Genomic DNA, 91,574 nt, shown 5'->3' with positions numbered 1-91,574 from the left:
TCGGCTACACTGCTAGTTTGCGCTGCCTTCCGACTTGACCCCTGCTCGGAAATGTCCGTTTACGGATAATTCTGGTGGGGTCATTGGAGTGCACGCGTACCAGCCGTTCTGCAGCACCGGTCCTCGGAAGGACGCATCTTGGCAGCTTCCCGCCCTGCGAAGACCAGTCGTACGTCGAGCGCATTCGCGCCCCGCCGAGTTTCTTTCGGTCGGATTACCGAACACCTCGAGGTCCCCAACCTCCTCGCCATCCAGAACGAGTCCTTCGACTGGCTCGTCGGCAACGAGGCTTGGCAGGGCCGGTCGGCGGACGACCCGCACGCACGCTCGGGTCTCGCGGAGATCCTCGACGAGATCAGTCCCATTGAGGACTTCTCCGGCACCATGTCGCTCTCCTTCTCGGCTCCGCGCTTCGACGAGGTCAAGGCCTCGATCGAGGAGTGCAAGGAGAAGGACCTGACCTACTGCGCCCCGCTGTTCGTGACCGCGGAGTTCACCAACAACACCACTGGCGAGATCAAGAGCCAGACGGTGTTCATGGGTGACTTCCCGATGATGACGCCGAAGGGCACCTTCATCATCAACGGCACCGAGCGCGTCGTGGTCAGCCAGCTCGTCCGCTCGCCGGGCGTCTACTTCGACAAGCAGCCGGACAAGACCTCCGACCGCGACCTCTCCAGCGTCAAGGTGATCCCGAGCCGGGGTGCCTGGCTGGAGTTCGACATCGACAAGCGCGACACGGTCGGCGTCCGCATCGACCGCAAGCGCCGGCAGGCCGTCACCGTCCTGCTCAAGGCCATCGGGTGGTCCGCGGAGCAGATCCGCGAGAAGTTCGGCTGGTCCGAGCTCATGATGACCACGCTCGAGAAGGACCACATCGCCGGGCAGGACGAGGCGCTGCTCGACATCTACCGGAAGCTCCGCCCTGGCGAGCCGCCGACCCGCGAGAACGCCCAGACCCTGCTCGACAACCTCTTCTTCAACCCGAAGCGGTACGACGTCGCCAAGGTCGGGCGTTACAAGTTCAACAAGAAGCTCGAGCTGGACGTGCCGATCACCACCGGCACGCTGACCGAGGACGACATCGTCGCCACCGTGGAGTACCTCTGCCGGCTGCACGCCGGTGAGGAGGGCTACGAGGCCGACGACATCGACCACTTCGGCAACCGGCGCCTGCGCACCGTGGGCGAGCTGATCCAGAACCAGGTCCGGGTCGGTCTCTCCCGGATGGAGCGGGTCGTCCGTGAGCGGATGACCACCCAGGACGTCGAGGCGATCACGCCGCAGACCCTGATCAACATCCGCCCGGTCGTGGCGGCGATCAAGGAGTTCTTCGGCACGTCGCAGCTGTCCCAGTTCATGGACCAGACCAACCCGCTGGCGGGCCTGACCCACCGGCGCCGGCTGAGCGCGCTCGGCCCGGGTGGTCTGTCCCGGGAGCGGGCCGGCTTCGAGGTCCGTGACGTGCACCCGTCCCACTACGGCCGGATGTGCCCGATCGAGACGCCGGAAGGCCCGAACATCGGCCTGATCGGCGCGCTCTCCACCTTCGCCCGGGTCAACCCGTTCGGCTTCATCGAGACGCCGTACCGGAAGGTCGTCGACGGTCGGGTCACCGACCAGATCGACTACCTGACCGCGGACGAGGAGGACCGGTTCGTCAAGGCGCAGGCCAACGCCCCGCTGAAGTCGGACGGGTCGTTCGCCGAGGACCGCGTCCTGGTCCGCCGTAAGGGCGGCGAGACCGAGGACGTGGCGCCGTCCGCCGTCGACTACATGGACGTGTCGCCGCGGCAGATGACCTCGGTCGCGACCGCGATGATCCCGTTCCTCGAGCACGACGACGCCAACCGCGCGCTCATGGGCGCGAACATGCAGCGTCAGGCGGTGCCGCTGGTCAAGGCCGAGGCGCCGCTGGTCGGCACGGGCATGGAGTACCGCGCGGCCGTGGACGCCGGTGACGTCGTCGTCGCCGAGGTCGGCGGTGTGGTCGAGGACCTCTGCGCGGACTACATCACGGTCCACCAGGACGACGGCCACCGCCGCACCTACCTGCTGCACAAGTTCCGCCGCTCCAACGCCGGCTCCTGCGTCAACCAGAAGCCGGTCGTCTTCGAGGGCGACCGCGTCGAGGCCGGCCAGGTCATCGCCGACGGTCCGTGCACCGACGAGGGCGAGATGGCGCTCGGGCGCAACCTGCTCGTGGCGTTCATGACCTGGGAGGGCCACAACTACGAGGACGCGATCATCCTGTCGCAGCGCCTCGTGCAGCAGGACGTGCTCACCTCGATCCACATCGAGGAGCACGAGGTCGACGCCCGGGACACCAAGCTCGGCCCGGAGGAGATCACCCGCGACATCCCGAACGTCAGCGAGGAGATGCTCGCCGACCTCGACGAGCGCGGCATCATCCGGATCGGCGCCGAGGTCGTCCCCGGCGACATCCTGGTCGGCAAGGTCACGCCGAAGGGCGAGACTGAGCTGACCCCCGAGGAGCGGCTGCTCCGCGCGATCTTCGGTGAGAAGGCGCGCGAGGTCCGGGACACCTCGCTGAAGGTGCCGCACGGCGAGACCGGCACGGTCATCGGTGTGCGTACCTTCTCCCGCGAGGACGGCGACGAGCTGCCCCCGGGCGTGAACGAGCTGGTCCGGGTCTACGTGGCCCAGAAGCGCAAGATCCAGGATGGTGACAAGCTCGCGGGCCGCCACGGCAACAAGGGCGTCATCTCCAAGATCCTGCCGATCGAGGACATGCCGTTCCTGGAGGACGGCACCCCGGTCGACATCGTGCTGAACCCGCTCGGTGTGCCGTCCCGGATGAACATCGGCCAGGTCCTGGAGACCCACCTCGGGTGGGTGGCCAAGACCGGCTGGAGCGTGGACGGCGACGACACCGAGTGGAAGCGCCAGCTCCGCTCGATCGAGGCGCACGAGTCCGAGCCGGACACCAACGTGGCCACTCCGGTCTTCGACGGTGCCCGCGAGGAGGAGATCTCCGGTCTGCTCGAGTCGACCCTGCCCAACCGGGACGGCAAGCAGCTGATCGGCCGCAGCGGCAAGGCGCAGCTGTTCGACGGTCGCTCCGGCGAGCCGCTGCCGGACCCGATCGCGGTCGGCTACGTCTACATCCTGAAGCTCAACCACCTGGTCGACGACAAGATCCACGCCCGGTCGACCGGCCCGTACTCGATGATCACGCAGCAGCCGCTGGGTGGTAAGGCGCAGTTCGGTGGCCAGCGCTTCGGTGAGATGGAGTGCTGGGCCATGCAGGCGTACGGCGCCGCCTACGCCCTCCAGGAGCTGCTGACCATCAAGTCCGACGACGTCCTCGGCCGGGTGAAGGTCTACGAGGCCATCGTCAAGGGCGAGAACATCCCCGAGCCGGGCATCCCGGAGTCGTTCAAGGTGCTGCTCAAGGAGCTGCAGTCGCTGTGCCTCAACGTCGAGGTGCTCTCCAGCGACGGTGTGGCCCTGGAGATGCGCGAGACCGACGACGAGGTGTTCCGGGCCGCGGAGGAGCTGGGCATCGACCTGTCCCGGCGCGAGCCGAGCTCGGTCGAAGAGGTCTGAGGCGAGCGGTCGGGAGCCGGTCCGCCGGCTCCCGACCCCGCCCGTTAGCTAAGCAGTACAGACGACGACATAGGGGACATAGTGCTCGACGTCAACTTCTTCGACGAGCTGCGCATCGGTCTCGCCACCGCCGACGACATCCGTCAGTGGTCCCACGGCGAGGTCAAGAAGCCCGAGACCATCAACTACCGCACCCTGAAGCCGGAAAAGGACGGGCTCTTCTGCGAGAAGATCTTCGGTCCGCAGCGGGACTGGGAGTGCTACTGCGGTAAGTACAAGCGGGTCCGCTTCAAGGGCATCATCTGCGAGCGCTGCGGCGTCGAGGTGACCCGCTCCAAGGTCCGCCGGGAGCGGATGGGTCACATCGAGCTGGCCGCTCCGGTGACCCACATCTGGTACTTCAAGGGCGTGCCGAGCCGGCTGGGCTACCTGCTGGACCTCGCCCCCAAGGACCTCGAAAAGATCATCTACTTCGCCTCGTACGTCGTGACGAGCGTGGACGCCGAAGCGCGTCACCGCGACCTCTCGACCATCGAGAACGAGATCCTGGCCGAGAAGCGGCAGGCCGAGAACAGCCGCGACTCGGAGATCGAGAAGCGGGCCGCCAAGCTCGAGGCCGACCTGGCCGAGCTGGAGGCCGAGGGCGCGAAGGCGGACGTCCGGCGCAAGGTCAAGGAGGGCGGAGAGCGCGAGATGCGCCAGATCCGCGACCGGGCCCAGCGCGAGATCGACCGCCTCGACGAGGTCCTCGACACCTTCCGCAAGCTCGAGCCGAAGCAGCTGGTCACCGACGAGCTGCTCTACCGCGAGCTGCGCGACCGCTTCGGTGAGTACTTCACCGGCAGCATGGGCGCCGAGGCCATCAAGGCGCTGGTCCAGAACATGGACCTGGAGGCCGAGGCCGAGAGCCTGCGCGAGACCATCCGGTCCGGCAAGGGCCAGCGGAAGATCCGGGCGCTCAAGCGGCTCAAGGTCGTGGCGGCGTTCCAGAACACCCGCAACTCGCCGCTCGGCATGGTGCTGGACTGCGTCCCGGTTATCCCGCCGGACCTGCGTCCGATGGTGCAGCTGGACGGTGGCCGCTTCGCGACCTCCGACCTGAACGACCTGTACCGCCGCGTGATCAACCGGAACAACCGCCTCAAGCGGCTGATCGACCTCGGCGCGCCCGAGATCATCGTCAACAACGAGAAGCGGATGCTCCAGGAGGCCGTCGACGCGCTGTTCGACAACGGCCGTCGCGGCCGGCCGGTCACCGGTCCGGGCAACCGCCCGCTGAAGTCGCTCTCCGACATGCTCAAGGGCAAGCAGGGCCGGTTCCGCCAGAACCTGCTCGGCAAGCGCGTCGACTACTCCGGCCGTTCGGTCATCGTGGTCGGCCCGAAGCTCAAGCTGCACCAGTGCGGCCTGCCCAAGCAGATGGCGCTGGAGCTGTTCAAGCCGTTCGTGATGAAGCGGCTGGTGGACCTCAACCACGCGCAGAACATCAAGTCCGCCAAGCGGATGGTCGAGCGGCAGCGGCCGGTCGTGTGGGACGTGCTGGAAGAGGTCATCGGCGAGCACCCGGTCCTGCTGAACCGGGCGCCGACCCTGCACCGGCTGGGCATCCAGGCCTTCGAGCCGCAGCTGGTCGAGGGCAAGGCCATCCAGATCCACCCGCTGGTCTGCACCGCGTTCAACGCCGACTTCGACGGTGACCAGATGGCGGTCCACGTGCCGCTGTCCGCCGAGGCCCAGGCCGAGGCGCGGATCCTGATGCTGTCGTCGAACAACATCCTCAAGCCGGCCGACGGCAAGCCGGTCACCATGCCCACCCAGGACATGGTCATCGGCCTCTACCACCTCACCCACCTCACCCCGGGTGGACAGGGCGAGGGCCGGGCGTTCAGCTCGGACGCCGAGGCGCGGATGGCGTTCGACAACCGAGAGCTGCACCTGCAGACCCCGGTCAAGATCCGCCTGCGCGGCATCGTCGGTGTCGACAACGGCGCCGGCGCCGAGCCGTGGGTCGCGCCCGAGGGCTGGGTCGAGGGCGAGCCGGTGACGGTGGAGACGACCCTGGGCCGGGTCCTGTTCAACGAGACGCTGCCGCAGGGCTACCGCTTCGTGAACTACGAGATCCGCAAGGGCCAGCTCTCCGCGATCGTCAACGACCTCGCCGAGCGCTTCCCGAAGGTGGCCCTGGCGGCCACCCTGGACGGGCTCAAGGAGGCCGGCTTCCACTGGGCCACCTGGTCCGGCGTCACCATCGGCATGGAGGACGTCATCGCTCCGCCGCGCAAGCGGGAGATCCTGGAGCGGTACGAGAAGGAAGCCGACCGGATCGACAAGCAGTACCAGCGTGGTCTGATGACCGCCGAGGAGCGTCGCGGCGAGCTCATCGAGATCTGGACCAAGGCGACCAACGAGGTCGCCAAGGAGATGGACACCGCGCTGCCGCAGGAGAACCCGCTGTGGAAGATGATCAACTCGGGTGCCCGCGGTAACCTGCTCCAGCTCCGGCAGATCGCGGCGATCCGTGGTCTGGTGGCCAACCCGAAGGGCGAGATCATCCCGCGGCCGATCAAGGCCTCGTACCGGGAGGGTCTGTCCGTGCTGGAGTACTTCATCTCCACGCACGGCGCCCGGAAGGGTCTCGCGGACACGGCCCTGCGTACCGCCGACTCGGGTTACCTGACCCGGCGTCTGGTGGACGTCTCGCAGGACGTCATCATCCGCGAGGAGGACTGCGGCACCGACCGCGCCATCCCGATGCAGATCGGCGAGCGGGTCGACGGCAAGCTCGTCGTGCACGAGCACGCCGAGACCAGCGTGCACGCCCGCACCCTGGCCGACGACATCAAGGGCCCGGACGGCACCGTCGTCGCCCACCGCGGCCAGGACATCAACTCCATCCTGGTCGACGCGATCGTCGCCGCCGGGACGGAGACGGTGCGGGTGCGCAGCGTGCTCACCTGCGAGTCGAAGCTGGGCGTCTGCGGTGCGTGCTACGGCCGCTCGCTGCCGACCGGCAAGACCGTGGACGTCGGCGAGGCGGTCGGCATCATCGCCGCCCAGTCGATCGGTGAGCCGGGCACGCAGCTGACGATGCGTACCTTCCACACCGGTGGTGTCGCGGGTGAGGACATCACCCAGGGTCTGCCCCGTGTCCAGGAGATCTTCGAGGCCCGGGTCCCGAAGGGTAAGGCGCCCATCGCCGACACCCCTGGTCGGATCCGGATCGAGGACGGCGAGCGGTCCCGCAAGATCATCGTCATCCCGGACGACGGCAGCGACGAGATCGTCTACGACAAGATCTCGAAGCGGGTCCGGCTCCGGGCGCACGACGGCGACCACGTCGAGGTCGGCGAGAAGCTCACCGAGGGCACCATCGACCCGCACGAGCTGCTGCGCATCCTCGGCCCGCGCGCGGTCCAGGTCCACCTGACGCAGGAGGTCCAGGAGGTCTACCGCTCGCAGGGTGTGCTCATCCACGACAAGCACATCGAGATCATCATCCGCCAGATGCTCAAGCGGGTGACGGTCATCGACTCCGGCTCGACCGAGTTCCTGCCGGGCGTGCTGGTCGACCGGGCGCTGTTCGAGTCGGAGAACCGCCGGCTCGTCGGCGAGGGTGGCGAGCCCGCCGCCGGTCGCCCCGTGCTGATGGGTATCACCAAGGCCTCGCTGGCCACGGACTCCTGGCTGTCGGCGGCCTCCTTCCAGGAGACCACCCGGGTGCTGACGGACGCGGCGATCCACGCCCGCAGCGACTCGCTGATCGGTCTCAAGGAGAACGTGATCATCGGTAAGCTCATCCCGGCCGGTACGGGCATCAGCAAGTACCGCAACGTCCGGGTCGAGCCGACCGAGGAGGCGAAGGCCAAGGTCTACTCGATGACCGGCTACCCGGAGACCGACTACGGCTTCGGGCCGGCCAGCGGCCAGGCGGTGCCGCTGGACGACTTCGACTTCGGGTCGTACCGCTAAGCAGTAGGAAACGACGAGGCCCCCGGCATCCGCCGGGGGCCTCGTCGCGTCCCGCCGCGGTGAACCCTTCGACCGGCGCGGCGGGGCATGATGGTGGGCATGACGACCGTGCCCGGGCAGGTGCCCGCCGCCCAGCAGGGGCACCGCCATCCGCTCGACCCCGAGCCGGTCCGCTCGACCAAGGCGCGCGCGGTCTTCGCTCTCGGGCTGATCGGGGCGCTCACCGGTTTCTTCGTGGGCGGGGTGGTGCCCGCGACCATCGCGCTCACCCTCGCCCGGCAGGCCCGCCGCGAGGCGTACGTCTCGGGCGGTTTCCTCACCGGCGCCGGCTGGCTGCGCCGGGGCGAACAGTTGGCCTGGACGGGCCTGCTGCTCGCGGCCGTGGCCGTGGTGGCGGCCGTGGTGATCGGTCTGGTCCGGCTGGCCGGGGCCCCGTCCGGGCACGACTTCCCCCCGAACATCGACTGACCCGCCGGGGGAGCGCCCCGCGCCCGGCCCCGCCGGCGAGACCCGCGACGGTAGCCTGGCCGGTGTCCGCCGCGCGGCGGGCGAGCCACGTCGACAGGAGGACCCCGTGACGGAACCGGCCTCGCCGCCGGGAGGCGACCCGACCCGCCCCGGCACCGGGCCGGACGCCGGCGGGCCGCCGCCGGCCAGCCCCTGGGCCGGACCGGACGCCGGGCCCGCCGCGGGCTCGGGCGCGTCACCGGAGACCACCCCCACGGGGTACGCGCCGGCGACCGTCCCGCCCGCGTCCGCGCCGCCGGGGTCCGCCTCGCCCGGGTCGACCTCGCCCCGGTCCGCGCCGCCCGGGTCCTGGCCGCCCGCCGGGCCGTACCCGCCGGCCCTGCCCGGCTCCCCGCCGCACCACGCCGGCTACGGCGTCCCCGGCGCGCCCGGACCGTCGACTCCACCCGTGGCGCCGCCGCACCAGGCCGGTTTCGGCGCGGGGCCCTCCGTCCCGCACGGCTCGCCGTCGCACCACGGCGGATACGGCGCCGGGCCGTCGGTTCCGCAGGGCTCGCCGTCGCACCACGGCGGCTACGGCGTCCCGCCCGTTCCCGGGCCGCCCTCCGGGCCGTCCGCTCCGGCCGGCTGGCCGGGGTCCGGGGCGTACCCGGGGAACCAGCCGGCACCCGGCGGTGGGTGGGCCGCGCCGGGGAGCGCGCCGGCCGGCGGAGGCTGGGGATCGGCGCCCCCGGCATCGCTGCCGCCGCCCCCGCGCGAGGCGCCGCGTCCGCCGAAGCGGGTCGACGCGGTCCCGGGCACCCCGTTCGGGGTGGTCCACCTGGACGTGCCGCCGGTGACCTCGGGGCTCGCCATCGGGTCGCTGGTCACCGGGATCGCTTCGATCCTGGTGTCGCTGCTGGTCAGCTGCTTCGGTGTGGCCGGGCCCAACTACGGCGGGGCCTGGGCCGCCGGGGCGTTCACCGTCCTCGGGGCGATCGCCGGCACGGCGGCCGTCGTGACGGGGCTGCTGGCCCGTCGGCAGATCCGGCGGCCGGCGCCGCCGCCGGCGGTCCGGTTCACGGGCCGCGGCCTGGCCGTGGCGGGGCTCAGCTGCGGGGGTGTGGGCCTGCTGGTCAGCCTGGGCGGGCTCGCGCTGGCCCTGGTGGTGCAGATCACGTGAGCCGGCCAACCGGCCGGGCGGCGCGCTGACCAGTTACGACCGGTATGCCCGGACCTTGGGGGTGCGGGCGGAACCGGGGCCGCCGGGCCGAGCGCCGGGGAAGCCGGTACACTTGTCACCGTAGGTGCCCATGACGGGCGTGCGGGGACGATGCGATCGGCCGGCGGACCGCGACGTGGTTCTGCAGGACCGCTCCGTTTTGACCGGCGCGCCTGTGGTAGGTACTCTTTCCCCTTGTGCCCGGGCCAGCCCGGGCAATGCGTGCGTGCGCTGGAACCGGTCAGCCGGTGATCGCGCGGCCGCACGACAGAGCCCCAAGACCTGGCGCCGGGAGTTTCCTGCGCCGGTGACAGAAACCCGGTAGGACGCGCGAGCGACCGCACCGGACCGTGACTCGGGCGACACGCCCGACCGCGGGTGCTGGGACCCCCGTCAGGTGGCCCTGGTTGGAATGTAGGAGAGCCGTCCATCAGGCCGGCTAGAGCAGACGGCGCGGTCGCCTCGCAGCGGCCGAAGGGAGCGGAGAAACCCGGTGCCCACCATTCAGCAGCTGGTCCGAAAGGGCCGCCAGGCCAAGACGACCAAGACCAAGACCCCGGCGCTCAAGGGGTCTCCCCAGCGGCGCGGCGTGTGCACCCGCGTGTACACCACCACCCCCAAGAAGCCGAACTCGGCGCTGCGCAAGGTCGCTCGTGTCAAGCTCAGCAGCCAGATCGAGGTGACCGCCTACATCCCGGGCGTCGGCCACAACCTGCAGGAGCACTCGATCGTGCTCGTCCGCGGCGGTCGTGTGAAGGACCTCCCCGGCGTGCGGTACAAGATCGTTCGCGGCTCGCTGGACACCCAGGGTGTCCGCAACCGCAAGCAGGCTCGCAGCCGTTACGGCGCGAAGAAGGAGAAGAGCTGACATGCCGCGTAAGGGACCCGCTCCGCGGAAGCCGCTGGTCGCTGACCCGGTGTACAACTCGCCGCTGGTCACCCAGCTGGTGAACAAGATCCTGATGCGCGGCAAGCGTCAGCTCGCCGAGCGCATCGTGTACGCCGCCCTGGAGGGTTGCCGCGAGAAGAGCGGCACCGACCCGGTCGTCACGCTCAAGCGCGCGATGGACAACGTCAAGCCCACCCTCGAGGTGCGCAGCCGCCGGGTCGGTGGCGCCACCTACCAGGTGCCGGTCGAGGTTCGTCCGGCCCGCGCGACCACCCTCGGCCTGCGCTGGCTGGTGACGTACTCCAAGGCCCGTCGCGAGAAGACCATGGTCGAGCGGCTGATGAACGAGCTGCTGGACGCGAGCAACGGCCTCGGTGCCGCCGTCAAGCGGCGCGAGGACACGCACAAGATGGCCGAGTCCAACAAGGCCTTCGCGCACTACCGCTGGTAACACCCAGGTTCCGGCGCCCACGAGGCGCCGGAACCGCCACCAGTTGTGTCTAGACGACGATAAGTAGGGATTGAAGTGGCCGCCGCAGACGCGCTCGCCAACGTACGCAACATCGGCATCATGGCGCACATCGATGCCGGTAAGACCACGACCACCGAGCGGATCCTGTTCTACACCGGTATCACGTACAAGATCGGTGAGGTCCACGAGGGCGCCGCCGTCATGGACTGGATGGAGCAGGAGCAGGAGCGTGGCATCACCATCACCTCCGCTGCTACCAAGTGTGAGTGGAAGGGCCACACGATCCAGATCATCGACACGCCCGGTCACGTCGACTTCACGGTCGAGGTCGAGCGGTCGCTGCGTGTGCTGGACGGTGCGGTCGCGGTCTACGACGGTGTCGCCGGCGTGGAGCCGCAGACGGAGAACGTCTGGCGGCAGGCGGACAAGTACCACGTCCCGCGGATGTGCTTCGTCAACAAGCTCGACCGGACCGGTGCCGATTTCTTCCGCTGTGTGCAGATGATGATCGACCGGCTCAACGCCACCCCGCTGGTGCTCCAGATCCCGATCGGGCTCGAGGGCGACCACATCGGTGTCGTTGACCTGATCAACATGCGGGCGCTCACCTGGCGCGGGGAGACCCAGAAGGGTGAGGACTACGCGATCGAGGAGATCCCGGCCGACCTGGCCGACTCCGCGGCCGAGTGGCGCGAGAAGCTCATGGAGACCCTGGCCGACGTCGACGACTCGGTGATGGAGAAGTACCTGGAGGGCGAGGAGATCTCCGTCGAGGAGATCAAGGCCGCCATCCGGCGCGCCACCATCGCCAGCAAGGCCAACCCGGTGCTGTGCGGCTCGGCGTTCAAGAACAAGGGCGTGCAGCCCATGCTCGACGCCGTGGTCGACTTCCTGCCGTCGCCGCTGGACGTCCCGGCCATCGAGGGCACCGCCACCGACGGCGAGACCCCGATGCAGCGGAAGCCGTCCACCTCGGAGCCGTTCTCGGGCCTGGCCTTCAAGATCCAGACCGACAAGCACCTCGGCAAGCTCACCTACGTCCGGGTCTACTCCGGCGTGGTCGAGACCGGCACCCAGGTGGTCAACTCCACCAAGGACCGCAAGGAGCGCATCGGCAAGATCTACCAGATGCACGCCAACAAGCGGGAGGAGCGCAGCTCCGCCAAGGCCGGCGACATCATCGCGGTGCAGGGTCTCAAGCAGACCACGACCGGTGACACCCTGTGCGACCCGGCCAACCCGGTCATCCTGGAGTCGATGACCTTCCCGGAGCCGGTCATCGAGGTCGCGATCGAGCCGAAGACCAAGGCCGACCAGGAGAAGCTCAGCACCGCCATCCAGCGGCTGGCCGAGGAGGACCCGACCTTCCGCGTCAAGCTGGACGAGGAGACCGGTCAGACGGTCATCTCCGGCATGGGCGAGCTGCACCTGGACATCCTGGTGGACCGGATGCGCCGCGAGTTCAACGTCGAGGCGAACATCGGTAAGCCGCAGGTGGCGTACCGCGAGACGATCCGCCGCAAGGTGGAGAAGATCGAGTACACCCACAAGAAGCAGACCGGTGGTTCCGGCCAGTACGCCCGCGTGATCGTGAGCATCGAGCCGCTGCCGCTGGACAACGACTCGCCGACCTACGAGTTCGCGAACGCCGTCACCGGTGGCCGCATCCCCCGGGAGTTCATCCCGTCGGTGGACGCGGGGGCCCAGGACGCCATGCAGTACGGCATTCTCGCCGGCTTCCCGCTGGTGGGTGTCAAGCTGACGCTGCTGGACGGCCAGTACCACGAGGTCGACTCGTCGGAAATGGCATTCAAGATCGCCGGCTCGATGGTGATGAAGGAGGCGGCTCGCAAGGCCGACCCCGCACTGCTCGAGCCGATGATGGCCGTTGAGGTCACCACCCCTGAGGAGAACATGGGTGACGTCATCGGCGACCTCAACTCCCGACGGGGCATCATCCAGGCGATGGAGGAGCGCAGCGGCGCCCGCATCGTCCGGGCCCTGGTGCCGTTGTCGGAGATGTTCGGCTACGTCGGCGACCTGCGGTCGAAGACCCAGGGCCGGGCTAGCTACAGCATGCAGTTCGACTCCTACGCCGAAGTTCCGCAGAGCGTGGCGAAGGAGATCATCGCCAAGGCGACGGGTGAGTGACACTCACCTGAGTTGATCCGGGGCCGGTCGCGGGAGGGTTCTCCCGCCCGCGGCCACCTCGGTCGGATCGTGTGAATCCGGGCCTGTAGGCTTCATCGCCGCAGAACCCACAAAGGCTCTCCGGCCGTCAGGCCGGAAAGGCTGTCGACAGAGTCCTAAGCGCCGACCGGCGCACCGGGGCGAACGAACCAAGAAAGTCCACAGGAGGACACCAGTGGCGAAGGCGAAGTTCGAGCGGACTAAGCCGCACGTCAACATCGGCACCATTGGTCACATCGACCACGGTAAGACGACGCTGACGGCGGCCATCACCAAGGTCCTGCACGACCAGTTCCCGGACCTCAACCCGTACACGCCGTTCGACGAGATCGACAAGGCGCCGGAGGAGAAGGCCCGCGGCATCACGATCTCCATCGCGCACGTCGAGTACCAGACCGAGGCGCGTCACTACGCGCACGTCGACTGCCCCGGTCACGCCGACTACATCAAGAACATGATCACCGGTGCCGCCCAGATGGACGGCGCGATCCTGGTGGTGGCGGCGACCGACGGCCCGATGCCGCAGACCCGCGAGCACGTGCTGCTGGCCCGTCAGGTCGGCGTGCCGTACATCGTCGTGGCGCTCAACAAGAGCGACATGGTCGACGACGAGGAGCTCCTGGAGCTCGTCGAGCTCGAGGTGCGCGAGCTGCTCTCGTCGCAGGAGTACCCGGGTGACGACCTGCCGGTCGTCCGGGTCTCGGCGCTGAAGGCCCTCGAGGGTGACCCCGAGTGGACCGGCAAGCTCATGGACCTCATGAACGCCGTCGACACCGCGATCCCGCAGCCGGAGCGCGAGACCGAGAAGCCGTTCCTCATGCCGATCGAGGACGTGTTCACGATCACCGGTCGTGGCACCGTCGTCACCGGTCGCGCCGAGCGTGGCATCCTCAAGCCGAACGAGGAGGTGGAGATCGTCGGCATCCGCGAGAAGTCGATGAAGACCACCTGCACCGGCATCGAGATGTTCCGCAAGCTGCTCGACGAGGCCCGGGCCGGCGAGAACGTCGGTCTGCTCCTCCGCGGCATCAAGCGCGAGGACGTCGAGCGCGGCATGGTCGTCATCAAGCCGGGCACCACGACCCCGCACACGGAGTTCGAGGCCACGGTCTACATCCTCTCCAAGGAGGAGGGCGGCCGGCACACCCCGTTCTTCCAGAACTACCGTCCGCAGTTCTACTTCCGGACCACGGACGTCACCGGCGTCGTCACGCTGCCCGAGGGCACCGAGATGGTCATGCCGGGCGACAACACCACGATGACCGTGAAGCTGATCCAGCCCATCGCGATGGAGGAAAACCTCAAGTTCGCGATCCGGGAGGGTGGCCGTACGGTCGGCGCTGGTCGCGTCACCAACATCATCAAGTGAGCTGGGTAACCCCGATTAGCGTCGCCGCCGGTCGTGCGGCATACTAGTCAGGTTGCGTAACGACGGTCGGTCGCCCGCGTCCGGTTAACGCTGGACCTCCGGGAGGCAGACAGTCTCGCGTAGGGTGGTTGATCGCCACTGGCGGTCAACCACCCTCGCGCGGCGTCCAGGTCGCGGTCACTGCGATCGGCGCCATGACCCACCGCGTGGTCGGAAATCGCTCCGGGGTCCCGGGGCGGAGCCTGACCCACGGGCGCGACACGCCCGACCGCGGGGGTCGGCGAAGTGGGCCTGTGCCAGCCGGTACAGGCGCCCGCAACACAGCGGCATCGAGAGAAGGAACAGAAGCCACCATGGCGGGACAGAAGATCCGCATCCGGCTCAAGGCCTATGACCACGAGGTCGTCGACTCCTCGGCTCGGAAGATCGTCGAGACGGTGACGCGTACCGGGGCGCAGGTCGCTGGCCCGGTGCCGCTGCCCACGGAGATCAACCGTTTCTGCGTCATCCGCTCGCCGCACAAGTACAAGGACTCGCGCGAGCACTTCGAGATGCGCACGCACAAGCGGCTGATCGACATCATCGACCCGACCCCGAAGACGGTCGACTCGCTCATGCGCCTCGACCTGCCGGCTGGCGTCGACATCGAGATCAAGCTGTAGGGACCGGACAAATGGACAGGCAAGTCAAGGGGATCCTGGGCGCAAAGCTCGGCATGACCCAGGTCTGGGACAACAACCGCGTTGTTCCCGTGACCGTGGTTCAGGCCGGCCCGTGCGTCGTGAGCCAGGTTCGTAGCGCCGACAAGGACGGTTACTCCGCGGTCCAGCTGGCGTACGGGGCCATCGACCCGCGCAAGGTCAAGAAGCCGATCGCCGGGCACTACGCCAAGGCGGACGTCGCGCCGCGCCGGCACATCGTCGAGCTGCGCACCTCCGACGCCGCGGACTACGCGCCGGGCCAGGAGGTCACGGTCGAGGAGTTCCCGGCCGGCGTGACCATCGACGTCACCGGCAAGACCAAGGGCAAGGGCTACGCCGGCCCGATGAAGCGGCACGGCTTCCACGGTCTGCGCGCCAGCCACGGTGTGGAGCGCAAGCACCGCTCGCCGGGCTCGATCGGCGCCTGCGCGACCCCGGGTCGCGTCTTCAAGGGCACCCGGATGGCGGGTCGGATGGGTGGCGTTCGCTACACCGTCCAGAACCTGACCGTCCAGGCGGTCGACACCGAGAACAACCTCCTGCTCGTCCGCGGCGCCATCCCCGGCCCCAAGGGCGCGCTGGTCCTGGTCCGTACCGCGGCCAAGAGCAAGGTGAAGAAGGGCGGTGCGGCCAAGTGACCACCGTTGACGTCCTCAACGTCGAAGGCGCCAAGAGCGGCTCCGTCGAGCTGCCGGCCGACATCTTCGACGTCCAGGCCAACATCCCGCTGATGCACCAGGTCGTGGTGGCTCAGCTGGCGGCGGCCCGGCAGGGCACGCACAAGGCCAAGACCCGCGGCGAGGTCTCCGGTGGAGGCAAGAAGCCGTACAAGCAGAAGGGCACCGGTCGTGCCCGCCAGGGCTCGATCCGCGCGCCGCAGTTCGCCGGCGGTGGCGTGGTCCACGGCCCGGTGCCGCGCGACTACAGCCAGCGCACCCCGAAGAAGATGAAGGCCGCCGCCCTGCGTGGCGCCCTCTCCGACCGGGCCCGCGCCGGCCAGGTGCACGTCGTCGAGGCGTTCGTCTCGGGCGAGAAGCCGTCGACCAAGGCCGCGCTGGCCACGCTGACGAAGGCGACCGAGGCCCGTCGGGTCCTGGTCGTGCTGAGCAGCACCGACGAGCTGAACTGGGTGTCGCTGCGCAACGAGCCGCGGGTGCACCTGATCGAGGCCGGCCAGCTCAACACGTACGACGTGCTGGTGGCCGACGACGTGGTCTTCACGAAGGAGGCCCTGGACGAGTTCCTGGGCGTTCCCGCCGAGACCACCGAGGAGGGTGGCAAGTGAGCACGATCGCCGATCCGCGCGACATCATCGTCGCCCCGGTCGTCTCGGAGAAGAGCTACAGCGAGCTGAACCGGAACTGGTACACCTTCCTGGTGCACCCGGACGCCAACAAGACCGAGATCAAGATCGCTATCCAGCAGATCTTCAACGTCCGCGTCCTGACGGTCAACACGCTCAACCGCGAGGGCAAGCGCAAGCGCACCAAGACCGGCTTCGGTCAGCGCAAGGCGACCAAGCGGGCGATCGTGAAGCTGGCTGACGGTGACCGTATCGAGGCCTTCGGCGGCCCGGTCAGCTGAGGGGTGTAGACAATGGCTATCCGTAAGTACAAGCCGACGACGCCGGGCCGGCGTGGCTCGAGCGTCGCCGACTTCGCCGAGATCACCCGGTCGACGCCGGAGAAGTCGCTGCTGGCTCCGCTGCCGAAGAAGGGCGGACGCAACGCCCACGGCCGGATCACCACCCGGCACCACGGTGGCGGCCACAAGCGGCAGTACCGCCTGATCGACTTCAAGCGGGTCGACAAGGACGGCGTGCCGGCGAAGGTCGCGCACATCGAGTACGACCCGAACCGCACCGCGCGCATCGCGCTGCTGCACTACGCCGACGGCGAGAAGCGCTACATCATCGCGCCGAAGGACCTGAAGCAGGGCGACCGGGTGGAGTCGGGGCCGAGCGCCGACATCAAGCCGGGCAACAACCTGCCGCTGCGCAACATCCCGGTCGGTACCACCATCCACAACGTGGAGCTGCGTCCGGGCGGCGGCGCCAAGCTGGCCCGTTCGGCCGGCGTCGGCATCCAGCTGCTCGGCCGTGAGGGCGCGTACGCGACCCTCCGCATGCCGTCCGGTGAGATCCGGCGCGTCGACGTGCGCTGCCGCGCCAGCGTCGGCGAGATCGGCAACGCCGACCAGTCGAACATCAACTGGGGTAAGGCCGGCCGGATGCGGTGGAAGGGCAAGCGCCCGACCGTCCGTGGTGTGGCCATGAACCCGGTCGACCACCCGCACGGTGGTGGTGAGGGTAAGACCTCCGGTGGTCGCCACCCGGTCAACCCGCAGGGTAAGCCCGAGGGCCGCACCCGTCGTAAGGGCCAGCCGAGCGACCGGCTGATCGTCCGCCGCCGCTACGCCACGCGTAAGCGCGGCTGAGGGAGATAAGACATGCCTCGCAGCCTGAAGAAGGGCCCGTTCGTCGACGACCACCTGCTCAAGAAGGTGGAGACGCAGAACGACAAGGGCTCGAAGAACGTCATCAAGACCTGGTCGCGCCGCTCGACGATCATCCCGGAGATGCTGGGTCACACGATCGCCGTGCACGACGGACGTAAGCACGTCCCGGTCTTCGTGACCGAGGCCATGGTCGGGCACAAGCTCGGCGAGTTCGCGCTGACCCGCACGTTCAAGGGTCACGAGAAGGACGACCGGAAGAGCCGCCGGCGCTGACGCCGCGGGCATACGGATAGAGGAACAAGGGGTTACAGCGATGCCAGGAAAGGGCGACGCTCCGGTGCTTCCGGGCGCGCGGGCGGTTGCGCGGCACGTGCGCATCTCGCCGATGAAGGCGCGCCGGGTGGTCAACCTCGTCCGCGGCCTGCCCGCGAAGGAGGCGCTCACGGTGCTGCAGTTCGCGCCGCAGGCTGCGAGCGAGCAGGTGTACAAGGTGCTCGCGAGCGCGATCGCCAACGCGGAGAACAACGAGCGGCTGGACCCCGATGCGCTGCTCGTCAGCGAGGCGTTCGTCGACGAGGGCCCGACCATGAAGCGGTTCCGGCCGCGGGCGCAGGGCCGGGCGTACCGGATCCGCAAGCGGACCTGCCACATCACCGTGGCGGTCGAGGCGGTCGCGCCGGCCGCGCCGAAGAAGTCGGCGAAGAAGGCCGCCCCGGCCAAGCAGGCCGAGGCCGCTGAGGGGCAGAGCACGACGGAAGGTGCCGAGTAATGGGTCAGAAGGTTCACCCCACTGGGTTCCGGCTCGGCATCTCGACCGACTGGAAGTCCCGCTGGTTCGCGGACAAGCTCTACAAGGACTACATCGGCGAGGATGTCAAGATCCGCCGGATGATGTCCAAGGGCCTCGAGCGCGCCGGGATCTCCAAGGTCGACATCGAGCGCACCCGGGACCGGGTCCGCGTCGACATCCACACCGCCCGGCCGGGCATCGTCATCGGCCGTAAGGGTGCGGAGGCCGACCGGATCCGCGGCGAGCTGGAGAAGCTCACCGGCAAGCAGGTCCAGCTGAACATCATCGAGGTGAAGAGCCCCGAGTCGGACGCGCAGCTGGTCGCCCAGGGCGTCGCCGAGCAGCTGTCCAGCCGGGTCAGCTTCCGTCGGGCGATGCGCAAGGCGATGCAGTCCGCGATGAAGAACCCGGTCTGCAAGGGCATCCGGGTGCAGGTCTCGGGCCGTCTCGGCGGCGCCGAGATGAGCCGGACCGAGTTCTACCGCGAGGGCCGGGTTCCGCTGCACACGCTGCGGGCCAACATCGAGTACGGCTTCTTCGAGGCCCGTACCACCTTCGGCCGGATCGGCGTGAAGGTCTGGATCTACAAGGGCGACGCCGTCCCGGGCCGCGAGGCCCCGGCCGAGGCCGCCCCCTCGCGCGGCCCGCGCCGCGACCGTGGCGACCGGCCGGAGCGGCCGCGCCGTGGCCGGTCGGGTTCGTCGGGTACGACCGCCGGTGGCACCGAGGCCGGCCGTGCTGCCGCGACCACCATCGCGCAGCAGGCGGAGACGCCGGCCGGTGAGCCGGTCGACGCCGGAGCCGTGGCCGCGGCCGCGACCCAGCCGGCAGAAACGCAGCAGGAGGGCTGACAGATGCTGATGCCGCGCAAGCCCCCGAAGGGCTTCCGCAAGCCGCACCACCCGGACCGCCACGGCGCGTCCAAGGGTGGTAACCGGGTGGTGTTCGGCGAGTTCGGGATCCAGGCTCTCGAGCCGGCGTACGTGACCAACCGCCAGATCGAGTCGGCGCGTATCGCGATGACCCGTCACATCAAGCGTGGCGGCAAGGTCTGGATCACGATCTTCCCGGACCAGGCCCTCACCAAGAAGCCGGCCGAGACCCGGATGGGTTCCGGTAAGGGTTCGCCCGAGTGGTGGGTCGCCAACGTCAAGCCGGGGCGGGTTCTCTTCGAGATGTCCTTCCCCAACGAGCAGATCGCGCGAGAGGCGATGCGTCGCGCGATCCACAAGCTCCCGATGAAGTGCCGCATTGTTACGCGCGAAGTGGGTGAATCCTGATGGCAGCTGGCGTCAAGCCTTCCGAGCTGCGTGAGCTCTCCGAGGAGGAGCTGGTCACGAAGCTGCGCGAGGCCAAGGCGGAGCTGTTCAACCTCCGCGTGCAGGCCGCAACCGGGCAGCTCGACAACAACCGGCGGCTGCAGGTCATCCGTCGGGAGATCGCCCGGATCTACACGATCATGCGTGAGCGTGAGCTGGGTCTCTCGGCCGCGCCGACTGAGGTGACTGCATCATGAGTGAGAACACCGCCGCCACCGCGCGGGCCAGCCGCAAGGTGCGTGAGGGCCTCGTGGTCAGCGACAAGATGGAAAAGACCGTCGTGGTCGAGGTCGAGGACCGGGTCAAGCACGCGCTGTACGGCAAGATCATGCGCCGGACCAGCAAGCTGAAGGTCCACGACGAGCAGAACTCGGCCGGCATCGGCGACCGGGTCCTGATCATGGAGACCCGGCCGCTGTCCGCCACCAAGCGGTGGCGGCTCGTGGAGATCCTCGAGAAGGCCAAGTAGCGAAGGCTCGAGCTCGGCCGGGTTCGGTCGGGCGCAGGTTCCGCCAGGCTCCGGCCGCCCCCGGGCGGCCGGAGAACCGGCAGACATAGGAGATAGACGTGATTCAGCAGGAGTCGCGACTGCGCGTCGCCGACAACACGGGTGCCCGGGAGATCCTGTGCATCCGGGTTCTCGGTGGCTCCGGTCGGCGCTACGCGAGCATCGGCGACGTCATCGTGGCCACGGTCAAGGACGCGATCCCCGGTGCCGGTGTGAAGAAGGGCGACGTCGTCAAGGCCGTCGTCGTTCGCACCGCCAAGGAGAAGCGGCGGCCGGACGGCTCGTACATCCGCTTCGACGAGAACGCCGCCGTCATCATCAAGGACGGTGGGGACCCGCGCGGTACCCGCATCTTCGGCCCGGTGGGCCGCGAGCTGCGGGACAAGCGGTTCATGAAGATCATCTCTCTCGCGCCGGAGGTGTTGTGACCGTGAAGGTCAAGAAGGGCGACACGGTCGTCGTCATCGCCGGCAAGGACAAGGGTGCCAAGGGTAAGGTCATCGCGGCCTACCCGCGGCAGGACAAGGTCCTGGTCGAGGGCGTGAACCGGGTCAAGAAGCACACTCGCATCAGCACCACCCAGCGTGGCGCCAAGACCGGTGGCATCGTCACCCAGGAGGCCCCGATCCACGTCTCGAACGTGCAGGTCCTGGACTCCGACGGCAAGCCGACCCGGGTCGGTTACCGGATCGACGACAACGGCCAGAAGGTCCGCATCGCGCGTAGCACCGGTAAGGACCTCTGATGACCACGGCTACCGAAATCAAGACCCTGCCGCGCCTCAAGGAGCGGTACCGCAACGAGGTCGTGGCGAAGCTGCAGGAGCAGTACAGCTACGGCAACCCCATGCAGGTGCCCGGGCTCGTCAAGATCGTCGTCAACATGGGTGTCGGCGAGGCTGCTCGCGACGCCAAGCTGATCGACGGCGCGGTCCGCGACCTGGCGACCATCACCGGCCAGAAGCCGCTGGTGCGTCGGGCGACCAAGTCCATCGCGCAGTTCAAGCTCCGCGAGGGCATGCCGATCGGCGCGAAGGTCACCCTGCGCGGCGACCGGATGTGGGAGTTCCTGGACCGGCTGCTCTCGATCGCGCTGCCGCGTATCCGTGACTTCCGCGGCCTGGACGGGCGCAAGCTCGACGGCCACGGCAACTACACGTTCGGTCTGACCGAGCAGTCGGTGTTCCACGAGATCGACCAGGACAAGATCGATCGCCAGCGGGGCATGGACATCACGGTGGTCACGACCGCCACGACCGACGACGAGGGCCGGGCGCTGCTCAAGCTCCTGGGCTTCCCGTTCAAGGAGAACTGAGATGGCCAAGAAGGCGCTGATCCTCAAGGCGGCCGCGAAGCCGAAGTTCTCGGTTCGCGCGTACACCCGCTGCCAGCGGTGCGGGCGTCCGAAGGCGGTCTACCGCAAGTTCGGTCTCTGCCGGGTGTGCATCCGGGAGATGGCCCACCGCGGTGAGCTGCCCGGCGTGTCCAAGGCTTCCTGGTAATAGCCCGGCGCGCTTCGCGCGTCAGCTGAACTGTCTCTTCGCCGTAGGCCCCGGGCCTGGCCCGGGGAACCCCGGCGAGAAAGGTTGACGAATTTCATGACGATGACCGACCCGATCGCAGACATGCTCACGCGTCTGCGTAACGCCAACCAGGCGTACCACGACCGGGTGACGATGCCCTACTCGAAGATCAAGGCGAACATCGCCGAGGTCCTCAAGGCCGAGGGTTATGTCGCCGCCTGGTCGGTCGAGGAGCCCGAGGAGGGCGCCGTCGGCAAGCGACTGGTCGTCGAGCTGAAGTACGGCCAGAACCGGGAGCGGAGCCTGGCCGGCATCAAGCGCGTGTCCAAGCCCGGTCTCCGGGTGTACGCCAAGTCGGACGGGCTCCCGCGGGTGCTCGGCGGGCTGGGCGTGGCGATCATTTCGACGTCCCAGGGGCTGCTCACCGACCGGCAGGCCCGCAAGCGGAGCGTTGGCGGGGAAGTCCTCGCCTTCGTCTGGTAACGGGAGACAGGTAGAAATGTCGCGTATTGGACGTAAGTCGATCCCGGTGCCAGCCGGCGTCGAGATCACCATCGACGGCCAGACCGTCAAGGTCAAGGGCCCCAAGGGCGAGCTGTCGCACACGCTCGCCGAGCCCATCACGGCGGAGCGCGCCGAGGACGGCCAGGTGCACGTCAACCGGCCCAACGACGAGCGCAAGGCCAAGGAGCTGCACGGCCTGAGCCGTACGCTGGTGGCCAACATGATCGTCGGCGTGACCGAGGGCTACCGCAAGAGCCTCGAGATCGCCGGTACCGGTTACCGCGTGACCGCCAAGGGCAAGGACCTCGAGTTCGCCCTCGGGTTCTCGCACCCGGTGCTGGTCCCGGCCCCGGAGGGCATCACCTTCACGGTGGAGCGGCCGACGCTGTTCCACGTGGCCGGCATCGACAAGCAGCAGGTCGGCGAGGTCGCCGCCAACATCCGGAAGATCCGCCCGCCGGAGCCCTACAAGGGCAAGGGCGTGAAGTACCAGGGCGAGGTCATCCGCCGCAAGGCTGGAAAGGCAGGTAAGAAGTGAGCGCCACGCTGCTCAAGCGCCGCCGCGGCGTCGCCGCCAAGCGTGCCGTCGGGCGTGCGCGCCGGCACTTCCGGGTCCGCAAGAACGTCAGCGGCACCACCGAGCGTCCCCGCCTGGTCGTCACCCGCTCCCTGCGGCACATGGTCGCCCAGATCGTGGACGACACCAAGGGTCACACCCTGGCGTCGGCCTCGACCATGGACGCCTCGCTGCGCGGCGTCGAGGGCGACAAGAGCGCCCTGGCCGGCAAGGTCGGCGCCCTGCTCGCCGAGCGGGCCAAGGCCGTCGGCGTCTCGAAGGTCGTCTTCGACCGCGGTGGCAACCGGTACGCGGGGCGGGTCGCCGCGCTTGCCGACGCCGCCCGCGAAGCCGGGCTCGAGTTCTAGAAACCCCGTCACGAGAGAGAAGGAAGGCTGCTGATGCCAGGTCAACAGCGCCGTGGCGGCGGGTCCGGTGGCAACGAGGGTGGTCGCCGCGACAACCGCCGTGAGGGCGGCCGCGGAAACGCGCCCGTCGAGAAGACCCCGCACCTCGAGCGGGTCGTCGCGATCAACCGCGTCGCCAAGGTCGTGAAGGGTGGTCGTCGCTTCAGCTTCACCGCCCTGGTGATCGTGGGCGACGGCGACGGCACCGTCGGTGTGGGCTACGGAAAGGCCAAGGAGGTGCCCGCGGCGATCGCCAAGGGTGTCGAGGAGGCCAAGAAGCACTTCTTCAAGGTGCCGCGGATCGGTCAGTCGATCCCGCACCCGGTGCAGGGCGAGGACGCGGCCGGTGTGGTGCTGCTCAAGCCGGCCTCGGCCGGTACGGGTGTCATCGCCGGCGGTCCGGTGCGTGCCGTGCTGGAGTGCGCGGGCATCCACGACGTGCTCTCCAAGAGCCTCGGCTCGTCGAACCCGATCAACATCGTGCACGCCACGGTGGCGGCCCTGAAGGCGCTCGAGTCGCCGGAGCAGGTCGCGGCCCGTCGTGGCCTGCCGGTCGAGGACGTCGCGCCGGCCGCCATGCTGGCGTCGCGGGCGGGGGTGGCGTCCTGATGGCACGCCTGAAGGTCACCCAGGTCCGGTCCGAGATCGGGACCAAGAAGAACCAGCGTGACTCGCTGCGTTCGCTCGGTCTCAAGCGGATCAACGACGTGGTGGTCAAGGAGGACCGGCCGGAGATCCGGGGCATGATCTTCACGGTCAACCACCTCGTGAAGGTCGAGGAGGTCGAGTAATGACGATCAAGGTGCACCACCTGCGCCCGGCGCCCGGAGCCAAGACCGACAAGACCCGCGTGGGTCGCGGTGAGGGCTCGAAGGGCAAGACCGCCGGTCGCGGTACCAAGGGTTCCAAGGCCCGGAAGAACATCTCGGCGGCGTTCGAGGGTGGGCAGATGCCCATCCACATGCGCCTGCCGAAGCTGAAGGGCTTCAAGAACAAGTTCAAGGTCGTCTTCCAGGTGGTCAACCTGGACCGGCTCGCCGAGCTCTTCCCGAACGGCGGCCAGGTCGGCCCGGCCGAGCTGGTCGAGGCCGGTGCGGTCCGCAAGGGCCAGCCGGTCAAGGTGCTCGGCACCGGCGACCTCGGCGGCGTGGCTCTCCAGGTGTCGGCGCACGCGTTCAGCGCGTCGGCCAAGGAGAAGATCACCGCGGCCGGCGGCTCGGTCACCGAGCTGTAGCAGGCCATTACCCGGGTGCCCGCCCAATCCCTGGATTGGGCGGGCACCCGCTTGTCGCTTGGCGACATCCTCTGACATAGGGCACTGCAAAGAAGGTGATGCCTCGCCGGCATCACCTTCTTTGTGCTCAGAGGACGGTGCTGCGGTTGCTAGCAGGAAACTCGAATGTGGTTGGACTCCTTGAACTTGAAGCCACCACCGATGGTGTCCCCGGAGTGGGTCGTGCGGTAGGTCTGGGTGCCGGTCCCAGAGCAGTTGTAGTAGATGTACTTGTCGAATCCGGAGCCGGTGAGGCTGACCGTCTTCAGAGTTGACCAGCAGCCGATGCACGTTTGCTTCTGGATCCGCAGGTAAGAGACACCCGAGCTGCCGCAATTTGCCTGGCTGCCATAACCGACAATCTGGCTGCCACTCTTATAGGTGGTGCCGATGTGCAGCTCGCAGCCAGCAGCAGAAGCGGGCGAAGCAGGCGTGAGTGCGAGTCCTCCAAGGATCAGCGTCCCAGCCATGAAAACCCTTTTGAAGGTGCGGCCGATAGTCATTGTGCATCCTCCCGTGATGTGAGCTTGCGGAGGAACTTACATTCCGGCCGCCGCTTAGGTCAACCACGATCAATGGATATGCCATTCGCCCGGGATGCGTTCTTTCGTCGAAAATGACGGGCGGGCCATCTCGTCTGGGCAAGTTGTGATAAAGAAATTTTGTCGACCTATTGCTGTAACACACTTCGCCCGCACTTCAGCGGTCCTTTCACCAAGCGGCACTTCCGGCCGGCGCAGTCATGGCTCTGCGCCAACCGGCTGGCTGGGCCCGCGCCTGGGTGCCGGCCGGCCAAGGGGCGCACTGCTGGTCGAGGACGGTGTCGAAGTGTCTGCGCAACCCCCTGTGGGCCGGCTCGAACCCTCTGCCGCTCTCATCGCCGCAGGTCTTGGCCGTCATGGCGAACTGGTGGACCAGCCTGTTAGGGTGTCTCGTCGGCGACGTGACTCCGTCGCCAGCCCGACCGTGCCCCCCGGCTTCTGATCCACGAGGTCGAAGGGCCTTCCGCGCAGGAGGATTCAGTTGCTGTCCGCCTTTCTCAGTGCGTTCCGTACGCCTGACCTGCGCAAGAAGCTGCTGTTCACAGTAGGCATCATCGCTGTCTACCGGCTGGGTGCCACGCTGCCCAGCCCGGGCGTCTCGTACGGCAACGTGCAGAAGTGTCTGGAGGCCACCCAGAACACGAGTGGTGTGCTCAGCCTGCTGGACCTCTTCTCCGGGGGGGCGCTGCTCCAGCTCTCGGTCTTCGCGCTGGGCATCATGCCCTACATCACCGCGTCGATCATCCTGCAGCTGCTGACCGTGGTCATCCCGCGTCTGGAGCAGCTCCGCAAGGAGGGTCAGGCCGGCCAGGCGAAGATCACCCAGTACACCCGCTACCTGACGCTGGGTCTGGGCATCCTCCAGTCCTCGGCGTTCGTGGCGCTGGCGCGCTCGGGCCAGCTCTTCAACAACCAGTGCGACCAGTTCCCGATCGTCCCGCGGGGCACCGGCATCCCGGACTGGCTGACGCTGACCATCCTGGTCATGACGATGACCGCCGGCACCGGCGTGGTGATGTGGCTCGGTGAGCTGATCACCGACCGGGGCGTCGGCAACGGCATGTCCGTGCTGATCTTCACCTCGATCGCGGCCCGGCTCCCCAGCGAGGGCTGGAAGATCAAGACCCAGAAGGGCTGGGGCTGGTTCGCCCTGGTAATCGTCCTGGTCCTGCTGGTCATCACCGCGGTCACCTTCATCGAGCAGGCCCAGCGCCGGATCCCGGTGCAGTACGCCAAGCGCATGATCGGGCGGCGGATGTACGGGGGCACGTCCACCTACATCCCGCTCAAGGTGAACCAGGCCGGCGTCATCCCGGTCATCTTCGCCTCGTCGCTGCTCTACCTGCCGCAGCTCGCCCTCCAGTTCTTCGACCAGAACAACCCGGGCAAGACCCAGGCCTGGATCCAGAACCACATCGTGAAGGCGAGCGCGCCGGAGCACATCGCGATCTACTTCCTGCTGATCATCTTCTTCACCTACTTCTACGTGTCGATCACGTTCAACCCGACCGAGGTCGCGGACAACATGAAGAAGTACGGCGGCTTCGTGCCGGGCATCCGCCCCGGCAAGCCGACCGCCGAGTACCTTGACTACATCCTCAGCCGGATCACCCTGCCGGGCGCGCTCTACCTGGGCATCGTCGCGGTCCTGCCGAACTTCTTCTTCATCTGGCTCGCGAACCAGCAGTTCCAGAACTTCCCGTTCGGCGGCACCGCTGTGCTCATCATGGTCGGCGTCGGTCTGGAGACCGTGAAGCAGATCGAGAGCCAACTCATGCAGCGGAACTACGAAGGGTTCCTGCGGTAGATGCGACTCGTTCTGGTTGGCCCGCCGGGCGCGGGCAAGGGCACGCAGGCGGAGTTCATCGCCGCTCACCTCTCGGTGCCGAAGATCTCGACCGGGGACATCTTCCGGGCGAACGTCTCCCAGGGCACGCCCCTGGGGGTCGAGGCCAAGCGGTACATGGACGCCGGCAAGCTGGTCCCGGACGAGGTCACCATCAACATGGTGCGGGACCGGCTCGCCGAGCCGGACGCCGCCGAGGGCTTTCTCCTCGACGGCTTCCCGCGTACGACGCCGCAGGCCGCCGCGCTGGACAAGCTCCTCGCCGACCTCGGCACGGCGCTGGACCTGGTGCTGGAGCTGGTCGTCGACGACGACGAGGTGATCCGGCGGCTGTCCGGCCGGCGCACCTGCCGCGGCTGCGGCAAGATCTGGCACGTCGAGTTCGACGCCACCACCCGTGAGGGCGTCTGCGACCGCTGCGGGGCCGAGCTGTTCCAGCGGGACGACGACAAGCCGGAGACCATCGCGGCCCGGCTGCGGGAGTACGCCGAGAAGACCGCGCCGCTGGTCGACTACTACGGCGCCCAGGGCAAGCTCGTCGGCATCGACGCGACCGGGCCGGTGGAGGACGTCACCGTCCGCGCCATCGACGCCCTCCGCTCGTACGGCGGCTGACGTCCCGCCGGATTCCGGCGGATAGAGTGCGAACAGCGGGGTACGTGCGACGTGCCCCGCTGTTCCGCGCAACGAAAGGTAAACGCCTCCATGCGTCGTCCCCAGCTGGACATCCAGCTGAAGACCCCCGAGCAGATCGAGCTGATGCGGGCCGCCGGTCTGGTGGTCGCCCGCGCGCTGCGCCGGATGCGGGAGGCGGTCGCCCCCGGCGTCACCACCGCCGACCTCGACGCGATCGCCGAGGCCACCATCCGCGAGGCCGGCGCCATCCCCTCGTTCAAGGGCTACCACGGCTTCCCGGCGTCGATCTGCTCCTCGGTCAACGAGCAGGTGGTGCACGCCATCCCGTCGTCGACCCAGGTGCTCCGCGACGGCGACCTGATCTCGATCGACTGCGGGGCGGTGCTCAACGGCTGGCACGGCGACGCGGCCATCACAGTCGGCGTCGGCGAGGTCGACCCGGCCCTGCTGAAGATGGCCGCGGTCGCCGAGGACGCCATGTGGGCCGGCATCGCGGCCGCGGCGCGGGGCGCGGCCAGCGGCAAGGGCCGGCTCACCGACATCTCCCACGCGGTGGAGACCGCGGTCCGCCAGGGCGGCCGGTACGGCATCGTCGACGGCTACGGCGGGCACGGCATCGGCACCGAGATGCACCAGGACCCGCACGTCCTCAACCACGGGCGCCCGGGCAAGGGCCCCCGGCTCGTGCCCGGCCTGGCGCTGGCCATCGAGCCGATGATCACCATGGGCAACCCGCGCACCGTGGAGCTGTCCGACGGCTGGACCGTGGTGACCCGCGACCGGTCGATGGCGGTGCACGTGGAGCACTCGATGGCGCTGCTGGACGACGGCGTCTGGGTGCTGACCGCCGAGGACGGCGGCCGCGCCCGGCTCGGCGAGCTGGTCACCGCCCGCCAGCCGGCGGACTCCCCGGCCGTCTGAGGGGGAGCCGCCCGCCCGCGACGTTCCTGCGCGCCCCGGAGGTTCCGGTCCGCTTGCGAGGTTCTGCCCCGGCAGTCCGGCTCGGGCGAGGCGGCGGACGTTGGCGGGGCGGTGGCATGCTTGCCCTCATGGACGGGCGGAGCGGGATGCGGGCGGCCGACGCCGACCGGGAGGCCACGGCGGAGCGGCTCCGGGTGGCTCTGGAGGAGGGCCGGCTCGACCTGCACGAGTACGACGAGCGGCTGGTCCGGGCGTACGGGGCGAAGACCTACGCCGACCTGGACGCGGTGGTGGCCGACCTGCCGGGGACGACACCCCCGCACCGTGCCGCGGTGGCCTCGGCGGCGCCGCCCGCGGCCACCGACGCCGGTGGGACGGTCGTGGCGAGCGGGCGCGGCGCCAGCGGGCTGCTCGCGATCTGGTCGCCGTGGCTGCGGGTCGCCGCGATCCTCACCGCGATCTGGTTGTTCGCCTCGCTCGGTTCGGGGCACCTCGGGCACTACTGGCCGGTCTGGGCCATCGGGCCGTGGGGCTTCTTCCTGCTGATGCGTACCCTTGGCGGCGGCGACCACGGGTGGCGCCCGGTCGAGCGGCGTGGCCGGGCCCGGCGGGACCGTCGCCGGCGCCGCTGAACCGGGGACCGGCTGTGGCCGGCGCCACAGCCGGCCGGCGGTGCCTGGCGAATGTCCTCCGTCGGGGCGACCGACCGGGTGGCCGGTTTGGCGACGGCGCGCAGGCGGGCGTACACTTTCAGATCGGCGCACAGCGTCCACTCCGGCATGCCCACCCTGCGCTTCGGTGGGAGTCGGAGCCGCGGCTGGCTCGGGCTCGGCGAATCTCGCCGGAGCCCGTGTAAGACGTTGTGGGCCGTCCGGAGCAACCGACGTCAGGACAGCGGAGGACATGCCGAAAAAAGACGGAGCCATCGAGATCGAGGGTCGGGTCATCGAGCCCCTGCCGAACGCCATGTTCCGGGTGGAGCTCGCGAACGGCCACAAGGTGCTGGCTCACATCAGCGGCAAGATGCGGCAGCACTACATCCGCATCCTGCCGGAGGACCGGGTCGTCGTCGAACTCTCGCCGTACGACCTGACCCGCGGGCGCATCGTCTACCGCTACAAGTAAGCCTGACGACGGCCGGGACGTCCCCGTGTCCGTCTTCGACGTCCGGGTCGCGCTCGTCGCGTCTCCGGGCCAGATGGGAAGTAAGGCAACCGTGAAGGTCAAGCCGAGCGTCAAGAGGATCTGCAACAAGTGCCGGGTGATCCGCCGGCACGGCCGGGTCATGATCATCTGTTCTGACCCGCGCCACAAGCAGCGCCAGGGCTGAACCGTTCCCGCCGACCGTGATGAGCGGCGGCGGAACCGGCCCGGGTCGCAGATCCCGACACACACATCACAGCTCGTCCCAGCCGCGAGCGGTACGCAGCGCGTACCCCCTCGTGGTTGACCCCCGGTCGGAGGCCGGGGCCCGCTCGGGCAGCGACCGATCCCGGTCGCCGGCGCTGATCGCGCCGGAAGGACAGGGACGGTCGGTAGCGGGGTGGGACGGGTCCACACCTCCGCCACAACATCACGAGGAGTACGCCCGCACATGGCACGTCTAGTCGGCGTTGACCTCCCCCGCGACAAGCGGATGGAGATCGCGCTCACCTACATCTTCGGGGTCGGTCGCACCCGCGCCCTGGAGACGCTGGCCGCCACCGGCATCTCGCCGGACAAGCGCGCTCGGGACCTCACGGACGAGGAGCTCGTGCAGCTCCGCGACCACATCGAGGGCAACTACCAGGTTGAAGGTGACCTTCGCCGCGAGGTCGCCGCTGACATCCGCCGCAAGGTCGAGATCGGCTGCTACGCGGGTATCCGGCACCGCCGGGGCCTGCCCGTTCGTGGCCAGCGGACCAAGACCAACGCGCGGACCCGCAAGGGCCCGAAGCGGACCGTCGCCGGCAAGAAGAAGCCCGGCAAGAAGTAACTAGGAGCGCACAGACTTATGCCACCGAAGGCTCGTGCCGGAGCCGCTGTCAAGAAGGTCCGGCGCAAGGAACGCAAGAACGTCGCCCACGGGCAGGCGCACATCAAGAGCACCTTCAACAACACCATCGTGTCCATCACGGACCCGACCGGTGCGGTCATCTCCTGGGCCTCCTCGGGCCAGGTGGGCTTCAAGGGCTCGCGCAAGTCGACCCCGTTCGCCGCGCAGCTGGCCGCCGAGGCCGCCGCGCGCCGGGCCATGGATCACGGCATGCGCAAGGTCGACGTGTTCGTCAAGGGCCCCGGCTCCGGCCGGGAGACCGCCATCCGTTCGCTGCAGGCCGCCGGGCTGGAGGTCGGGCAGATCTCCGACGTCACCCCGCAGCCGCACAACGGATGCCGTCCGCCGAAGCGTCGTCGGGTCTGAGAGGTAGAGAGAGATGGCTCGTTACACCGGTGCTGACTGCCGCCGTTGCCGGCGGGAGAAGATGAAGCTGTTCCTCAAGGGCAGCAAGTGCGATGGCCCGAAGTGCCCGTTCGAGTCCCGGCCGTTCCCGCCCGGGCAGCACGGCCGCGGCCGCACCAAGGAGACGGAGTACCTGCTCCAGCTCCGTGAGAAGCAGAAGGCCCGCCGCGTCTACGGCGTGCTGGAGAAGCAGTTCCGCGGCTACTACGAGGAGGCCGTGGGCAAGCAGGCCAAGACCGGTGAGGTCCTCCTGCAGATCCTCGAGTCGCGGCTGGACAACGTGGTCTACCGGGCTGGCTACGCCAAGTCCCGGGACATGGCCCGCCAGCTGGTCAAGCACGGTCACTTCACGGTGAACGGCAAGAAGGTCGACATCCCGTCGTACCGCGTCAAGGAGCACGACATCATCGAGGTCCGGGGCAAGAGCAAGGAGCTCACCCCGTTCATCGTCGCGCAGGCCGAGGCCGGCTCCAAGACCGTTCCGGCGTGGCTCGAGGCCATCCCCAGCCAGATGAAGATCCTCGTGCACTCGCTCCCGGCCCGCCAGGTGATCGACACCCAGGTCCAGGAGCAGCTGATCGTCGAGCTCTACTCCAAGTAAGGGCTCGTTGCGGTGGCCCGCCCTCCGGGGCGGGCCACCGGAACAGTTTGTGTCGTGGGCGTCATATAGCGGGCGCCCCGGAAGAGAAGAGAAAAGATGCTCATCAGCCAGCGACCGTCTCTCTCCGAAGAGTCGATCAACGAGACCCGGTCCCGGTTCACCATCGAGCCGCTGGAGCCGGGATTCGGCTACACCCTGGGCAACTCGCTGCGGCGCACGCTGCTGTCGTCCATCCCGGGTGCGGCGGTCACCTCGATCAAGATCGACGGTGTCCTGCACGAGTTCACCACGATTCCCGGTGTCAAGGAGGACGTGGTCGAGCTCGTCATGAACATCAAGGAGCTGTGCGTCAGCTCGGAGCACGACGAGCCGGTCAGCATGTACCTGCGCAAGCAGGGCCCGGGCGACGTGACCGCCGGTGACATCCAGCCCCCGGCCGGTGTCTCGGTGCACAACCCGGACCTGAAGCTCGCCACCCTGAACGGCAAGGGCCGGCTCGACATGGAGCTGACCGTCGAGCGTGGTCGTGGCTACGTCACGGCGGCGCAGAACAAGCAGGCGGGTGCGGAGATCGGCCGGATCCCGGTCGACTCGATCTACTCGCCGGTGCTCAAGGTGACCTACCGCGTCGAGGCGACCCGTGTCGAGCAGCGGACCGACTTCGACCGGCTGATCATCGACGTCGAGACCAAGCCGTCGATGGGCCCGCGTACCGCGCTGGCCTCGGCCGGCTCGACGCTGGTGGAGCTGTTCGGGCTGGCCCGGGAGCTGGACGAGACCGCCGAGGGCATCGACATCGGGCCGTCCCCGCAGGACGCCCAGCTGGCGGCCGACCTCGCTCTGCCGATCGAGGAGCTGGACCTCACCGTCCGCTCCTACAACTGCCTCAAGCGCGAGGGCATCAACTCCGTTGGTGAGCTCATCGGGCGTACCGAGGCCGACCTCCTCGACATCCGCAACTTCGGTCAGAAGTCGATCGACGAGGTCAAGATGAAGCTCGCCGGGATGGGCCTGGGGCTGAAGGACTCGGCTCCGAACTTCGACCCGGCGCACGTCGTGGACGCCTTCGGCGAGGCCGACTACGACACCGACGACTACCGCGAGACCGAGCAGCTCTAGTCCGCGCTGCCGCCACACCTGAGGAGCACCAAGCATGCCCACGCCCACCAAGGGCCCCCGCCTCGGCGGCAGCCCCGCGCACGAGCGGCTGATGCTGGCCAACCTGGCCACCGCGCTGTTCCAGCACGGCAAGATCCAGACCACCGAGACGAAGGCCCGGCGGCTGCGTCCGCTGGCCGAGCAGCTCATCACCAAGGCCAAGCGCGGCGACCTCGCCTCGCGGCGTCGGGTGCTGGGCGTCGTCAAGGACAAGGACGTGGTCTACGCCCTGTTCGACCAGATCGCGCCCCGGTACGCCAACCGCAACGGTGGCTACACCCGGATCGTGAAGACCGGCCCGCGCAAGGGTGACGCCGCTCCGATGGCGATCATCGAGCTGGTGGAGGAGCTTCAGGTCGCCGAGCCGAAGGCGAACAAGAAGACCGCCGCCCGCAAGGCCGCCCAGCAGGACAAGGTCGAGGCCCTGGCCCCGGCCGAGGAGACCCCGCGCTCCACCGAGGCCGCCGACCAGGACGCTGACGCTCCGGTCTCGGCCTCCGGTGACACCGCCGCCGCCCGCGAGGACAGCGACGAGGCCGCCGAGAACGACAAGGCCTGAGCACTGGCCGCATCGTCGGGCCCGGTACCCCCGCACGGGGTGCCGGGCCCGACGGCATGAGGAGGTACGAGGTGGACGAGCTAACCCGGCTGCGGCTGGACGTCTCGTACGACGGCACCGATTTCTCCGGCTGGGCCGCCCAGCCCACCCGGCGGACGGTCGCCGGGGTGCTCATGCAGACGCTGGACCTGGTCCTGGGCGCGGGCACCGCGACGGGGCTGACCGTGGCCGGTCGCACCGACGCCGGCGTGCACGCCACCGGGCAGGTCTGCCACCTCGACCTGCCGGTCGAGGTGTGGCGGCAGCACGACGGGAAGCTGCTGCGCCGGCTGGCCCGGCTGCTGCCGCCGGACGTGCGGGTCCGCGCGATGACCGAGGTGCCGGCCGACTTCGACGCCCGCTTCTCGGCCACCTTCCGCCGCTACGAGTACCGGGTGACCGACGCGCCGTGGGGCGCCGAGCCGCTGCGCCGCACCGACACCCTGGCCTGGCCGAAGCCGCTGGACCTGGCGGCGTTGAACGCCGCGGCGGCGGGGCTGGTGGGGGAGCACGACTTCGCCGCGTACTGCCGGCGGAAGGAGAACGCCACCACGCTGCGCGAGGTGACCCGGCTGGACTGGCGACGCGACCCGGACGGGATCCTGGTCGCCACCGTGCAGGCCGACGCGTTCTGCCAGAACATGGTGCGCAGCCTGGTCGGCGCCATGCTGGTCGCCGGGGACGGCCGCCGGCCGGTCGAGTGGCCGGCGAGCCTGCTGAGCCGCCGGGAACGCTCCAGCGAGGTGACCGTCGCGCCCGCGCACGGGCTGGCCCTCGTCGAGGTCGGCTACCCGGCCGACCCCGCCGAGTACGCCCGCCGCGCCGACCTCACCCGCCGCCTCCGGGTGCCCGTAGCCGAGGGCTGAGCACAGGGGAACGGCCCGCCGCCCCGGGAGGGGGACGACGGGCCGTGGTGGTGGGGCTCAGTTGCCGGCGCCGTCCTGGCCGGCCGTGCCGTCGGTCGGGGCGTCGGTGGGCTGGCTGGCCGACCCGCCGTTGGCCCGGCGCTCCAGCACGCTCCGGTTCAGGTAGACCTCGATCATGTCGTACAGGATGTCGCGGGCCCTGCTGTCGTCGGAGCTGATCCGTGCCCCGTCGGCCCGGGTGACCACGCAGTAGGCGAGGTAGTGGCCGCGGACCTGCCAGCCGACCCGGGCCGCGGCCGTGGCCACCGCCTCGGTGTCGTCGCTCGCCGCCATGCCGCGGAACCGGCCCTGCCGTTCGTCCAGCATCGGCCGGATCCGGTCACGCGCCCGCTGGGCGCTGGCCACGTCGGTGAGGTTGAACAGGCCGGCCGTGAGCAGGTGGCCGCCGTCGGGGGAGCGGAGGGTGGCCCGGACCACCTGGTTGCAGCCGAGGCGTACCAGCAGGTCGGCGATCTCGCCGGTGGCCGCCACGGCGCAGCTGCCGCTGGAGTGCGTCTTGAGCACCCGGTACGCCGGCTGCCCGTCGGTCACCACGAGCTGCTGGCCGGGGAAGACCTCCTTGGCGGTGAGCGCCGCCTGGTCGGTGTCCCGGGAGTTCAGGTCGCTTCCGTCGGCCGCGGCGGACTGGTCCACCACGGGAGAGCTGCTCTGGTGGCCGGCCTGCGGCGTGGCTGTCCGGTCGTCGAGCAGGGCGGCGACGGCGAGCCCCGTGAGGGCGAGCAGCATCAGCACGGCGGCGCCGCCGATCAGCACCTGCCAGGCCCGGCCGCCGCCGCGCCGGTGGTCGGCCGGGCGGGCCCGAGGCAGGTCCAGCGGCTCGGTGGTCCGGACGACGGGGTCGGGCGGGGCGGAGGCCGCCGGCCTGGGCGCGGCGGCCGGTGTCGGCTGCGGCACCGGTGGCGCGGGCTGCGGCGCCGCCGGTGTCGGCTGCGGCACGGGAGCGGGCTCCCGGGGCGGGGCGGGCCGGCTCGGGGCAGGCGTGGGAACCGGTGGGGCCGGCGCCCGCGCGGCCTCGACGGCCGGTCGGGTGGGCCGGACCGGCGGGGGCAGCGACGGGGTGGGGAAGCGGGACGGCGAGGGACCCGCCGGCGGAGCCGCCGCGGCGCCGGGCACGGACGGGTCCGACCCGGGCCTCGGGTACTCCAGGAAGGCGTCCTCATCGGACTCGTACCGATACACCATGTTGGCTACAGTAGGGGCCATTGTCCCTTTCGGGGGTAATATCGGGAAATTCTGGCGGAGTGGCGTCGCGTCCTGCCCCGGCCACCGTCGCCGGGGACGATCCGGGGCGGTGCGACAATTCCCGTCGTGACCGGCGACCACTACTTCACCGCGGAACCCACGACCGCCGCCCGGCCGCGCGAGGTCGAGTTCTCCGCCGGCGGGCGCGACTACACCCTCGCCTCCGCCAGCGGGGTCTTCTCCGCCAACCGGCTCGACCCCGGCACCGCGGTGCTGCTGCGCAAGGCCGACCTGCCGGCGCACGACACCACCGGCGCGCTGCTCGACATCGGCTGCGGCTTCGGGCCGATCACCTGCGTACTGGCCGCCAGCGCGCCGGCCGCCACGGTCTGGGCGGTCGACGTCAACGAGCGGGCCCGCGAACTCACCGCCGCCAACGCCGCCCGCGTCGGCGCCGCCGACCGGGTCCGGGTCGTCGCCCCGGACGACCTCCCGGCCGACGTCACCTTCGCCCAGATCTGGTCCAACCCCCCGATCCACATCGGCAAGGGAGAGCTGCACGACCTGCTGCGGCGCTGGCTGCCCCGGCTCACCCCGGACGGGGTGGCCTGGCTGGTCGTCGCGCGGCACCTCGGCGGCGACTCGCTGCACCGCTGGCTGGTCGAGCAGGGCTGGCAGGTCGAGCGGCACGCCAGCCAGAAGGGCTACCGGGTGCTCCGGGTCACCCGGTAATCCGGTGTCGCCCGCGCCCGCCCCTCGGGCAGGATGCCCGCGTGGGATACGTGGACGTGGCAGGGGTCGGGCGCATCCTCCCGGACGGCCGGGAACTCTTCGCCGAGGTGTCGTTCCGGGTCGGTGAGGGCGCCAAGGTGGCGCTCGTCGGCCCCAACGGCGCCGGCAAGACCACACTGCTGCGCATGGTGGCCGGCGACCTGCCCGTGAAGACCGGCGCCGTCGCCCGCTCCGGCGGCCTCGGCGTGATGCGCCAGTTCATCGGCATGATCGGCGACGAGTCGACCCTCGCCGACCTGGCGCTGTCGCTCGCCCCGCCGGCGCTGCGCGACGCCGGCCACCGCCTCGCCGAGACCGAGGCGGCCATGCGGGCGGCCGAGGTCCGCGGCAAGTACAGCAGCGCCGCCGGCAAGGCCCAGCTCGCGTACGCCGACGCGCTGGCCGCCTGGGGCGAGGCCGGCGGCTACGACGCCGAGGTGCTCTTCGACACCGTCGCCACCATCGTCCTCGACCTGCCCTGGGACGCCGCCCGGGAACGCCCCGTGCGGACCCTGTCCGGCGGCCAGCAGAAGCGGTTCGCGCTGGAACTGCTGCTCCGCGGCCCGGACGAGGTGCTCCTCCTCGACGAGCCGGACAACTTCCTCGACGTGCCCGGCAAGCGCTGGCTGGAGGCCCGGCTGCGCGAGTCCGGCAAGTCCGTGCTCTACGTCTCGCACGACCGGGAACTGCTGGCCCAGACCGCCGACCGGGTGGTCGCCGTCGAGGGCGGCAGCGCCTGGGTGCACCCCGGTGGCTTCGCGAGCTGGCACGAGGCCCGGGTGGCCCGGCACGCCCGCCTCGACGAGCTGCGCCGCCGCTGGGACGAGGAACACCAGAAGCTGCGCGAGCTGATGCTCATGTACAAGCAGAAGGCCGCGTACAACGACGGGATGGCCTCCCGCTACCAGGCCGCGCAGACCCGGTTGCGCAAGTTCGAGGAGGCCGGGCCGCCGCCCGTACCCCCGAAGGACCAGGACATCCGGATGCGCCTGACCGGCGGGCGGACCGGCAAGCGCGCGGTGATCGCCGAGCAGCTCGAACTGGACGGGCTGACCTACCCGTTCGACCTGGAACTCTGGTACGGCGACCGGGTGGCGGTGCTCGGCGCGAACGGCACGGGGAAGTCGCACTTCCTCCGCCTGCTCGCCCGCGGCGGCACCGACCCCGACCCGGCCAACACCCCCGTCGACGGCGCGGCGGCCCTCGCCCCCGTCGCGCACGACGGCCAGGTACGCCTCGGCGCCCGGGTCCGGCCCGGCCACTTCTCGCAGACCCACGACCGGCCGGAGCTGATGGCGAAGACCCTTGTCGAGATCCTGTGGCGGGGCGACGAGCACCGGGCCGGCATGGACCGGCACGCGGCCATGGCGGCGCTGTCCCGCTACGAGCTGGCCGGGCAGGGCGACCAGCGCTTCGGCACCCTCTCCGGCGGCCAGCAGGCGCGCTTCCTGGTGCTGCTGCTGGAGCTGTCCGGGGCCACCCTGCTGCTGCTGGACGAGCCGACCGACAACCTCGACCTGGCCTCCGCCGAGGCCCTCGAAGCGGGGCTGGCCGCGTTCGCGGGCACGGTCGTCGCCGTCACCCACGACCGGTGGTTCACCCGCTCCTTCGACCGGTTCGTGCTGTTCCGCGGCGACGGCGAGGTGGTGGAGACCCCGGAGCCGGTCTGGGACGTGCGGTGAGCGCCCGGCCGGCGGCATAGGGTGGATCTCGTGACTGAGATGACCTACCGCCGGCTGGGCGACTCCGGGCTCGTGGTGTCCGTCGTCGGCATCGGCTGCAACAACTTCGGCCGCAAGCTCGACCTCGACGGCACCCGCGCCGTGGTGGACGCCGCGCTCGACGCCGGGATCAACTTCTTCGACACCGCCGACATCTACGGCGAGCCGCAGGGCGGCTCCGAGGAACTGCTCGGGCAGGCGCTCAAGGGCCGCCGGGACGACGTGGTGGTCGCCACCAAGTTCGGCATGGACATGCACGGCCTCAACGGGCCGGACCACGGCGCCCGGGGCGCCCGCCGCTACATCGCCCGGGCCGTCGAGGCGTCGCTGCGCCGGCTCGACACCGACCACATCGACCTGTACCAGATGCACGAGCCCGACCCGGGCACCCCCATCGACGAGACCCTCGCCGCGCTCGACGACCTGGTGACCGCCGGCAAGGTGCGCTACCTCGGCAACTCGAACTTCGCCGGCTGGCAGATCGCCGACGCCGACTGGACCGCCTCCTCCCAGGGCCGCGCCCGCTTCATCTCCGCGCAGAACCACTACTCGCTGCTGGAGCGGTCCGTCGAGGCCGAGGTGATCCCGGCGTGCGAGCGGTTCGGCCTGGGCATGCTGCCGTTCTTCCCCCTCGCCAACGGGCTGCTCACCGGCAAGTACAAGCGCAACGAGGCCCCGCCCGCCGGCAGCCGGCTCTCCGGCGGCGGCCGGTACGCCGAGCGCCTCGCCGCCGCGGACTGGGACACCATCGAGGCGATCGAGGCGTACGCGGCCGAGCGCGGGGTCAGCATGCTCCACGTGGCCATCGGCGGGCTCGCCGCGCGGCCGGCGGTGACCTCGGTGATCGCCGGCGCCACCACGCCCGAGCAGGTACGCGCCAACGCCGAGGCGGGCACCTGGCAGCCCACCGACGAGGACCTCGACGCCCTCGACGCCCTCCTCTGAGACACTCTCCGCTGCCCCGGCGCCGCCCACCGGCACCGGGGCAGCATGCTGTCCACTCGCGCCCCGCCCCCTTTTCCGCGCCCTCGGGGGTGTTGCTGCCGGCCGAGGCAGCGCCGCCAAGGCGCGATCGGGGCGTGAGTGGAACGCTATGGAGGTCATCCGGCGGTTTTGACCTCCATGGCGTTCCACTGACGGGCGGCGGTCAGCGGGCGGTGCGTTCGCGGAGGGCTTGGCGGACGAGGGCGACGGTCGCGTGGGGGTGGCGGAGGACGTCGTCGGCGGTGAAGCGGAGAACCAGCCAGCCCACCGCGCGGAGGGCGTTCAGGCGGGCGACGTCCTGGCGGAAGTGGGCGCGCTCGCGGTGGTGGTCGCCGTCGTACTCGACGGCGACGCGGAGCGCAGGCCAGGCCAGGTCGACCCGGGCGATGAACCGACCCCGGGCGTCGTGCACGTCGTGCTGGGCGGTGAGCGGGCCCAGACCCGCGTCGAGGAGGAGCAGGCGGAGGCGGGTCTCCATCGGGGACTCGCTCAGCGGTTCGGCGAGCGTCAGCACCTCCCGCAGCAGCGCCGAGCCGGGCCAACCGGCATGTGCCGCCGAGTAGGCGCGCAGGGCGGGCAGCTTCACCACCCGGCGATGCAGCAACGCCTCGACGGCGACCAGCGCGTCGACGCGCGGGCCCTGCCGGCCGAGGTCGAAGGCGGCGCGCAGGGCCGTGGTGACCGGAAGGCCGGCGAAGCGGGTGCGGTCGGTGTCCGGCAGCACGGAACGGACCTGGTGCACGCGGGGATGCGGCCGGATCCGCACGGTCCGGGGCATCAACACGGTGACCGGCGCGTCCCTGGCCAGCAGGTCGGCGCCCCACAGATACGCCGCGCTGCGCCCCGCGATGGCCGCATCCGGCGGCAGCCGCAGCGCCACGGCCTCACACCACATGCGATGGTCGTCCGGGCGGTGGCCGTCGCGGTGCACGTACACGTCGGGCAGGAGGCGGCGCCAAGCAGGCCCCTTCAACATCGCCCAGGTCAGGAGCCCTTCGGCGACGGCGGCGCTGCCGCGGAACGGCAGGGAGGCCAGGCGGCGCGGGACGTGGGCGGACGAGGGCATCCGGACAGCATGGCGTGATGGGGAGATCACTTGCTGTCCCCATTCTCCATCCGGGAGGGTCGGTGGGGAATTCCCCGCCCACCCTTGGCGGATCCGCGCCCACGTCGTACGGTAGTCCGCAAGTGACCCACGGGAGCCCGGTGCCACCGGGCTGAGAGGGGGGCTGGAAGCCCCCGACCGTCGAACCTGATCCGGGTAATGCCGGCGCAGGGAGGAGAGTTGCCGTGCCGTCCCTGGGACGACTGCATCTGATCACCGACACCCGGCCGGGGCGGGACCCGCTGGCCGTGCTGCGCGCCGCCCTGCCGGTGGCCCGCGCCGAGCTGGTCGTCCAGGTCCGGGTGGAGGACGACGCCACCGATCGCGAGGCGTACGAGCTGGCGCAGCGGGTGGTCGGGTTGTGCCGGCCGTACGGGGCGACGTGCCTGGTCAACGACCGGCTGCACGTGGCGCTGGCCGTGGAGGCCGACGGCGGCCACGTCGGCGCGGAGGACCTGCCGGTGGCGGCGGCCCGCCGGGTGCTCGGCGGCGGCGCCGTGCTCGGGGCGACCGCGCGGGAGCCGGCCGGCGCCGCCGCGGCGGTCGCCGCCGGGGCCAGCTACCTGGGCGTGGGCCCCTGCCACGCCACCACGACGAAGGCCGGCCTGCCCGATCCGATCGGCCCCGAGGGGGTACGCGCGGTGGCCGGCGCGGTGGACGTGCCCGTGATCGCCATCGGCGGGGTGACCGCCGCGTCGGTGCCGGCGCTGCGGGCGGCCGGGGCGTACGGGGTGGCGGTGGTGGGGGCGCTCTCCGCGAGCCCCGATCCCGCCCGCACGACCGCCGAGCTGATCGAGGCGCTGACGTGCTGACCCGACCGGACGTCGCCATCGTGGGGGCGGGACCGGTCGGGCTGGCGATCGCGTGGCGGTGCGCGTCGCGTGGGCTGCGGGTGACCGTGCACGATCCGGCGCCCGGCTCCGGGGCCTCGCATGTCGCCGCCGGGATGCTCTCGCCGGTGGCCGAGGCGTACTTCGGCGAGCACGAGCTGACCGGGCTGCTCGCCGAGTCCGCCGCCCGCTGGCCCCGCTTCGCCGCCGACCTGGCCGAGGCGTCCGGCGCCGACGTCGGGTACCGCGCCGACGGCACCCTGGTGGTCGGGCTCACCGCCGACGACCTGGCCGAGGCGCGGCGGCTGTGGTCGTACCAGCAGGGGGTGGGGCTGCCGATCACGCCGCTGCGCCCCTCGGAGCTGCGCGACCGCGAGCCGGCGCTGGCCCCGCGGGTCCGCGGCGGCGCGGTCGCCCCCGGCGACCACCAGGTCGACCCGCGCCGGCTGGTGGCCGCGCTGCGGGCGGCGGCCGAGCGGGCCGGCGCCGTGCTGCGCCCGGCCCGGGTCGGCGCGCTGTCCGAGGTGGACGCCCGGATCACCGTGGTCGCGGCCGGCTGCGGCGCCGCCGCGCTGACCGGGCTGCCGGTCCGGCCGGTCAAGGGCCAGGTGCTCCGGCTCCGCGCGCCCGGTCGCGGCGCACCGGACTTCCGGCACGTCATCCGGGGGTACGCCGACGGGGAGTCGATCTACCTGGTGCCCCGGGACAGCGGGGAGGTGGTGGTCGGGGCGACCGTCGAGGAGCGCGCCGACACCGAGGTGACCGCCGGGGCCGTGCTGCGGCTGCTCCGCGCCGCCGTGGACCTGGTGCCGGAGCTGGCCGAGTACGAGCTGGTCGAGGCGACCGCCGGGCTGCGCCCCGGCACGCCGGACAACGCGCCGGTCATCGGGCCGCTGCCCGGCCGGCCCGGCGTGCTCGTGGCCACCGGGCACCACCGGCACGGCATCGTGCTCACCCCGGTCACCGCCGACCTGGTCACCGAGCTGATCGTCACCGGCGAGCCGGACCCGCTGCTCGCCCCCTTCACCCCGGACCGGTTCGGGAAGGAGCCCAGGTGGAACTGATCGTCAACGGCGCGGGACGCGACCTGCCCGGCGGCTCGACCCTCGCGGACGTGGTACGCGCGGTCACCGCCCAGGAGCGCGGCCTGGCGGTCGCCGTGAACGGCGAGGTGGTGCCGCGCGGCGGCTGGTCGGCGACCGTGCTGCGCGACGGCGACCGGGTCGAGGTGCTCAGCGCCGCCCAGGGCGGGTGAGCCGGATGTCCTTCGAGATCGGCGGCGTCCGGTTCGGCTCGCGGCTCGTCCTCGGCACCGGCGGCGCGGCCAACCTGCACGTGCTGGAGCAGGCGATCCGCGCCTCCGGCACCGAGCTGGTGACCCTCGCGCTGCGCCGGGTGGACACCGGGCCGGACGCGGCCGGCGGCCTGCTCGACCTGCTGGACCGGTGCGGCGTACGGCTGCTGCCGAACACGGCCGGCTGCTACACGGCGTCCGAGGCGGTGAAGGTGGCGCGGCTGGCCCGGGAGGCGTTCGACACCGACTGGGTGAAGCTGGAGGTGATCGGCGACGAGCGCACGCTGCTGCCCGACGGGGTGGAACTGCTGCGCGCCGCCGAGGAGCTGGTGGCCGACGGGTTCACGGTGCTGCCGTACACCTCGGACGATCCGGTCCTGGCCCGCCGGCTGGCCGACGTGGGCTGCGCGGCGGTGATGCCGGCCGGTGCGCCGATCGGCTCCGGGCTGGGGGTGAGCAACCCGCACCACATCCGGCTGATCCGGCAGGCCGTGGACGTGCCGGTGATCCTCGACGCCGGGATCGGCACCGCCTCCGACGCGGCGCTCGCCATGGAGCTGGGCTGCGACGCCGTGCTGCTGGCCAGCGCGGTCACCCGGGCGGCCGACCCGGTGGCGATGGCCACCGCCATGCGGCACGCCGTCCAGGCGGGGCGGCTGGCCTACGGGGCGGGCCGGATCGCCCGCCGCTTCCACGCCCTCGCGTCCACCCCCGACGAGGGAAGGCCGGACCTGTGACCGTGCCCGCCCCCGTCGCCCTCGGCGCGGATCCGGCCCGCGCCGTGCCGTCGGGCGTGGTGCTGCTGACCGACCGGTGGCAGGCGCGGCGCCCCCTGACCGAGGTCGTCGAGGCGGCCGTGGCCGGGGGAGTGCGCTGGGTGGTGCTGCGGGAGAAGGACCTGTCCCGGGCCGAGCGGGCCGCCCTGGCCGCCGATCTGCGCGCGATCCTCGCCGACGCCGGCGGCCGGCTGATCGTCGCCGGTCCCGATCCGCTCGACGGTGACGCCGTGCACCTGCCGGCCGCCGGCCCGTACCCGCCGCCGGCCGTCCGGCTGGTCGGCCGCTCCTGCCACGACGCCGCCGAGCTGGCCCGGCTCACCACGGAGGACTACGTGACCCTGTCGCCGGTCTTCCCGACGAGGACCAAACCCGGCTACGGCCCGCCCCTGCACCCCGCCGGGCTCCGCGAGCTGATCGCGACCAGCCCCGTGCCGGTGCTCGCGCTGGGCGGCATCGAGACCCCGGACCAGGTCCGGGAGTGCGTCGAGGCTGGCGCCGCCGGGGTGGCGGTCCTCGGCGCGCTCATGCGCGCCGATGACCCCACCGAACTCGCCGCGGGGCTCACCGAAGCGGCTGGTCGGGCGGGTCACGGGGCGGCCCGACCAGCCCCCACCGCAACCAGGGAAGTCAGATGACGCCGACGACAACACTCACGATCGCCGGATCGGACTCCGGCGGCGGCGCGGGCATTCAGGCCGACCTCAAGGTCTTCGCCGCCCTCGGGGCCTACGGGACCAGCGTGATCACCGCGGTCACCGCCCAGAACACCCGGGGCGTGGACGCCGTCCTGCCACTGCCGCCGCAGACCGTGCGCGACCAGCTCGACAGCGTGCTCGGCGACTTCGACGTACGCGCCGTGAAGACGGGCATGCTCGGCACCCCGGCGGTCGCCGACGCGGTGGCCGAGGCGGCGCGGGCCGGCCGGCTGCCCCACCTGGTCGTCGACCCGGTGCTGGTCGCCACCAGCGGGCACCGGCTCGGCGTGGCGACGGCCGTCGAGCAGTTGCTCCCGTACGCCGAGGTGGCGACGCCGAACCGCGCGGAGGCCGCGGCCCTCACCGGACGCCCGGTGACCACGGTCGAGGAGATGGTGGCGGCGGCGGAGGCGCTGGCGGCCCGCGGCCCCGCGCACGTGGTGGTGACCGGCGGCGACGTGGACGCGGCCGGCGAGTCGGTGGACGTGCTGGCCGGCGGCGGCGGAACCAGGCTGCTGCGCGCGCCCCGTGTGCCGACCCGGCACAACCACGGCACCGGCTGCTCGTTCTCGGCGGCGATCACCGTCCGGCTCGCGGCGGGCGACCCGGTGCGGGTCGCGGTGGCCGCCGCCAAGGAGTACGTGACCCGCGCGCTGACCGGCGCCCGGGACTGGGAGCTGGGCGCGGGACGCGGCCCGCTGGACCACTTCGGCTGGTCCGCTTGAGCGACAGGGAGGCTGTCATGCACGCACGTCGCAAGGTCTACGTCGAGGGGTCACGCCCGGACATCCGGGTGCCGTTCGCCGAGGTGGAGCTGACCGGGGACAACCCGCCGGTCCGGCTCTACGACACCGCCGGCCCCGGTTCGGACCCGGAGGTGGGGCTGCCGCCGCTGCGCGGTCCGTGGATCGCCGAGCGTGGGGACGTCGCCCCGGTGCGCGGCGCCGGCACCGCGCTGGCCGGTGTGGACGGCCGCCGTCCGACTCAGCTCGCCTACGCCCGGGCCGGGATCGTCACGCCGGAGATGGAGTTCGTGGCCATCCGGGAGGGGGTCGCGCCGGAGTTCGTCCGGGACGAGATCGCGGCCGGGCGGGCGGTGCTGCCGCTCAACGTCAACCACCCGGAGTGCGAGCCGGCGATCATCGGCAAGGCGTTCCTGGTCAAGGTGAACGCCAACATCGGCACCTCGGCGGTGACCTCGTCGGTCGCCGAGGAGGTGGAGAAGCTGACCTGGGCCACCCGGTGGGGCGCGGACACCGTCATGGACCTGTCCACCGGCAAGCGGATCCACGAGACGCGCGAGGCGATCGTGCGGAACTCGCCCGTGCCCATCGGGACCGTGCCGATCTACCAGGCGTTGGAGAAGGTCGGCGGCGACCCGGTGAAGCTCAGCTGGGAGGTGTTCCGCGAGACGGTGATCGAGCAGGCCGAGCAGGGCGTCGACTACATGACGGTGCATGCCGGGGTGCTGCTGCCGTACGTGCCGCTGGCCGTGGACCGGGTCACCGGCATCGTGTCCCGCGGCGGCTCGATCATGGCGGCCTGGTGCCTGGCGCACCACGAGGAGAACTTCCTCTACACCCACTTCGAGGAGCTGTGCGCGCTGCTCGCGCGGTACGACGTGACGTTCTCGCTCGGTGACGGGCTGCGGCCGGGGTCGATCGCGGACGCCAACGACGAGGCGCAGTTCGCCGAGCTGCGCACCCTGGGCGAGCTCACGAAGGTCGCCTGGGCGCACGACGTGCAGGTGATGATCGAGGGTCCCGGGCACGTGCCGATGCACAAGATCAAGGAGAATGTGGACCTCCAGCAGGAGTGGTGCCACGAAGCCCCGTTCTACACGCTCGGGCCGCTGACCACCGACATCGCGCCCGCGTACGACCACATCACCTCGGCCATCGGCGCCGCGATGATCGGCATGTTCGGCACGGCGATGCTCTGCTACGTCACCCCGAAGGAGCACCTCGGGCTGCCCGACCGGGACGACGTGAAGGCGGGCGTGATCGCGTACAAGATCGCGGCGCACGCGGCCGACCTGGCCAAGGGGCACCCGGGAGCGCAGGCGTGGGACGACGCGCTCTCCAAGGCGCGGTTCGAGTTCCGCTGGGAGGACCAGTTCAACCTGGCGCTGGACCCGGAGACCGCGCGGTCGTACCACGACGCCACGCTGCCGGCCGAGCCCGCGAAGACCGCCCACTTCTGCTCGATGTGCGGCCCGAAGTTCTGCTCTATGAAGATCACCCAGGAGCTGAAGGAGTACGCGGCGCGCGGCATGCAGGACAAGTCGGCGGAGTTCGTGGCCGGCGGCTCCCGCGTCTACCTGCCGCTGGCCTGAGCGCCGCCGGGGGCCGGGCCGCTGGTCGACCCGGTCCCCGCACGCTCAGTCGCGGTGGTGCCGGCCGGTACGCAGAGACCGGGCGCCGTCCGCGTCGTCGTCCGAGGCGAGGCCGGCGACCCAGTCGACGTACTCCTCGTCCTGCCTCGCGAGCGGCTCGGACTCGCGCTCGACCTCACCCGGCTCGCCGCCCTTGCCGCGGTTACGCCGGAACAGTCCGCGCCGGGCCTTGGACTTCCCGCCGGCCGCCTCGGAGGCCGCGTCGGCCTCGGACACGTCGGCGTGCCGGCCGCCGGAGGTGTTCTGCGCGGCCGGACCGTCCCAGTCCGGAAGGACCCGACCGGTGGTCTCCGGGGCGGGCCCGGTGTGGCCGGTCCCCTCCGGGCCGGTGGTTTCCGGGGCAGTCGTTTCCGGAGCCCGGTCGGTGGCCGACGGGGTGGTCGGACCGGCGGGGCGGGCGTTGGCGAGGGCGTCCCAGCCGGTGCTCCGGCCGAGGTCGGGCAGGGCCCGGTGCCTGGGGCGCGGCGCCGGCTCCGGCCGGGTGACGTGGGAGGTCCCGGTGCCGTCGGGGGTTCCGGTGCCGTCGGGGTCACCGGTCCGGCCGGCGGTCGGGGTGCCGGGTGCGGCGGAGCCGGCACCGCCGCGCGGGGCGACCGGCCAGCTCGTGGCGGGGGCGATCGGCCAGGCCGGCCGGACGTCGCCGGGTGTCACGTCCTCGAAGATCGGGACCCGTGGCCGGGGCGACGCCGGGGGCTCCGGCAGGTCGGCCGGCGGGGGCTCCGGGGCGAAGAAGAAGTTCCGCCGCTCGCCGTCGGTCGGCGTGCGGCCGCCCGCCGGATCGCCGGTCGTGCCGGCGACCGGTGCCTGGTCCGGCGCTTCGGGTCGGTGCGTGGCCGGCACGTCGGCCTCCGGCTCGGCGCCGGTCGTCGGGGTGTTGGCGGCGGCCGTCGGCGTGCTTCCGGTCCGCTCGACGGTGCTGGCCGGCGTGGTGGCGGGCTCGGTGGTGCTGGCCGGCGTGGTGGCGGGCTCGGTGGTGCTGGCCGGTGTGGTGGCGGGCTCGGTGGTGCTGGCCGGCGTGGTGGCGGGCTCGACGGTGCTGGCCGGTGTGGTGGCGGGCTCGACGGTGCTGGCCGGTGTGGTGATGGCCGGGGCGGTGGTGCTGCCAGGTGTGGTGGTAGTGGTCGGCCCGGTGGCGCTGGCCGGTGTGGTGGTGCTCGGCTCGGCGGGGGCCTGGTCCGTGGCGGTCCGGGTGGTGCGCGGCTTGCGGGTGCGCTTGGCGCGGCCGACCGGAGCCGGTGTGGCCGGCGCTGGCCCGACGCCCTCGGCCGCCGCCTCCGCTGCCAGGGCGCCCGCCGCAGTCGCGCCGTCCGCCGGTCGGGCAGTCGAGGGCGCGTCGTCTCGTGTTCCCCGGGGGCCCGCCGGGGTAGCGCGGTCCGCTCGTCGGCCCGTGGTGGGTGCGTCGTCGAGCGCCCGGACCGTCGGGGGCACCTCGTCCGCCGGGCGCGCCGTCGGAAGCGCCTCGTCCGCCACCGGTGGCGTGGGCGCGGGGGCGCCGACGCGGTTCCGCCGCGATCGCGTTGCCCGCGCCGGGGCCGCCTCCGTCGCCGGCTCGGCGGGGACTGCGGCGGGCACCGCGCGTTCCGCCGTCGGGACCGGCACGTCCGTCCGGCCCTGTTTGCCGGACGCGGCTCCGTTCCGGTCGGTCGCCCTCGCGGTCCCGGTCGGCGATGCCGCCGGACGCGCCGACTCCACCACCGGCGTGGCCGGGGCCGGCTCTTCCAACGGTGCGGCCGGGGCCGGCTCTCCCAATGGTGCGGCCGGGGCCGGCTCTTCCAACGGTGCGGCCTGCGTAAGCGACACCGGCGGTGCGGGCGGGGTGACCGGGGCCGGGTCGGCCGGCGGAGTCGGGCGGCCGGCGGCGAGCACGTCGATGGCCGAGGTCCGCCGTCCCGGCGGGGGTGATCCGGGCATCTGGAGGTTCCGGACGAGGTCCGCGTCGTCCCGGCCGGTGGCCGGCTCCTCCGGCACGGTGTCACCGAACGCCCACGCGGGCTGCGGGTCCGGGCGATCGGCGCCGCTCGTCTCGGCCTCCCGGGCGGCTCGCGTCGGGTCCGGTTCCGGCTGGGCGGCGGCGGTGTCGGGGGACGGCGCGACGTCCGGACGCTGCTCGGACGCCGAGGGGGTCGGCGCGTCGAACCAGTGGCGGTCCGAGGCCGCCTCGCCGGCCACACCCGGCGTCGCTACGGCCGGGGCGTCGCGATGGGTCGCGGTGACCTCGTCCACCGTGTCCGGGGTCGGGTCGTGCACCGGGGTCCGGTCGTGCACCGGGGTCGGGTCGTGCACCGGAGCCGGCTCGTGCACCGGGGTCGGATCCGCCCGGTCGGCCGGCAGTTCGGCGGCGGGGCGGTCGAGGGGCCGGCGGGTGAGCCCGGCCGGGGTGAGCCCGCCGGCCTCCGGCCAGTCCCAGTGGGCGGGGCTCGGTGCCCCGGCGGCACGTACCGTCACGGGGGCGGCGGGAGCCGGGCCGGTGGTGGCCGGCGACGCCGGCAGGGGCTGGAGGATGTCGGTCGGCTCGATGGCGTCCGGCCCGCCGGCCGTGGTCACCGGCCGGGGCAGCACCGTCGTGGCGGTCGAGCCGAGCGCGCCGGCCGCGACCGCGATCAGCGCGCCGTAGTAGGGCGCGAGCTGGTAGCGGTCGGCCGCGGTGCCGGGGCCGGCGGTCAGGTAGGCGAAGGCCAGCAGGACCGGGCCGGCCGCCCCGGCGGCGCCGCCGACCAGCGGCAGGTGCCCGGCCCGCCGGGCCAGCACGCCGACCGCGGCGCCGGCGAGCAGGGCCAGCGTGGGCAGCAGCAGCATGGCCAGGCGCTGGGCCGCGGCCGGGTCGAGCCATGACGGTTCGAGGACGCCGAGGCGTACGGTGGGCAGCGTGCCGCTGGACGCGACCGATGGCGCGACGGAGATCAGGGCGAGCAGCCAGACGGCGGCGGCGCTGAGCGCGACGCTCCAGCCGAACGGCGGTTTGAGCAGCACGGCGATGGCCGCACCCGCCCCGACCACCGCGCCGAGGATCGCGCAGATGCCGACCGCCCCCACGGGGTCGACGGTGCCGCCCAGTTCGGCGGCGCGGGCCGGCTGCATGCAGAGCGGGGCGACCACGGTCGCGCCCAGCGCGCTGACGCCGGCGATGGAGAGCAGCTCGCCGGTGCCGGCCGGGGAGGCGTCCCGGCGGGCGAGGCGTTCGGTGAGGACGGCTCCGGCGATCGTGGCGACCGCGGCGAACCAGCCGACCCAGGCGAGCTGGGCGGGCCACCGGTTGACCGAGCCGTCGACGAACGCGCCGTCGAGGCGTACGACGCCGAAGCCGTACGCGATGCCGAGCTGGCCGGCCCCGGCCAGCACGCTCACCCCGAGCGCCGTGAGCAGCAGCCTGCCCCACGTCCGAAAGGCCATGTCGGGCACGTTACGGCCCGGTGCGGCCGCCCGCTACTTACTCGCCGAGGTTGGTGTCGACGTGGCTACTTCAGTTCGACCAGTCGGGCCAGGTAGGTGGTGTCGCCGACGTTGGTCAGCATGTGCACCGCGCCCGGGTCGCGGTAGACCACCCCGCCGGTCGGCTCGTCCGCGTCGATCGTCGTGCCGTCGATGGTCTGCACCACGTTCTTCGCGCCCTCGATCGCCACCACGAGGTACGGGTGGTCGTGCCGGTGCAGCGGCTGCCGCTCGCCCGGCTCCAGCCGGATGTGCCAGACGCGTACCCGGTCGTTCTCGAAGACGATCTCCTGGCCCACCGGGCCGAGGTCGAGGTCGGCGGAGAGGTCGGTCATCGTGGTCCGTCCAGTTCGGGGAGCACCTCGGCGGCGATGAGCTCCACGTGGTCGAGGTCGTCGAAGTCGATGAGGCGCAGGTGCACCCGGGTGGCCCCGATGGCGGCGAACTCGCCGAGCCGGTCGACGAGCTGGGCGGGGGAGCCGACCACCGGGTCCTCCGGCGGGAGCGCGCTCTTGACGTGCAGCGGCGCGGCCCGGCGTTGCGCCTCCGCGTCGGTACGCCCGATCGCCACCACGATGCCGGCGGAGAGCACGAGCGGCGCCCGCCCCGATCCGGTGCGCCCGGTGCGGTCGCACGCCTCGCGGACCCGCTCGTACGCGGCGGCCGTCTCGGCGACGGTCTTGAACGGCATGTTGAACTCGTCGGCGTACCGGGCGGCCAGTTCGGGGGTGCGCTTCGGGCCCCGGCCCCCGACGATCACCGGTGGGCCGGGCTGCTGCACCGGCTTGGGCAGCGCGGGCGCGTCGACCAGCCGGTAGTGGTCACCGGTGAAGCTGTACGTCTCGCCGGGCGGGGTGCGCCACAGCCCGGTGACGATCTCCAGTTGCTCGGCGAGCCGGTCGAACCGCTCGGTGACCGCCGGGAACGGGATGCCGTAGGCGGTGTGCTCGCGCTCGTACCAGCCGGCGCCGATGCCCAGCTCGACCCGGCCGCCGCTCATCTGGTCGACCTGGGCGACCATCACGGCCAGCGGCCCGGGCAGCCGGAAGGTGGCCGAGGTGACCAGGGTGCCGAGCCGGATCCGGGAGGTCTCCCGGGCCAGCGCGGCGAGGGTCAGCCAGGCGTCGGTGGGGCCGGGCAGCCCGGGGTCGTCACCCATCGACCGGTAGTGGTCGGCCCGGAAGAAGCCCTCGAAGCCGGTCTCCTCGACGAGCCGGGCGAACCGGAGCTGGTCGTCGTAGCTGGCCCCGCGGTGCGGCTCGGTGAAGACGGACACCCGCATGGTCACCGCCCTCCCGCGACGACGCCGGCGGTGGCGTCGCGTTCCATCAGCAGTTCGTGCAGTTCGGCGCTGATCCGGGCGACCTCGGCGAGGTGCGCGTGGCGGCCCAGGGTGCGGGGTCGGGGCACGGCGACCTCGACGACCTCACGGATCCGGCCGGGGCGTGGGCTGAGCACGACGACCCGGTCGGCCAGCAGCACCGCCTCGTCGATCGAGTGGGTGACGAAGACGATGGTCGCCTTCGTCTCCATGTGCACCCGCTGGAGCTCGCCGGAGAGCTCCTCCCGGGTGAGCGCGTCGAGCGCGGAGAAGGGCTCGTCCATGAGCATCACCCGGGGCTCGCCGATCAGCGACCGGCAGAGCGACACCCGTTGCTGCATGCCGCCGGACAGCTCGTGCGGGAGGCGCTTCTCGAAGCCGCCCAGCCCGGCCATCTCCAGCAGCCCGCGGGCCCGGTCGCGGTGCTTGGCCCGGCTCCAGCCGAAGATCTCCACGGGCAGCAGGACGTTGTCCAGCACCGTGCGCCAGGGCAGCAGCGCGGGTCGCTGGAACAGCATGGCGATGTCCCGGCGGGGCTTCGTGATCGGCGTGCCGGCCACGGTGATCTCGCCCTCGGTGACCGGGAGCAGGCCGGCGATCATGCGGAGCAGGGTGGACTTGCCGCAGCCGGAGCGGCCGAGGACGGCGACGAACTCACCCTCCGCGACGTCGAGGTCGATGCCGCGCAGCGCCTCGACCCGGCCCGAGCGGCCCTCGAAGGTGCGGGACACCCCGGACAGTCGGATCATCTCCCGCCGGCTCCCTTCCAACGTCGCGAACGCGAGCCGGGTCAGCGTAGCGGGAAGCCGTCCTTATAGCACCGTCCGGAGTGGATAGCTGTCTCCTTTCCGTCAGGCAACTTCGTTTCCGTTCCGCAACCCGGACGCCCGCCTGGCTTCATCGGCCTTCTCGTACGCTGTTGCGCGCGAAGAGTCCCCTCACGACGGTCCCGTTGGCTGTCCCCTCCTGCCGACACCGTCGGACCCACGACCCGACCGGGCGAACATGGCCTGGTCGGAAAGGACATGGTGCACTGATGAGAAGGCTGACCCGTACGGTCGCCGCGGCGGCGCTGGCCACCGCACTCGCCCTCGTCGGCGGTTGCAGCAGCGACTCGGACAAGTCGGAGGACGGCAAGAGCGGCAACGGTGCGGCGCTGGAGAAGGTGACCTACCTCACCTCGTTCGGCAACTTCGGCCGTGACTCCTACGCCTGGCTGGCGAAGGAGAAGGGCTTCTTCAAGGAGGCCGGCTTCGACGTCGACATCAAGCCCGGCCAGGGCACCGGCTCGGTCATCCAGACCATCACGGGTGGCCAGGCCGACTTCGGCCCGATCGACCTGACCGGCGGCATCCTTCAGCTCGGCAACGGCCAGGCCAAGGACTTCGTCGCGGTGGCGGCGATCCAGCAGCGCACCATGGCCGCCATCGTCTCGGTCGAGGGCAAGAACATCGCCACCCCGAAGGACCTCGAGGGCAAGAAGCTCGCCGACACCCCCACCTCCGTCGTGCGCAACCTCTTCCCGACGTACGCCCGGCTGGCCGGCATCGACGGCAGCAAGGTGACCTGGGTGAACGGTGAGGCGCAGGGCCTCATCGGCATGCTCGGCTCCGGCGCGGTCGACGGCATCGGCCAGTTCGTGGTCGGCCAGCCGACCGTCGAGGCGGTCGCCAAGAAGAAGCCGGTCGTGCTGCCCTACAGCAACGTGATGCAGGACCTCTACGGCAATGTGCTGATCACCTCCAGCAAGATCGCCAAGGAGAAGCCGGAGATGGTCAAGCGCTTCACCACGGCCCTGCTCAAGGGTCTGGAGTACGCGCTGGCCCACCCGGACGAGGCGGGCGAGATCCTGAAGAAGAACGTGCCGGCCGCCAACCCGGCCGCGTCGGCCGCGGAGCTCCAGCTCATGGCCGCGTACGTCCGCTCCAGCAACTCGGGCACCGCCATCGGCACGCTGGACAGCGGCCGGGTCGCCAAGAGCATCGCGCTGCTCCAGGGCGCGGGCGCGCTCAAGCAGAACCTCACCCCCGACCAGATCATCGACTTCAACCTCGCGCCGAAGGCCTGACCGTTCGGCTCCGGCATCGGGGGTGCGGCCCGCCGGGACACCCGGTGGGACGCACCCCCTTCGCGTGCCGGTCGTCGACCGGCCGAGAGAGGAGGACACGTTGACGCAGTTGACCGGGACCCGGGCCGGGGCGCCGGCGCCGGAGGAGCCGGCGGAGCCCGCGGCCGCCCCACGCCGGCTCGCCGTACGCCCGGCGGCGGTGGGGCTGCCGGCGCTCGGGCTGGTCATCGTGGTGGCCGCCTGGTGGCTGGTCACCTCCGGGCTGCACCTGGTCCACCCGGCCGCGCTGCCGCCGCCGCAGGCGGTGTGGCGCTCGCTGGTCGGCACCACGGACGTGCTGCTTCCGGCGCTGGGCATCACCACCTGGATGACCCTGCTCGGCTTCCTGCTCTCGTCGATCGCCGGGGTGCTCATCGGGACGGCGCTGGCCGCGTCCAGCCGGGTGGAACGGATGTTCGCCCCGCTGCTGGTGGCGGTCAACGCGGTGCCGAAGATCGCCTTCGGCCCACTGCTGGTGGTCGCGGTGGGCTGGGGGCAGAAGCCCATCCTGACCATGGTGTTCCTGCTCTGTTTCTTCCCGATCGTGCTCTCCACGGCGACCGGGCTGACCACCACTCCCGCCGACCTGGCCGAGCTGGGCCGCTCGCTGAACGCGTCCTGGTGGCAGGCGTTCCGGAAGGTGCGCTTCCCGGCCGCGCTGCCGCAGATCTTCGTCGGGCTGAAGGTGGCCATGCCGCTGGCCGCGATCGGCGCGGTGATCGGGGAGTTCTATTCGGACCGGCCGGGGCTGGGCTACCAGATCCTCCAGTACAACGGCGTCGGCGACTTCGCGACGGCGTGGGCGGCGATCGTGCTGGTGGCCGGGATGAGCATCCTGCTCTACTCGGCCCTCAGCCTGGTCGAGCGCCTCGCCCTGCCCTGGGTCCGCGCCACCACCTCGGCCCGCTGACGGGCTGCTCCCGGCGGGAGGCGTCCCCGCCTCCGGCCGGGAGCCGGCCCGATCAGCCGGCCAGCCGCCAGCGACCGCCGCGGGCGACGAGCGTGGTGAGCGCCTGCGGCATGAGGCCGGAGTGGTTGTCCGGGGTCATCCGGATCGGCCCGGAGAGGCCGTCGAGCTGAGCGGTCTCCAGGACGTCGCGCAGGGCGCCCCGGTCCACCTTGCCCGGCTCGCCGCCGGCCCGCAGTTCGGCGTCGGCGATGAGCTGGACGGCGTCCGCGGCGAACGAGGAGTAGCCGTTGTAGCCGCCGAACCGGGCGGTGTACTCCTGGAACCATTGCCGCCGGGCGGCCTTGGCCGGGGTGGTGGCGATGACGTCGTCGATCACCATGGTCTGGGTGAAGATCAGCGTGGCCCGTTCGGTGGATCGCGCCGAGGCGCCCAGGAAGAGGTCGCCGGCCGCCGAGGCGTCGAAGAAGAGCGCGCCGGTGTAGCGGCGCTGCCGGGCGGTGGTGGCCGCCAGCGACGCCTGCTCCGGCGGGGTCCAGACGATCAGCGCCTCGGGCTTCTTGTCGACCAGGCTGTCGATCTGGGTGCTGACCTCCGTGTCGGTGGTCCGCACCGACTCGGCGCGGGCCAGCTTGATTCCGGCCTTGGCGAACTCGCTGTTCAACGCCGCCAGCCCCTCCTGGCCGTACTTGTCGGCGCTGTGCAGGACGGCCACCTTGCGGATGTTGCGGCGGGTCAGTTCGGTGGTGAGGGCGGCGGCGCTGTCGGCCGCATTCGGCGCCAGCTTGAAGACATAGCGGCGCTCGGCCACCGGTTCCGTGACCTCGCCGGAGGAGGCGAGTGCGACGGTGGGAATACGCTTCTCACCGATCGTGCGGACGGCACCGGCCGCACATTCGTTGCAGCCGCCCATGATGATGGCGGTTACTTGTGAGTCGCTGCTGAAATCGTTGATGTTCCGCAACGATTCGGCGGCGTCGGAGCGGTTGTCCTTCACCTTGAGTTCGATCTTCCGGCCACCCAGCGCGCCGGAGGAGTTCAACTGCTCGACCTTCAGTTCCAGCGCCCGTTGGTAGACCTTGCCGATCGGCGCGGAGGCGCCGGACAGTTCGAGGTCCGCGGCGATCACAATCGGGCTGGTGTCCTGCGGCTCCCCGCCGATCTCGCAGCCGGTGAGGGTGGTGGCCAGCACGGCCGATGCGAGCACCGCGATGCTCGCGGAGCGGATGGGGCTCAACTCAGTCCTCCAGGTGCGGCGTGGGCCAGCGCCCGATCACCGCCGCTCATCCGTCCTCAGTGGAGGAACGGGGATTGGTGTGCCGTACGGTGTGCGCGAAGCCTGCAAAACCTTGCCAATGCCGGGCTCTGTGGTCAAGCGCGGATGTCGGGAGTGGTTTCGGGACGCTCGTCCCACATGTTGGGGACACGGAACGTTAACCGACAATTGCTGGCGCAGATGCGACCGACCACTCTGGAGTCACATGCCCTGTTCAGGGGGCTGGAGAAGAGAAGATATTAGGTGATCGGATCACGGGTTGCGTCACCCCCGACCGTTTCCTGCCTCACTGCCGCTTCCCAAACAGGATCTCGTCTGATGAAATCGCGGCCGTGCCGCGCGTGGCGCTGGCCGCTGAACCAGGCACGGGTCGGCGGGTCAAGCGTGGAAGAAACGACGGAGGCGATGTCGTGAGCACCGGATCTACGACCCTGCCCGAGAGCCCCGGCGCCGATCAGCGGAATCGGCGTCGGCGACTGCCTCGGCTGCGTGACGCGCGGATCCGCTCCAAGCTCGCCCTGATCCTCGTCGTTCCGGTGGCGGCTGTCATCGCACTGGCAACTATCCGACTCGTCTCGGTCGGCGAGGGCGCTTACGAGGCCAACCGGATCCGGTCGCTGACCGCGCTGTCGATCGATGTCTCGGCACTCACCCAGGACCTGCACAAGGAGCGGATGGCCGCGGCCGCCTTCCTGGTCGCGCCGAGCCAGAAGCCGGACGCCTACAACGTGCGGGTACGCCGCACCGACGAGCGGATCGCGGCGTACCGGGCCGAGCGCGGGAAGCTCGGCGACGTGCCGAACTCGGTACGCGACCGGCTCAAGGTGATCGACGACCACCTGAACACGCTGAACGGCACCCGCCAGGAGGTGCTGGACCGGCAGCAGATGCCGGTCTCCGAGGCGAGCCTGCGCTACGGCATCGTCCTCGACGACCTCGTGGCGTACGGCGACACGCTCGCCCAGCAGCCCGGCGCGGAGAGCCTCGCCGACGCCCGTCGCGCGGTGGCCGCCTTCGCCCACGCCAGGGCGGAGGTCGCCGAGGAGGAGGCGGTCGCCTACACCGCGCTCTCCACCGGCCGGATCGACGACGAGCAGTTCTCCTCGTTCATCGCGACCCTGACCGGCCAGCAGGAGGCCCTGCTCTCCTTCTCCCGGGCCGCCGAGCCGGCCCAGCGGGCCCTGGTGGACCGCACCGTCTCCGGTGACGCCGTGCAACTCGGCGACCGGGTCGCCACCGACGTCTCCCGCTCGGTCGGGCAGGCCCCGCTGGTCACCGCCGACGAGGCCGCCGCGGCCATCGGCGCGGTCGGCGACCTGATGCGGTGGGCCGAGATCCAGCTCCAGGACGAGCTGCTCGCCGACGCCGACGCGGTGCGCACCGACGTCATCCGGCAGGCCTTCATGGAGAGCCTGCTGGTGCTGCTCACCCTGGCCATCGCCGTGACGCTGGCCGTGGTCCTGGCCCGCTCGCTCAACGACTCGCTGCGCCGGCTGCGCGAGGGCGCGCTGGCGGTGGCGAACCACGACCTGCCCGACGCGGTGACCCGGCTCCAGAACGTCAACGCCATCGGCGACGGCGGCGTGGACGAGATCGTCCAGCAGGTCCGGGACCCGATCAAGCTGACCAACCGCGACGAGGTCGGCCAGGTGGCCGCGGCCTTCAACGTGGTCCACCGGGAGGCCGTCCGGGTGGCGGCCGAGCAGGCCGCGCTGCGGACCAGCGTCTCGGCGATGTTCCTCAACCTGGCCCGCCGCTCCCAGAGCCTGGTCGACCGGATGATCGGCGAGCTGGACGCGATCGAGCGCGGCGAGGAGGACCCGAAGCGGCTGGCCCAGCTCTTCGAGCTGGACCACCTGGCCACCCGGATGCGCCGCAACGACGAGAACCTGCTGGTGCTGGCCGGCGCCGACTCCGCCGTGCCGCGCCGCGACGACGCGCTCCTGGTCGACGTGCTGCGCGCCGCGCAGTCCGAGGTGGAGCTCTACAACCGGATCGAGTTCGGGACCGTCGACACCGACATCTCGGTCGCCGCGCACGCGGTCAACGACGTGGTCCGCCTGGTGGCCGAGTTGCTCGACAACGCCACCCGGTTCTCGCCGCCGAGCACCATCGTGGTGGCCGACGGCCGCCGGATCCGCGACTACGTCCTGATCCAGGTCGAGGACCGCGGCCTGGGCCTCAGCGACGAGCAGCTCGACTCGCTCAACCGCCGGCTGGCCGCCCCGCCCACGGTCGACGTGGCCGCGTTCCGGCTGATGGGTCTGGCCGTGGTGAGCCGGCTCGCCTCCCGCTACGGGATCCGGGTCGAGCTGCGCCGCAACGTGGAGGGCGGCACGGTCGCGCAGGTCACCCTGCCGAACGCCACCGTGGTGCTGCCGGCGAACCGGGGCCAGGCCCCGCTGACCCGCCCGCGCCAGCCGCTCGCCGTCGAGCAGTCCCCGCTCAGCCAGGTCGGCGCCGCCGACGCGCTGGCCGGCGCGGGCCGGGCCGGCACGGCCACCCTGGCCGACCAGTGGCGCAGCACGGCCACCCCGCCGCCCGCCCGCTGGCAGGCGCCCGTCGAGGCGCGGGACACCGCCCCGGCCGTGCAGTTCGGCGGCGTCACCGGCGCGCTGCCCACGGCCCCGCCGAGTGTCCCGGTCGCCTCCGCGCCGCCCGCCCCCGCTCCCGCCCCGGCCGCTCCCGCCCCGATCTCCGCCGCCGGCTGGTCGGCGAGTGGGCCGACGGTCGCGCACCCGTCCCTCGATCCACTGCCGCAGCGGGCACCGGGTGGGGAGGCGGCGACGACCGCCGCCCCGGCCGCCCCGGCCCCGGCGGCGCCGCCGGCCTACCAGCCGGCCCCGGCGGCCCCGGCGGCCCCGGTGGTGGCCCGGCCGGACCGGCCGGCCGAGGCGCCGATATTCCGGGAGATGGAGGCGGTCTGGTTCCGCTCGCACGGCGAGGACGAGACCACCATCTTCACCCGCCCCCGGTTCGACGAGGAGCCGGCTCCGGCCCCGGCGCAGGCCGCCGCGTCCGCGCAGCCGGCCGGCGCGTCCGCGCGTCCGCCGCTGCCGACCCGCACCCCGGGCGCCCAGGCGGCGGGGCTGACCACGCCGCCGCCGTACACCCCGCCGGCGGCACCGACCCCGCCACCCGCCGCGGCCGTGCCGGCACCGGCGCCGACGCCGCCGGCGATCGACCCGGAGGCCTGGCGGACGGCCGCCGACGAGGGCTGGTCGCGGGCCAGCAGGGCCGCGGAGCCCGCCAACGCCGGCACCACCCGTTCCGGCCTGCCCAAGCGGGTGCCGCAGGCCCAGCTCGTGCCCGGTGGCATCGAGCCGAAGGGCAGCCGGGCCAGCACCCGGCGCACCCCGGATGAAGTACGCGGCCTGCTGTCGGCCTACCACCGCGGTGTGCAGCGGGGTCGGACGGCCGGCGCGGACCTGAACAGCACCTCGACCAAGGAGACGAACCGATGAACAGGCCAGCGGCCATGCAGGACATGGGTTGGCTGCTCACCAACTTCGCCGACAGCGTGGCGGGCATCGCCCACGTGGTGGCGGTGTCCGCGGACGGGCTGCTGCTCGCCTCCTCCCGCGACCTGCCGGGGGATCGGGCCGACCAGCTCGCCGCGATCACCTCCGGCGTGGTGAGCCTGACCGAGGGTGCCGCCCGGATGTTCAGCGCCGGCGGGGTGCTCCAGACCGTCATCGAGATGGACAGCGGATACCTCTTCCTCATGTCCATCAGCGACGGCTCGTCGATGGCCGTGCTGGCCGCGCGGAGCTGCGACGTGGGCCAGGTGGGCTACGAGATGGCGCTGCTGGTGGAACGGGTCGGCCAGGCGTTGGTTCCGCTGCCCAGGGACGCCGTCCGGCCCTGACCGGCCGTCCGGTGACGTGGCCCGGAGCCCGCCCGGCTCCGTACGAGGGGAGGTGATCGCGAGATGGAACCACGACGAGACCCGCGTGGCGCGCTGGTGCGACCGTACGCGGTCACCCGTGGCCGCACCGAGCCGTTGCAGAACATCGCGCTCGAGGCGGTGCTGTCCTGCACGCCCACCCAGTCGGCCGAGGCGCGGTTCGCCGGGCACGACAAGTACCGCATCGCCTCCGTCTGCGAGGGCCGGGCGCAGTCGCTGGCGGAGATCGCCGCTTACACCCGGATGCCGCTGGGCGTCACCCGGGTGCTGGTCGCCGACATGGTGGCCGAGGGCCTGCTGACGCTACACACCGCCGCTCCCGCCACAGGGTTCGCGGCGCGGATGAACCTGCTTGGAAGGGTGCTAAGTGGACTTCGCGAACTATGACCCCGCGGGGGCGAGCCGCAGCCGGGAGATCATCTCCGCGAAGATCGTCATCGCGGGCGGCTTCGGGGTGGGCAAGACCACCCTCGTCGGCGCGATCTCCGAGATCCAGCCGCTGACCACCGAGGCGCTGATGACCGCGGCGGGCGTCGGCATCGACGACCCGTCGAAGGTGCCCGGCAAGGAGACCACCACGGTCGCCATGGACTTCGGCCGGATCACCATGGCCGAGGACCTGATCCTCTATCTCTTCGGCACGCCGGGCCAGACCCGCTTCTGGTTCATGTGGGACGAGATCATCCGGGGCGCGGTGGGCGCGGCCGTGCTGGTGGACACCCGCCGGATCACCGACGCGTTCGCGCCGCTGGACTACTTCGAGAACCGCAACCTGCCGTACGTGGTGGCGCTGAACCGGTTCGACGGCGCGCCGCACTACGAGCTGGAGGAGGTCCGCGAGGCGCTGGCGATCTCGCCGGACGTGCCGCTGGTGATGTGCGACGCGCGGCGGCGCGAGTCGGTCAAGCAGGTGCTGGTGGCCGTGGTCGAGCACGCCATGCTCCGGCTCCAGGCCGAGCACGGCTTCGCGGCGCCGGTCGGCTGACCCCTCCGCCCCTTTGCGGCGGGGGTCAGTCGACCCGCAGCCGGTAGCCGCGCTTGACCACGGTCTGCACGACGCGGGGGGCGTCGAGTCCGACCCGCAGGCGGGCGACCGCCATCTCCACCGCGTGCTCGTCCGCGCCCCGGGGCAGGGTACGCAGCAGGGCCGTGCGGGACAGCACCTTCCCGGGCGCGACCGCGAGCGCCCGCAGCACCGCCATGGGGGCCGGCGCCAGCGGGCGCAGCTCCCCGTCCACCACCGCGGCGTGGCCGCGCAGGGTCAGCAGGTGCCCGCCGGCCTTCACGGTCACCGTCCGGCGGGGCAGCTCGTCGACGATCGTCCGGACCAGGGCGCCGAGCCGGGCCCGGTTCGGAGCGCTCACCGGCACCCCCCGCCGCACCAGGGGCTCGGCCGTGACCGCACCGACGCAACTGGCCAGCACGTCCCCGCGCAGGGCCGCCAGCACCGTCTCGGTCCGGTCCCCGGCCGCCCGCAGCAGCGCCTCGGCCGCCGGCGCGGAGGTGAACGTCACGGCGTCGACCATCCGCCCGGCGACCAGGTCGATCAGCCGGTGCAGCGGCGCCGGGTCGGTCGGCGGCGCCCAGCGGTAGACCGGCACCTCGATCACCGTGGCCCCGGCCGACTCCAGCGCCTCGGTGCACTCCGGCTGCCGCTCGCCGTGCAGTTGCAGCGCGATGACCTGGCCGGCCACCCCGCGCCGGACCAGGTGCTCGACCACCTCGTCGCAGCTCTCCGAGGCGGGGGACCAGTGCTCGCGCAGCCCGGCCGCCCGGATCGCCCCGGTCGCCTTGGGGCCGCGGGCCACCACGTACGACCGGGCCAGCACGCTGCGCAGCGGCTCGGCCAGCCCCCAGCCCTCGGCCGCCTCCAGCCAGCCGCGCATCCCGATGCCGGTGTTCGCCATGAGCACGTCCGGCGGGCGCTCCAGGCAGGTCCGGGTGGCCTCGCGCAGGTCGGTGTCGTCGGCCAGCGGCACGATCCGCAGCGCCGGGGCGAGCACCACCCGCGCACCGCGCCGCTGGAGCAGCGCGGCCAGCTCGTCGCGCCGCCGGTCCGCGGTGACCCCGATGGTGAAGCCGGCCAGTTCCTCCCGCATCACTCCTCCTGTCGCAACCGCACCTCGACGAGGCCGTCCCGGCAGCGCACCTCGTGCCGCCGGAGCGCCACGTCCGGGAGGTCCAGGCACCGTCCGGTGGTCAGGTCGTAGACCTGCTTGTGCAGCGGGGAGGCGAGCGTCGGCAGGCCGCCGCGGCTGCCCACGATCCCCCGGGACATCACCTGCGCGCCGCCGACCGGGTCGAGGTTGTCGACCGCGTACAGCTCGCCGCCGGTGCGGAACAGGGCCACCTGCACCCCGTCGACCAGGGCGGCCACGCCCCGGTCCGGGTCCAGCCGGTCCAGCGGGCAGACGGCCGTCCAGGCCAGCATCGTCGGGGCGCTCATCGCCGTACCTCCGGAAGGCCCAGCGCGACCGGCTGGCGGCGGCCGCCGGCAGCCGGCGGGGCGCCGCGGGCGGGCACCGGCTGGCCGCGCTCCACCGCGAAGCTGATGGACGGGTCGGGCACGTCGGGTGCGTTGACGAAGGAGGTGAAGCGGCGCAGCCGCTCCGGGTCCTCCAGCACGTCCCGCCACTCGTCGGAGTAGCCGGCGACGTGCCGGGCCATGGCCGCGTCGAGTTCGGCGCAGAGCCCGAGCGAGTCGTCCACGAGCACCGACCGGAGGTGGTCGAGGCCGCCGTCCATGGCCTCGATCCAGGCGGCGGTGCGCTGCAACCGGTCGGCGGTGCGGACGTAGTAGATCAGGAACCGGTCGATCAGCTGGATCAGCGCCGCCGTGGACAGGTCGGTGGCGAACAGGTCGGCGTGCCGGGGCCGGAAGCCGCCGTTGCCGCCGACGTAGAGGTTCCAGCCGGTCTCGGTGGCGATGATGCCGAAGTCCTTGCTGCGGGCCTCGGCGCACTCCCGGGCGCAGCCGGAGACCGCCGACTTGAGCTTGTGCGGGGCGCGCAGCCCCCGGTAGCGCAGTTCCAGGGCGACGGCCAGCCCGACGGAGTCCTGCACCCCGTACCGGCACCAGGTCTCGCCGACGCACGACTTCACGGTCCGCAGCGCCTTGCCGTACGCGTGGCCGGACTCGAAGCCGGCGTCCACCAGCCGGCGCCAGATCTGCGGGAGCTGCTCGACCCGGGCGCCGAACAGGTCGATCCGCTGCCCGCCGGTGATTTTGGTGTAGAGCCGGAAGTCCCGGGCCACCTCGCCGATCACGATCAGTTTCTCCGGGGTGATCTCGCCGCCGGGGATCCGCGGCACCACCGAGTAGCTGCCGTCGCGTTGCAGGTTGGCCAGGAAGTGGTCGTTGGTGTCCTGGAGGGACGCCTGCTCACCGTCGAGCACGTGCCCGGTGCCCAGCGAGGCCAGGATCGAGGCCACCACGGGCTTGCAGATGTCGCAGCCCCGCCCGCGCCCGTGCTCGGCGATGAGCTGGGAGAAGGTGCGGATGCCCCGGACCCGCACGATGTCGAAGAGTTCCTGCCGGCCGGCGTCGAAGTGCTCGCAGAGCGCGGTGGACTGCCGCACCCCGGCCGCGTCGAGGAGCTGCTTGAGCATCGGCACGCAGGAGCCGCAGCTCGTTCCCGCCCGGGTGCACGCCTTCAGGGCCGGCACGTCGGTCGCCCCGCCGGCGATGGCCGCGTCCAGGTCGGCCCGGGTCACCGCGTTGCAGGAGCAGACCTGCGCGGCGGCCGGCAGCGCGCCGGCCCCGCCGCCCGCACCGCCCGCCGGGGCCAGCAGCGCCAGCGGGGGAGCGGGCAGCGGCCCGCCGACACTCGCCCGCAGCGTGGGGTACGCGCTCGCGTCGCCCACCAGCACGCCGCCGAGCAGCGTCTTCGCGTCGTCGGAGAGGACCAGCTTCGCGTACGACCGGGTGGCCGGGTCGGTGAACGTGACGTCGAGGCAGCCCGGGGTGACGCCGTGCGCGTCGCCGAACGAGGCCACGTCCACGCCGAGCAGCTTGAGCTTGGTGGCGGTGTCCGCGCCCGGGAAGGTGGCCGCCCCGCCGAGCAGCCGGTCGGCGACCACCTCGGCGGTCGCGTACCCGGGGGCGACCAGGCCGTGGCACGTGCCGTCCACGGCGGCGCACTCGCCGACCGCCCAGATCCGCTCGTCCGCCGTCCGGCAGCCCGCGTCGACCAGCACCCCGCCGCGCGGGCCGAGCGGCAGCCCCGCCGCCCGGGCCAGCTCGTCCCGGGGCCGGATGCCGGCGGCCACCACGACCAGGTCCGCCGCGACCGTGCGCCCGTCGGAAAGCTCCAGCGCGCCGACCGTGCCGTCCGGGCCGGGGCGCAGCGCGCCGGTGGCCACCCCGAGGTACGTGGTGACGCCCAGCTCCTCGACGTAGCGGCGGAGCATGGCCCCGCCCGCCTCGTCGACCTGCACCGGCATGAGCCGGGGCGCGAACTCGACCACGCTGGTGGAAAGGCCCAGCAGGCGCAGCGCGTTCGCCGCCTCCAGGCCCAGCAGCCCGCCGCCGATCACCGCCCCGGTGCGCCGGCCCTCGGCGTGCGCGCGGATCGCCGCCAGGTCGTCCAGCGTCCGGTAGACGAAGACCCCCGGCAGGTCGACGCCGCCGATCGGGGGCACGAACGCCGACGAGCCGGTGGCCAGCACCAGCGCGTCGTACGGGTGCTCGCCGGCCGCGGTCGTCACCACCCGCCGGGCCCGGTCGAGCGCCAGCACCGGCTCGCCCAGCCGCAGCTCCACCCCGTCGTCGGGGGTGTGCAGGTTCAGCTCCTCGGCGCTCACCCCGTCGAAGAAGGCCGAGAGCCGCACCCGGTCGTACGCCGGCCGCCGCTCCTCGCCGAGCACCGTGACCTGCCAGCGCCGCTCCTGGTCCCGGGCCCGCAACGCCTCGACGAAGCGCTGCCCGACCATGCCGTTGCCGACGACCACCAGCCTGCCGCCACTCATCGTGTCACCTCCACACGGTCCGTACTCGGTTCCTGGTGTCCCGCCACCGGATCGACCTCGGCGAGCCACCCGGCGATGCCGGCCACCGCCTCCCGGCAGCCGCCGCACCCGGTGGCCGCGCGGGTCGCCGCGGACAGCTCCGCGGCGGTCCGCGCGCCGGCGCGCCAGCACGCCACCAGGGCGCCCTTGCTCACGTCGTTGCACTGGCACACCGTGGCCGCGTCCGGCATCAGCGCCGGGGACGCGGCGGGCGTGGCCGGCGCCGCGCCGAACGCCCGCCCGAGCAGCAGCGACCGCCGGTCCGAAGGCACCGGCGCGCCCCGGTCGAAGAGCTGCACCACGGTGCCGACCGCCGGGTTGTCGCCGAGCAGGATGGCCCCGGTCAGCCGCTCGTCGCGGATCCGCAGCCGGGCGTACGTGCCCCGGGCCGGGTCGGCGAAGGTCAGCTCCTCGACCGGCCCGCCCCCGTCCGGCGCGTCGACGGCGTCGCCCATGGCGGCCAGGTCGATGCCGGCCGCCTTGAGCCGGGTCACCACGGGCCGCGGCCGGTAGCGGACCAGCGGGTCGGCGCCGGTCAGCACCTCGGCCACCACCCGGGCCTGCGCCCACGCCGGGGCGACCAGGCCGGTCAGCGTCCCGCCGTGCTGGGCGCAGTCCCCGATGGCGGAGATCCGCCGGTCGCTGGTGCGCATCCGGTCGTCCACCACCACGCCGCGGTCCACGGCCAGCCCGGCTGCGGCGGCCAGCGCGGTGTCCGGGCGTACGCCGCAGGAGAGGACCAGCAGGTCGGCCGCGAGCGAGTCGCCGTCGCCGAGGTCGAGGCGGACGCCGTCGGCGTCGGCGGTCACCCCGGTCGCCGTGACGCCCAGCCGGGTGCGCACCCCGAGACCGGCGAGGGTGCCGGCGAGGACCGCGCCGGCCGGCTGGTCGAGCTGCCGTTCCATCAGGTGCCCGACCGGGTGGACCACCGTCACGTCCAGCCCCCGGGCGGCGAGCCCGCGGGCCGCCTCCAGCCCGAGCAGCCCGCCGCCGAGCACCAGGGCGCTGCGGGCGCCCTTCGCGGCGGCGAGGATCCGCCGGCAGTCGTCCAGGGTGCGGAACGGGACCACCCGGTCGGGGAGCGGGTCGAGCCCGGGCAGCGGCGGCACGAGGGCCCGGCTGCCGGTGGCCAGGACCAGGTGGTCGTAGCCGTGCCGGTCGCCGTCGGCGGTGCGTACCTCGCGGGCGGCCCGGTCGACGGCGGTGACCGCGGTGCCGGTGCGCACGTCGGCGCCCTGCCCGGCGACCTCGGCCAGCTCCACGTCCGGCTCGTCGATCTTCCCGGCGAGCAGGGTGGAGAGCATGATCCGGTTGTACGCCCGGTGCGGCTCCGCCCCGAGCACGGTGACCTTGTGGTCCCCGTCCCGCGCGTGCAGTTCGGCGGCGAGGCGGGCGCCCGCCATGCCGTATCCCACGATGACGATTCGCTCGGTCATGCCTTCTCCACCCGGACGGCACAGATCTTGAACTCGGGCATCCCGGAGACCGGGTCGACGGCGTCGTTGGTCACCGAGTTGGCGCGGGCCGCCCCCGGCCAGTGGAACGGCGCGAAGACGGTGTCCGGCCGGATCGCCGGGCTGAGCCGGGCCGGGGCGCGCAGCTCGCCCCGGCGGGAGACCACCCGGACCTCCTCGCCGTCGGCCACGCCGAGCCGGCCGGCCAGGTCGGGGTGCAGCTCGACGAAGCCGCCGGGGGCGGCCCGGCGCAGCGCGGCGACCCGCCGGGTCTGCGCGCCGGACTGGTACTGGGCGAGCACCCGGCCGGTGGTGAAGTGCAGCGGGTAGTCGGCGCAGACCGGCTCGGCGGCCGGCCGGTGGGTCACCGACCGGAACCGGGCCCGGCCGTCCGGAGTGGGGAACCGGTCGGCGAAGAGCCGGGGGGTGTCCGGCCCGCCCTCGTCGGGGCAGGGCCAGAAGACACCGGTGTCGGCGTCGATCCGGTCCCAGCTCACCCCGGCGTAGTCGGCCGGGCCGCCGGCCGAGGCGCGGCGCAGCTCCGCGAAGACCTCCGCCGGGTCGGTGGGGAACGCGCCGGGCGCGTCCAGGCGGGCCGCCAGCCCGGCGAGGACGGCCAGGTCGGTGCGGACGCCGGGCGGGGGCTCCCGCAGGGCGCGGCGGCGCAGCACGCGACCCTCCAGATTGGTCATGGTGCCGTCCTCCTCGGCCCACTGGGCAACGGGCAGCACCACGTCGGCCAGCTCGGCGGTCTCCGAGCGCAGCAGGTCGGCCACCACCAGCAGGTCCAGGTCGCGGAGCCGGGACTCGACCCGGGCCGCGCGGGGCGCGGACACCACCGGGTTGGAGCCGAAGACCAGCAGCGCCCGGGGGCCGTGCGCGGTGCCGAGCGAGTCGAGGAGCTGGTAGGCCGGTACGCCGGGCCCGGGCAGCTCCGCGGGGTCGACGCCCCAGACCGCGGCCACGTGCTCCCGGGCCGCCGGGTCGTCGATCCGCCGGTAGCCGGGCAACTGGTCGGCCTTCTGCCCGTGCTCCCGGCCGCCCTGCCCGTTGCCCTGCCCGGTGAGGCAGCCGTAACCGGAGCCGGGGCGGCCGGGGAGGCCCAGGGCGAGCGCCAGGTTGATGAAGGCGGTGACGGTGTCGACGCCCTTGGCGTGCTGCTCCGCGCCCCGGGCGGTGAGGATGATCGCGCGGTCCACGGTGGCCAGGGCCCGGGCGGTCGCCTCCAGGTCGGCCACCGGCACCCCGGAGAGCCGCTCCGCCTCGGCCGGCCAGCAGCCGGCCACGGTCCGCCGGACCTCGTCGAAGCCGGTGGTCCGGTCGGCCACGTACGCCCGGTCGAGCCACCCCTCGGTGAGCGCGACGTGCAGCAGCGCGTTGGCCACCGCCAGGTCGGTGCCGGGCAGCGGTTGCAGGTGCAGGTCCGCCTGGCGGGCGGTGGCGGTGAGCCGCGGGTCGACCACGATGAGCCGGCCGCCCCGCTCGCGCTGGTCGGCGAGGTGGCGCATGAGCGGCGGCATGGTCTCGGCGGGGTTCGCGCCGACCAGCAGCAGGGTGTCCGCCCGGCCGAGGTCGGCGAGGGGGAAGGGGAGCCCCCGGTCGAGGCCGAACGCGCGCATGCCGGCCGCCGCGGCCGAGGACATGCACCAGCGTCCGTTGTAGTCGATGTGCCGGGTGCGCAGCGCCACCCGGGCGAACTTGCCGAGCGCGTACGCCTTCTCGTTGGTCAGCCCGCCGCCGCCGAAGACCGCGACGGCGTCCCGCCCGTGCCGCTCCTGGACCGCGCGCAGCCCGGCGCTCACCCGGTCGAGCGCCTCGTCCCAGCTCGCCGGGCGCAGGTCGCCGCCGGGCCGGTCCCGCAACAGCGGGGTGGTCAGCCGGTCCGGGTGGTCGAGCAGGTCGGCGGCGGTCCAGCCCTTCTGGCAGAGGCCGCCCCGGTTGGTGGGGAAGTCCCGGGGCGCCACCTCGACGCGCTCCCCGTTCTCGCGGAGCACCATGCCGCACTGGAGCGCGCAGTACGGGCAGTGCGTCGCCGCCTCCCGGGGTGGCCGTACCCCCGGTCGCGTCGCCACGCGTGCACCGTCTGTCATGTCGGGAAAGCGTGCCGTCAGGCGGTTTCCGGTCCGGGTCCCTTCTGTTTCGGCCCTGTCAAGAGCACCTCACACCGCACGGGAGTGACGGGCCGGTCGGCAGGGCTTAGAATGTGGGACGAAAATCTCGCATCATGGGAGGCGTGCATGAGTGTGGCGGACGCGTTCGACGCGGTGGCGGGAAGCTACGACGCGGCCCGGCGCCGGCTCGTGCCCTGCTTCGACGCCTTCTACGGCACGGCGGTCGAGGTGGCCGCGCCCCCGCTGCGGGCGGCGCTCGCGTCGGGGCGTACCCCCGAGGTGCTGGACCTGGGCGCGGGCACCGGCCTGCTCTCCCTGCTGCTGGCCGCGGCGGTCCCCGGGGTCCGGCTCACCCTGGTCGACGCCGCACCCGGCATGCTGGCGGTGGCCACCGGCCACCTGGCCGCCCGCGGGGTGCCGCACCGCACGGTGCTCGCCGACCTGGCCGCCCCGCTGCCCGCCGGCCGCTACGACGCGGTGGTCTCCGCGCTGGCCATCCACCACCTGGACGACGACGGCAAGCGGGCGCTCTACCGGCGGGCGGCCGAGGCGCTGGCGCCCGGCGGCGTCCTCGTCAACGCCGAGCAGGTGGCCGGCCCGACCCCCGCCCTCGACCGGCGCTACGACGAGGTCTGGACGGCCCGGATCACCGAGCTGGGCTCGGACGCCGCGGAGATCGCCGGTGCCCGCGAGCGGATGCGGCACGACCGGCCGGCGCCCGTGACCGACCAGTGCCGCTGGCTCGCCGAGGCCGGCCTGGTCGACGTGGACTGCTTCTTCAAGGAGTGGCGGTTCGCGGTGTTCGGGGGTCGGCGTCCCTGAGCGTGGCCGGGTGTCCGGTTCGACGACGGGTGCCAGCGGGGATGACTGGCGGTCATACCGGTGGGTAATCTGTCCGGCATGACCGCCAAGGTGACACTGTCGTTCTCCGACGAGACGATCGAGGAGGCGCGCCGGTTCGCCAAGCGGGAGGGGCTCTCCCTCTCCGCCTGGATGGACCGGGCCGCCCGGGAGAAGGCGCTGCGCGAGGTCTTCACCGCGCACGCCGAGGCGGTCGCCCGTGCCGGCCTGGACCTGGAGGCCGCCGCGCTGGCCGACGCCCAGGAGGCCGCGCTGGTCGACGACGCGCTGTTCGGCGGCGGGCGCCCGAGTGCTGCGTAGGGGAGAGGTCTGGCGCATCTCCGGCGCCCGGGAACGGCTCGGCCTGGTCATCAGCTCCGACGTCTACAACTCCACGGCCGTCCCGATCGTGATCGTGGTCGAGGTGGTCGAGGAGTCGCTGCTGCGCGACTCGCCCCTGGCCGTGCCGATGGGCGGCTACGTGGTGATGCCCGACCGGCTCTCCTCGCCCATGAAGAAGTGGTTCACCGAGTGCGTGGACGTGGCCGACACCGAGACCATGCAGCGGGTCGCCCGCGCGCTGCGCATCCTCCAGGAGATCTGAGGAGCTTCACGGCCGCCCGGCGGCGGCCGTGCGATCTCCGTTTCCGGACCGACGCGCGACAGGCACGACCGGGAAACCGCCCGTTCCTAGCGTCCCCCTCGTCACCGACGAGGAGGAGTCGCCGTGAGCACGCTCGCTTCCCCCACCCTGGCCCCGGCCGCCGCCGGCCGCCCGGGACGGATCACCGAATGGCGCCCGGAGGACCCGGAGTTCTGGGCCACGACCGGCGCGCCGGTCGCCCGCCGCAACCTGTACGTCTCGATCTTCGCCGAGCACGTCGGCTTCTCCGTGTGGAGCCTCTGGTCGGTGATGGTGCTCTTCCTCGGCCCCGAGTACGGCATCGACCCGGCCGGGAAGTTCCTGCTCACCGCCGTGCCGGCCGCGCTGGGCGCGGTGCTGCGGCTGCCGTACACCCTGGCGGTGGCCCGGTTCGGCGGGCGGAACTGGACCATCGTGAGCGCGCTGCTGCTCCTGGTGCCCGCGGTGCCCATGGCGGTGCTGATCGAGCCCGGCGTGTCGTACGCCACGCTCATGGTGCTGGCCTGCCTGACCGGCGTGGGCGGCGGGAACTTCGCCTCGTCCATGGCGAACATCAACCTGTTCTTCCCGGACCGGCTCAAGGGTCGGGCGCTCGGGCTCAACGCCGGCGGCGGCAACCTCGGCGTGCCGGCCGTGCAGCTCGTCGGGCTGGCGGTCCTGGCGACCACCGGCGCCGCGTACCCCCGGCTGGTGCCCGCGGTGTACCTGCCGCTGATCGTGGTCGCGGCGCTGGCCGCGGCGCGCTGGCTGGACAACGTGCCGGGTGCGCGCAACGAGCCCGGCGCGCTGCGCGCGGCGGCCCGCGACCCGCACACCTGGGTGATGTCCCTGCTCTACATCGGCACCTTCGGCTCGTTCATCGGCTTCGGGTTCGCCTTCGGCCAGGTGCTCCAGCTCCAGTTCCACGACCGGTTCCCCACCCCGGCCGACGCCGCCTGGCTGACCTTCCTCGGGCCGCTCATCGGCTCGCTGATCCGGCCGTTCGGCGGGCAGCTCGCGGACCGGCTCGGCGGGGCCCGGGTCACCTTCTGGAACTTCGTGGCCATGGCCGCCGGCGCGGGGCTGGTGCTCTACGCCGCCCGGGACCGGTCCTTCCCGCTCTACCTGGCCGGGTTCCTGGCGCTCTTCGTCTTCTCCGGGGTCGGCAACGGGTCGACGTACAAGATGATCCCGGCGATCTTCCGGGCCCGGGCCGCCGCCGAGGCGGAGCTGACCGGGGACCGGGAGGCGGCCGACCGGCGGGCCCGGCGGCTCTCCGGGGCGTTGATCGGCATCGCCGGGGCGGTCGGCGCCTCGGGCGGGGTGCTGGTGAACGTGGCGTTCCGGCAGTCGTTCCTGACCGCCGGCACCGCCGACGCCGCCTACCTGGCCTTCATCGCCTGGTACGCGCTCTGCTTCCTGGTGACCTGGGTGGTGTACCTGCGGCCGGGGCCGCGTAAGCTGGCCGGCGTGTGACCTCCGCCATGGGAAAGGCGCAGGCCACGCGGGGTGGCACCCCGTTTTGACCTGCCGCCGGGCGGCCGGGTATCGTTGCCTGCTGTTGTACGACATTCTTAGGCGTGCCGCATCAGGTACGCTTGGTCGTTCGTGCGCGCCTGGTCACCTCGGCGCGCGACCCCAGACCGACGACGAGACAAGGTAGACCTGTGCGTACGTACAGCCCGAAGCCGGGTGAGATCGAGCGTCAGTGGCACGTCATCGACGCCTCTGATGTCGTGCTGGGCCGCCTCGCGACCCACGCCGCCACGCTGCTGCGTGGTAAGCACAAGCCGACTTTCGCGCCGCACGTCGACACGGGCGACTTCGTCGTCATCGTGAACGCGGGCAAGGTCGCGCTGACCGGCAACAAGCGCCAGACCAAGATCGCTTACCGCCACTCCGGCTACCCGGGTGGTCTGAAGCAGGTCGGCTACGACGAGCTGCTGACCAAGCGGCCCGAGCGGGCCATCGAGCTGGCCGTGAAGGGCATGCTCCCGCACAACAAGCTGGGCCGCCAGATTCTCAAGAAGCTGAAGGTCTACGCCGGTGCCGAGCACCCGCACGGCGCGCAGCAGCCGGTGCCGTTCGAGATCAAGCAGATCGCGCAGTGAGCGCGGGCGAAGGAAGCAGCATGACCGACATCACCGCCACCGAGGTCGCCCCCGAGGCCACCGAGGCGCCGGCGCCCGTCGCGCGCGCGCCTCGTGGCGACCGCCCGATCCAGACCGTGGGTCGGCGCAAGGAGGCCATCGTCCGGGTCCGCATCGTCCCGGGCAGCGGCAAGATCACCTGCAACGGCCGCGACCTCGAGGCCTACTTCCCGAGCAAGGTGCACCAGCAGCTCATCAAGGACCCGCTGGTCACCGCCGAGAAGGCCGAGGCCTTCGACGTGATCGCCAACCTGCGGGGCGGCGGCACCACCGGCCAGGCCGGCGCGCTGCGGCTCGCCATCGCCCGGGCGCTGATCGTCAGCGAGCCCGACGACCGCCCGGCCCTGAAGAAGGCCGGCTTCCTGACCCGTGACGCCCGGGTCAAGGAGAGCAAGAAGTACGGCCTCAAGAAGGCCCGTAAGGCTCCCCAGTACTCGAAGCGCTGATCACCACCAGCGCCGTGTACTTCTGACGGACGGCCGGGTCCGCCTCCCCTCGCCGGGGGAGGTGGCCCGGCCGTTCCGCTTTTCTCCTCTCAACGGCAGTCCATCGGAGGTTGGCGGGTATGGGCCGGTTGTTCGGCACGGACGGCGTACGCGGGCGGGCGAACGCGGATCTCACCCCGGAGTTGGCGCTCGCGGTGGCGGTGGCCGCCGCCCACACGCTGGCCGAGACCGACAAGAGCCATCCGCCGCTCGCCGTGGTCGGCCGGGACACCCGGGCCAGCGGCGAGATGCTGGAGGCCGCCGTGGTCGCCGGGCTCACCAGCGCGGGCGCCAACGTGGTCCGGGTCGGCGTGCTGCCCACCCCCGCGGTGGCGTTCCTCACCGCCGAGGCCAAGGCCGACCTGGGCGTCATGCTCTCCGCCTCGCACAACCCGATGCCGGACAACGGCATCAAGCTCTTCGCCGCCGGCGGGCACAAGCTGCCCGACGAGATCGAGATGCGGATCGAGGCCGCCGTCGAGGCGAACGCCACCACCGCCTGGGAGCGCCCCATCGGCGCCGGGGTCGGTCGGGTGCACGACCTGCTCGACGGCGCCGACCACTACGTGCAGCACCTGGTCGGCACCGTGCCGCACCGGCTGGACGGCATCAAGGTCGTGGTCGACTGCGCCAACGGCGCGGCCGCCGACGTCGCCCCGGTGGCGTACCGGGAGGCCGGCGCCGAGGTGATCGCCATCTGCGCCGAGCCGGACGGCCTGAACATCAACGACGACTGCGGCTCCAACCACATCGACGCGCTACGCGCCGCCGTGGTCGAGCACGGCGCGCACCTCGGCATCGCCCACGACGGCGACGCCGACCGCTGCGTCGCGGTCACCGCCGACGGCGAGGAGGTCGACGGCGACCAGGTCATGGCAATCCTCGCCCTGGCCATGCGGGAGGCCGGCGAACTGACCCAGGACACCCTGGTCGCCACCGTGATGAGCAACCTCGGCCTGCGGCTGGCCATGTCCGCGCAGGGCATCCGGCTCGTCGAGACCAAGGTCGGCGACCGGTACGTGCTGGAGGAGCTGCGCGCCTCCGGCCTGGCGCTCGGCGGCGAGCAGAGCGGGCACATCGTGATGCCCGCTTACGCCACCACGGGCGACGGTGTGCTCACCGGGCTGCACCTCATGGCCCGGATGGCGCAGACCGGTAAGTCGTTGGCCGAGCTGGCGTCGGTGGTGACCAAGCTGCCCCAGGTGCTGATCAACGTGCCGGTGAGCGACCGCACCGTCGGCGCCGCCGCGCCGGCCGTCCGCGCCGAAGTGGAGCGGGCCGAGGCCGAGCTGGGCGAGACCGGCCGGGTGCTGCTCCGCCCGTCGGGCACCGAGCCGCTGGTCCGCGTCATGGTCGAGGCCGCCACCGAGGCGACCGCCCGATCAGTGGCCGAGCGCATCGCGGACCAGGTCCGCAACGCCAGCCCGGCGGCCTGACGGCCTTCCCCCGTCCCATCCCGCAGTCGATCAAGAAGTTTGCGTCTGGTCCCGGCCCTCCGGGGCCACGAACTTCTTGGTCAACTCGCTTCGGAGAGGCGGCGGAGGAAGCGGTCGGCCAGGTCGAGGATCTGGTCGGCGTCCAGCTCCAGCGCGGGGCCGGCCACCGTCACCTCGGTCAGCGCCAGGCCCGGCACCTCGGTGTCCCGCCAGCCGCCCGCGAACCACGCCTTCTCCTCCTCGGCGAGGGCGAGGTTGGCCTCGTTCAGATCCTCCGCTGGGTACGGCAGCCACAGGCGGAACTGGTGGGTGTGCGGCGGCGCCGGGTGGACCCGCGCGCCGGGCACGCCGGCCAGCGCCTCCGCCACCCGCTTCGCGTGCGCCACGTAGCCGGCCAGCCGGGGCAGCTCACGCTCCAGGCCGGCCAGCGCGGCGAGGGCCGCCGGCCACTGCTGGAACAGGGTGCCCCCGTAGCGGTGCCGCCAGGCGCGGGCGTACCGGACCAGCTCCGCGTCGCCGGCCAGGGCCGCCCCGGAGTGGCCGCCGAGGGACTTGTAGAACGAGACGTACGTGCTGTCGGCCAGGGCCGCGATCTCGGCCGCCGAGCGCCCCAGGTGGACGGTGGACTCCCAGAGCCGGGCCCCGTCCAGGTGCACGCGGGCGCCCCGCTCCCGGGCGGCGCCCACCACCGCGACCAGCTCGTCCCAGGTCGGCAGGACGAAGCCGGCGTCCCGCAACGGCAGCTCCAGGAACAGCGTGCCGATCGGCTCGTCGAGCGCGGCCACCTCCTCGGCCGTCGGATTGCGCGGCGCCTCCGTGGTCCGCACCGCCCGCAGCCCGCCGAGCACCGCGTACGCGTCGCGCTCGTGCAGCAGCGGGTGGCTCAGCGGGTGCAGGCCGACCGCGTCCCGGCCGGTCAGCTCTGCGCCGTGGCGCATCGCCACCTGCTGGGCCATCGTGCCGGTGGGGAAGAAGGCGGCCGCCTCCGTGCCGAGCAGCTCGGCGACCCGGCGCTCCAGCTCCTCCACCGCCCCGCCCTCGCCGTAGAAGTCGGGCAGCAGGTCCTCCGGCACGGCTCCGCCGAGCGCCGTGAGCTGCTCCCGCACCGAGGCCGGCCGGACGCCGGAGAGCACCGTGTCGCAGTCGCGCTGGGCGGCGAGCCGGCGCATCCGGTCGGCGTACGCGTCGGTCATCCGTCCTCCCTGAGCCGGCGCAGCCGGCTGACCGCCTCGGTCAGCACCTCGGGCCGCTTGCAGAACGCGAACCGGACCAGCCGCCGGCCCGCCTCCGCGTCGTCGTAGAAGACCTGGGTCGGCACCGCCACCACGCCGCAGCGCTCCGGCAGCGACCGGCAGAACTCCACCCCGTCCCGCCCGCCGAGCGGCGTGACGTCGGCGGTGACGAAGTACGTCCCCTCCGGCGCGAGGACGCCGAACCCGGCGTCGGTGAGGCCGGCGACGAGCTGGTCCCGCCGCTGCTGGAGGCCGTCCCGGAAATCGGCGAAGTAGGCGTCCGGCAGGCCGAGCGCCACGGCCACGGCCGGTTGCAGCGGGCCGGCGTTGACGAAGGTGAGGAACTGCTTCACCCGCAGCACCGCGGCGACCAGCGGCGCCGGGCCGCTCACCCAGCCGACCTTCCAACCGGTGCAGGAGAACGTCTTGCCGGCCGAGGAGATGCGCAGGGTCCGCTCCCGCATGCCGGGCAGCGTCGCCAGCGGCAGGTGCGGGGCGGCGGCGTCGGTGAAGACCAGGTGCTCGTAGACCTCGTCGGTGACCGCGTACGCGCCGTGCTCCTGGCACAGCTCGGCCACCAGGGCCAGCTCGTCGGCGGTGAAGACCTTGCCGGTCGGGTTGTGCGGGGTGTTCAGCAGCACCAGCCGCGTGCGCGGCCCGAACGCCGCCCGCAGCTCCGCCGGGTCGAAGGCGTAGCGGCCGTCGGCGCCGGGACGCAGCGTCACCGGGCGGCGGACCGCGCCGGCCAGAGCGATCGAGGCCGCGTACGAGTCGTAGTACGGCTCGAAGCACACCACCTCGTCGCCCGGCTCGCAGAGGGCGAGGATGCTCGCCGCGATCGCCTCGGTGGCGCCCGCGGTCACCACGATCTCGCCGTCCGGGTCGTACTCCAGGTCCCAGAACCGGCGCTGGTGGGCAGCGACGGCTGCGCGCAGCGCCGGGATGCCCGGACCCGGCGGGTACTGGTTGTGGCCGGAGCGCAGCGCCTCGGCGGCCGCGGCGAGCATCTCCGGCGGCCCGTCGGTGTCGGGGAAGCCCTGCCCGAGGTTGACCGCGCCGGTGCGCACGGCCAGCGCCGACATCTCGGCGAAGATGGTGGTGCCGAACGGCCGCATCCGGGCCACCAGCGGATCGGTCGTCGTCACGCCGGCCAGCCTACGGCCCGGCGCCGACGCCGCAAGACCACCGCGTTCCCCGCCGCCGGCGTCACCAGCCGAAGCAGGTCGCCCCCCACTCGCCCGAGTCCTGCGAGACGACCTTCCCGTTGACGGTGATCCGGCAGCTCGCCTCGCCCGAGCCGGTGGGCGACGCGATGATCTGCACCCGTTCCCGGTCGTTCGCGGTGAACGCCAGCCGCCACGGCGGCGGCACCCCGTCGATCTGGAGGAAGTCGGCGTTGGCATCGTAGAACTGGATGTCGACGGGGCCGGTGCCGCTCACCTCGTACCGGACCGTGAACCGGCCGGGCCCGCCGGACGGGGTGGTGGCGGGGACCGGCGGCGCGGGGTCCGTGGGTTCCCCGGCGAGGCCGCCGTCCGGCTCGTCGAACTCGGGGTCGTACGGCTGACCCGAGGTGGTCGAGTCGTCGACGAAGCTGCCCAGCACGCCCAGGCCGACGCAGCCGCAGAAGGCGAGCACCAGGGCGATGACCACGGTCACCACGACGGGCACGACCCACCCGCTGCCCGACCGGGGCGGCGCCCCCGTGGGGTACGCGTACGGCGGCGGGTAGCCGACCGGCGGCCACCCCGGACCCGGGGCGCCACCGGGCCAGGGCGGCGCGGGCGGGGCACCGGCCGGGCCCGGCGGCGGGACGGCCGGGCGCGGCGTGCCGCCCGGGGCGTTCGGGTCGTAGGGCGCCGGCCAGCCGGCCGCCCCCGGGACTGCCGTCGGATCCGCGCCGGTGCCGGGCGGCGGAGCCGTTTCGGGCACGCCCGGCGCCGCCGATCCCGGCGGACCCCATGGGTGGGGAGCCCCGCCGGGCGCGGCCGGTCCTGGTTGCCCCCATGGGTTGGGGGTTCCGCCGGGCGCGGCGGACGCGGGCGGGTCCCACGGGCTCGGGGTCCACGGAGCCGGCGCCCAGGGGGTGGGCGGCGCCCAGGGCTGCGGGGCGGTGAGCGGATCCGGCGGCGTCCAGGTCGTGGGTTCCGGGGCGGCCGGCGGGGCGGTCGGGTCGCTCGGGCCGGTGCTGTGCCCCGGCTCGGGGATGGGGGTCGTCTCGGACATCGGCTCAGCTCGCAGGGGACGGCGCGGACGACCGCGGGAGGGGTGGGGCCGGGGGTCGCCCCGACCGGGGCCCTCAATGTACGGCCCGACGACCAGCCGCACGTACCCGCGCGGGGGCGCCGGGGCGGGTCTCCCCGGACGGGCCGGCGGTCGGTCCGGGCGGTGCTTCCGGTCCGCCGGACTGCCTGGGTGGTTTGTCCGATCCTCGTCATCCGCTCACCGGTTCGCTCAAATTCAGTGATCGTTTACCGGACTTCCGAGCACGCGCGATGAGCGAAACTGAGTTAGGCTGCGGACCATGTGTGGAATCGTGGGTTACGCCGGTGCGCGCCCGGCGCTCGGCATCGTGCTGGACGGACTGCGGCGGCTGGAGTACCGCGGCTACGACTCGGCGGGCGTCGCCGTCGTCTGCGACGACGAGCTGCTGATCGAGAAGAAGGCGGGCAAGCTGGCCAACCTGGAGAAGGTGCTGGCCGAGCGGGCCGCCACCGACCCGGAGTCCTGCGCGGCCAGCCCGATCGGCATCGGCGACGGCACCACCAGCATCGGCCACACCCGGTGGGCCACCCACGGCGGCCCGACCGACCGCAACGCCCACCCGCACCTCTCCCCGGACGGCCGGGTCGCCGTGATCCACAACGGCATCATCGAGAACTTCGCGAAGCTCCGCGCCGAGCTGGAGGCCGACGGCGTCGAGTTCGCCAGCGACACCGACACCGAGTGCGCCGCGCACCTGCTCGCCCGCTCCCTGGCCGACCTGCGCTCGGCCGGTGAGGTCGACAGCCCGCAGCTGCTCGCCTCCGCCATGCGGCTGGTCTGCCAGCGGCTGGAGGGCGCCTTCACGCTGCTCGCCGTCGACGCCGGCATCCCCGGCGCGGTGGTCGGCGCCCGGCGCAACTCGCCCCTCGTGGTCGGCCGCGGTGACGGCGAGAACTACCTGGCCAGCGACGTGGCCGCGTTCATCGAGCACACCCGCGACGCGGTCGAGCTGGGCCAGGACCAGATCGTCCTGATCACGCCGGAGAGCATCGAGATCACCGACTTCGCCGGCCAGCCCGCGACCGGCAAGGACTTCCACATCGACTGGGACTCGTCGGCCGCCGAGAAGGGTGGCTACGACTGGTTCATGCTCAAGGAGATCGAGGAGCAGCCGCAGGCCATCGCCGACACGCTGCTCGGCCGGCTCACCGAGAGCGGCGAGATCGCGCTCGACGAGGTCCGCCTCAGCGAGCAGGACCTGCGCGACGTCGACAAGATCTTCATCGTGGCCTGCGGCACCTCCTACCACGCCGGCCTGGTCGCCAAGTACGCCATCGAGCACTGGACCCGGATCCCCTGTGAGGTGGAGCTGGCCAGCGAGTTCCGCTACCGCGACCCGGTGCTGGACCGGTCCACGCTGATCGTGGTGATCTCGCAGTCCGGCGAGACCATGGACACGCTGATGGCGCTGCGCCACGCCAAGGATCAGAAGGCCCGCGTGCTGGCCATCTGCAACACCAACGGCTCCACCATCCCGCGCGAGTCCGACGCGGTGCTGTACACGCACGGCGGCCCGGAGATCGCGGTCGCGTCCACCAAGGCGTTCCTCACCCAGGTCGTCGCGTGTTACCTGATCGGGCTGCACCTCGCCCAGGTGCGCGGGATCAAGTTCGCCGACGAGGTCGGCGCCGTCGTGGCCCAGCTCCAGGAGATGCCCGCCAAGCTGCGCGAGCTGCTGGACCGGATCGAGCCGGTCCGCGAGCTGGGCCGTGAGCTGAAGTCCGAGCCGACGGTGCTGTTCATCGGGCGGCACGTGGGCTACCCGGTGGCCCTCGAAGGCGCGCTGAAGCTCAAGGAGCTGGCGTACATGCACGCCGAGGGCTTCGCGGCCGGCGAGCTGAAGCACGGCCCGATCTCGCTGATCGACAAGGGCACGCCGGTCATCTGCATCGTGCCGTCGCCGGTGGGCCGGGGCATGCTGCACGACAAGGTCGTCTCCAACATCCAGGAGGTGCGCGCCCGCGGCGCCCGCACCATCGTGATCGCGGAGGAGGGCGACGAGGCGGTGGTCCGCTACGCCGACCACCTGATCTACGTGCCGCGCACGCCCACGCTGCTGGCGCCGCTGGTGACCACGGTGCCGCTCCAGGTGCTCGCCGCCGAGATCGCCGCCGCCCGCGGGCACGACGTCGACCAGCCCCGGAACCTGGCCAAGTCGGTCACCGTCGAGTAGTCGACCCGGTCGCGGCCCCTCCGTCCCACGGCGGAGGGGCCGCGTCGTGTCCGGCCACCGTGGGCGGCGTCGACGCGGGCGATCGAGGTGATCGCGGCGGTCGGCGGCGCCGGCTCGCAGGGCCGGCGGCGTGGCGGTCATCGGCCCAGCACGATCCGGGCCATCCCGTCGAGAGCGGGGTTGCCGGGATCCCAGTAGCCGGCGTGCCCGTGGCGGCCGCTGGGGAAGCGCCGGCCGCCGAAGCCCGGGGTGCTCGGGTCGGTGCCGAACCAGAGCCGGTCGTCGTGCGGGTCGAGCAGCGCCGCGGCCCGGCCGAGCGGGGTGCCGGCCAGCAGGGCCCGGCGGGCCAGCTCCTCGGGCGGCCGGGCCAGCCGGATCACGTCGTCCGGCGCGGTGGCGGCCCAGACCTGGCCGGGCGGCACCCGCAGCTCGGCCGCGTGGTCGACGCCCACGCCGGGGGAGCCGACGAAGACCAGCGCGTCGGCGCCCAGCCCGTGGTCGCGGGCCGCCGTGCCGACCACCAGCGAGCCGTAGCTGTGCCCGAGCACGGTCTGCCGGGCCGGCGGCCCCTCGTGCGAGGCGCGCAGCCCCTCCTGGAACCGGTGCAGGGCCGGACCCGCGTCCTCGGCCTGGCGGCCGCGCGCCGCCTCGGGCAGGAAGTCCGGTGCGTCGTAGTCCAGCCAGAGCACGGCCGCCGCCTCCGTGCCCGGCCCGAGCGCCGCGCAGCGGTCCAGCACCCGGGCGGCGCGGCCCAGCTCGGCCGGGGCGTCGGCGAGGTCCGCGGTCATCCCCGGCACGTAGGTCAGCACCGCGCCGGCCCGGTCCGGGTTGCCGAGCGCCACCACCGCCCGCCCGTCCCCGGCCGGATCCAATCCCAGCAGGTACGCCCGCGGCGCCCCCGGGGCGGCCAGCCGCTCGCCCAGCCCGTCGAGGCCGCGCAGCGCCGCCTCCACCCCGGCGACCCGGGCCAGCCGGGCCATTTCGAGCGGACCGGCCGGCAGCGGGCGCAGCAGCCCGGCGCGCCGCTCCAGCAGCTCGGCCCGGCGCCGGGTCAGCAGCAGCCGGTTGGCCTGGTCGCGGGCCGCCACCGGCACCCCGTCGAGGCGGCCGACCCGGTCCGGTTCGTGGCCGACCAGCCAGCGGCGCTCGGCCGGGGTGAGGCCGGCCCACCAGCGGCTCACCTCGGCCGGCCCGGCTCCGGGCGCGGGTCGCCAGGCCGGCGGGACGCTCACCCACCCGGTCGCCGCCGCCGTCGCGAGCTTGCCGGCCGGCCGCCTCCCGGTCCGCCGCGCCGGCCAGCGCCAGCGCGCCGTGGATCTCGGCGCCCGCCTGTGCCACCGCCGGGCCGACCAGGGCGGCCGGTCGGGGGCGGGTCGGATCGGGCCGGACCGCCCCGGCCCGGTCCACCAGCAGGCCGCCCGCGTCGGCCTGCGCCACGGCGGCGCCGAGCCGGGCCTTGGCCGCGCCCACCCGGGCGGCGAACTCGGCGAGCACCTGGTCGGCCTCGATCAGCGCGGGCAGCAGGTCGGTCAGGTCGGCGCGCAGCTCGCCGATCCGCCCCCGCGCGGTGGTCGAGGCCGTGCCGGACCAGCCGGGACGCAGCGCGCCGATCCGGGCGGTCAGCCCGTCGGCCCGGTGCCGCACCGGCCCGGTCAGCCCCCGCCAGGCCGCCCCGGCGGCGGCCCAGGCACCTGGATCGGCCCGCCAGAGCTGCGCATAGCCCACCGGGACGACCTCCACCGCCCGCTCCGCCCGCCCGGCCGGCACCCGCCCGGGCGCGCGAACCACCGCGTACCCGCTCACCGGGGGATCCCGGCGAGACGGCGGGCGGCTCGTTCGTCGACCGCCTCGTAGCCGTCGGCGGCGGCCCGGACCGCCTCCGCGGTGGCCGCCACCCGGGCGGCCAGCGACCCGCACCAGCGCTGCACCCCCGCCTCCAGATCGGCCAGCGCCACCCCGGCCCGCCAGCCGTCGGCCGGCACCACCAGCCCCGGCTCGGCGGCCGGCCCGCGAGCCAGCCGGTGCGCGTCGTCGGCCAGCTCCCGGGCCACCCCACGCAACAGCTCGGGCTCGACGCTGAACGGTTCCTCGGCCACGGCGACCTCCCTGCACCCCGACGGACACCCGGGACGCTAGGGCTCGACGTACCGCCCGCACCGGCCCTGTGGACAACCCGCGGCACGCCGGATTCCGGGTTTTCCACAGGCGTTCTCCACCGCCGATCCCCGGCCCCGACCGCCGGTAGGGTGAGGTCCGTGATCGTGGCTGTCGGCATCGACGTGGTGCTGGTGGACCGGTTCGCCCGGTCCCTGGCGCGCACGCCGCTGCTCGCCGACCGCCTCTTCACCGAGGCCGAGCGCTACACCCGCGGCGGCAACCCGCGCTCGCCGGAGTCGATGGCCGCCCGGTTCGCGGCCAAGGAGGCGGTGGCCAAGGCGCTCGGCGCGCCGGCCGGGCTGAACTGGCACGACTGCGAGGTCGTGCCCGACCCGGAGGGCCGCCCCTGGCTGACCGTCTCCGGCACGGTGGCCGCCGCGGCGGCCGAGCGCGGGATCAACCGCTGGCACCTGTCGTTGTCGCACGACGGCGGGATCGCGTCGGCCATGGTGGTCGCGGAACGGTGAGCCGACCCGGCGGGCCGGTCGGCCGGTCCGGGACGAACGGGACGAACGGACGGGACGGAGTGGCATGAGACCGGTGTGGCGGGTCGCGGACATACGCGCGGCGGAGGCGGGCCTCATGGCCACCCTGCCGCCCGGGGCGCTGATGCAGCGGGCCGCCGCGGGGCTGGCCCGCCGCTGCGCGCTCCTGCTCGGCGAGCGGGGCGGCGTCTACGGCGCCCGGGTGCTGCTGCTGATCGGCTCCGGCGACAACGGCGGCGACACCCTCTACGCGGGCGCGCACCTGGCCCGGCGGGGCGCGGCGGTCGACGCCCTCCTGCTCACGCCGGGCCGGGCGCACGCCGACGGGCTGGCCGCGTTGCGGGCGGCCGGCGGGCACGTGGTCGACCGGCCGCCGGCCGTGGTCGACCTGGTGCTCGACGGCATCGTCGGGATCGGCGGCACCGGCGGGCTCCGGGAGACCGCCGACCAGCTCGCCGCGAGCCTGGCCGAACGCAGCGGGCGGGACGGGGCGAGGGCCACGGTGGTCGCGGTGGACGTGCCGAGCGGCGTCGCCGTGGACACCGGGCACGTGCCGCTCACCGCCTCCGGCCGGCCCTGCGCCGTCCGCGCCGACGTGACGGTCGCCTTCGGCGCGCTGAAGCCGGCCCTGGTGGTCGGCCCGGCCGCGCCGCTCGCCGGGCACGTCGAGCTGGTCGACATCGGGCTGGCGCCCTGGCTGCGCGGCACCCCGGCCCTGCGCGTCACCGAGTGGTCCGACGTGGTCGACTGGTGGCCCCGGCTCGGCCCGTCCTCGGAGAAGTACAGCCGGGGCGTGGTCGGCGTGGCGACCGGCTCGGCCACCTACCCGGGCGCGGCGGTGCTCTCGGTGAGCGGCGCGTTGGCCGGCCCCACCGGCATGGTCCGCTACGCGGGCGGCGCCCGCGCGGAGGTGCTGCACCAGCACCCGTCGGTGATCGCTTACGACCGGGTCGCCGACGCCGGCCGGGTGCAGGCGTGGATCTGCGGCTCCGGGCTGGGCACCGGCGAGGAGTCCGCCGCCGAGCTGCGTGCGGTGCTCGCCGCGCCGGTGCCGGTGGTGCTCGACGCCGACGCGCTCACCCTGCTGGTCGACGGCAAGCTGGCGGACCGGCTGCGCGGGCGGGACGCGCCGACCGTGGTGACCCCGCACGACCGCGAGTACGCCCGGCTCTGCGGCGAGTCCCCGGGGGCGGACCGGGTCGGGGCGGCGCTGCGGCTGGCCGCCTGGATGAACGCGGTGGTGCTGCTCAAGGGCGACCGCACGATCGTCGGCACCCCGGACGGCCGGGCCTACGTCAACCCGACCGGCACGCCGGTGCTGGCCACCGGGGGCACCGGCGACGTCCTGGCCGGGCTGCTCGGCTCGCTGCTCGCCGCCGGGCTCGCGCCGGAGCGGGCGGCGGCCACGGCGGCGTACCTGCACGGGCTGGCCGGCCGCGAGGCGGCGCGCGGCGGTCCGGTGACCGCGCCCGACGTGGCGACCGCGCTGCGCCCGGTCCTCGCCCGGCTGTGCTGAACGCGCAGGTTGCCGGGGCTGCGCGCGGCGGCCACCGCCGGCGGGCGGGCGGCCGGCCGCGCGGCTCAGGGCCACGGTGATCACGGACGGAAGTAGGCTGAAGGCATGTGGCAGTCGGAGGTGCGCGTCGACCTGGACGCGATCCGGGAGAACGTGGCCCGGCTCAAGTCGGGCACCAGCGCCGAGCTGATGGCGGTGGTCAAGGGCGACGGCTACGGCCACGGCATGGTGCCGGCGGCCAACGCGGCGCTCGACGCGGGAGCCGACTGGCTCGGCGTCTGCACCCTGGACGAGGCGCTCCTGCTGCGCCAGGAGGGGGTCACCGCGCCCGTGCTGGCCTGGCTGCTCGACCCGGGGCTGCCGCTGCACGACGGTGTCGCGGTCGGTGTCGACCTGGGCTGCGCCAGCCTCGCCCAGCTCGACGAGATGATCGAGGCGGGCCGGCTGGCGGACCGCCCGGCCCGGCTGCATCTCAAGATCGACACCGGGCTGTCGCGCGGCGGGGCCACCGTCGCCGACTGGCCGGCGCTGCTGGAGGCCGCCGCGAAGGCCCAGGCCGACGGCCTGGTCGAGGTGGTCGGCGTGTGGAGCCACTTCGTGTACGCGGACTCGCCCGGCCACCCCACCACCGACCGCCAGTTGGCGGTGTTCCACGAGGGGCTGGAGATGGTGGAGCGGGCCGGGCTGCGCCCCCGCTACCGGCACCTGGCCAACTCGGCGGCCACCCTGACCCGCCCGGACACCCACTTCGACCTGGTCCGCCCCGGCCTGGCGGTCTACGGCCTCTCCCCGATCGAGGGCGAGCAGTTCGGCCTGCGCCCGGCGATGACCGCCCGGGCCCGCGTGATGCTCACCAAGCGGGTCCCGGCCGGCACCGGCGTCTCCTACGGCCACGCCTACCTCACGAAGCAGGAGGCGAACCTGGCGGTCGTCCCGCTCGGCTACGCCGACGGGGTGCCGCGGCACGCCTCGAACACCGGCCCGGTGCAGCTCGCCGGCAAGCGGCGGACCATCTCCGGGCGGGTCTGCATGGACCAGTTCGTGGTCGACTGCGGCGAGGACGAGGTGGCCGCCGGTGACGTGGCCGTCCTCTTCGGCAGCGGCGCGGACGGCGAGCCCACGGCCGACGACTGGGCCGAGGCGGTCGGCACCATCAACTACGAGATCGTGACCCGGTTCGGCGGCGTCCGGGTGCCGCGCGTCTACGACGGCGAGCGGCCGTGAGCGCGAGGAGTGAGCCGGGGTTGCGAGCCCCGCAGTCGCGAACCGAGGCGGCACGGTGAGTCAGCGGTTCCGGATTCCCCGGCCGCGCACCGCCGCGGGTCGGGTCGCCGGGGTCGTGGGCGCCGCGGTCGGCGTCGCCGCCGCCGGGCTCGCCGCGGGGGTGGTGAGCGAGCGGGTCCTGGTCCGCCGCCTCAAGTCCGACCCCACCGATCCGCACGCGGGCGAGGTGTTCGGCGAGCAGCGGTACGACGAGGCGTACCTGCTGGAGATGCCGGGCGGCACCGACATCCACGTGGAGGTGGTCGAGCCGACCCGGCCGGTCGCCGGGCACCCGACCGTGGTGCTGGTGCACGGCTTCTGCCTGGACATGGGCACCTTCCACTTCCAGCGCAAGATGCTCGCCGCGCGCGGCGACTACCGGATCGTCGCCTACGACCAGCCCGGGCACGGCCGCTCCGGGAAGCTGGAGGGCGGTGACTACGACCTGGCCGCGCTGGGCCACACCCTGCGCCGGGTGATCGACGAGGTGGCGCCGGAGGGGCCGCTGGTGCTGATCGGTCACTCGATGGGCGGCATGACGATCATGGCGCTGGCCGAGCTCTACCCGGAGCTGTTCGGCGACCGGGTGGTCGGCACGGTGCTGATGGCCACCTCGGGTGGGCTGCTCGCGGAGACCAAGCTGGTGGCGCCCGCGCTGCTCGGCCGGGTCGGCGCGCCGGTGATCTACATGATGAGCAACGCCACCCGGTACGGCGGCACGGTGATCGACAAGGCCCGCAAGTCCACCTCCAACGTGGCCTGGCTGCTCACCCGCAAATACGGCTTCGGCACCCCGAAGCCCAGCCCGGCCCTGGTGTCCTACGTCGAGACGATGAACTCCCGCACCTCGGCCGACACGGTCACCCGCTACCTGCGCACCCTGGCGACCCACTCCCGGTTCCCGGCGCTGGCCGCGCTGGCCGGCACGCCGGTGCTGGTGATCGTGGGGGACAAGGACATGATCACGCCGGTGACCCACTCCGAGGAGATCGTCCGGCGGCTGCCGCACGCCGAGTTCGTGAAGATCCACGACAGCGGGCACGTGGTGATGCTGGAGCACGCCGACGAGGTGAACGCGGCGCTGGAGAGGTTCCTGGAATCGCTGTGAGCGCGAGGAGTGGGCCGGGGTTGCGAGCCCCGCAGTCGCGAGCCGAGGTGCCGCTGTGAGCGCGAGGAGTGAGCCGGGGTTGCGAGCCCCGCAGTCGCGAGCCGAGGTGCCGCTGTGACCACCGTGCTGGAGTTGAAGACGGTCGACGACACCCACGGGTTCGGTCGCCGGCTGGCCGGGGTGCTGCGCGCCGGTGACCTGCTGCTGCTCAGCGGCCCGCTGGGCGCCGGAAAGACCGCGCTGACCCAGGGGATCGGCTCCGGTCTCGGGGTGCGCGGCGACATCACCTCGCCGACCTTCGTGATCGCCCGCGTGCATCGCCCGGATCCGGCCCGGGGCGGCCGGGTGACCCTGGTGCACGCCGACGCGTACCGGCTGGGGGAGTCGGCCGACCCGCGCGCCGAGATCGACGACCTGGACCTGGACGCCTCGGTGGACGAGGCGGTCACCGTGGTCGAGTGGGGCGAGGGGATGGTCGAGCAGCTGGTCGACGCCCACCTGCGGGTCCGCATCGACCGGCGGGACGACGACACCCGGGTGGTCACCCTGGAGCCGGTGGGCGGCGACTGGGCGCGGCGGCTGGCCGCCCTGGACTGACCGCTGTCGTACCCGCTGCCTACAGTTCCGGGGACCGATCAGACGCGGTGAAAGGTTGCCGATGCCCGACGACGCCCCCACCCTCGACCTGCTGGCGCTCCTGCCCGACACCTGGCGGGTGGCGCTCACCCCGCACCTCGACCCGGCCCGCACCGCGGCGCTGGCCGAGTTCGTCGCCGGGGAATACGCCACCGGGACGGTCTTCCCGCCGGTCGAGGACCTGTTCTCGGCCTACCGGCTGTGCGGGCCGGAGCAGACCCGGGTGCTGATCCTCGGGCAGGACCCCTACCACAAGGCGGGGCAGGCGCACGGGCTGAGCTTCAGCGTGCGCGAGGGGGTGGCGGTGCCGCCGTCGCTGCGCAACGTCTTCAAGGAGTTGGGCGAGGACCTGGGCGTGCCGAAGCCGGCCGGCGGCAACCTGAGCGGCTGGGCGGCGCAGGGCGTGCTGCTGCTCAACGCGGTGCTCACCGTCCGCCAGGCCACCCCGGGCTCGCACGCCAACAAGGGATGGGAGGAGTTCACCGACGCCACCATCCGGGCCCTCGACGCGCTGGACCAGCGGGTGGTCTTCCTGCTCTGGGGCGGCTACGCGCGCAAGAAGGCCGGCCTGGTCACCAACCCGAACCACGTGGTGCTGGAGGCCGGCCACCCCAGCCCCATGAACCCGCGCGGCTTCCTGGGCAGCCGTCCGTTCAGCGCGGCCAACAAGGCGCTCGCCGACGCCGGCCTGCCCACCATCGACTGGGAGCGCACCGCCGGCTGACCGCCGCAGTTCCATCGGGGGGTCCTCCGCACCCCGAGCTGAGCGGGGAGGCAGGAGGGGCGTCACCGGCGGTAACCGGGGCGGCGACTAGGCTGGCATACCGTGCTCGTACTCGTGGTGGACTCCTCGACGCCCGCGGTGACCGCGGCGCTGGTCGAGGTCTCGGCGGACGGCGTCGCGGCCCGCGCGCAGCGGTGCACGGTCGACGCCCGGGCGCACGGCGAGCTGCTCGCCCCGCAGGTCGACGCGGTGCTGGCCGACGCCGGCGCCCGCCCCGCCGACCTGACCGCGATCGTCGCCGGGCTCGGTCCCGGGCCGTTCACGGGGCTGCGGGTCGGCCTGGTCACCGCCGCCACCATGGGTCAGGTGCTCGGCATCCCCACGTACGGGGTCTGCTCGCTGGACGGGATCGGCCACCCGGTGGCCGTCGGGGAGCCGGTGCTGGCGGCGAGCGACGCCCGCCGCCGGGAGGTCTACTGGGCCGTCTACGACGGCGCCGGCCAGCGCATCGCCGGGCCGAACGTGGACGCACCGGCGGTCGCCGCCGAGCGGGCCCGGGACCTGGCCGTCACGGTCGCGGTCGGTGACGGCGCGCACCGGTACGCGGACGTCCTCGGCCTGCCGGTCCGGGAGGAGCCGCGCTACCCGGACGCCCTGACGCTGGCCCGCCTGGCCGCCGAGCGCATCCGCGCCGGCGCTCCCGGCGAGCCGCTCACCCCGCTCTACCTGCGCCGCCCCGACGCGGTCGCGGCCACCGGCCACAAGCCGGTCCTCCCGTGAGCGCGAGGAGTGAGCCGGGGTTGCGAGCCCCGCAGTCGCGAACAGAGGCGGCACCGTGAGCGCGAGGAGTGAGCCGGGGTTGCGAGCCCCGCAGTCGCGAACAGAGGCGGCACCGTGAGTCAGGTCCGACTGGGCCGGTTCCGCTGGTGGCACGTCGAGCAGGTGCTGCCGCTGGAGGCGGACCTGTTCGGCGCCGAGCGGTGGTCCCCGGCGATGTTCTGGAACGAGTTGGCCAACGGCCACCACTACCTGGTCGCCACCGACGACGACGGCACGGTGCTCGGCTACGCCGGGCTCATGGTGGCGCCGCCGGACGAGGCGTGGGTGCAGAACATCGCGGTCCGCCGGGACGCGCAGCGCCGGGGGATCGGCCGGCTGCTGCTGGAGGCGCTGCTGGCCGAGGCGGCCCGGCAGGGGATGCGCAGCACGCTGCTGGAGGTGGCCGCGGACAACGCGCCCGCGCAGCGGCTCTACGCGATGTACGGCTTCGAGCCGATCGGCGTGCGCCGCGGCTACTACCAACCGAGCAACACCGACGCGCTGGTCATGCAGCGCAACGAGGACTGACGAGCATGGCTGACGAACCACTGATCCTCGGCATCGAGACGTCCTGCGACGAGACCGGGGTGGGCATCGTCCGCGGGCACACCCTGCTCGCCGACGCGCTGGCCTCCAGCGTCGAGGAGCACGCCCGGTTCGGCGGCGTGGTGCCCGAGGTGGCCAGCCGCGCCCACCTGGAGGCCATCGTGCCGACCATGGACCGGGCGCTGCGCGAGGCCGGGGTGACGATCGCCGACATCGACGCGATCGCCGTCACCTCCGGGCCGGGCCTGGCCGGCGCGCTGCTCGTCGGGGTCGCCGCCGCCAAGGGGTACGCGGTGGCCGCCGAGAAGCCGGTGTACGGGGTGAACCACCTCGCCGCGCATGTGGCCGTGGACACCCTGGAGCACGGCCCGCTGCCCGAGCCGGCCATCGCCCTGCTGGTCTCCGGCGGGCACTCCTCCCTGCTGCGCGTCGACGACCTGGCCCGGGAGGTCACCCCGCTCGGCTCGACCATCGACGACGCGGCCGGCGAGGCGTTCGACAAGGTGGCGCGGCTGCTCGGGCTGCCCTTCCCGGGCGGCCCGTTCATCGACCGGGAGGCGCGGGCCGGTGACCCGGCGGCGATCGCCTTCCCGCGCGGGCTGACCGCGCCCAAGGACCTGGCCGGGCACCGCTTCGACTTCTCCTTCTCCGGGCTGAAGACGGCGGTGGCCCGGTGGGTGGAGGCGCGGCAGCGGGCCGGCGAGGCGGTGCCGGTGGCCGACGTGGCCGCGTCCTTCCAGGAGGCGGTCTGCGACGTGCTGGTCGGCAAGGCGCTGGACGCCTGCCGGAGCAGCGGCATCGACACCCTGGTGATCGGCGGTGGGGTGGCGGCCAACTCGCGGCTGCGGGCGATGGCCGAGCACCGGGCGGCGAAGCACGGCGTCCGGGTGCGTACGCCCCGGCCGAAGCTCTGCACCGACAACGGCGCGATGGTGGCCGCGCTCGGCTCGCACCTGGTCGCCGCGGGCGTCGCCCCGAGCCGGCTGGACCTGCCGGCCGACTCCGCCATGCCGCTGACCGTGGTCAGTGTCTGAGGCGGGGGAGGGGACCGACGTGATCGTCCGGATGTGGGAGGCGAAGGCCGAGCCGTACGGGTTCACCGACCTGATCACCTGGGTGTGCGAGACCGCGCTGCCCGAGTTCGAGCACGAGCCGCTGCACCTGTCCAGCGAGGTGTTCTCCTCCACCGACCATCGGGTGGTGGTCATCTCGAAGTGGCGGAGCAACCCGCGGGAGCTGCCGGAGCCGCCCATGCGGCTGGTTGCCCGCCCGCCGCACAGCTGGGACTTCACGCAGGTCGATCGCTGACCCGGCGGGCCGCCTGACCGGCGGGAAACTGGTTGGCGTCCAGCCCGGCGCGGCACCTAGCGTCGGGTGGTCATGCGTTTCTCACCCGCCGGCGATCCCGGCACCCCCGACACCCGGTCCGCCACCCGTTACCTGGTCTGGCTCGCCGGTCGGCACCCGCTGCTCTTCGGCGGCGCCATCGCCCTCGGTGTCACCTGGATGCTGGCCCAGGCGCTGATGCCGGCCGCCGTCGGCCGGGCCATCGACGCCGGCCTGACCCACCGCGACCCGGACGCCCTGCTCCGCTGGGGTCTCGTCCTGCTCGGGCTGGGCGTCGTCCAGGCGACGACCGGCATCCTGCGGCACCGCTGCGCGGTGCACAACTGGCTCGGCGCCGCCTACCGGACCGTGCAGGTCACCGTGGACGCCACCAACCGGCTCGGCGCCGCGCTGCCCCGCCGGGTCGCCGCGGGTGAGGTGGTGAGCATCGGCACGGCCGACATCGAGCACATCGGCAGCGCGATCGACATCACCGCCCGGGGCACCGGCGCGGTGGTCGCCATCGCCACGGTGTCGGCGATCCTGCTCACCGCCTCCGTGCCGCTCGGCCTCGTGGTGGTGCTGGGGGTGCCGCTGCTCATGGCGCTGGTGGCGCTGCTGATCCGGCCGCTGCACCGGCAGCAGGCGGCGTACCGGGAGTCGACCGGCGAGCTGACCGCCCGGGCCGGCGACATCGTGTCCGGGCTGCGGGTGCTGCGCGGGGTGGGCGGCGAGCCGGTGCTGGGCGCCCGCTACCGCGAGCAGTCCCAGGCGTTGCGGGCCGACGGCCTGCGGGTGGCCCGGGTCGAGTCGCTGATCCAGGCCGCGCAGATCCTGCTGCCCGGCGTCTTCGTGGTGCTGGTGACCTGGCTCGGGGCGCGGTTCGCGCTGCGCGGCGAGATCAGCGCCGGCCAGTTGGTCTCCTTCTACGGCTACACGGCGTTCCTGGTCAGCCCGCTGCGCAACCTCACCGAGGCGGCCGACAAGCTGACCCGGGGGCACGTGGCGGCCCGGCGGGTGGTGCGGCTGCTCCGCCTGGCCCCTGAGTTCACCGACCCGGCGCGCCCGGTGCCGGTGCCCGAGGGGCCGGGCGAGCTGGTGGACGTGCGCTCCGGGCTGGTGCTGCGGCCGGGCCGGCTCACCGCGCTGGCCGCCACCGCGCCCGAGGACGCCGCCGAGATCGCCGACCGGCTCGGCCGGTACGTCGACGGGGACGTGACGCTGCACGGCGTACCGCTGCGGGACGTGGCGCTGGCGACGGTGCGCGAGCGGATCCTGGTGGCCGACAACGACGCGCAGCTGTTCAGCGGCGCCCTCCGCACGGAGCTGGACCCGCGCGACCGGGGGGATCAGGACGCCGTCGAGGAGGCGCTGGTGGCGGCGAGCGCCACGGACATCGTGGCGGCGCTGCCCGGCGGCCTGGACAGCCCGGTCGCCGAGCGCGGCCGGGAGTTCTCCGGCGGGCAGCGGCAGCGGCTGCGGTTGGCCCGGGCGCTGGTCGCGGACCCGGAGACGCTCGTCCTGGTCGAACCGACCAGCGCGGTGGACGCGCACACCGAGGCGCGGATCGCCGACCGGCTCGCCGCCGCCCGGCGCGGCCGGACCACGCTGGTCTGCACCACCAGCCCGCTGGTGCTCGGCCGCGCCGAGCACGTGGTCTTCGTGGAGGACGGCAAGGTGGTCGCCGAGGGCCGCCACGACGAACTGCTCGCCGCCGAGCCCCGGTACCGGGCCGCGGTGAGCCGGGAGGAGGACCGGTGAGCAACGCCCTGCCCGTCGCCGACGCGCGGCAGGTCCGCCGGTACGCGCGGGAGTTGGCCCGCCGGCACCCGCGCGGCCTGGCCGCCGCGCTCGGCCTGCACGCGCTCGCCGCGGCGGCCGGCCTGGTCGCGCCCCGGCTCCTCGGCGATCTGGTCGAGGGGATCTCGCGCGGCGTCGGCGCGGTCACGGTCGACCGGGTCGCCCTGGCCATCGCCGGCTTCGTGGTGGCACAGTCGGTGCTGGTCCGCTTCGCCCACCTGGCGTCGGCCCGGCTCGGTGAGCGGGTCCTCGCCGAGCTGCGCGAGGAGTTCGTCGACCGGGTGCTCGCCCTGCCGCTGTCGACCGTGGAGCGGGCCGGCACCGGCGATCTGCTCACCCGCACCTCCCGCGACGTCGCCGCGCTGTCCCGGACGGTCCGGTTCGCCGCCCCGGAGACGCTGATCGCGGCGGTCACCGTGCTGCTGATCCTCGGCGCGCTGGTGCTGACCGGCCCGCTGCTGGTGGTGCCCTGCCTGCTCGCGGTGCCCCTGCTGGTCGCCGGCACCCGCTGGTACCTGCGCCGAGCGCCGGCCGGTTACCTGCGGGAGAACGCCGCCTACTCCGACATCACCGACGGGATCAGCGAGACGGTCGAGGGGGCGCGGACCACCGAGGCGCTGCGCCAGCAGGCCCGCCGCCGGGCCCGCACCGACGCCGACATCCGCCGGTCGTACGCGGCCGAGTACTACACGCTCAGCCTGCGGACGGTCTTCTTCCCGGTCGCCGAGATCGGCTACCTGCTGCCGGTGGTGGGCACCCTGCTGCTCGGCGGCTGGTTCTACCTGGAGGGCTGGGCCAGCCTCGGGCAGGTCACCGCGGCCACCCTCTACGCCCAGCAGTTGGTGGACCCGGTCGACCGGCTGCTCTCCTGGCTGGACGAGTT

Annotated in this window: 95 protein-coding genes and 1 riboswitch (1 of these 96 cut by a window edge); of the genes, 77 read left to right on the top strand and 18 right to left on the bottom strand. The window is 72.8% G+C overall.

Annotation, left to right across the window (positions count from 1 at the left end; all coding sequences use genetic code 11):
- Positions 1–138: 138 nt before the first annotated feature.
- The 29 genes from FXF50_RS20140 (at position 139) to rplO (ending at position 24,126) form a co-directional block, all read left to right on the top strand.
- A complete protein-coding gene (locus FXF50_RS20140) occupies positions 139–3,570 on the top strand; it encodes a DNA-directed RNA polymerase subunit beta (RefSeq protein WP_148430100.1) in 3,432 nt (1,143 codons plus the stop codon).
- Between the two features lie 81 nt (positions 3,571–3,651).
- Positions 3,652–7,539, top strand: coding sequence for a DNA-directed RNA polymerase subunit beta' (locus tag FXF50_RS20135; RefSeq protein WP_148430098.1), 3,888 nt, complete (start codon positions 3,652–3,654; stop codon positions 7,537–7,539).
- Between the two features lie 99 nt (positions 7,540–7,638).
- The gene (locus FXF50_RS20130) at positions 7,639–8,007 is read left to right on the top strand and encodes a hypothetical protein (protein WP_148430096.1); all 369 of its coding nucleotides are present in this window, start codon (positions 7,639–7,641) and stop codon (positions 8,005–8,007) included.
- A gap of 739 nt (positions 8,008–8,746) precedes the next feature.
- Entirely contained in the window at positions 8,747–9,169 is a 423-nt protein-coding gene (locus FXF50_RS20120) for a hypothetical protein (protein ID WP_148430123.1), read from the top strand.
- Between the two features lie 532 nt (positions 9,170–9,701).
- Positions 9,702–10,076: a 30S ribosomal protein S12 gene (rpsL, locus tag FXF50_RS20115; protein WP_007465318.1), complete on the top strand. Its 375-nt coding sequence runs from the start codon at positions 9,702–9,704 to the stop codon at positions 10,074–10,076.
- Between the two features lies 1 nt (position 10,077).
- Entirely contained in the window at positions 10,078–10,548 is a 471-nt protein-coding gene (rpsG, locus tag FXF50_RS20110; RefSeq protein WP_088647009.1) for a 30S ribosomal protein S7, read from the top strand.
- A gap of 75 nt (positions 10,549–10,623) precedes the next feature.
- Positions 10,624–12,720, top strand: coding sequence for an elongation factor G (gene fusA / locus FXF50_RS20105; RefSeq protein WP_148430094.1), 2,097 nt, complete (start codon positions 10,624–10,626; stop codon positions 12,718–12,720).
- A gap of 214 nt (positions 12,721–12,934) precedes the next feature.
- Positions 12,935–14,128 (top strand): elongation factor Tu, encoded by a 1,194-nt coding sequence (tuf, locus tag FXF50_RS20100; protein ID WP_148430091.1) that lies wholly within the window; start codon positions 12,935–12,937, stop codon positions 14,126–14,128.
- Between the two features lie 353 nt (positions 14,129–14,481).
- On the top strand, positions 14,482–14,790 hold the full coding sequence (gene rpsJ / locus FXF50_RS20095; RefSeq protein WP_007073037.1) for a 30S ribosomal protein S10: 309 nt from the start codon (positions 14,482–14,484) through the stop codon (positions 14,788–14,790).
- An 11-nt stretch (positions 14,791–14,801) separates the two neighbouring features.
- Positions 14,802–15,467 carry a 50S ribosomal protein L3 gene (gene rplC / locus FXF50_RS20090; protein WP_148430089.1) on the top strand — a complete coding sequence of 222 codons (666 nt, stop codon included), beginning with the start codon at positions 14,802–14,804 and terminating at the stop codon, positions 15,465–15,467.
- Positions 15,464–16,114 (top strand): 50S ribosomal protein L4, encoded by a 651-nt coding sequence (gene rplD / locus FXF50_RS20085; RefSeq protein ID WP_148430087.1) that lies wholly within the window; start codon positions 15,464–15,466, stop codon positions 16,112–16,114. Before rplC ends, rplD begins: the two co-directional genes overlap by 4 nt.
- Positions 16,111–16,413: a 50S ribosomal protein L23 gene (gene rplW, locus FXF50_RS20080; RefSeq protein ID WP_073834931.1), complete on the top strand. Its 303-nt coding sequence runs from the start codon at positions 16,111–16,113 to the stop codon at positions 16,411–16,413. Before rplD ends, rplW begins: the two co-directional genes overlap by 4 nt.
- A 12-nt stretch (positions 16,414–16,425) precedes the next feature.
- Positions 16,426–17,265, top strand: a complete 840-nt coding sequence (rplB, locus tag FXF50_RS20075; RefSeq protein ID WP_091262802.1) for a 50S ribosomal protein L2 — start codon at positions 16,426–16,428, stop codon at positions 17,263–17,265.
- 12 nt (positions 17,266–17,277) lie between these two features.
- Positions 17,278–17,559 (top strand): 30S ribosomal protein S19, encoded by a 282-nt coding sequence (rpsS, locus tag FXF50_RS20070; RefSeq protein ID WP_007073032.1) that lies wholly within the window; start codon positions 17,278–17,280, stop codon positions 17,557–17,559.
- A gap of 40 nt (positions 17,560–17,599) precedes the next feature.
- Positions 17,600–18,055 (top strand): 50S ribosomal protein L22, encoded by a 456-nt coding sequence (rplV, locus tag FXF50_RS20065; protein ID WP_073834929.1) that lies wholly within the window; start codon positions 17,600–17,602, stop codon positions 18,053–18,055.
- Positions 18,055–18,927 (top strand): 30S ribosomal protein S3, encoded by an 873-nt coding sequence (gene rpsC / locus FXF50_RS20060; protein WP_091262800.1) that lies wholly within the window; start codon positions 18,055–18,057, stop codon positions 18,925–18,927. The genes rplV and rpsC overlap by 1 nt, the downstream gene beginning before the upstream one ends.
- Before the next feature lie 3 nt (positions 18,928–18,930).
- Entirely contained in the window at positions 18,931–19,356 is a 426-nt protein-coding gene (rplP, locus tag FXF50_RS20055) for a 50S ribosomal protein L16 (RefSeq protein ID WP_073834927.1), read from the top strand.
- Positions 19,356–19,592: a 50S ribosomal protein L29 gene (rpmC, locus tag FXF50_RS20050; RefSeq protein ID WP_013288628.1), complete on the top strand. Its 237-nt coding sequence runs from the start codon at positions 19,356–19,358 to the stop codon at positions 19,590–19,592. Before rplP ends, rpmC begins: the two co-directional genes overlap by 1 nt.
- Positions 19,589–19,864, top strand: coding sequence for a 30S ribosomal protein S17 (gene rpsQ / locus FXF50_RS20045; RefSeq protein WP_148430084.1), 276 nt, complete (start codon positions 19,589–19,591; stop codon positions 19,862–19,864). Before rpmC ends, rpsQ begins: the two co-directional genes overlap by 4 nt.
- A 98-nt stretch (positions 19,865–19,962) precedes the next feature.
- Complete coding sequence (rplN, locus tag FXF50_RS20040) at positions 19,963–20,331, top strand: 50S ribosomal protein L14 (RefSeq protein ID WP_007073026.1); 369 nt, start codon at positions 19,963–19,965, stop codon at positions 20,329–20,331.
- Positions 20,328–20,648, top strand: a complete 321-nt coding sequence (gene rplX, locus FXF50_RS20035) for a 50S ribosomal protein L24 (RefSeq protein ID WP_007465276.1) — start codon at positions 20,328–20,330, stop codon at positions 20,646–20,648. The genes rplN and rplX overlap by 4 nt, the downstream gene beginning before the upstream one ends.
- Entirely contained in the window at positions 20,648–21,217 is a 570-nt protein-coding gene (gene rplE / locus FXF50_RS20030) for a 50S ribosomal protein L5 (protein WP_148430082.1), read from the top strand. Before rplX ends, rplE begins: the two co-directional genes overlap by 1 nt.
- Before the next feature lies 1 nt (position 21,218).
- Positions 21,219–21,404 carry a type Z 30S ribosomal protein S14 gene (locus FXF50_RS20025; protein ID WP_007073023.1) on the top strand — a complete coding sequence of 62 codons (186 nt, stop codon included), beginning with the start codon at positions 21,219–21,221 and terminating at the stop codon, positions 21,402–21,404.
- 96 nt (positions 21,405–21,500) lie between these two features.
- Positions 21,501–21,908 carry a 30S ribosomal protein S8 gene (rpsH, locus tag FXF50_RS20020; RefSeq protein ID WP_148430080.1) on the top strand — a complete coding sequence of 136 codons (408 nt, stop codon included), beginning with the start codon at positions 21,501–21,503 and terminating at the stop codon, positions 21,906–21,908.
- Positions 21,909–21,924: 16 nt separating this feature from the next.
- Positions 21,925–22,467: a 50S ribosomal protein L6 gene (gene rplF / locus FXF50_RS20015; RefSeq protein WP_148430078.1), complete on the top strand. Its 543-nt coding sequence runs from the start codon at positions 21,925–21,927 to the stop codon at positions 22,465–22,467.
- On the top strand, positions 22,464–22,853 hold the full coding sequence (gene rplR, locus FXF50_RS20010; protein ID WP_148430077.1) for a 50S ribosomal protein L18: 390 nt from the start codon (positions 22,464–22,466) through the stop codon (positions 22,851–22,853). Before rplF ends, rplR begins: the two co-directional genes overlap by 4 nt.
- A gap of 33 nt (positions 22,854–22,886) precedes the next feature.
- Positions 22,887–23,501, top strand: coding sequence for a 30S ribosomal protein S5 (gene rpsE / locus FXF50_RS20005; RefSeq protein ID WP_091262790.1), 615 nt, complete (start codon positions 22,887–22,889; stop codon positions 23,499–23,501).
- Positions 23,501–23,683 carry a 50S ribosomal protein L30 gene (gene rpmD, locus FXF50_RS20000; RefSeq protein WP_013473693.1) on the top strand — a complete coding sequence of 61 codons (183 nt, stop codon included), beginning with the start codon at positions 23,501–23,503 and terminating at the stop codon, positions 23,681–23,683. Before rpsE ends, rpmD begins: the two co-directional genes overlap by 1 nt.
- Positions 23,683–24,126 (top strand): 50S ribosomal protein L15, encoded by a 444-nt coding sequence (gene rplO, locus FXF50_RS19995; protein ID WP_091317986.1) that lies wholly within the window; start codon positions 23,683–23,685, stop codon positions 24,124–24,126. Before rpmD ends, rplO begins: the two co-directional genes overlap by 1 nt.
- Positions 24,127–24,275: 149 nt before the next feature.
- On the opposite strand, the gene FXF50_RS19990 is transcribed toward rplO, so the two are convergent.
- Positions 24,276–24,668 (bottom strand): hypothetical protein, encoded by a 393-nt coding sequence (locus FXF50_RS19990; protein WP_148430075.1) that lies wholly within the window; start codon positions 24,666–24,668, stop codon positions 24,276–24,278.
- 520 nt (positions 24,669–25,188) lie between these two features.
- Between FXF50_RS19990 and secY the strand changes: the two genes are divergently transcribed.
- From secY to truA, 12 genes are all read left to right on the top strand, one after another.
- Positions 25,189–26,514 (top strand): preprotein translocase subunit SecY, encoded by a 1,326-nt coding sequence (gene secY / locus FXF50_RS19985; protein ID WP_148430073.1) that lies wholly within the window; start codon positions 25,189–25,191, stop codon positions 26,512–26,514.
- Complete coding sequence (locus FXF50_RS19980; protein ID WP_089012511.1) at positions 26,515–27,168, top strand: adenylate kinase; 654 nt, start codon at positions 26,515–26,517, stop codon at positions 27,166–27,168.
- Positions 27,169–27,258: 90 nt separating this feature from the next.
- Positions 27,259–28,110, top strand: a complete 852-nt coding sequence (gene map, locus FXF50_RS19975; protein ID WP_148430070.1) for a type I methionyl aminopeptidase — start codon at positions 27,259–27,261, stop codon at positions 28,108–28,110.
- 128 nt (positions 28,111–28,238) lie between these two features.
- On the top strand, positions 28,239–28,742 hold the full coding sequence (locus tag FXF50_RS19970; RefSeq protein ID WP_255510121.1) for a DUF1707 domain-containing protein: 504 nt from the start codon (positions 28,239–28,241) through the stop codon (positions 28,740–28,742).
- A 271-nt stretch (positions 28,743–29,013) separates the two neighbouring features.
- A complete protein-coding gene (gene infA / locus FXF50_RS19965; RefSeq protein ID WP_007073013.1) occupies positions 29,014–29,235 on the top strand; it encodes a translation initiation factor IF-1 in 222 nt (73 codons plus the stop codon).
- Positions 29,236–29,326: 91 nt separating this feature from the next.
- Entirely contained in the window at positions 29,327–29,440 is a 114-nt protein-coding gene (rpmJ, locus tag FXF50_RS19960; protein WP_088982067.1) for a 50S ribosomal protein L36, read from the top strand.
- A gap of 264 nt (positions 29,441–29,704) precedes the next feature.
- Positions 29,705–30,085 carry a 30S ribosomal protein S13 gene (gene rpsM, locus FXF50_RS19955; protein WP_148430068.1) on the top strand — a complete coding sequence of 127 codons (381 nt, stop codon included), beginning with the start codon at positions 29,705–29,707 and terminating at the stop codon, positions 30,083–30,085.
- An 18-nt stretch (positions 30,086–30,103) separates the two neighbouring features.
- On the top strand, positions 30,104–30,511 hold the full coding sequence (gene rpsK, locus FXF50_RS19950) for a 30S ribosomal protein S11 (protein ID WP_148430066.1): 408 nt from the start codon (positions 30,104–30,106) through the stop codon (positions 30,509–30,511).
- A 13-nt stretch (positions 30,512–30,524) separates the two neighbouring features.
- Positions 30,525–31,151, top strand: a complete 627-nt coding sequence (gene rpsD, locus FXF50_RS19945) for a 30S ribosomal protein S4 (RefSeq protein ID WP_148430064.1) — start codon at positions 30,525–30,527, stop codon at positions 31,149–31,151.
- A 96-nt stretch (positions 31,152–31,247) separates the two neighbouring features.
- Entirely contained in the window at positions 31,248–32,270 is a 1,023-nt protein-coding gene (locus FXF50_RS19940; RefSeq protein ID WP_007073009.1) for a DNA-directed RNA polymerase subunit alpha, read from the top strand.
- 34 nt (positions 32,271–32,304) lie between these two features.
- The gene (rplQ, locus tag FXF50_RS19935; protein WP_148430062.1) at positions 32,305–32,868 is read left to right on the top strand and encodes a 50S ribosomal protein L17; all 564 of its coding nucleotides are present in this window, start codon (positions 32,305–32,307) and stop codon (positions 32,866–32,868) included.
- 71 nt (positions 32,869–32,939) lie between these two features.
- Positions 32,940–33,773 (top strand): tRNA pseudouridine(38-40) synthase TruA, encoded by an 834-nt coding sequence (truA, locus tag FXF50_RS19930; protein ID WP_148430060.1) that lies wholly within the window; start codon positions 32,940–32,942, stop codon positions 33,771–33,773.
- 57 nt (positions 33,774–33,830) lie between these two features.
- Here the strand turns inward: truA and FXF50_RS19925 are convergent, their stop codons facing one another.
- The gene (locus FXF50_RS19925) at positions 33,831–35,015 is read right to left on the bottom strand and encodes a hypothetical protein (RefSeq protein ID WP_187399739.1); all 1,185 of its coding nucleotides are present in this window, start codon (positions 35,013–35,015) and stop codon (positions 33,831–33,833) included.
- Positions 35,016–35,141: 126 nt separating this feature from the next.
- Between FXF50_RS19925 and FXF50_RS19920 the strand changes: the two genes are divergently transcribed.
- From FXF50_RS19920 to FXF50_RS19910, 3 genes are read left to right on the top strand one after another with little or no spacing between them, the layout of a single operon-like run.
- Positions 35,142–35,747, top strand: coding sequence for a class I SAM-dependent methyltransferase (locus tag FXF50_RS19920; RefSeq protein ID WP_148430058.1), 606 nt, complete (start codon positions 35,142–35,144; stop codon positions 35,745–35,747).
- 41 nt (positions 35,748–35,788) lie between these two features.
- The gene (locus FXF50_RS19915) at positions 35,789–37,468 is read left to right on the top strand and encodes an ABC-F family ATP-binding cassette domain-containing protein (RefSeq protein ID WP_148430055.1); all 1,680 of its coding nucleotides are present in this window, start codon (positions 35,789–35,791) and stop codon (positions 37,466–37,468) included.
- A 21-nt stretch (positions 37,469–37,489) separates the two neighbouring features.
- Positions 37,490–38,452 carry an aldo/keto reductase gene (locus FXF50_RS19910; protein ID WP_187399738.1) on the top strand — a complete coding sequence of 321 codons (963 nt, stop codon included), beginning with the start codon at positions 37,490–37,492 and terminating at the stop codon, positions 38,450–38,452.
- Positions 38,453–38,654: 202 nt separating this feature from the next.
- Here the strand turns inward: FXF50_RS19910 and FXF50_RS19905 are convergent, their stop codons facing one another.
- The gene (locus tag FXF50_RS19905) at positions 38,655–39,557 is read right to left on the bottom strand and encodes an endonuclease domain-containing protein (protein ID WP_148430053.1); all 903 of its coding nucleotides are present in this window, start codon (positions 39,555–39,557) and stop codon (positions 38,655–38,657) included.
- Positions 39,558–39,677: 120 nt separating this feature from the next.
- Positions 39,678–39,787: riboswitch (TPP riboswitch) on the top strand.
- On the opposite strand from FXF50_RS19905, the gene thiE reads away from it, so the two are divergent.
- The 7 genes from thiE to thiC all read left to right on the top strand — a co-directional run bounded on the left by thiE (position 39,782) and on the right by thiC (position 45,529).
- The gene (gene thiE, locus FXF50_RS19900; RefSeq protein WP_148430051.1) at positions 39,782–40,408 is read left to right on the top strand and encodes a thiamine phosphate synthase; all 627 of its coding nucleotides are present in this window, start codon (positions 39,782–39,784) and stop codon (positions 40,406–40,408) included. It overlaps the preceding riboswitch by 6 nt.
- Positions 40,402–41,490, top strand: a complete 1,089-nt coding sequence (gene thiO / locus FXF50_RS19895; protein ID WP_148430048.1) for a glycine oxidase ThiO — start codon at positions 40,402–40,404, stop codon at positions 41,488–41,490. The genes thiE and thiO overlap by 7 nt, the downstream gene beginning before the upstream one ends.
- On the top strand, positions 41,481–41,681 hold the full coding sequence (gene thiS, locus FXF50_RS19890) for a sulfur carrier protein ThiS (protein ID WP_148430046.1): 201 nt from the start codon (positions 41,481–41,483) through the stop codon (positions 41,679–41,681). The genes thiO and thiS overlap by 10 nt, the downstream gene beginning before the upstream one ends.
- Entirely contained in the window at positions 41,678–42,457 is a 780-nt protein-coding gene (locus FXF50_RS19885; protein WP_148430044.1) for a thiazole synthase, read from the top strand. Before thiS ends, FXF50_RS19885 begins: the two co-directional genes overlap by 4 nt.
- Positions 42,458–42,501: 44 nt before the next feature.
- The gene (locus FXF50_RS19880) at positions 42,502–43,134 is read left to right on the top strand and encodes a thiamine phosphate synthase (RefSeq protein WP_148430115.1); all 633 of its coding nucleotides are present in this window, start codon (positions 42,502–42,504) and stop codon (positions 43,132–43,134) included.
- Entirely contained in the window at positions 43,131–43,919 is a 789-nt protein-coding gene (gene thiD / locus FXF50_RS19875; RefSeq protein ID WP_148430042.1) for a bifunctional hydroxymethylpyrimidine kinase/phosphomethylpyrimidine kinase, read from the top strand. The genes FXF50_RS19880 and thiD overlap by 4 nt, the downstream gene beginning before the upstream one ends.
- A gap of 17 nt (positions 43,920–43,936) precedes the next feature.
- Positions 43,937–45,529: a phosphomethylpyrimidine synthase ThiC gene (gene thiC, locus FXF50_RS19870; protein ID WP_148430040.1), complete on the top strand. Its 1,593-nt coding sequence runs from the start codon at positions 43,937–43,939 to the stop codon at positions 45,527–45,529.
- Between the two features lie 45 nt (positions 45,530–45,574).
- Here the strand turns inward: thiC and FXF50_RS29380 are convergent, their stop codons facing one another.
- The 4 genes from FXF50_RS29380 to FXF50_RS19850 form a co-directional block, all read right to left on the bottom strand.
- Positions 45,575–48,979, bottom strand: a complete 3,405-nt coding sequence (locus FXF50_RS29380) for a hypothetical protein (RefSeq protein WP_187399736.1) — start codon at positions 48,977–48,979, stop codon at positions 45,575–45,577.
- A 65-nt stretch (positions 48,980–49,044) separates the two neighbouring features.
- Complete coding sequence (locus FXF50_RS19860) at positions 49,045–49,353, bottom strand: cupin (RefSeq protein ID WP_148430037.1); 309 nt, start codon at positions 49,351–49,353, stop codon at positions 49,045–49,047.
- On the bottom strand, positions 49,350–50,300 hold the full coding sequence (locus tag FXF50_RS19855; RefSeq protein WP_148430035.1) for an LLM class F420-dependent oxidoreductase: 951 nt from the start codon (positions 50,298–50,300) through the stop codon (positions 49,350–49,352). Before FXF50_RS19855 ends, FXF50_RS19860 begins: the two co-directional genes overlap by 4 nt.
- A gap of 2 nt (positions 50,301–50,302) precedes the next feature.
- Positions 50,303–51,088 carry an ABC transporter ATP-binding protein gene (locus tag FXF50_RS19850; RefSeq protein ID WP_148430033.1) on the bottom strand — a complete coding sequence of 262 codons (786 nt, stop codon included), beginning with the start codon at positions 51,086–51,088 and terminating at the stop codon, positions 50,303–50,305.
- A gap of 287 nt (positions 51,089–51,375) precedes the next feature.
- On the opposite strand from FXF50_RS19850, the gene FXF50_RS19845 reads away from it, so the two are divergent.
- Together FXF50_RS19845 and FXF50_RS19840 are read left to right on the top strand one after the other, a co-directional pair.
- Positions 51,376–52,407 (top strand): ABC transporter substrate-binding protein, encoded by a 1,032-nt coding sequence (locus FXF50_RS19845; protein WP_148430031.1) that lies wholly within the window; start codon positions 51,376–51,378, stop codon positions 52,405–52,407.
- A gap of 100 nt (positions 52,408–52,507) precedes the next feature.
- The gene (locus FXF50_RS19840; RefSeq protein ID WP_255510120.1) at positions 52,508–53,356 is read left to right on the top strand and encodes an ABC transporter permease; all 849 of its coding nucleotides are present in this window, start codon (positions 52,508–52,510) and stop codon (positions 53,354–53,356) included.
- Positions 53,357–53,408: 52 nt separating this feature from the next.
- Here FXF50_RS19840 and FXF50_RS19835 read toward each other — a convergent pair whose 3' ends face one another.
- Entirely contained in the window at positions 53,409–54,590 is a 1,182-nt protein-coding gene (locus FXF50_RS19835; RefSeq protein WP_148430026.1) for an ABC transporter substrate-binding protein, read from the bottom strand.
- A gap of 449 nt (positions 54,591–55,039) precedes the next feature.
- Between FXF50_RS19835 and FXF50_RS19830 the strand changes: the two genes are divergently transcribed.
- From FXF50_RS19830 to FXF50_RS19815, 4 genes are all read left to right on the top strand, one after another.
- A complete protein-coding gene (locus tag FXF50_RS19830; RefSeq protein WP_148430024.1) occupies positions 55,040–58,093 on the top strand; it encodes a sensor histidine kinase in 3,054 nt (1,017 codons plus the stop codon).
- Positions 58,090–58,497: a roadblock/LC7 domain-containing protein gene (locus FXF50_RS19825; protein WP_091262735.1), complete on the top strand. Its 408-nt coding sequence runs from the start codon at positions 58,090–58,092 to the stop codon at positions 58,495–58,497. The genes FXF50_RS19830 and FXF50_RS19825 overlap by 4 nt, the downstream gene beginning before the upstream one ends.
- Before the next feature lie 63 nt (positions 58,498–58,560).
- Positions 58,561–58,923, top strand: coding sequence for a DUF742 domain-containing protein (locus FXF50_RS19820; protein WP_091262733.1), 363 nt, complete (start codon positions 58,561–58,563; stop codon positions 58,921–58,923).
- Positions 58,904–59,521: an ATP/GTP-binding protein gene (locus FXF50_RS19815; RefSeq protein ID WP_148430021.1), complete on the top strand. Its 618-nt coding sequence runs from the start codon at positions 58,904–58,906 to the stop codon at positions 59,519–59,521. The genes FXF50_RS19820 and FXF50_RS19815 overlap by 20 nt, the downstream gene beginning before the upstream one ends.
- A 25-nt stretch (positions 59,522–59,546) precedes the next feature.
- Here FXF50_RS19815 and FXF50_RS19810 read toward each other — a convergent pair whose 3' ends face one another.
- Genes FXF50_RS19810 through FXF50_RS19790 form a run of 5 tightly spaced genes read right to left on the bottom strand, consistent with a single transcriptional unit; the run spans position 59,547 to position 67,087 of the window.
- Positions 59,547–60,635, bottom strand: coding sequence for a uroporphyrinogen-III synthase (locus FXF50_RS19810; RefSeq protein WP_148430019.1), 1,089 nt, complete (start codon positions 60,633–60,635; stop codon positions 59,547–59,549).
- On the bottom strand, positions 60,635–60,982 hold the full coding sequence (nirD, locus tag FXF50_RS19805) for a nitrite reductase small subunit NirD (protein ID WP_148430016.1): 348 nt from the start codon (positions 60,980–60,982) through the stop codon (positions 60,635–60,637). Before nirD ends, FXF50_RS19810 begins: the two co-directional genes overlap by 1 nt.
- Positions 60,979–63,504, bottom strand: a complete 2,526-nt coding sequence (nirB, locus tag FXF50_RS19800; RefSeq protein WP_148430013.1) for a nitrite reductase large subunit NirB — start codon at positions 63,502–63,504, stop codon at positions 60,979–60,981. The genes nirD and nirB overlap by 4 nt, the downstream gene beginning before the upstream one ends.
- Positions 63,501–64,979 (bottom strand): FAD-dependent oxidoreductase, encoded by a 1,479-nt coding sequence (locus FXF50_RS19795; RefSeq protein WP_148430011.1) that lies wholly within the window; start codon positions 64,977–64,979, stop codon positions 63,501–63,503. The genes nirB and FXF50_RS19795 overlap by 4 nt, the downstream gene beginning before the upstream one ends.
- Positions 64,976–67,087, bottom strand: a complete 2,112-nt coding sequence (locus FXF50_RS19790) for a molybdopterin oxidoreductase family protein (protein WP_148430009.1) — start codon at positions 67,085–67,087, stop codon at positions 64,976–64,978. The genes FXF50_RS19795 and FXF50_RS19790 overlap by 4 nt, the downstream gene beginning before the upstream one ends.
- 147 nt (positions 67,088–67,234) lie before the next feature.
- On the opposite strand from FXF50_RS19790, the gene FXF50_RS19785 reads away from it, so the two are divergent.
- The 7 genes from FXF50_RS19785 (at position 67,235) to glmM (ending at position 72,641) form a co-directional block, all read left to right on the top strand.
- Positions 67,235–67,930 carry a class I SAM-dependent methyltransferase gene (locus FXF50_RS19785; RefSeq protein ID WP_148430006.1) on the top strand — a complete coding sequence of 232 codons (696 nt, stop codon included), beginning with the start codon at positions 67,235–67,237 and terminating at the stop codon, positions 67,928–67,930.
- Between the two features lie 78 nt (positions 67,931–68,008).
- Entirely contained in the window at positions 68,009–68,269 is a 261-nt protein-coding gene (locus FXF50_RS19780; protein WP_148430004.1) for a DUF6364 family protein, read from the top strand.
- Complete coding sequence (locus FXF50_RS19775) at positions 68,259–68,552, top strand: type II toxin-antitoxin system PemK/MazF family toxin (RefSeq protein ID WP_091318061.1); 294 nt, start codon at positions 68,259–68,261, stop codon at positions 68,550–68,552. The genes FXF50_RS19780 and FXF50_RS19775 overlap by 11 nt, the downstream gene beginning before the upstream one ends.
- A gap of 123 nt (positions 68,553–68,675) precedes the next feature.
- Positions 68,676–70,046 carry an MFS transporter gene (locus tag FXF50_RS19770; protein ID WP_148430001.1) on the top strand — a complete coding sequence of 457 codons (1,371 nt, stop codon included), beginning with the start codon at positions 68,676–68,678 and terminating at the stop codon, positions 70,044–70,046.
- A gap of 191 nt (positions 70,047–70,237) precedes the next feature.
- Positions 70,238–70,681 (top strand): 50S ribosomal protein L13, encoded by a 444-nt coding sequence (gene rplM / locus FXF50_RS19765; RefSeq protein ID WP_091262713.1) that lies wholly within the window; start codon positions 70,238–70,240, stop codon positions 70,679–70,681.
- 20 nt (positions 70,682–70,701) lie between these two features.
- Positions 70,702–71,166 (top strand): 30S ribosomal protein S9, encoded by a 465-nt coding sequence (rpsI, locus tag FXF50_RS19760; protein ID WP_030501567.1) that lies wholly within the window; start codon positions 70,702–70,704, stop codon positions 71,164–71,166.
- 119 nt (positions 71,167–71,285) lie between these two features.
- A complete protein-coding gene (glmM, locus tag FXF50_RS19755; protein WP_148429999.1) occupies positions 71,286–72,641 on the top strand; it encodes a phosphoglucosamine mutase in 1,356 nt (451 codons plus the stop codon).
- Positions 72,642–72,721: 80 nt separating this feature from the next.
- On the opposite strand, the gene FXF50_RS19750 is transcribed toward glmM, so the two are convergent.
- From FXF50_RS19750 to FXF50_RS30140, 3 genes are all read right to left on the bottom strand, one after another.
- The gene (locus FXF50_RS19750) at positions 72,722–73,834 is read right to left on the bottom strand and encodes a low specificity L-threonine aldolase (RefSeq protein WP_148429997.1); all 1,113 of its coding nucleotides are present in this window, start codon (positions 73,832–73,834) and stop codon (positions 72,722–72,724) included.
- The gene (locus FXF50_RS19745) at positions 73,831–75,018 is read right to left on the bottom strand and encodes a pyridoxal phosphate-dependent aminotransferase (protein WP_148429994.1); all 1,188 of its coding nucleotides are present in this window, start codon (positions 75,016–75,018) and stop codon (positions 73,831–73,833) included. The genes FXF50_RS19750 and FXF50_RS19745 overlap by 4 nt, the downstream gene beginning before the upstream one ends.
- Before the next feature lie 61 nt (positions 75,019–75,079).
- Positions 75,080–75,805, bottom strand: a complete 726-nt coding sequence (locus tag FXF50_RS30140; protein ID WP_305069337.1) for an MmpS family transport accessory protein — start codon at positions 75,803–75,805, stop codon at positions 75,080–75,082.
- A gap of 592 nt (positions 75,806–76,397) precedes the next feature.
- Here FXF50_RS30140 and glmS point away from each other — a divergent pair.
- Positions 76,398–78,311: a glutamine--fructose-6-phosphate transaminase (isomerizing) gene (gene glmS / locus FXF50_RS19735; protein ID WP_091318090.1), complete on the top strand. Its 1,914-nt coding sequence runs from the start codon at positions 76,398–76,400 to the stop codon at positions 78,309–78,311.
- A gap of 137 nt (positions 78,312–78,448) precedes the next feature.
- Here glmS and FXF50_RS19730 read toward each other — a convergent pair whose 3' ends face one another.
- A complete protein-coding gene (locus tag FXF50_RS19730; RefSeq protein WP_255510119.1) occupies positions 78,449–79,543 on the bottom strand; it encodes an alpha/beta hydrolase in 1,095 nt (364 codons plus the stop codon).
- 567 nt (positions 79,544–80,110) lie between these two features.
- Positions 80,111–80,407, bottom strand: a complete 297-nt coding sequence (locus FXF50_RS19725) for a type VII secretion target (RefSeq protein ID WP_148429990.1) — start codon at positions 80,405–80,407, stop codon at positions 80,111–80,113.
- Positions 80,408–80,566: 159 nt separating this feature from the next.
- Here FXF50_RS19725 and FXF50_RS19720 point away from each other — a divergent pair, with 159 nt between their 5' ends.
- The 12 genes from FXF50_RS19720 to FXF50_RS19665 form a co-directional block, all read left to right on the top strand.
- Positions 80,567–80,935: a holo-ACP synthase gene (locus FXF50_RS19720; protein ID WP_148429988.1), complete on the top strand. Its 369-nt coding sequence runs from the start codon at positions 80,567–80,569 to the stop codon at positions 80,933–80,935.
- A 64-nt stretch (positions 80,936–80,999) separates the two neighbouring features.
- Positions 81,000–82,469: an NAD(P)H-hydrate dehydratase gene (locus FXF50_RS19715; protein ID WP_148429986.1), complete on the top strand. Its 1,470-nt coding sequence runs from the start codon at positions 81,000–81,002 to the stop codon at positions 82,467–82,469.
- A gap of 105 nt (positions 82,470–82,574) precedes the next feature.
- Complete coding sequence (alr, locus tag FXF50_RS19710) at positions 82,575–83,693, top strand: alanine racemase (protein ID WP_148429983.1); 1,119 nt, start codon at positions 82,575–82,577, stop codon at positions 83,691–83,693.
- A 55-nt stretch (positions 83,694–83,748) separates the two neighbouring features.
- Positions 83,749–84,840, top strand: a complete 1,092-nt coding sequence (locus FXF50_RS19705; RefSeq protein ID WP_148429980.1) for an alpha/beta fold hydrolase — start codon at positions 83,749–83,751, stop codon at positions 84,838–84,840.
- 114 nt (positions 84,841–84,954) lie between these two features.
- Positions 84,955–85,437, top strand: coding sequence for a tRNA (adenosine(37)-N6)-threonylcarbamoyltransferase complex ATPase subunit type 1 TsaE (gene tsaE, locus FXF50_RS19700; RefSeq protein WP_148429977.1), 483 nt, complete (start codon positions 84,955–84,957; stop codon positions 85,435–85,437).
- A gap of 61 nt (positions 85,438–85,498) precedes the next feature.
- A complete protein-coding gene (gene ung, locus FXF50_RS19695) occupies positions 85,499–86,200 on the top strand; it encodes a uracil-DNA glycosylase (protein ID WP_148429975.1) in 702 nt (233 codons plus the stop codon).
- A 102-nt stretch (positions 86,201–86,302) separates the two neighbouring features.
- Positions 86,303–86,980, top strand: coding sequence for a tRNA (adenosine(37)-N6)-threonylcarbamoyltransferase complex dimerization subunit type 1 TsaB (gene tsaB, locus FXF50_RS19690; protein ID WP_148429972.1), 678 nt, complete (start codon positions 86,303–86,305; stop codon positions 86,978–86,980).
- A 114-nt stretch (positions 86,981–87,094) separates the two neighbouring features.
- Positions 87,095–87,547, top strand: coding sequence for a ribosomal protein S18-alanine N-acetyltransferase (rimI, locus tag FXF50_RS19685; RefSeq protein ID WP_148429969.1), 453 nt, complete (start codon positions 87,095–87,097; stop codon positions 87,545–87,547).
- A gap of 5 nt (positions 87,548–87,552) precedes the next feature.
- Positions 87,553–88,599, top strand: coding sequence for a tRNA (adenosine(37)-N6)-threonylcarbamoyltransferase complex transferase subunit TsaD (gene tsaD, locus FXF50_RS19680; RefSeq protein ID WP_091318122.1), 1,047 nt, complete (start codon positions 87,553–87,555; stop codon positions 88,597–88,599).
- Positions 88,600–88,618: 19 nt separating this feature from the next.
- Positions 88,619–88,873 (top strand): hypothetical protein, encoded by a 255-nt coding sequence (locus FXF50_RS19675; RefSeq protein ID WP_148429967.1) that lies wholly within the window; start codon positions 88,619–88,621, stop codon positions 88,871–88,873.
- A gap of 72 nt (positions 88,874–88,945) precedes the next feature.
- On the top strand, positions 88,946–90,652 hold the full coding sequence (locus FXF50_RS19670; RefSeq protein ID WP_148429965.1) for an ABC transporter ATP-binding protein: 1,707 nt from the start codon (positions 88,946–88,948) through the stop codon (positions 90,650–90,652).
- A protein-coding gene (locus FXF50_RS19665) for an ABC transporter ATP-binding protein (protein WP_148429963.1) crosses the window boundary here: on the top strand, positions 90,649–91,574 show its 5' portion. It continues 835 nt past the right edge of the window; only the first 926 of its 1,761 coding nucleotides appear in the window; it begins with the start codon at positions 90,649–90,651; the stop codon falls past the right edge of the window. The genes FXF50_RS19670 and FXF50_RS19665 overlap by 4 nt, the downstream gene beginning before the upstream one ends.

Origin of the sequence: Micromonospora sp. AP08 (assembly GCF_008085935.1) — a bacterium.
Lineage (GTDB): Bacteria > Actinomycetota > Actinomycetes > Mycobacteriales > Micromonosporaceae > Micromonospora > Micromonospora chersina.
Note: the sequence above shows the minus strand (reverse complement) of the source record. Positions and strands in the feature narration are given on the sequence as shown.

Excerpts from the sequence above, each read along its gene's own strand:
- rplV (WP_073834929.1), top strand. The coding sequence starts at position 17,600 with ATGCCAGGAAAGGGCGACGCTCCGGTGCTTCCGGGCGCGCGGGCGGTT.
- FXF50_RS19790 (WP_148430009.1), bottom strand. The coding sequence starts at position 67,087 with ATGACAGACGGTGCACGCGTGGCGACGCGACCGGGGGTACGGCCACCC.
- nirB (WP_148430013.1), bottom strand. The coding sequence starts at position 63,504 with ATGAGTGGCGGCAGGCTGGTGGTCGTCGGCAACGGCATGGTCGGGCAG.
- FXF50_RS19905 (WP_148430053.1), bottom strand. The coding sequence starts at position 39,557 with ATGCCCTCGTCCGCCCACGTCCCGCGCCGCCTGGCCTCCCTGCCGTTC.
- FXF50_RS19715 (WP_148429986.1), top strand. The coding sequence starts at position 81,000 with ATGAGACCGGTGTGGCGGGTCGCGGACATACGCGCGGCGGAGGCGGGC.
- FXF50_RS19820 (WP_091262733.1), top strand. The coding sequence starts at position 58,561 with ATGGAACCACGACGAGACCCGCGTGGCGCGCTGGTGCGACCGTACGCG.
- rpsM (WP_148430068.1), top strand. The coding sequence starts at position 29,705 with ATGGCACGTCTAGTCGGCGTTGACCTCCCCCGCGACAAGCGGATGGAG.
- rpsG (WP_088647009.1), top strand. The coding sequence starts at position 10,078 with ATGCCGCGTAAGGGACCCGCTCCGCGGAAGCCGCTGGTCGCTGACCCG.
- rplF (WP_148430078.1), top strand. The coding sequence starts at position 21,925 with ATGTCGCGTATTGGACGTAAGTCGATCCCGGTGCCAGCCGGCGTCGAG.
- rpmC (WP_013288628.1), top strand. The coding sequence starts at position 19,356 with ATGGCAGCTGGCGTCAAGCCTTCCGAGCTGCGTGAGCTCTCCGAGGAG.
- FXF50_RS19785 (WP_148430006.1), top strand. The coding sequence starts at position 67,235 with ATGAGTGTGGCGGACGCGTTCGACGCGGTGGCGGGAAGCTACGACGCG.
- thiC (WP_148430040.1), top strand. The coding sequence starts at position 43,937 with ATGCACGCACGTCGCAAGGTCTACGTCGAGGGGTCACGCCCGGACATC.
- glmM (WP_148429999.1), top strand. The coding sequence starts at position 71,286 with ATGGGCCGGTTGTTCGGCACGGACGGCGTACGCGGGCGGGCGAACGCG.
- FXF50_RS19810 (WP_148430019.1), bottom strand. The coding sequence starts at position 60,635 with ATGCGGGAGGAACTGGCCGGCTTCACCATCGGGGTCACCGCGGACCGG.
- FXF50_RS19850 (WP_148430033.1), bottom strand. The coding sequence starts at position 51,088 with ATGATCCGACTGTCCGGGGTGTCCCGCACCTTCGAGGGCCGCTCGGGC.
- nirD (WP_148430016.1), bottom strand. The coding sequence starts at position 60,982 with ATGAGCGCCCCGACGATGCTGGCCTGGACGGCCGTCTGCCCGCTGGAC.
- rplE (WP_148430082.1), top strand. The coding sequence starts at position 20,648 with ATGACCACGGCTACCGAAATCAAGACCCTGCCGCGCCTCAAGGAGCGG.
- FXF50_RS19980 (WP_089012511.1), top strand. The coding sequence starts at position 26,515 with ATGCGACTCGTTCTGGTTGGCCCGCCGGGCGCGGGCAAGGGCACGCAG.
- rpsD (WP_148430064.1), top strand. The coding sequence starts at position 30,525 with ATGGCTCGTTACACCGGTGCTGACTGCCGCCGTTGCCGGCGGGAGAAG.
- FXF50_RS29380 (WP_187399736.1), bottom strand. The coding sequence starts at position 48,979 with ATGGCCTTTCGGACGTGGGGCAGGCTGCTGCTCACGGCGCTCGGGGTG.
- FXF50_RS19860 (WP_148430037.1), bottom strand. The coding sequence starts at position 49,353 with ATGACCGACCTCTCCGCCGACCTCGACCTCGGCCCGGTGGGCCAGGAG.
- FXF50_RS19780 (WP_148430004.1), top strand. The coding sequence starts at position 68,009 with ATGACCGCCAAGGTGACACTGTCGTTCTCCGACGAGACGATCGAGGAG.
- rpsC (WP_091262800.1), top strand. The coding sequence starts at position 18,055 with ATGGGTCAGAAGGTTCACCCCACTGGGTTCCGGCTCGGCATCTCGACC.
- FXF50_RS19855 (WP_148430035.1), bottom strand. The coding sequence starts at position 50,300 with ATGCGGGTGTCCGTCTTCACCGAGCCGCACCGCGGGGCCAGCTACGAC.
- FXF50_RS19795 (WP_148430011.1), bottom strand. The coding sequence starts at position 64,979 with ATGACCGAGCGAATCGTCATCGTGGGATACGGCATGGCGGGCGCCCGC.
- rpsK (WP_148430066.1), top strand. The coding sequence starts at position 30,104 with ATGCCACCGAAGGCTCGTGCCGGAGCCGCTGTCAAGAAGGTCCGGCGC.
- FXF50_RS19670 (WP_148429965.1), top strand. The coding sequence starts at position 88,946 with ATGCGTTTCTCACCCGCCGGCGATCCCGGCACCCCCGACACCCGGTCC.
- FXF50_RS19940 (WP_007073009.1), top strand. The coding sequence starts at position 31,248 with ATGCTCATCAGCCAGCGACCGTCTCTCTCCGAAGAGTCGATCAACGAG.
- ung (WP_148429975.1), top strand. The coding sequence starts at position 85,499 with ATGCCCGACGACGCCCCCACCCTCGACCTGCTGGCGCTCCTGCCCGAC.
- FXF50_RS19750 (WP_148429997.1), bottom strand. The coding sequence starts at position 73,834 with ATGACCGACGCGTACGCCGACCGGATGCGCCGGCTCGCCGCCCAGCGC.
- FXF50_RS19970 (WP_255510121.1), top strand. The coding sequence starts at position 28,239 with ATGGACGGGCGGAGCGGGATGCGGGCGGCCGACGCCGACCGGGAGGCC.
- FXF50_RS20130 (WP_148430096.1), top strand. The coding sequence starts at position 7,639 with ATGACGACCGTGCCCGGGCAGGTGCCCGCCGCCCAGCAGGGGCACCGC.
- rpsH (WP_148430080.1), top strand. The coding sequence starts at position 21,501 with ATGACGATGACCGACCCGATCGCAGACATGCTCACGCGTCTGCGTAAC.
- rpmD (WP_013473693.1), top strand. The coding sequence starts at position 23,501 with ATGGCACGCCTGAAGGTCACCCAGGTCCGGTCCGAGATCGGGACCAAG.
- FXF50_RS20025 (WP_007073023.1), top strand. The coding sequence starts at position 21,219 with ATGGCCAAGAAGGCGCTGATCCTCAAGGCGGCCGCGAAGCCGAAGTTC.
- FXF50_RS19825 (WP_091262735.1), top strand. The coding sequence starts at position 58,090 with ATGAACAGGCCAGCGGCCATGCAGGACATGGGTTGGCTGCTCACCAAC.
- rplQ (WP_148430062.1), top strand. The coding sequence starts at position 32,305 with ATGCCCACGCCCACCAAGGGCCCCCGCCTCGGCGGCAGCCCCGCGCAC.
- tsaD (WP_091318122.1), top strand. The coding sequence starts at position 87,553 with ATGGCTGACGAACCACTGATCCTCGGCATCGAGACGTCCTGCGACGAG.
- alr (WP_148429983.1), top strand. The coding sequence starts at position 82,575 with ATGTGGCAGTCGGAGGTGCGCGTCGACCTGGACGCGATCCGGGAGAAC.
- rpsS (WP_007073032.1), top strand. The coding sequence starts at position 17,278 with ATGCCTCGCAGCCTGAAGAAGGGCCCGTTCGTCGACGACCACCTGCTC.
- FXF50_RS19990 (WP_148430075.1), bottom strand. The coding sequence starts at position 24,668 with ATGACTATCGGCCGCACCTTCAAAAGGGTTTTCATGGCTGGGACGCTG.
- rplP (WP_073834927.1), top strand. The coding sequence starts at position 18,931 with ATGCTGATGCCGCGCAAGCCCCCGAAGGGCTTCCGCAAGCCGCACCAC.
- rpsJ (WP_007073037.1), top strand. The coding sequence starts at position 14,482 with ATGGCGGGACAGAAGATCCGCATCCGGCTCAAGGCCTATGACCACGAG.
- FXF50_RS19845 (WP_148430031.1), top strand. The coding sequence starts at position 51,376 with ATGAGAAGGCTGACCCGTACGGTCGCCGCGGCGGCGCTGGCCACCGCA.
- rpsI (WP_030501567.1), top strand. The coding sequence starts at position 70,702 with ATGACCGACATCACCGCCACCGAGGTCGCCCCCGAGGCCACCGAGGCG.
- rplO (WP_091317986.1), top strand. The coding sequence starts at position 23,683 with ATGACGATCAAGGTGCACCACCTGCGCCCGGCGCCCGGAGCCAAGACC.
- glmS (WP_091318090.1), top strand. The coding sequence starts at position 76,398 with ATGTGTGGAATCGTGGGTTACGCCGGTGCGCGCCCGGCGCTCGGCATC.
- infA (WP_007073013.1), top strand. The coding sequence starts at position 29,014 with ATGCCGAAAAAAGACGGAGCCATCGAGATCGAGGGTCGGGTCATCGAG.
- map (WP_148430070.1), top strand. The coding sequence starts at position 27,259 with ATGCGTCGTCCCCAGCTGGACATCCAGCTGAAGACCCCCGAGCAGATC.
- FXF50_RS19925 (WP_187399739.1), bottom strand. The coding sequence starts at position 35,015 with ATGGTGTATCGGTACGAGTCCGATGAGGACGCCTTCCTGGAGTACCCG.
- rplB (WP_091262802.1), top strand. The coding sequence starts at position 16,426 with ATGGCTATCCGTAAGTACAAGCCGACGACGCCGGGCCGGCGTGGCTCG.
- rplC (WP_148430089.1), top strand. The coding sequence starts at position 14,802 with ATGGACAGGCAAGTCAAGGGGATCCTGGGCGCAAAGCTCGGCATGACC.
- thiD (WP_148430042.1), top strand. The coding sequence starts at position 43,131 with ATGACGCCGACGACAACACTCACGATCGCCGGATCGGACTCCGGCGGC.
- rpsE (WP_091262790.1), top strand. The coding sequence starts at position 22,887 with ATGCCAGGTCAACAGCGCCGTGGCGGCGGGTCCGGTGGCAACGAGGGT.
- rpsQ (WP_148430084.1), top strand. The coding sequence starts at position 19,589 with ATGAGTGAGAACACCGCCGCCACCGCGCGGGCCAGCCGCAAGGTGCGT.